Raw genomic sequence first — 115343 nt, forward strand, 5'->3', positions numbered from 1 at the left:
CAGTACCGAAAGGAAAAATTTAAAGATTAGGTTTAATTTTTTAAATCTCTCCCCTTTTCTAGAGTGAAGCCAAGAAGGTGTTGACGGATACCAAGAGCAACATGGAGACTTTTAACGGCTGGACACAGGGGACAGAATTCAGTGAGCTGTTAGCCAGTCAGGGGACGGTTTTAGCTTCTTTATCCGATTTGACCGGTGTGTCCTATGTTGATAAAGAGGCTTCGGCATTTTATTCGGATGCCAGTTTTGCGGACGGTGTCAAGACGACCTCTCGCAACATAGCTTCCACCTCTACCCCTCTAGAACTACTTGAAATAGTTGCTAAGTCTCTAAATTCTATTGCCGAAACGTCAGGCTCATGGTGGTCAGGTTTTTCTGACATTTGGCAGACCTATGTCCAATCGGTAGCGGATGATTCGAATTATAAGCGGATGAAGAGCGGTGTGGGCTTAGTCAGGGATTATTTAAAAATCTTTAATAATAAGAGCCATAGTGCCGCTAATCTAGGCCGTCAGGCTTTTGAAGGGCTCAGCAAATCCTGGGATATGGTCAGCAAGTCTGGCAAGGACTTGTGGGCGGTTATGCGTCAGGTCAAGAACACCAAAGCTTGGAGTGCCCTGAGCAAGGTAGGCAGCAGCAAGGGCTGGAAGCTGGCGGAGAAGGGCTATAAAGGGGCGACGAAGTTTTTCGATACGGTCAAGAATCCGCTGAAGTCAGGTGCAAAGAGTTTAGGGAAGGTCGCACAGGTAGGCGGCTGGACGATGGTGGCAATGGAGGCAAGTGTTTACGGCTATCAGGGCTATACCGATGAGGACAGCCGGACCTATCACAGCGTAGGCAAATCCGCCATTCATGCTGGGGTGGAGACCATTAAAAACGCCGGCCCCCTGGAATTTACGGCAGCCTTTTCTAAGGCTGGAAGTCTTCTAGGACCGGGAGGTGCAGCTGTTGGTGCAGCTGTAGGCTTTGTTGCAGGGAGTTTTAATGCTGCTTGGGGAGCTATTGACCCAGAAAGTAAGGATAAATTTTATTCATGGGCTGAAAATAAGGCGTTTGATGCTTATGACGGGGCGGCCAAGGTAGTTAAGGATGTCGGTCAGACTGTTTCTGATAAGGCGAAGTCTGTCGGTCAGTCGCTGTCTCAGGGCTGGAATAATGTGACCTCAGCTTTTGGTTTTTAGGAAGGAGTGATCTGCTAGATGAAGAAGTCCATCTTTAAAGCCAGCTTTGAGGAAAGCCAAGGCCTGGTGACCCAAGGCAAGTTTGTCCTGACAGCTGGAATAACCAGAAATAATAATCCTGTTCATATGGGTATTTTTAACAGGCTCTTCACGCTTGTGATTATAGGCTATTTTGCTTTTGGTCTTGTTTTGTATGGTTTGTTGTTTGCTATGCCAGAACAGATTGGAAGAGTTGGGGAGGTTAGGCTGATTTCAGTGAAGGCGGCAGAATTAATCCATCAGATAGGGACTTTCCTCATTCCGCCTTCTGCTTTCTTTTATACTCTAACATTCATTTTTATGACTCTATTCTGTTTGCCTAAAAAGAATTTGAAGGTTCAGTCTTATTTTTACTTTTCTTTCTACTTTCCTTTTCTTACCTGTGCTGTCATCGCTTTGTTTTATTTTCTCAGTGCTTTTGCTTTTAATCGTTTTGGGTTTTCAGGCTTTCTGCTTCAGCTGGTAGCTGGTTTAGGGTTTATCATAGCCATTCTCTATCAAGGCTATCGCGATGCCAGAAGGCGCTTGTATAATGAACCGCGTTGGCTGGGGGGCTTGTGAAACTTATGGGTTATACGGTGTTAGCGGTCAGTGCAGTGCTTTTGGTCTTGAGCGGGACAGTGTTTAAAGGGCTGGCTAGTGATTTAAATGAGATGTGGTACAGCTATCTTTTGGGGCTTCTATTGTTGCCTGCTTTGATTATTGTTGGCTATGCTTGGCGTTTGTTGGTGAATCAGTTTATTTATCAGGCTTATTATATCTGGAAGTATCCGGAGGAGTATAAGGTTTATCTGAAGATTTCTGATAAGGAGTGGTATAGTAAACGTGAGTTAAGGAGACGGGAGAAAGCAGCAAAAAAGAACAGCCGGAGCTCATGATTGTCTAAACTCAATTATCCTGCTTTAAATAGTCCCTGTCTCAGGGTTGGAATAATGTGACCTCAGCCTTTGGTTTTTAGGAAGGAGTGATCTGTTAGATGAAGAAGTCAATTTTTAAAGCCAGCTTTGAGGAAAGCAAGAGAATCATTAAACCTGACGTTCTAATCGGAAATCTTAAAGAGAACAATTCCATGAACTGGTCACTGCTCAATCGGCTTTTCACTTTTTTCATAGCTGGCGGAATGAGTTTCGCGTTAATAGCGTCTTTATTATTTGGAATGCCTTTTATTTTGAGTGCAGATGCAGAAAATATTCGCTATTTGTCTCCAGCTTCTGCCCGCTTAGTTGGAGCTCTTGGGCAGGCATTTTTTCTTCCTAACATTACTGTTTTTGCCATAACAATTATCCCTTCTTTAAATGTACTTTTCCCTCCATCTAATTTGGCTAAACAGCGACTGATTGGTTTCCCACTCTTTTTAGGGTTGGGATATTGTACTTTAGTTTTGGCTTCCTGTTTATCAAGTGCTGCCGCTTTTGACCGTTATGGGACAGCTGGGCTTTTGCTTCAGGTTGCAGTCGGTCTTGTCTTAATGGTGCTGATTCTCTATCAAGGCTGGCGGAGGACTAAGGCGGTCTTATATAGTGAAGAGTACGAGCCGCTGCTTTCAGCTAAGAGGCTTTTGCTTATAGTCGGTGCGATCAGTCTCTTTCTTTTGCTTCTGAGCGGCAGTGTGTTTCAGGGGTTGGAGACAGACTTGAATCGCCATTGGTATAGTTACCCCTTAGGTCTGGTTCAGCTCCTTGCCTTTGTAGTTTCGGGCTACGGATTTTGGTTCATTACGGATTTCTTTCTGTTTCAGAGTTATTATTTGGTCAAATACAGTCGGGAGTACCAGTCTTACTTAGAGATACCAGATGAGGAGTGGTATCGCAATGGGCGTAAGAAAAAGCGGAGAGAGGAGAGACGTCAGAAGAAAAAGTAATTGTTTTAGGTGAGAATAAGTGTGAATGAAAGAGGAGGAATTGAGATGGCAAAAACGTTATTGCCTTTAGGAAGTTTGGTTTATTTGAAGGAAGGAACGGTAAAGTTGATGATTATCGGCCGCGGTATTGAACTCAATGAGGAGGCCGGTAATGTCTACACAGATTATGCTGGAGTAATTTATCCAGAAGGATTTAATCCAGGGAATGGCTATTTTTTCAATGATGAGGACATTGACCAAGTGGTTTTTCGTGGCTATGAGGACGAAGAGGAGAGCCGATTTATGGAAGTTTATGAAGAGTGGGAGAAAACGGTGACAATTCCGAAGAAGAAATCGGACTAGGCTGTTTTAATCTATGCCCTTTATGAATTAAACACGCCCCAAAATCTAGTGTAAACTATGTTTATTAGTAGGTGCGTCTGCGAAATCAGAGATTTCGGACTTACCGTCATTTTTGCTTTGCTCTTTTACGGGCTTTGTATCTTGTTGGAATTGAACACGCCCTAAAATCCTAGTGAAAAAGATGTCTGTCAGCGTGATGCCAGCATCACTTGCCATCCCCTATTTTCATACGGATTTTTAAACGGGCTTTGTATCTTGTTGGAATTGAACACGCCCTAAACGCTGCGGGAAAAAGATGGCCTGACTTAGAATCGGGCGATTCGTCAGCCAGTCCCCTATTTTCCTTTTGCGTTTTAACGGGCTTTGTATCTTCTTGTAAGGAGTGTATATTTTTATGACTAATGCTATTATTGAGAAAGCGCAGAAACGTTTTGAGCAGTCTCATCAGTCTCTGTCGCGTGAATTTGCAGCTATCCGTGCGGGGCGTGCTAACGCCAGCCTTCTGGATCGGATTCAGGTGGAATATTATGGGGTTCCAACTCCCCTTAACCAGCTTGCGTCGATTACGGTGCCTGAGGCACGTGTCCTCTTGGTTTCACCCTTTGATAAATCTTCTTTGAAAGATATTGAACATGCTATCAATGCCTCAGATTTAGGGATTAATCCGGCTAATGATGGTTCTGTTATCCGCCTGGTGATTCCGGCTTTGACAGAGGAGCGGCGCAAAGAATTGGCTAAAGAAGTGAAAAAGACAGGGGAAAATGCCAAAATTTCTATTCGCAATATTCGCCGTGATGCAATGGATGAAGCGAAGCAGCAAGAAAAAAATAAGGATATCACTGAAGATGAGCTGAAAATGCTGGAAAAGGATATTCAAAAGGCAACCGATAATGCTGTTAAGCATATTGATGAGATGACAGCTAATAAAGAAAAAGAGCTGTTGGAAGTTTAGGGCCAAGGAAGCTGATTGTTCTGTGCAGAAGAGGGCGGGCAAGAGAGCAGTTTTATAGAAACTCTGCTTTTCTCCCGTTTTTTCTGTTTCAAACCAAATTCAGCGCCTATTTCAAATCCGTATGAAAAGGAAAGGAAAAAAGATTTTTAAAATAAAAGTGAATCCGCTCTTGATCTGACAGTCTGTCAAAAAAGCACCTGCTGCTGTGGGACTGTGATAATATTTCACTTAAGTTCAAGTTATTTTCGCTTAAACAGGATTGCCAGTTATTTTTAAAAGTCTTTATATTTTATGATGAATCAGCTACTTGCAACTGTCGTTACCGGATTGGTAACTGATGAAAATGAACAGTTTTATTTTATTCAAAAAGATGGCATAACATTTGCTCTTGCTAAAGAAGAGGGAGAGCATCAGTTAGGTGATATGGTCAAAGGTTTTGTCTATACAGACATGAAACAAAAGCAGCGTATGACAACAAAAGAAGTGCAGACTACCCGAAGTCACTACGGATGGGGAGAGGTCACCGAAGTCCGCCGTGATTTAGGGGTATTTCTTGAGGTCGGTTTGCCGGATAAACAGGTTGTCGTCTCACTGGATTTGTTACCGGATCTTAAAACACTTTGGCCCAAAAAGGGAGATAAGCTTTATGTATCTTTGTCTGTAGACCGGAAAAATCGTATTTGGGCAGTTCCGGCGGCTCCTGAGGTTTTTCAGAAGATGGCCGGGCCAGCTTATAATAATATGCAGAATCAGACTTGGCCTGCTATTGTTTACCGCCTGAAACTTTCTGGCACCTTTGTTTATCTGCCTGAAAATAATATGCTGGGGTTTATCCACCCAAGCGAACGTTATAATGAGCCGAGACTGGGAGAGGTTCTCAATGCCCGTGTTATCGGTTTTCGCGACGCTGACCGTACGCTTTACCTGTCGCTTAAGCCGCGTTCTTTTGAAACACTGGAGCAGGACGGTCAAATGATTTTAGCCTATCTTCAGGCTAATGGCGGTTTTATGACCTTGAATGACAAGTCTTCACCTGATGAGATTAAGGCTGTTTTCGGCCTGTCAAAAGGTCAGTTTAAAAAAGCTCTAGGTGGATTGATGAAGGCTGGACAAATCAAGCAGGATAAAACAGGAACCGAGCTTGTCAAAGAAGCCTCACCGGACAAGAAGTGAAAGCAAGGCTGAAATGAGGGCAGGTTTATCCTATTTTTTAAGTCTGTCAGTTGGGGAAAGTTTCTCTCGGTTAGAAGTTATAGAGGATGAGGTTAGGTCTGTCGGCCTAACTTTTTAGTCGGACAGCCTTTTAATTTTTTGCTACAATAGGGTGAGACTAGAGGCTGATAGCTCAAGTTTTAACCCTCAAAAATACTTGAGGATTCAAAACCAAAGGATAAAAGATCTAATTTAAGAAAAATTGGCTGATTAAGCAAAAATTGAACACGGGCTAAGCTCTGTGTAAAAAAGTTCTAGCTAAGTTTAGAATTGATTTCAAGTGAGCTAACTGTTGACGTCTGGGAGTGGGACAGAACCCTAATCAAAGAGTTCGTCATCCCACCTCCGCAAGACCTAGTAGGTAGTTTAAAGCTTTGAAAAAGCGAATAAAATACCACTAGACGACTAGCGTTCTGCAGCACAGACCTGAGATGATTTTGAAAGCTTAAATTTTTGCCGCCCACCCCCATCCAACCGTCCTGGCAGAGGTGGGTCTGTCAAATCGGAGATTTCGGACTTACCGTCAGCCGTAAACGTCTGAAAGCTTTGTCGCCTTAACAGTCGACCGCACCTTTCTAGTCGTTCTGGCAGGGGTGCGCAGACGAAATCATAGATTTCTGGCTTACCGCCATCCGTAAACGTCTGAAGGCTTTGCCGTCTTTACAGCCGACCGCCCCCTTCTAGTCGTCTTGGCAGAGGTGCGTCTGTCAAATCAGAGATTTCGGACTTACCGTCATTTCATATGGATTTGAGGCGGGCTTGTGTTTTAGTGGAGGAGAATGTTTGTGAGAAAATCATTTTATACTTGGCTGATGACTCAGCGTAATCCTAAAAGTCAGGCTCCGGCAGCTCGTTTGGCTGATCTGGTTTTTCAGGAGTCTGAATTTCCTAAGCATACTGCAGATTTTGATGTGATTAGCCGCTATTTGGAGGAAAGAGCAGGATTTTCTTTTAATCTCAGTGAATTTGACCAAATTTGGGAGGATTACCTGCTTCACTAGAAAAAGGGGAATTTTATGAATAAGCTGCGCGCTGCTGTTTATGGACTGGTTGTCGGCGATGCTTTAGGATTTCCTGTAGAATTTAAGAAACGCGGCAGTTTTTATGTGGAAGAGATGACTGGTTTTGGAACTTATAATCAGCCTCCTGGGACATGGTCTGATGATTCCAGTATGACATTAGCAACCTGTGATTCAATAAGGGAGATGGGGCGGATTGACTTAGATGATTTGCGCAGACGTTTTGAAAATTGGCTTTTTCATAGCGCCTATCGTGCGGGTGAAAGCTTATTTGATTATGGACGGACAACTTACGAGGCTTTGAAGGGCGGTTGCGGTATCAATGATTATCAGGCAAACGGCAATGGTTCATTGATGCGGATTATACCGCTGGCCTTTCTTGATGTCAGCGACAGCGAAATTGAAGCGGTGTCGGCTCTTACCCATGCTCATCCCATTTCGAAGGAAGCCTGTTGTATTTATATCAATATTGCCCGCCATCTTTTGGCTGGTCAAGATCTTTCTGCTATTTTAAAAGGATTAGAAGTCAGTGCACCTTTTGCTGATTTGAAAAATTTAGAGGTATTGCCTGAAAGCCAGGTCTCTTCCTCGGGCTTTGTTATCCACACTCTTCAGGCTTCGCTGTGGTGCCTGCTGCAAACCAGTTCTTTTTCTGAGGCTGTTTTAAGGGCGGTTAATCTGGGAGATGATTCGGATACGACAGGAGCGGTTACGGGTGCTTTGGCCGGAATAGTCTATGGCTATGAGGCTATTCCCAAAAACTGGATTGCAGAGCTTAGGAATAAAGAGCTGATAGAGCGTTGTCTGTTTGATACGAACTTGATGAGTCATCAGTGATAAGCCCATAATACTGCATTTAGAGGCTTTCTGCTTTATTTCATTTTACCTTAAAAAAACTAGAGCAAGGTCTTTGCTTTGAACATTGTGGCAGTCTGACTTACGGCAAAAGTCAGGCCGATTGCCGATTTGTTTTTAAACCGGTCTGCAGACTGTAAAGGCGTTATTGAGGGACAGGCTTTACTGTCATGAAAAAGTCACGCTATGAGTGTGATTTTTTGGTATAATGAAGGCACGGTAGCGATTTAATAACTGAACACGCCCTAAACGCTGCGGGAAAAAGATGGCTGCCAGCATGATGCCCAGCATCACTTGCCATCCCCTATTTTCCCATTGCGTTTTTAATGGGCTTTGTATCTTATTTGAGGAGTGTATTGTTGCAAGATTTTTCAATTGATATTACCTTGAATCATCCGGATGATTTGCTTAATTTATTTGGTTCCAATGAACGCCATTTAAAATTAATCGAAGACCATCTGGGAGTGACTATTCATGCTAGAACAGAGCGTATCCAAATAGTCAGCAGCGATCAAGAGTCTCTTGAAACAGCCAGATTGGCTATTGAGGCTCTTCTTATTCTGGTCAGCCGTGGTATGTTAATCAATACTTCTGATGTTATAACGGCTTTGTCCATGGCAGAAAACGGCAGTATTGACCAGTTTGTGGCACTTTATGAGCAGGAGATTATTACAGACACGTATGGCCGTCCGATACGAGTAAAAACTTTAGGACAGAAAGCTTATGTGGACAGTGTTAACAGCCATGACCTTGTGTTTGGAATAGGTCCTGCAGGGACCGGAAAAACTTTTTTGGCAGTAACGCTTGCGGTCACTGCTTTAAAACGCGGACAGGTAAAACGTATTATTCTGACCAGACCAGCGGTTGAAGCCGGTGAAAACCTAGGATTTTTGCCGGGAGATCTCAAAGAAAAGGTTGATCCTTATCTGCGTCCGGTCTATGATGCCCTTTATCACATTTTAGGAAAAGAACAAACCGTCCGTCTGATGGAGCGCGATATTATTGAGATTGCCCCTTTAGCATACATGCGGGGGCGTACGTTGGATGATGCCTTTGTTATTCTTGATGAAGCCCAAAACACAACGGTTATGCAGATGAAAATGTTTTTGACGCGTTTGGGTTTTCATTCAAAAATGATTATCAATGGTGATATCAGCCAGATTGATTTGCCCCATCACGCTAAGTCCGGTTTAGTTGATGCTTCTGAAAAACTGAAGGGTATTAAGGCGCTGGACTTTGTTTATCTGTCAGCCAAAGATGTTGTCCGACATCCTCTTGTCGCAGAAATCATCGACGCTTATGAACAACAAGATACAAAGGCCGTTAAAAAATCCGTATGAAAATAGGGGATGGCAAGTGATGCTGGCATCACGCTGACAGCCATCTTTTTCCCGCAGCGTTTAGGGTGTGTTTAATTAACAAGATACAAAGCCCGTTTAAAGCTCACAGCAAAAATAGGAGCCTGCCTGCTGAGTCATCGAAGACCAAAGGAAGGCTATACTCACAGAGCAGCCACATTCGTATGTCAGCTTACGCTTCCTACGATTGCGTCTCTTTTTTGCAAAGAGCTTAGGCCGTGTTCAATTCAACAAAGTACAGTGATCTGTTTAACCTTATTGTGAAAGTGAAAGGGAGGGGTATAGTGGCAGAGACAGTATTTCAGAAAATCATGCAGGATGAAGCCAATCTGACTTATACTCGGGCCGGAATCGAGCCTCTATTCGCTGCACCGAAAACAGCCCGTATTGTGATTGTCGGGCAGGCTCCGGGGATTGTTGCTCAGACAAGCCGTCTGTACTGGAATGACCGGAGCGGTATCCGTCTGCGGGACTGGCTGGGAGTGGATGAAGAAACCTTTTACCATTCCGATCTTTTTGGCATTTTGGCTATGGATTTTTACTATCCGGGTAAGGGGAAATCCGGAGATTTACCGCTGCGCAAAGGTTTTGCTGAAAAGTGGCACCCTCAGCTGTTGGCGCAGATGCCGGAAGTTAAATTGGTGATTTTGGTTGGCAGCTATTCACAGCAGTATTATTTAGGTGCTGACCGCCGTAAAACTTTAACAGAGACCGTTCAGCACTATAAAGACTACCTGCCTCAGTACTTTCCTTTGGTCCATCCTTCTCCCCGCAATCAACTTTGGATGGCCAAAAACCCATGGTTTGAAGAAGATGTCATACCGGCATTGAAAACAGTTGTAGCTGAAATTTTGGAAGGGGCATAGATCTGTCTAAGCTGGGGATAAAAAGTCTTTGAGGCGGTTTTCAATTATTTTACTAATTTTAACTGTTGAAAATCCTAAAATAGGCGTGGCAGTAGAGAATGCGCTGCAGTTTGAAGACGTTTCTGCTCAGGTAGCAAAACGTCTTTTTATTCTTCAAAAAGAGCGCGAATATTTTTTCTGTGGTATAATGGGGGTGAGTAAAGATTAGCGAAAGGAAGAGGACAGTCCCCTGCTGTAAGGGGCATCAGTCAGGTGCTTTGCAGCAGACTCAGCCATTACCAAAATGTCCGTCAGAAGTTTTTCTGCCGGGTTTGGCTGCTGTCCTAAACAGCTTAATTAAATGTATATAGAGATGGTTGATGAGACAGGACAGGTCTCTCAGGAGATGATGGCGCAAACACTTGACCTGCTTAATTTTGCTGCAGAAAAGATCGGCAAAGAAAATAAGGAGATGGCGGTGACTTTTGTGACAAATGAGCGCAGCCGCCAGCTGAATGTCAAATACCGTGAAACTGACCGCCCGACTGATGTCATTAGTCTGGAGTATAAACCTGACCGACCTGCAGCCTTGGGCAGCACATCTGCTAAAGAAAATGCAGAGCTGGCTGACTTGCTGGAAGAGCTGAACGCCTATATCGGTGAACTCTTTATTTCTGTTGATAAAGCGCATGAACAGGCGGCAGAATACGGTCATTCTTTTGAACGGGAAATGGGTTTTTTAGCGGTGCATGGCTTTTTGCATATTAACGGCTATGATCACTATACGCCCGAAGAGGAAAAAGCAATGTTCACACTACAGGAAGAGATATTAACGGCTTATGGACTTACGCGATAATCATTCACAAAAAAAGTGGAAAAATATGACCCTGATGGCAAGTATGGAATTTGCCATTACCGGAATTTTAACGGCTTTTAGAGAAGAACGTAATCTGCGCAAGCACTTAGTGTCTGCCGTTTTAGCGGCTCTTTCCGGTCTTATTTTTAGAATTTCAGGGCTGGAATGGCTCTTTCTTTTCTTGGCCATTTTTTTGGTTATTGCCTTTGAAATTGTGAATTCAGCTATTGAAAATGTGGTTGACCTAGCCAGCAATTATCACTTTTCCATGCTGGCTAAAAATGCTAAAGATATGGCTGCTGGGGCTGTTTTGGTTGTTTCAGGCTACGCTGTTTTGACGGGCTTGATTATCTTTTTGCCTAAAATTTTCAGATTAATTTTTGGGCTGTAGCGATCATTGTTTATTATTAATTGGAAAGGAAGGAAAACACTGTATTTGGCCGTCTGACAAGGTCAGCCAAATACGAAAGTTGTACGGTTAACCTGTTCTTAGATGAGGCTGGGAAAAAGTACTGCCTCGTTTCACTTTTTTGGACATGTGAGTTTGATGCAGTGGTTGATTGGAAGTTCTTATCCCCTGTCAAGCAAGGGACAGCGACCTCTCTAACCAACTTTGCGGAGGTAGGACAACAAAATCAAAATCGTTATTTTATGACGATTTACTGATTTAGGTTTGCCGGACGATGTTTTTAATGAGATTATGACGTTTAAATCAGGATTTGCTGCCATTTTGGGGCGGCCCAATGTGGGAAAATCAACCTTTTTGAACCATGTTTTAGGTCAAAAAGTTGCGATTATGAGTGATAAAGCGCAGACGACCCGCAACAAAATCATGGGGATTTACACAACTGCGTCAGAGCAAATTGTTTTTATTGATACTCCCGGTATTCATAAACCCAAAACAGCTTTGGGGAATTTTATGGTGGAAGCAGCATATAGCACGCTTCGTGAAGTAGATACGGTGCTTTTTATGGTGCCTGCTGACGAGCAGCGGGGCAAGGGCGATAACATGATTATGGAACGTCTTAAAGCTGCTAAAATTCCTGTTATTTTGGTCATTAATAAGATCGATAAGGTTCATCCGGATCAATTGCTGGAAAAAATAGACGATTTTAAAGACCAGATGGATTTTCAGGAGATTGTGCCGATCTCAGCTCTCCAAGGAAATAATGTGGAGAGTTTGATGACTATCTTAAAAAAGAATTTAGCAGAAGGCGTCCAATACTTTCCCGAAGAGCAAATTACTGACCATCCGGAGCGTTTTTTAGTGTCCGAGATGATTCGGGAGAAGGTTCTTTTGCTGACTCAGCAGGAGGTTCCACATTCAGTCGCTGTCGTGATCGAATCCATGAAACGTGACAGAGAAACGGATAAAATTCATATTCATGCGACTATTATGGTGGAACGCGACAGTCAAAAGGGCATTATTATCGGTAAAAACGGCAGTATGCTTAAAAAAATCGGGAAAATGGCGCGTCGGGACATAGAAGTTATGCTGGGGGATAAGGTTTATTTGGAAACATGGGTTAAGGTCAAGAAAAACTGGCGGGACAAGAAACTGGATTTGGCTGACTTTGGCTATAAAGCAAAAGATTATTAAAATTGAAAGATTGCATACTGATATATAAGCTAAGAGAATGGCATTGTCCTTAGTGATAGAGGAGTGGTCAGATGGAAAGCGCAAATGAACTGTCTATTGAAGAAAGCGGCTGCCATAATACACAGACCATCCTTTTTCTGCATGCTTCAGGATACAGCAGTAAGGTATGGGGCTGCCATATTGCGGCGCTTAAAAGTGATTTCCATTGTCTTGCTGTTGATTTGCCTGGCCATGGCAAAAGTTTGAAGACTGCTTGGACAAATTTTGATACTGCAGCGGAGATGCTGGCTGATATTATCAAAAAAAGGGCTCATAGCCGCCCCCTTCTAGTTGTTCTGGCAGAGGTGCGCCTACGAAATCAAAGATTTCGGACTTACCGCCAGCCGTAAACGTCTGAAGGCTTTGTCGCCTTAACAGTCGACCGCCCCCTTCTAGTCGTCTTGGCAGAGGTGCGTCTGCGAAATCAAAGATTTCGGACTTACCGCCAGCCGTAAACGTCTGAAGGCTTTGTCGTCCTAGCGGCCGACCGCCCCCTTCTAGTTGTTCTGGCAGGGGTGCGCAGACGAAATCACAGATTTCGGACTTACCGTCTTTTTGCTTTGCTCTTTTAACGGGCTTTGTATCTTGTTAAATTGAACACGCCCTAAAATCCTAGTGAAAAAGATGGCTGTCATCGTGATGCGAGCCTCACTTGTCATCCCCTATTTTCATACGGATTTTTTACCGGGCTTTGTATCTTGTTAATTGAACACGGGCTAAGCTCTTTGCAAAAAAGAGACGCAGTTGTAGGAAGCGTAAGCTGACATACGAATGTGGCTGCTCTGTGAGTATAGTCTTCCCTTAAGTCTTTAGTGACTCGGCAGTCAGGCTCCTATTTTTGCTGTGAGCTTGAACGCCCTTTGTATCTTGTTAATTGAACACGCCCTAAACGCTGCGGGAAAAAGATGTCCTGACTTAGAATCTGGCGATTCGTCAGTCAGTCCCCTATTTTCCTTTTGCGTTTTTAACGGGCTTTGTATCTTGTTGGAACTGAACACGGGCTAAGAGCTGTGCAAAAAAGATAAAATCTCCTAGAGTCTTAGCGACTCTTCGTCAATTTTCCTATTTTTGCTTTGCTCTTTTAACGCCCTTTGTATCTTGTTGGAGGTGTGAGATGGGGTATTTGGATATGTTGACAGAGAGTGTTGATCGTGCTGTGGAACGTTTTGAGCGTTTGTTTGAAGGGGTAACAGCTGAGCAGGCCAATGCTTTTCCCGCAGAGAAGATATCGGAGCAGCTGAAATCAATGACTTGGCTGGCTTGGCATACAGCAAGGGAGATGGATTTTCAAATTGCAGACTTGGCTGGCAGCCTGCCTATTTGGCTCAGTCAGGGCTGGAAGGAGAAGTTTCGTCTGGATTTGCCGGATGATACGCAGGACTGGTGCCATACATTGGCAGAGGCCAAGAAGGTTCAAGTCAGTGACTTAGAGCTTGTACTGGCTTATTTACGTTCGGCTGCTGATTTTACTAAAAGTTACCTCAAATCATTGGATGAAAAACACCTTGATGATGTGATTGATGAGAGCTGGACACCTGCGGTTACCAGAGGAATGCGTTTGGTTTCGATTATTGATGATGCAGCCATGCACTCAGGGCAAGTGATTTATGCCAGACGTCTTCTTGGTTTACAAGATTAATAAGAGGTAGATTATGCCTGAGTTGCCAGAAGTAGAGACCGTCAGACGTGGTTTAGAGCGATTGGTTGCCGGCCGTTCCATTTCCAGCGTTAAAGTTGGCGTCCCTAAAATGATTAAAACGAACTCAGAGGCTTTTAAATATGAGCTTTTGGGGGAAACAGTCCAAAGCGTGAGACGGCGGGGAAAATACCTTATTTTTGATTTTGGTGAACGTGTTTTGATTTCCCATCTGAGAATGGAAGGCAAGTACCTGCTTTTTTCTGAAGAAGTTCCTAAAAATAAGCATTTTCACCTTTTCTTTGGTCTGGACGATGGATCTACTTTAGTCTATCAGGATGTCCGAAAGTTCGGTACCTTTGAGCTTTTGCCAAAATCACATGAGCGCTCTTACTTCGAAGAGAAAAAGCTTGGTCCGGAACCTACTAAAGCCAGTTTTAAACTGGCTCCTTTTGAGAGTGCTCTGCTTTCTTCTCATAAATGCATCAAACCGCTCCTTTTGAAGCAAAAATTAGTCGCAGGTTTAGGCAATATTTATGCGGATGAAGTGCTCTGGGCAGCCAAAGTTCATCCGGAGCGCTTGTCAGATAATCTGAAAAAAACTGAAATCAAGCGTCTGCATGATGAAACGATTCGTATTTTACAGCTGGGAATTGCTAAAGGCGGGTCGACTATCAGAACTTACCGCAATGCCTTGGGCGAAGATGGAACCATGCAGAATTATTTGCAGGTTTATGGCAGAACTGATGAACCCTGCATGCGCTGCGGGACTCCCATTAAAAAGATAAAAGTAGGAGGACGGGGAAGCCATTTCTGCCCCGGATGTCAAAAAGGATGACTAAAATTATTGGAATTACCGGCGGCATCGCCTCTGGTAAATCAACAGTTACAGGAATTATTCGTAAGGCCGGCTACAAGGTTGTTGACGCTGACAGTCTTGTTCATGATCTGCAGGCTAAGGGAGGCGCGCTCTATAAGGCGCTTCTTGCTTGGCTGGGGACCGGTATTTTATTGGACAATGGTGAGCTGGACAGGTCTAAGCTGTCTGCTTTAATTTTTGGAAACGAGGAAAAAAGAGCGCAGTCCGCTCAGCTGCAAAATCCGATTATTCGCCGTGAATTAGCAAAAAAACGCGCAGAATTAGCGCAGACAGAAAGCCTCTTTTTCATGGATATTCCGCTTTTGATTGAGCAGGATTATAGGAAGTGGTTTGATGCGGTCTGGATAGTTTATGCTGATAAAAGTACTCAAATCCGGCGACTGATGGAACGAAATGGCTACAGCCAAGATGAAGCTCAAAAACGCCTAGCTTCCCAGATGCCTTTAAAGGAAAAATGTCAATATGCTGATGCGGTGATTGATAATAATGGCAGTTTAGCGGATTTGCAGGAGCAAGTCACAAAGTTATTAAAACGATTAGAAGATGCCGGCTAAAATGGTGCGGCGGCAATAGCTGTCAAATATATGTACGAAAGAAGATGAGGACTTATCGAAGAAGAAATAGTAGCCGAAATTGACTGGCGGCGAAATTTGCGGGTAACTTGGCTTGGTAATTTTTTTACCGGTGCCAGCTTTTCACTAGTTATGCCTTTTATGGCTTTGTATATTGAAAATTTAGGAGTGCCTAAAGACCAGATCGAATGGTACACTGGTTTAGCAGTGTCTCTTTCTGCCTTAGCTTCTGCCCTAGTTGCTCCTATTTGGGGGCGGCTGGCAGACAGGTACGGACGAAAGCCGATGATGATTCGAGCTAGCTTTGTGATGACATTTACAATGGGCGGTTTAGCTTTTGTGCCGAATGTGACTGTTCTGCTCTTATTGAGGCTCTTAAATGGGATTTTTGCTGGCTATGTTCCTAATGCAACAGCTCTCATCGCTGCGCAGGCTCCAAGGCAGCATTCTGGCTATGCGTTGGGGACTTTGGCAACTGGTGTGACAGCCGGAACCTTAATCGGTCCTCTGCTGGGCGGTGTCTTAGCTGAATTTTTAGGGATTCGCCAGGTTTTTCTTCTGGTTGGTTTTATTTTGTTTATCTGCAGTTTACTGACCCTCTTTTTTGTAAAAGAAAATTTTGAGCCTATTAAGAAAGCTGATGTCATGTCCACAAGAGATGTTTTCAAGCAAAGCAGGAGTGTGCAGATCATGCTGGGGCTGTTTGTGACTAGCATGGTTATCCAAATTTCAGCTCAGTCCGTTGCTCCGATTTTGTCTCTGTATATCCGTCATCTCGGTCAAACGGAAAATCTGCTTTTTGTTTCGGGCTTGATCGTTTCAGCTTTAGGCTTTTCCAGTTTACTCAGCAGTTCGTATTTGGGAAAACTGGGGGACAAAATAGGCAATCACCGTCTGTTACTGTCAGCCCTTTTTTACAGCTTCAGTCTTTATTTTCTCTGTGCTCTTGCCCAGACAGTGCTGCAGCTGGGAATTCTGCGTTTTTTATATGGTTTTGGTGTAGGTGCTTTGATGCCCAGCATCAATTCGCTGTTGACCAGGCTGACACCCAGAGAAGGGATTTCCAGGATTTTTTCCTATAATCAAATGTTCAGCAATTTCGGTCAGGTTTTAGGCCCTTTTATCGGTTCGGCTGCAGCGACACATTTAGGCTACCGGGCAGTCTTTTATATGACCAGTATGATTGTTTTGAGCAATTTTTTATGGTGTCTGTTTAATTTTAGAACATATTTGAAGGTCAAAGAAATACAGTGAGAATTAAAATTCATTTACAGTGCAGTCAATGCGGTCATAAAAATTATCTGACCAGTAAAAATAAAAGCAGCCATCCCGACAAAATTCGGGTGCTTAAATACTGCCCCAAAGAGAGAAAAGTAACCCTGCATATTGAATCTTAACTGTTTTTATGATAGAATGGGGGTACTTTCAATGGAGGAACAATATGTATCAGCTATTACTTACAGCCTTGCTTGTCTTATCTGTCATTATTGTGATTGCGATTTTTATGCAGCCGCAGAAAAATCCCAGCAGCAATGTTTTTGACAGCAGCGGTTCCGAAGCGCTGTTTGAGAGGACAAAGGCGCGTGGTTTTGAAGCGTTTATGCAGCGTTTTACCGCTGTTTTGGTTTTCTTTTGGCTTTTAATTGCTCTTCTTTTGGTCATTTTATCTAGCCGCTGACAGGCGGTCTCTTATAGAATGATGAGGTTCGGTGTTTGCCAGCCTCGAAAGATGTGCAGGCCAAAAGTCAGTTACGTTTTTTGATGAAATAGATAAGACTAAAGAGACAGATCTGCAGTGAATTACGGGCAGAAAAAGGGGTTATACACGATAAATAACGCTTTTTACTTAAAAATAGTTGTTAAAAAAGCAGACCCTTATCTCTTGAATGTTTACAGCATAAAAGTCAGGAGTTGAGACATCTTTCTCAGCTCATTTTTATTGTCTGCACCGCTATATAGTTGCTGGCATAAGGATTCCAACTTTATACAATACAAAGGCTTCAGCCGCTTTTGTAAATGTGAAGAGAACAGAAAAAACTATTAGATAGCAGCTATTGAGTTTTCCTGGCTTTCCTACTGCCAGACTTAGGATTCTTCAGTTCTTTGTTATAAAAGAACAAGGAAGATTTTGCTTCAGCTGACTTTCCGGCCTGTAATAGTCTGCCTGCAGACCGGATATCATTTTTAAGAGAGTGCAGACGATAATAGCCCGGTCAGTTTTTGACTGCGGGCCTACAATGATAGAAAAAGAATGATGAAAGAAAAAATAATAGATTATTTAGAAAAACAAGGCAAGACGGATGTCAATGATTTAGCCGCCGCTCTGAATATGGCTGGGGCTAAGGCCTTTCCGACTCTTATCAAGGCCATTTCCAAACTGGAAAGCCAAGGGCGGCTCCGCTTTGATAATGCCGGCAACCTTGCCCTGCGTAAAAAAGTATCCAGGAAAAAACCGCAGATAACAATCAAAGGCCTTTTCCGGGCAAATAAAGCCGGTTTTGGCTTTTTGTCGGTTGATGGAGCTGAGGAAGAGCTTTTTATCGGCCGTAATGATACAGGCTATGCTGTTGACGGAGATACTGTTGAAGTCGTTATCACAAAAGTAGCAGACCGCTTTAAAGGGACAGCAGCTGAAGCTAAGGTAGTCGGTATTCTTGACCGCCAGCTTAAAACAGCTGTCGGTCAATTTGTGCTGGACGATGAAAAGCCTAAATATTGCGGCTATATCAAGTCCCGCAACCCGAAAATTCAGCAGAAAATCTATATCAGAAAGGAACCGATCCTTCTTGATGGCACTGAAATTATCAAAGTTGATATTGAGAAGTATCCCAGTCGAGGGCATGATTATTTTGTTGCCCGAGTAAGGGATATTATCGGTCATCAGGGGGAGGCCGGCCTCGATGTTCTGGAAGTCTTAGAGTCCATGGATATTGTGTCAGAATTCCCACAGGCTGTTTTGGACGAAGCAGAAGCTATAGCAGATACTCCTACTGAAAAGGACAGGATTGGTCGGATCGATTTGCGCGATGAGCTAACTTTCACAATTGACGGAGCCGATGCCAAAGATTTAGATGATGCAGTGCATGTCAAGTGTCTGCCTGACGGTCATTTTGAATTGGGCGTCCATATTGCTGATGTCTCCTATTATGTTAAGGAAAATTCAGCTTTAGACCGAGAAGCCCGCAGGCGGGGGACTTCCGTTTATGTGACTGACCGTGTGGTTCCTATGCTGCCGGAGCGTTTGTCAAATGGGATTTGCTCTCTTAATCCGCAGGTCGACCGCCTGACCCAGTCCTGTATTATGGAAATTGACGAACAGGGCCAGGTGCTGCATTATCAACTGGGTCAGTCAATAATAAGGACCAGATTTCGGATGACTTATGACGAGGTCAATGCTATCATCGCTGGCGATGAAGCGCTGTCTGAAAAATATGCGCCTATTGCCGATTCACTCAAACAAATGGTTGCTCTTCACCAAATATTAGAGGACATGCGCATCAAGCGCGGTGCCTTAAACTTTGATACTAAGGAGGCAAAAATCCTTGTCAACAGCAAGGGTCTGCCTGTAGACATTAGCTTGCGTCAGCGGGGAGTAGGGGAGCGCTTGATTGAATCGTTTATGCTGCTGGCTAATGAAACCGTGGCTAAACATTTTGCTAAAAGAAAGCTGCCCTTTATTTATCGGATTCATGAAGAACCAAAGGCAGAAAAACTGCAGCAGTTTATTGACTATGCCAGTGTTTTTGGTGTACAGATTCACGGAACAGCTAATAAAATGGATCAAAAAGACCTGCAGGCCTTTATGGCAAAGATACAGGGTCAGCCGGGTCAGGAAGTGCTTGCTACAATGTTGCTTCGTTCCATGCAGCAGGCCCGTTATTCTGAGCACAACCAAGGACATTACGGTTTGGCAGCGCCCTATTATACACACTTTACCAGTCCGATACGCCGTTACCCCGATTTGCTGGTGCATCGGCTTTTGCGTGATTACGGACAGTCGCAGACTGAAAAAATAGATCATTTCAGCCAAATCATACCGGAGATTGCCCAGGAGTCTTCCAGCTTGGAACGTCGGGCTGTTGATGCTGAGAGAACAGTTGAGGCTATGAAAAAGGCTGAATACATGGCCCAGTTTGTCGGACAGGAGTTCACAGGGCTTGTCTCAAGTGTTGTCAAATTCGGTCTTTTTGTTGAACTACCTAATACGATTGAGGGCTTGATCCATATCAGCAGTTTACCAGAATTTTACCACTACAATGAACGGGATTTATCACTTCGCGGGGAAAAATCCGGGCGGGTATTCCGTGTCGGACAGCTCCTTAAAGTCAAACTTCTTAAGGCTGACAGAGAAACAGGCGACATTGACTTTGCTTACGTCCCAAGTCCTGATGATACTGTTGAAAAAAATAAGACTCTGCCTGAGCGCAAACCTCAGCATAATCGCAAAAAACGCCGGCCAGATCAAGAAGGCCGCAAGGTATCATCTAAAAAAGGAAAAGCTTCAGTAAAACTAAAGAATAAACAGCCTTTTTACAAATCGGCTGCGAAAAAAAGAAGGAAAAAAAGGAGGAGATGATGGCTAAAAATGCTGATCAGCAATTGGCCCAAAATAAAAAGGCGAGGCATGATTACCATATCCTTGAAACCATTGAAGCCGGTATTGTTCTGACGGGAACAGAAATTAAAAGTGTCCGTGCCGGCCGCATTCAGTTGAAAGATGGCTATGCTCAAATCAGAAACGGTGAAGCCTGGCTAATCAATGTTCATATTGCCCCCTTTGAGCAAGGCAATATCTGGAATCAAAATCCCACTCGGACCCGGAAGCTTTTACTGAAAAAACGCGAACTAACTCAGCTGACTAATGATCTTAAAGGGAGCGGCATGACTCTAGTTCCTCTGAAAGTCTATCTCAAAAACGGTTTTGCCAAAGTCCTTATCGGATTGGCAAAAGGGAAACATGACTATGACAAACGTGAGACCATCAAACGCCGTGAGCAGGAACGCGATATCAAAAGGCAGCTGAAGAATTATCGTTAGGAGCTTAAGTTGTCTTTTAGCCGGTGATAAGGCAGATTGCTAATTCACAGGCCAAAGAGCTTAAAAAAGGTTTGGAGCTATCCAGCTCCAAACCTTTTTAAGTCAAACTGATAAAGGGATCATCAATCAGCCGCTTCCACTTTAACTGCCGCTGACTTTCAAATTGATAAAGTTCCAGTAAAACAGTGGCTATTCCGGCAGCACCATCATAAAAACCAGTAAAAGTAGAAAGTTCACTGGGACTGATTCGATTAAAGGCGATGGGGAAACTGATTCCTTTTTCAGACCTGCTGGCATTTCCTAGGACAACAGCGGCAGATCGTCTGGCTAAATCAAGATAAAGCGTCTTTTTATTGTCGGCATAAAGTCCTAAAAAATGGTGGATAAAACCTGCAGCGCCGCAGCAAAAAGTCGTTGTGTTCCAGTAGCCGTTGGACTGATGCTCTGGGGCTCCCCTGCTGATCAAACCGGCGGTCAAAGCTTCTACTTGCTCTAAATAATAGCTATCCTCAGTTAGCTGGTAGAGATAATAGAAAAAGCGTGAAGTCCCAATTGCTCCGTGACAATTTCCCAGATAAAATACTTGACGCTGAGGGCCGTTTGTACGGTACGGAATCAAATAGCCTTCTTTTTGGGGGACAGCAAGATTAACCAGAAATACAGCAGCATCTTTTGCAGCCTGCAAAAAGTACTGTTCGTGGGTTAGCTCATATGTTTTTCCAAAAAGATAGCCGGCCCCTGCTGAACCAAATTCCCAATTGGGAAGATCACGCTTGTCAGCAGCAGAAACAGTATTGATTTCCAGCCCGTTATCAATATGCCGATGGCCGTTAGCTATAAGATAGCGGACACCGGATTTGATTGTTTCTAAAAGTCTGCTGCTGGGGAAATGCTGGTAGGCTTTGATGAGAAAGAGCAAGATACCGCTGTCATGAAAAAGGGGAGAATCACCTGTCCAGCAGATTCCCTTGTCAGTCTGTTTAGCCCTTTCTAAATAATAATCTGCAATTTCCTGAGCGGATCTTAAAGCCTCTTCATTGTCATAGTTTTCTGCTATTTCAAGCTGAATAAGTCCGACCCCTCCAATACCTCCGTAAAGCCCCATTCCTGCTCCTGCGATGTCAAAAATATCCAGCTTTGCCAAAATCTGCCAATGTTGAGTAAGGTAATGGCTGGCTTTCCTGATGATAGAAAGATAAGACGCATCATGTGTGATTTGATAGAGCTTATTATAAAAATACAAGATACCTGCTGAACCGCTGAAAAAATTGGGGTTGCTGAAATCTGAAATACTGAGCTGGGCTTCATTATTGGTATTGCGCCACCAGATGCCATCCTCCGATTCCACTTTGAACTGATCAATATACTCAGCCGCCTGAATAGCCAGATTCAAATAGTTTTCAGCCTTTTCAGCCTGTTTAAGCGGAAAGGGCTGCCTGTCGTGATAACCTGTGTGAGTGTGAATGAAACAATTCTGACACATTTAATTCACCTCCTGATACATTGGACTGGAAAGATATTTCATGCCATTATCAGCAAAAATTAAGACGATATTTTTTCCTTTGTTTTCGTCCTTCTGAGCGACAGTTTTGGCAGCATGCAAAACAGCGCCGGCAGATTCACCTAAGAAGATACCGTCAGTACGGGCAAGTTCAAGACCGGTTTTATATCCGTCTTCTGCCAAAACATCGATACAGCTGTCATAATAAAAATGATTTTTTGAAAAGAAGGTCGGCTGGTTCTCCGGTCCGAAACCATCAAAGGCAACAATGCCGTCAATACTGTTGACATCAGGCTGCTCTGCTGAGGGGCGAGATGCTTCAGCAGGTTCAACGGCAATAATTTCAATATCTGGTTTTTTCTGCCGAAAATACTGTGCTAATCCGGCAATTGTTCCGCCGGTGCCAGCAGCCATAATAAGGATATCGACTTGCCCGTCGGTATCTTCCCAAATTTCAGGACCGGTCGTCTGATAATGTGCCTCGGGATTAGCCTGATTGCTTACTTGATCAGTATAAAAATAGCCTTTGCTGTCGGCATATGCCTGAATAATACGGCTGATTTCCGCCGTCTCAAAAGCCCCCTTGTCCATCATTTTTGCAATTTCAGGGAAATCCAGAAAACTGCGGAGATGAGCGCCGTAAGCTTTTAAGATTTGAGTACGCTCCGGAGATACACCGGGTTCCAGCAGACATTCAAAATGGTAGCCCTTGGCAGCAGCAATAGCTGCCAGAGCAATCCCCGTATTTCCGCTGCTGTTATCAACGATTGTATCACCCTTTCGCAGCTTTCCGGCTTTTTCTGCCTCAGTAATCATGTTAAGTGCAGCTCTGTCCTTGACGCTGCCGCTTGGATTCAAATATTCCAACTTAGCGAATAATTTAGCCTGCAAGCCGTACTTTTTTTGAAAATTGCGCAGTTCAACCAAAGGAGTTTTTCCAACCAGTTCTGCAATAGATGCCTTAGTATTTGCCATCATCATATCCTCTCTTTTCCCTGTATATTATTTTATTGTAGCATTTCCTGTTTTTTTGCATAGGATAGATTAGTTATAACGACGCATAAGAAAAAGTTATGGTATCATTGTGATAATAAAAAAGAGTGAAACAAAAAGATTTTTGTTTCACTCTTTTTTAGCAGAATGATTATGAAATAAAGGATCAAGCTGCAAGAATCAGTTTTGTTCTTTTAATGCTTTAGCCAAGTCCTGTTGATCTTTAATCATGTCCCGGAGTTTATCAGCTGAAAAAAAAGTCACTTCGCTTAAACAGCTGTTAAGCACCTTTTCAACTTCCTCCTGCAGCTTTTCGCCGCGGTCGGTCAATTGTACAATCAGCTGACGCTGGTCTTTTTCAGGTCGGAGCCGCATCAGCAGCCCCTTATCCTCTAAGCGTCTAAGCAAAGGCGTCAGTGTATTGCTGGCTAAGTTAAGTTTTTGTCCTAGTGCCTGCAAAGACTGGCCATTTTTTTCCCAAAGAGCTAAAAGAACCAAGTACTGCGTATAAGTCAGTCCAAAAGGACTGAGGCTTTTTTTGTAAAACTGATTAAGCAGGCGGTTGCTGTTATAAATAGCAAAGCAAAGCTGGTCAGTTAGATGCGGATGCTGTGATGACATAGTAACCATTCCTTCGTGTACGATTGAAAATATCATAACACAAATTAAAATATTTGACAAGTGTATTGGAAAACAGTAGACTAATATTAATCTATTTAATCGTGTGCGATTAAAAGAAAGGGATGGTTACAATGCAGGAAAATCACACTATCGTTCATGTTTTACAAAATCTTGGCAATGCTATGCTGGTACAGGCTGACAGGCACCAGCTTGTCGCTTTGCAGTTTGCAGCACAGGGTTTTTCAAAACTCGGCCGGAAATATCAGGAACATGCTGAGGAAGAACGCGGCTTTGCCCAGCAAATGTTTAATCGTGTTCTGGATTTAGGCGGCCAGCTTTTTTTGACTGAGCAAGAGGCGGCAGACCTGCCGGAAACACCTTTGGAATGGCTGAAAGAAGAGCTGGAGATTTCGCGGTTGGGTCTAAAAGAAATTCTTCCGATCGTGCAGGCAGCGGCTGATGATATTACCACTTATGATATCCTTAAGGACTATTATAAGGATGAAGAAGAGGATCTGTACTGGACAGAGCAGCAGCTGGATTTGATTGAGGCTATTGGCTATCAAAATTGGCTGACTAGGCAAATTTAAGCTAAGAGAAAAGAGGCGCGTCTGCGAAATCGCAGATTTCGGACTTACCGCCAGCCGTAAACGTCTGAAGGCTTTGCCGTCCTAGCGGCCGCCCGCCCCCTTCTAGTCGTCTTGGCAGAGGTGCGCAGACGAAATCACAGATTTCTGGCTTACCGTCATTTTTGCTTTGCTCTTTTAGACGGCCTTTGTATCTTGTTGGAATTGAACACGGCCTAAAATCCTAGTGAAAAAGATGCCTGTCATCGTGATGCCGGCATCACTTGCCAGTCCCTATTTTCATACGGATTTTTAAACGGCCTTTGTATCTTGTTGGAATTGAACACGGCCTAAAATCCTAGTGAAAAAGATGCCTGTCATCGTGATGCCGGCATCACTTGCCAGTCCCTATTTTCATACGGATTTTTAAACGGCCTTTGTATCTTGTTGGAATTGAACACGGCCTAAAATCCTAGTGAAAAAGATGCCTGTCATCGTGATGCCGGCATCACTTGCCAGTCCCTATTTTCATACGGATTTTTAAACGGCCTTTGTATCTTGTTGGAATTGAACACGGCCTAAAATCCTAGTGAAAAAGATGCCTGCCATCGTGATGCCGGCATCACTTGCCAGTCCCTATTTTCATACGGATTTTTAAACGGCCTTTGTATCTTGTTAATTGAACACGGCCTAAGAGCCGTGCAAAAAAGATAAAATTTCCTAGAGTCTTAGCGACTCTTCGTCAATTTTCCTATTTTTGCTTTGCTCTTTTAACGGCCTTTGTATCTTGTTGGAGGAGAGTGTTATGGTAGAATCAAAAGAGGATTTGCGTGAGCGGATTGGTGATTTAGCCTATGAAGTGACGCAGAATGCAGCTACTGAGCGTGCTTTTACCGGAGAATATGATGATTTTTACGATAAAGGCATTTATGTTGATATTGTCAGCGGAGAACCCCTGTTTTCATCGCAGGATAAATACGATGCGGGCTGTGGCTGGCCTTCATTTACTAAACCGATTGATAAACAAAGAGTGACTAACCATCAGGATAATTCTTATGGGATGCGCCGGATTGAAGTCCGCAGTCAGGAGGCTAATTCTCATCTTGGCCATGTCTTTGCTGACGGGCCTTCGGCAGCAGGCGGACTGCGTTATTGCATCAACTCAGCTGCTTTGCGGTTTGTCCCTTATGATAAGTTAGCAGAAGAAGGCTATGCAGACTATAGCCAATTATTTGATTAACAGCAGCAGTCCTGCGTTTATGCGGCTCTTAGCTGAGCCAAAATGGCTGTTTGTGATAATGGACTGACTGATTAACTCGCTGTTAAGCGGTGTCAGTCAGCTGAAAATCAGAGTAGAAGATGGAGGGGATTTAATGTCTTACGATTATGATGTTGCTTTTATCGGGTCGGGACATGCCAACTGGCATGCTGCGGTTACCTTGGCCCAAGCCGGAAAAAAGGTTGTTATTATTGAGAAGGATATAACGGCAGGAACCTGTACAAACTATGGCTGCAATGCTAAATTTTTGCTGGACAGCCCTTTTGAATTCTTAGACGGTCTTGACCGTTATGAAAGAGCAGGAATTGGCACAAAGGGAACGATTAGATGGGAAGAACTCATGGCTTTTAAAAAGAGGGAGATTCCAACCTATGCTCCGTTTATGGAGGAGATATTTGCTCAAATGAACATTGAACTTCTCAAAGGCTATGGAAAACTGCAGGATGAACATACAGTCGCCATTGATGATAGAGCGATTACTGCAGATTATATCGTTCTGGGGACCGGCCAGCGTCCGGCCCGTCTCAATATTGAAGGCAAGGAACTGCTTCATGACAGCCGGGAATTCCTTGAACTTGACAGCCTGCCAAACCGTATCACTTTTATCGGTGCAGGAATTATTTCAATGGAATTCGCTACGATGGCCGTTAAACTGGGATCTGAAGTCCATATTGTCGAGTTTGCCGATAAAGCTCTGGCTGCTTATCCAGAAAATGATGTCAGAACTGTTGTCGATAAACTAAGAGCAGAAGGAGTTCAGTTCCACTTCGGCCAAGCTGTTGAAAAAGCTGAAGCGCTGGAATCCGGCCTTCGTCTGACTACGGCTCAGGGTCTGATTATCGAAACCGATTATGCATTAGATGCTACCGGACGGATTTCCAATGTTGAAAACCTTGGTTTGGAAGATTTAGGCATTGAATATAACCGTTCAGGCATTGTGGTTAATGATTATCTGCAGACCGCTGTGCCACACATCTTTGCCAGCGGCGATGTGATTGATAAGACAATTCCCCGCCTGACGCCGACGGCAAGCTTTGAGTCGGATTATATTGCCGACTTTATCTTGGGTATCAATGAAAAGCCTATCAGCTACCCAGTTGTGCCAAATCTGGTCTTCACTTTTCCCCGTATTGCTCAAGTCGGCGTGACAGTAGCAGAGGCCAAGGCTGATACTGATAACTACAAAATTGTTGATGTGCCTTTTGGACAGCAGGCCAAATTCCAAACCAAGCTGGAAGATGAAGCGCGTTTTACTTTAATTGTCAATAAAAATAAAGAACTGGCGGGAGCCAGCCTTCTTAGCAATGAAGCCGGTGAGATGATTAATCTCATCACCTTAATTATCAATCAAAAACTTAAGGCCGCTGACCTCAGTCAAATGATTTTTGCCTTTCCTGGGACAAGCAATGCTTTGATTAATGCGGTTAAGACAGCCTTATCGTAACTGGAAAGGACACTAAAATATGAAAGAAATTTATCTGGCAGGCGGCTGCTTCTGGGGCGTTGAAGCCTATTTTGCTCAAATCGAAGGTGTTTTACAAACACGGGTCGGTTATGCTAACGGGCAGTCAGATGTGACATCTTACGACCTTATAGCACACACTGACCATGCTGAAACCGTTTATATACAGTATAACCCTGAAATTGTTAGCCTAAGAGAAATTCTGCTCTATTACTTCCGCGTCATCGATCCCTTTGCTGTTAACCATCAGGGCAATGACTACGGTCGTCAGTACCGCACCGGTATCTATTATACCGATGGAGCTGACCGAGCTGTAGCCGATAAACTCATGCAGCAGGTCAATCAAGAAAACGGCGGGCGTGCTCTGGCCGTTGAGCTGGAGCCCTTAAAACACTTTATTGATGCTGAAGATTACCATCAGGACTATCTCAAAAAAAATCCAAACGGCTATTGCCATATCGATCAGAGTCTGGCTAAGGTTCCGGTTGTGGATCCTTATGCCAATCACTAACAGATTAGGCCGATAAAATAAGGAGTGGGAGAGAGCTTATCTGTCAGCTCGGTCAGAAAACTAGAGAGTGAGGGAAATTGATGTCTTAAAGAAATCAATTTCCCTCACTCTTTTTCATAGTATTTTCCTTTTATTTGAGTTTTTTAGAAAAAAATTATACCATAAAAAAGAGTCTCTGCCAATAACAGAATCAGAAAGACCAGCTGATTTCTTTTTTGAGAGACAATATGCAAATAAAGGAATAACATAAATGTTAAGAAAGACCTGCTCTCGGGCGCTGGCCAAGGAATACCTGCTGCCTTTTGTTCTGATACTTCTCAGTTCTTTTCTGCTGGTTTTACCGCAAATTCTGACTCGAGGCGTTATAACGGGGAGTGATTTTCTTTTTCACTATAACCGCTTCTATGAAACGGCTCAGCAAATTAAGACCGGAAACTTTAGCTATTTTATCTCTCTTTATGGTTTTCATGAGTCAGCCAGAATCATCAATGCCTTATATGGGCCCTATTTTGCTTATGTTCAGGGTTTTATTCTTTTATTGTGTAAAAATTGGTACACTTATCAGATTGTGTCACGCTTCTTGTTAAGCTCAATCGCCGGTTTATCCCTATACCGCCTGATTAGAAGGGCTGCCGTTCGTCCTTCTCTGGCTTTTTTGACGGCTCTTTTTTATATGACAACTTTTTCTGTCCAATATTGGACTTTCAGACAGGGCTTTTCCAGTTGGGGAGCCGCTTTTATGCCCTGGTGTCTGATTCCTGCTCTTGATTTCATTAAAGAGGAGAAGGTGGATATTTTTAGGTTGGCTGTATCTGTCGCTTTATTGCTGCAGGTGCATGTATTGAGTGCCTTCTTATTGGTTGTTGCCTATCTTCCGATTTACGGCTACGGTTTTATCATGTCGAAAAAGAAGTGGCCGATTTTAAAAAAAGGGCTGACTGCGACTTTGCTCGGTTTGCTTCTCTCTGCCAATATTTGGGCCGGTTTTTTAGAAGTCGGCAGTACCAACAGTCTGGTGGAGCCCTTTATTAACTCCAAACTCTATATCATGACAGTTAATCAACGCAGTCTATACTGGCTGACATCACCCCTGCCCTTATTGTTGATTTTGCTTTACCAACTTTATTTTTCCTTTAGGCACTGGCGGCATTATGACCGAGTCCTGAAATTGATTAGCTTTAGTTTTTTTGCTTTTTTTATTTTATCCAGCAGTATTTTTCCTTGGTATAAGGTGAGTAAGCTCAATCTTTCTTTGGTTAATCTCATTCAGTTTCCTTTCCGTTTTTTTGTACCGGCGACTATTTTTCTTTTGTTGGCTTTTGCCATGATGCTTGATCGCTATTTCTTTAATAAATGGCCTAAATTGGTTCTTGCTTTGCTCAGTGTCTGTCTGATTTGGGGCTTAGCGCAAAATTCAGTCAGCACGCTGAAAAAGATTGTCAACTATCACACTTCAGAAACACCAATTCTTAATCAAAAACATCAGTTTGTATACGGTAATGCTGAGGATGTGAAACGCAGCTTTTATTTGACAGATTTAAATGACTTACTGATGCGGGCAGTTAAATCGACGCCTGACTATTTACCAACAGATAAAACGAATAAGGAAAACAAATACCTGCTGTATGAGCGCTATATCTTTGAAAACAGCAGATTCTTTGCAGCCAGTCAGCATGAGAATGAATTGATACTAAAATGGACGGCTGATAACACTGATAGTATCAGTCTGCCAATTATTAAATATGGCCACACCCGTTTGGTGCTTAATGGAAAAGAACTGACCGCTGATGATTATCGTCTGACAGCTATCGGTACACCTGAAATTCGGCAGCAAAAAGGAGTTAACAGTTTGCAGATCAGCTATCAGGCGGCTTGGTGGTTTAAGTGGGTTCTTATCCTTAATCTCAGTTCCTGGCTGCTGATCAGCCTTTGGCCACTTTACTGTTTTTTAAGACAAAGATTATTAGACCGAAAACAGCCGTTAGAAAAGGCCCTAAAAACACCTCTTTAAGAGTGCGCTTCTAGGGCCTTTTTATTGTATGCTTTTCCGGAAACTCTGCTGTCTACCCCATTTCTTCGCGTATGAGGTTAAGAAGAATCTCTACAAAAATCATAGGGAGTGACTGGGTATCAACAATAGACTGCTTATTAAAAAGATTGCCGGGCAGTACAATGGTGGTTGTAAACAGTTTGGCTACGGGGGCTGTTGCGTTCAAGGTAATCAGATAGGACTGCTTAGGCATATTGTTTTGCAGAGCGGACAGAGCCTGCCTGAAATTTCCGCTGCCGCCGCTGACCGAAAAGAGAATTAAGCTGTCTTCTTCGTTGATAATATTGGTCAAGTGGGCGCCGCTGTTTAGGTCACCGGCAAAATGGCTGGTGATTCCCAAATCCTGCAGTCCCATATGCAAGTACTTAGCAGGCAGGGAGGAATAGTAGACTCCAAAAATATGCAGACGCTGCTGCTTTAAAATCGTCGCTATCAGCGCGTGAATGGTCTCCCGATTCAGATTACGGAGCTGCTTTGTCAGCTGGCTGTAGTTATCAGTCATTTGGTCCAAAATATCAACAGACGGTCTTTGATGGTGATGATGCAGGAAACGAATGGCATCATAACGGAAGTCCTTAAAACCTTTGTAACCGAGAGTCTGACAAAATCTCAAAACGGCAGCAGTAGACGTTTGAGAAAGTTCAGCAATTTTAGTGATGGTAAAAGTCTCCAAACTTTCAAGATTGGCAAGAACATAGTGGTAGACTTTCAGCTCGGACTTGGCATAATCCGCTTCATGCTGTTTGATATTTTCCAGAAAATCCATACATACCTCCTGTCAGTATTTTATAAGGAAAGGGAAAAAATGTCAAAAAAAGCGGAAAATTTTTTAAAAGATAAAAAGCAATCTTTTATCAGTTAAACTGTTTGCCTTTTATTTATTCTATGCTATACTAACAACAATTAAAACGAATTATCTACAGGGAACAAGGAGCAGGCTATGGCTAAAAGGAAAGGGTTAAGCAGACCGACAAAGATTTTCTGGGGACTGCTGGCTGTGGTTCTCATCGCTATCACAGGAATTTGGGGGTATAATCGCTATATGCAAAAGAAAAAGGTTGAACAGCTTTACCAGCACGGCTTTCGGCTGCTGGAAGAACAGATTGCCACTTATATTAAAGAGAACTATTCCGGTGTCAGTAAAATCGAGTTTTCACCGATTTTTATATCTGGTGGTGGCCAGCATTCATTTCTAAACCTAGATGTGGTGCCAGTGGTATATGATGAGTACGGGAATAAAGCATATTTAGGAAAATCTATTGAGAAACAGGGGTATGGTAGTTACGGAACAGGTGATTCGTTAAGATTAGCATTTGATAGCGCTGGAGAAGAAGTCATTGAGCTGAAAGATTTTGATGCGGATAAGGTTTATGATGTATCAGGATATAAGACACTTCCAGATTTTGCTAAATTAAAATCGAATCCTCTAATGGATAAAAATGTAGCAGCCTTAGTAGAAAATCATCAATTGGAAGCTGTTGAAAAATCATCAGAAGGTAGTCCGGGTATTGAAATCGTTTATAACTTGGAAATAAGGAAAGGAGATTACACACAATGGCCTTAACAGACCTTCAAATTCAAGATTTGCAAAAGAAGTTGGAAAAGTGGAAGCTAAAAGAAATTGGAGCACAAGACAGTGTAGGTAATCAGGAATACGAAATTGTCAATACTCAAGACGGCACGACAGAAGCCATTGCTGTAGCCCCGGTTGTTAATGGCACGACGGACTACAGCCAAACGGCTATCGTTGTGGCAGGGATATAAAAATTCTGACAAATGGCACTTGTTTTTTCGGTATCACTGTGCTATACTAACAACAATTAAAACGAATTACTGAAGTTGTCTACAGGGAACAAGGAGCAGGCTATGGCTAAAAGGAAAAAGATAAGCAGACCGGCTAAAGTGTTTTGGGGACTGCTGGCTGTGGTTCTCATCGCTATCACAGGAACTTGGGGGTATAATCGCTATATGCAAAAGAAAAAGGTTGAACAGCTTTACCAGCATGGCTTTCGATTGCTGGAGGAACAAATCGCCACTTACATCAAAGAGAACTATTCCGGTGTCCGTAAAATCGAGTTTTCACCTATTTATAGAGATGGTGACGGGCGCTTTACGATGCTAACGGCTGAAGTGGTACCAATCCTATACGATGAGTATGGAAATAAAGCACAGTTTGGCGGGAAAATAAACCATTTTGGCTATCCCAGCTATGGACTTCTCAATTATCTGCGGATAGACTGGGATGTCTCTGGCACAGAAATAATTGAACTGGCCAGCGGGAAAGATTATTATGTCGAAGTGACTTATGGAGATAGCTTGCCAGAGGATACGAAATGGACAGAAAATGAGGATATCGACATCAATATTGAAGCCCTAGTAGATATAGGAAAGCTGAAAGGAATTGAAAAGTCAGCTCAAGGCAGTCCGTCGGCTGAGGTCCACTATAATGTAACATTTAAGAAGGGGATACTCAAATAAAAAGGAGGGGTAGGTATGACGCTGACAGATAAAAAGATACAGAATTTACAGGGGGTTGTTAAAAAATATGCTTCATACAAAGAAGGAGAGATATTTAAAGTCCCTGAAACAAACGAATATTACCAAGTAGTCAACAGCATAGATGAGACGACTCAGGCTCTGGCCGTTGTTCCGGTGGATAATATCAAGGGAGATAATCCAGATTATAACCAAACCACCATTGTGGTGGCCGGCACTCAGCTGGTTGGCAAAGAAGGTTTTGGTGAGGAAGCTTGGAACTCCACTAAAAATGTGATTGAAGCTAGAAGCGGGATGACCCCACAGGTGGACGATATTTCCGATTTTTATAACAGCACAGCTGCCAAACTGGAAAAAGAGCATGGCGGCGGGACCATTTCCAACATGTCCGGCTTCAGCCAGTCGGGTCCGGCAGTTGCTAAAGTGGCCGCAGAGCATCAGGTTCCCAAGATCACCAACTTCATGGACTGGGCAGCCAGCAGCGCTCTCTATTCTAAGGCTAATCCTAAAGGCATAACCGCTGAGGAGAAGGCTTGGCTGGATCAGCACGCCACCATTTATATGGATTCGACCAGAGATGTGACCTATCTGGATGGGAAAAATCATGGGGACATTCCTTACGGCAAGAAATATATTGTTGAAGGCACAGGGGACCCCATTTCCGACCATGACACGGCTTTTCCCCGTATTAAGGGGAATGGTCTAGATATAGACTGGTATGTCAAGCACGGCCAGTTTGCTTCCGGCATGACCAAGGAGCAGGTGATTAAGGTGGCCAGAAAGAAGGCTAAAGAAGCCGCGAAAAACTGGGATATTAAAGACCCCAGCACTTGGTTTAACAGCACCGATTACCGGTTTTATCTGCTGAGATATGTTATGACCTACGGCGACTTTGCGGTTGGACCAAGCCAGACTGAGTTGCTGAGCTCTTACAAGAAGACGGTTAAGGAGCTGAGAAGTCAGCTGAAAACAGCGACAGGGTCTAAGCGAATCAGCTTGCGGGAGGAGCTGTTGCGGGCAGTTGCTGAGAAAGCTAGGCTGCAGGCCGAGCTTAAAGTTCAAGAGATTAAAGATGAGATTGCTCAGGCAAAAGAAGCTCTGCAGGCTGACATTAGGGCGACGCGTCAGGCTATGTACCAAATAGCAGAAGAACTGACGGATAGTGAAGTGGCCGAACTGCTGAGTCCTTACACTATGGAGAATTTATGGGACAGTCAGGCAGAGGCCCAAAATCTGGCAGAAGCTGATGCCTACCAGAACAGGATGATGGCTTTTGCGGATAAGCTGGATGCAGCGGCAGACAATCTAATAGCGACCGATCAGGAAGGGGCAGCTTTGTTTTCGACTAACAACAAGTAGGCAGACAGAGGTGCATAAAGGGCATTGTCACTGAAGCATAGAAGGTGGGAATCTTATGGGAGTAACGGCTGATTTAGACACGCTTGTCCAAGCGGCCAAGGAGACCAAGAAAGCGCAGGAGCGTTTGGCTATTCAGGGAGCTTTGTCGGCAAAGCAAGTCGATTGGGAGAGCCAATCGTTTGATTTACAGAGCCGTTTAGAGACGAAAGCTTCTGAACTGCAGACTTTAGCGCAGGGAACGATAGCTTCTGAGCTGGCGGATTGTTTTACGGGTCAGGCAGCCGACAGTGCAGCGGCCTATCTGGCCGAATGGCCTCAGGCAGACTTTAGCAGTTTGATACGAGCTTAGAATCGCTGGCACAGCTGTAGATACAAGAAGCCAGTCATTATCAGAATCTCTCTGATTTATTGAATCTTTTATAAAACAGTTGGTCTTTGGACCAGCTGTTTTTTCATTAGAACCTGTATTCACAAAAAATGTTAAACTAAAACTATGACACGAAAAGCATATGATACTGATTTAACTGATGAAGAATGGGCTAAGCTAGAACCCTATTTTTCTAAACATCGTACCTATAAATGGGCCAAACGAGAACTTGTTAATGCGACCTTGTACATCACCAAAACAGGCTGTCAGTGGCGCATGCTTCCCCATGACTTTCCCCCATATCCAACTGTGTGGATCTTCTTTCGTCGTGCTAAGGAAAGTGGGCTTTGGGATACCATTTTAGCAGAGCTTGTTAAAAAAAGCGACTAAAAGCGGGTAGAGCAGTCTCTCCAACCTATGCTATCATTGATTCTCAAAGCGTGAAGACAACGGATGCGGCAGAGGAACGTGGCATTGATGGCGGCAAAAAAGTCAAAGGGAGAAAGCGCCACATCGTTGTTGACACCATGGGAAATCTTCTTGATGTTGTGGTTCATGCGGCCAATCTCCATGACAGCACATCAGGGATTTTGGTCGCGCGTCAAGTGATGGCGCAAATTCCAACCATCAAGGCTTTTTCGTCAGATGCTGGCTATCGGAAAAGCTTTGAGGAGATGATGACTCAGGAGTTTCAGTGTCCAGTAGACATTTCTGAGAAAATTAAGGGAAGCTGGCAAATCATCCCTAAGCGTTGGGTCGTGGAGAGAACCTTTTCGTGGTTGAATCACTCTCGAAGGTTAGCCAAGGATGTCAAAAAATCAGTATCATCAGAAGTCGCTTTTGTAAAACTATCACAAATTAGTCGGATTTTAAGAACCTTATGATCTTGTGAATACAGGTTCTTAGACTTTATCGGCAGTGCAGACACATTAAATAGGGTTAGTAAATATGATATGGCACTGAGTAAAAATATAAAAAATGTCAAAAAAGAGGAAATTTTTTAAAAGATATTGACAGCGCTTGCATTTCGATTTATAATAATTTTGTAAAAAGTTACGGTTTTTTTTGACAAAAATTTCACAAAAAGAGGTGGACTATGGACTATAAAGAATTAGCCCAAGCTATTGTAACAAATGTCGGCGGCCCTGAAAATATTAATATTTTGTCGCATTGTATGACCCGTCTGCGGTTTAACCTGAAAGATGTTTCTAAAGCCAATAAGGAGAATTTAGAAAATCTCAACGGTGTTATCGGTGTCGTTTATGCTGGCGGCCAGTATATGGTCATTTTAGGGGAGCATTTGCTTCAGACCTATGATATTCTGATGAAAGACTATGATATTAAATCCGGCGGCGTCGTTGATGAAAATCTTGATGGGGACCTTGCTCCCAAAGAGTCTTGGACCTGGCGGAATGCAGGAAATAAAATCATCGGCTTTGTCGCAAATTCCGTGACACCGATGATTCCTGGTTTGATTGCCGGTGGTATGCTCAAAGTTGCACTTTTGCTGGTTGTCACTTTTGTCAGTTCTGATTTTGAAGCAACATCAAGCTATGCTTTGCTATCAGCAATTGCCGATGCACCGTTTTATTTTATGCCTATTTTTGTTGCTTACGGTGCAGCCACAAAGCTTGGCGGTACACCTATTTACGCTATGGCTGCTGCAGCCTCTCTGCTGCACGGCAACTTTACAGAATTAGTCACACAAGGCGATCCGATCAGCCTTTTTGGTCTGAATGTCCGCCTGCTTTCTTACGGCACATCGCTTCTTCCTGCCTTACTGATTGCTATTGTTGCTTATTATACTGAAAGATTGTTGAATAAGCTGATTCCTAATATCTTTAAGGCAATTTTTGTTGGAATGGGAACAATCTTTGTCGCCGGAAGTTTGGGCTATTTGATTTTAGGGCCGCTGGGCAATATGATCGGACAAGGCATAGCGGCTGTCTTTATGTTCTTGGACAATACAGTCGGTCCGCTGGCAGTCGGCCTATTGGCAGCTGTTCTTCCTTGGCTGGTTATGGCCGGAATGCATACAGCCCTGACCCCTTTTATGCCGCAGCTTTTGGTGAAACCAGGTTACGATGCGATGCTGCGCCCCGCATTTCTTATGCATAATATGGCTGAGGGAGGAGCAGTCATCGGCGTTATTGCCCGTACGAAAGATAAAATCAAGCGCAGTGAATATATTTCTATTGCTATCGGCTGTATTGTTGCCGGCGTAACCGAACCTGCTATTTACGGGGTCAACCTGAAATACAAAAAGCCCATGTATGCCGTCATGGCGGGCGGTTTTGCCGGCGGTGTTGTAGCTAGTTTATTAGGTGCCAGAGCCTACGAGATGGGCTATTCTAATGTCTTAGCCCTGCCAATCTTTGCTGAAACCGCTATGGCAGCTGCTGTTGGGATTGTCGTAACGATTATTGTTGCTGCAATTGTTAGTTATATTTTAGGAATTGAAAACGATACAGAAAAAGAGCAGAAGCAAGTGACAGAACCTGTCCAGCAAAAGGTTGCCGATTCAGCTGTTTTAGCTGTTGCTGATGCCGAATTGCTTCCTCTTGAAAAGGTTGATGACCCTGTATTTGCTCAAAGACTTATGGGAGACGGTGTCGCTTTTGAACTGAAAAGTGATTTTATCTCTGCTCCAGCTAACGGTGAGCTGACAACTGTTTTTCCAACCGGACATGCCTTTGGTCTGACACGCCCTGATGGTGTAGAAATGCTCGTACACATCGGCATTAATACAGTTGAATTAAATGGCAAGGGCTTCGATGTTCTGGCAAAGACCGGTGATAAAGTGCGTGCCGGTCAGCCGATTATTAAAGTTGACCGGGAAGCTATCGCTAAGCAAGACTATGATGCAACAACCATGCTGATTATTACGGATTCGAAAGATAAGACTATTAAGCTTCTGACATCCGGTAAGGTGAAACAGGGACAGATCCTGAATGAGGAGGAAAAAGAATTATGACTTATGAGTTGCCCAAAGGCTTTTTATGGGGCGGAGCTACAGCTGATTTTCAGTACGAAGGCGGTTTTTCTGAAGGCGGCCGCGGTCTGTCATCGCACGATTATGAAACGGACGGCTCCAAGGATAATCCCAGACATCATACGATGAAGATGCCGGACGGTCAGATTATTGCCCCCAGAAGTTCTTTCTTTTATGCCGACCCAGTCCCTCCGGAAGCCCAGCCTGTCTTTCTGGAAGACGCCTACTATCCCAGCCATCAGGCAGTAGATTTTTACCACCATTACAAGGAAGACATTGCCTTGATGGCCGGGATGGGCTTCAATGTTTTTCGTTTTTCAATCTGCTGGAGTCGCATTTTCCCAACAGGTGAAGAAACGGAACCAAATGAAGATGGACTTGCCTTTTATGATCAGGTTATTGACGAGATGCTCAAATATGGCATGGAACCGCTCATCACTATCTGCCACGATGAGATGCCCATGCATTTAGCTCTGAAGTATAATGGCTGGTCCTCCCGCAAGGTTATTGACTGTTACCTCAACTATTGCCGTGTGCTTTTCGAACGCTACGGCGACCGCTGCCGTTATTGGCTGACTTTTAATGAAATCAATGCTGTTCGCGGCTTCGGCCCCTGCGGAACCCGGGAATCAAGCGGACAGGCGCATTATCAGGCTGTTCATCACATGTTTGTAGCCAGCGCCAAAGCGGTAAAATTGGGACATGAGCTCATGCCTGACAGTCAGTTTGGTACCATGTACGCAATGAGTGAACTTTATCCGGCCAGCTGTAAACCTGAAGATGTCTTCCACCGTCTGCAGGAACGCCGAGAGAATTGGTATTTTATTGATACGATGGGCCGCGGCTATTACCACCCTTATGCTAAAGATATTTGGAGGCGGCGGGGGGTCAAGGAGATTGTAATGGAAGCTGGGGATACAGAGATTCTCTTAGAGGGTCAGCTGGATTTCATCTCTTTCAGCTATTACCGCTCGAATACGACCAAGGCAGGTGATGATTGGTTTACTGTCGGTGGTTCACCTAATCCGTATCTGGAGGAAACACCGTGGGGATGGCCGGTTGATCCGCTCGGTCTGCGCCATGTAATGAACGAGATCTATGACAGGATACAAAAGCCGATTTTTATTGTGGAAAATGGTATGGGGGCTGTTGATGAGCTGGATGAAAACGGCCTAGTTCAAGATGACTACCGCATTGCTTATCTGCGTGACCATCTCCAGGCAATGGCCGATGCCATTAACATTGATGGTGTTGACTGTCTGGGTTATACGATGTGGGGACCTATTGACTTGATTTCACTATCAACAGGAGAGATGAAGAAACGCTACGGCTTTATTTATGTGGATATGGATGATAAAGGCCGGGGTAGTCTTAAGCGGACCCCTAAAAAATCCTATTATTGGATAAAAGAAATCATTGCTTCAAATGGCGCTAAATTAGCAGAATAAAAAAAGAGAGCGGAACAGATCGGTCAGTATCAGAAACCGATTGTCCCACTCTCTTTTATTTTTCACTGAATTGACTGAGGCGGATAACTTCGATTTTGTACCCATCAGGATCAGTGATAAAGTAATACATGTTTGGCTTGCCAGGCAGACCTGACAGCTTTGTCACAGGATAGCCCGCTTCTTCATGAGCTGCATGGCTGGCTTCAAGGTCATCAACGCCGACAGCGATATGGCCGTAACCATCTCCTAAATCGTAGGCCCCATGACCGTAGTTGTAAGTCAGCTCCAATTCATAATCGGGGTCATCCGGCAAGGCCAGATAGACCAAAGTAAATTCAGCATCAGGGAAATCATTGCGGCGCACTTCCTTAAATCCAAGAGCTTCTTGATAAAAAGCCAATGATTTTTCCAAATCTTTAACACGGATACAGGTATGTAAAAATTTCATAAAAACCTCCATTTACACAAGATACAAAGCCCGTTAAAAAATCCGAATGAAAATAGGGGATGGCAAGTGTTGCTGGCATCACGCTGACAGCCATCTTTTTCACTAGGATTTTAGGGCGTGTTCAATTCAAACAAGATACAAAGCCCGTTAAGAACGCAACAGGAAAATAGGCGGTAAGCCAGAAATCTTCGATTTCGTAGGCGCACCCCTGCCAAGACGACTAGAAGGGTGCGGTCGGCCGCTAGGACGATAAAGCCTTCAGACGTCTACGGCTGGCGGTAAGCCAGAAATCTTCGATTTCGTAGGCGCACCCCTGCCAGAACGATTAGAAAGGTGCAGTCGACTGTTAAGGCGACAAAGCTTTCAGTCGTTTACGGCTGCCTAACTGTGAAATCAGTTCTATATTTGACAATGCTTTTTCCCGCAGCGTTTAAGGCGTGTTCAATTAATAAGATACAAAGCCCGTTAAAAAATCCGAATGAAAATAGGGGATGGCAAGTGTTGCTGGCATCACGCTGACAGCCATCTTTTTCACTAGGATTTTAGGGCGTGTTCAATTCAAACAAGATACAAAGCCCGTTAAGAACGCAATAGGAAAATAGGCGGTAAGCCAGAAATCTTCGATTTCGTTTGCGCACCCCTGCCAAGACGACTAGAAGGGTGCGGTCGGCCGCTAGGACGATAAAGCCTTCAGACGTCTACGGCTGGCGGTAAGTCCGAAATCTTTGATTTCATCTGATGTCCCTCGAAGTATTTGCTGCTGTGCGGGCAGGCCTTTTTGCTGCTTCAGTGTTTTTTAGCGAGGCTGGTCGTTAAAAATAACTTCAGCCCGCGGTTTGCGGGAGCGTGGATGCTTAGGGTCACGCAGGCGGTACCCCAGAGAAAGCATTGAGGCAATCCCTTCTTTTTCCTGATCAATCAAGCCATACTGGGCTAAGATACTATTGACTTTCTCATAGTTAAAACCTTCAATAGGACAAGAATCAATACCAATCATTGCTGCCGCTGTCATCATATTAGCTAAAGCAATATAGGTTTGTTTAGCTGTCCAGTCAAAAAGAGCCCTTGGATTATCAGCTATCTGCATATCATTTTTCTGAAAAGACTCATAAGTAACTAAGCGTTTAGACAATGCCTCACCTTCACCGACCCCTCGCCTTACTAGGCTTTCTCTGACAGAATCAGTGTCATAGCGGGCGTTTTTCTCAGCGATGAGCAAAACAAAATGACTGGCTGTTTCTAACTGGTATTCAGCTCCCCAAGAAGCATCTTTAAGCGCTTTTTTAATAGCTTCATTTTCCAGAAGAATAAAGCGCCAGGCTTCCAGACCTATTGAAGAAGGGCTGAGCCAGGCAGCATCCAAAATATAATCCAAATCTTCCTGAGGAATTTTTTGGTCATTATAAACACGGACCGCCATCCGAAAATCAAAAGCAGCACGAACCTGACGCTTGATATCCTCTTTATTACTCATAAAAAACCTCCATTCCACAAGATACAAAGCCCGTTAAAAGAGCAAAGCAAAAATGACGGAAAGCCAGAAATCTTCGATTTCGTCTGCGCCCCTCTGCCAGGACGACTAGAAGGGAGTTGACGCTCTTTTCTTACAACCTACAAATATGTTCTTACCCCTATCATAGCATTTTCATAAAAAACTTGCTAGCTTTGCTATTATTATAAAAACGGTAAAATAAACTGGATCCAAATAAAGGATAAAGGCATGACGAGTACCATAGCCGGAATCATATCGGCAATAGGGAACATTCTCAGTCTAGCTATTCGAAAACCCGTCGCCAGCATAAGAAAGCCGCCGCAGGCTTTAAAATCAGCAATCATATCAGGAGTCGTCAGAGGCATAATGAAAACTGCCAGATAGAAAAGACAGCTGAGAATGATAAACTGCGGGATAGCAATCAGTGAGACGACATAGCCTAAATTACAGGCAAAGATAGCAGCGGTAAAGAAGTCTAATATAGATTTTGAAATAAGGATAGTGGAATCGCCTGTTATTCCCGCCTCCAAACTGCCGTAAATACCGGTGCCGCTGGCACAAAAAAGCACAATAATTGTTAGCAGGCTGGCGAGGTAGTCTTCCTGTGAAAAGGCTGAATGGCCATTTGAAACTAATTTTGCCATACTGCGCTGCATCAGTGCACCGCCTTTGTTAATCCAGTCACCGATGTGGAGAGCAAGCCCAATCCCTGTTCCGATAACAAGGGCAAAAATGACTGCAGGCATATATTTCATCAGTCCGATAGATGATATACCCATTCCCATTGAACAGACGCCGAAAATCAAATTGATTTGTGTTTTAAAATTCTCAGAAAACTTATTTCCAACGAGACCGCCTAGCAGTCCTCCTAAAACAACAGATAAAGAATTAATTATAACACCGGTAGGCATGCCGTTTCCTCCTTGATATATTTATCATTATTTTATCACGAAATCTTTAAAAAACAATACGAAATAAGCATAGGCTTTCCTCCAAAATTTGATTTGCAAAACGAAGGATTCATTAAAAAATTCATTAAAAAATGCCAAATTTCAAGTCCAAATTAGCCATTTTGCAAAAATTCTCTAGGAGATTTATAATCCAGCACTTTTTTAGGATAGTTGTTGATCCAATTTTCAATAAATGCGACTTGTTGTTGAGTCGCATTTTTGCTTCCCTTAGGTAACCAACGCCTAATGAGTCTATTGTGGTTCTCATTAGTTCCTCTCTCTCAAGAAGAATAGGGGTGAGCGTAATAAATATGCTCAGGATCAAAAACATCAGATAGACGGCTAAACTCCGTTCCGTTATCCGCTGTGATTGAGTTAATCTGATACTCTTGTAAGATAGTTCTCAAAGCTTGATTAACCGAATCAGCTGATTTATCAGGAATGAGTCGGATAATTTGATAGCGGCTTTTTCTGTCCGTTAAGGTTAATAAACACTCGTTTTTAGCTCGTGTCTGAATAACCGTATCAATCTCAAAATCACCGCTATTGTCACGCTTATTAATGCTTTCTGGTCGTTGCTCAATTGATTTTCCAGCAGCTTTAAAGTTAGGGCTGGCTTGTTTCTTCCTAACTCTCTCTTTGCGAGGATAAAGCAGGTTAGCTTTGGTCACCCCTAATTGTCCATGATGAATTCAGTAATAGATTGTTGAGATAGAAACAGGAATACCTTTGGCTTTTACCATCATTTCAGGAGAGTATTTCTGTTTCATGTAGTGAACAATCTTTTCTTTAATTTCCCCAGTTAGGGAGAACTGTTTCACAGAATGCTTACGATGTTTTTCATAGCTTTTCTGTGAAAGTCAGCTGAGTAACTCATTTCAAACTTCCCTTTACGCACCTGTTGTCTAACTTGCCCTCGCTTGACTTCGTTGTTAATGGTTTGAGGAGCTTTAGCTAATCTTCTAGCGATTTCACGATTGGAGTGCCCTTCTTTGAGCCAGCACTCACTATTTCTACGGTCTGCTAGTGTTAAATGTTTGCCTTTTGGTGTATAATAGTCTTGCATCTCAGAGTCCTTCTAATTGTTTTTGTGGTGATTACAATTATATCTCTCTGAGATGTTTTTTGATACACTCAACTGACTAACTTCATTTTAGAACTTTCAATTCATTAAAAAATAGTGATTAAATACAGAAAAATAAAAAAAGTCTTGACAACGCTTTCACATTGGTGTAGTATAAGAGTATAACTAAATAAGGATTGTAACTCTTCGTTGAGGCATTACCGCAAAACATTTCAGTAAAGGGGTGTGGTGTGTCTTCGGAGAGTTTTTTTTGCAGTCCGGGAGAAAGTCCCGCAGTTAAAAAGAGGTTGAAGGTAGACAGAAAATGAAGGTTATTAAAAAGATTAATAACAATGTTGCTGCATGTGTAGATGATAATGGTAAAGATTTAATTGCTTTTGGGCGCGGAATCGGCTTTCCCAGAACACCGTATCAGTTAAATGATTTATCAAAGATTGATATGACATTTTATAAGCTGGATCCGCACTTCCAGATACTATTAGATGAAATTCCTGAAGATTTAATGCTGCTCAGTGTAGAAATTGTTCAAAAAGCTCAGAAGAAACTAGCTGGCAGGCTCAGCCCGACTCTGGTTTTCAGTCTGGCCGATCATATTCAGTTTGCGGTTAAGCGTCTGAAGGAGTTCAAGGAAATGAAAATTCTTTTTTCACAAGATATTGCTCAGCTCTATCCTAAAGAGACCAAGCTGGCAGAAGAAGCCTTAAGTATCATTAATGCTTCACTGAATCTTACCCTCCCTCACAGCGAAGTTACCAATATTGCTATGCACTTTATCAACAGCCGGACAGATGTCACGATTGACGAGGAAGCGCAGGCTGTTGAGGAACGGATTGAAATCATAACTCAGCTTATTGAACAGCAGCTAAACATTGTGATTGACCGTGATGAATTTAATTACCAGCGTTTTCAGGCTCATATCCGCTATTATTTGAAGCGCCTGAGTTCAGGTGAAACTTTTATTGACGGTAATAAAGCTATTTTACAGCATTTACGTGCAGCACAGCCCGCTGTCTACCAAGCTGCTGTAGCCATCATGGACTATATCCGGCAGACTCAGGATATAGTTCAATCTGATGATGAGTTACTTTACCTTATGGTGCATCTCAATAGGTTATACGAGAAAAGCGGCGGGAGAGCAGCCGCCAATCATGATTAAATCATCTTTTTTTAACCGTGTTTTCCTTGGCTGATGACCTGAGAGTAAAACATTAATAGAAATGGAGAAGAAAATGACTGATAATAATAAATTAATGGCTGAAAAAATTCTTGCGGCTGTCGGCGGCAAAGAAAATATCAGCAATGCAACCCATTGTATGACACGTTTGCGGTTGAATTTAAAAGATACATCAATTCCCAAAAAAGATGACTTAATGGCTATTCAAGGTATTATTGCAGTTGTTGAGTCCGGCGGGCAGTATCAGATTGTTATCGGGCAAAATGTTGCTAAAGTTTATCCAGAATTTACCCGGCTAGCAGGCTTGATAGCTGAAAAGCCGATTGATGAAAATTTAGACCAGCCGAAGGAGAAACTGACCTTAAAAAGCATAGGCTCCCGTCTGATGAATTACCTGTCCGGTTCAATGACGCCGCTAATTCCTGCCTTGATCGGGGCGGCCATGTTTAAGACGATTCAGGTCGTTATCGGGCCGGATTTGCTTCACCTGGTTTCTGCCCAAGATGATACTTATCTTTTGTGCGGTTTTGTCTACAGTGCTTTCTTCTATTTTCTGCCTATTTTCTTAGGTTTTACAGCAGCAAGAAAGCTGGGAGCCAGCCAGCTGCTGGGGGCCATGCTGGGGGCTCTCCTTTTAGTTCCTGATTTTACAGCGTTAAATGGACAGACTTTTCATATTTATGGCTTTTTGTCTACCAAAGTTTATGATTATTCACAGTCTATTCTGCCCATTATTTTGACCGTATGGGTGATGACTTATGTTGAACGGTTTTTCAAAAGAATCGTACCGGATGTTTTATCCACTATCTTCGTTCCTTTTTTAACGCTTTTAATCACGGTTCCGATTGAATTAATTGCTTTAGCGCCGCTGGGAAATATCCTTGGTGATTTTATCGGCCGAGGACTGATTGGTTTTGGAGATTTTGGCGGTTTTATTGCGATAGCGCTTGTCGCAGCACTGTGGGAATTCTTAGTCATGACCGGCATGCATCAGGTGTTAATCCTTTTTGCTATTGCAGGTATTGCACAAAATGGCTATGATAACTTTGTTACAGTAGCTGGCTTTGCTGCAACATGGGCAGCTTTTGGCATGGCTTTTGGTGCCTTTATCAAAATTCGCAATAAAGAACAAAAGGCAACGGCCTTCGGGGCTTTTGTATCAGGTATATTAGGCGGGGTGACTGAACCTGCTCTGTATGGTATCGGTATGCGCTATAAACGCCCATTTATTGCTTTAGCTATAGGCGGAGGGCTTGGTGGTCTTTATGCCGGTCTGACCGGTGTTGCCAACTATTTGATGGGGGCGTCTAATTTTCTGTCTGTCCTCGGATTTGTTGGCGGCGGAACAACGAATATCATCAATGGCTGTATCGGATCTTTCATTGCCTTCTCTGCTACAGCCCTGTTAACTTACTTTATCGGTTTTGAAAAAGAGAGTGAAGCTTTGAAAGAAGGGAAATAATGAAAAAAATTCTTTTACGTGCAGATGACCTCGGTTATTCTGAGGCGGTTAATTATGGGATTGAAAAGTCGGTCAAGGAAGGGCTGATTTCGAGCCTTGGTGTTATGGTCAATATGCCGGCCACCCAGCACGGTGTTGATTTAATCAAAGACTGTGATTTGGCACTTGGCGTACATACTAACATTTGTGCAGGTAAGCCTTTAACGAATCCTGAGCTTATTCCAAGTCTGGTTGATGAGAATGGTGCGTTTAAATCATCGAAAGTATACCGTTCTGCTGAGGAAGATTTTGTTGTCTTTGAGGAAGCGGTCTTGGAAATTGAAGCACAGTACCATCGTTTTGTAGAACTTTTCGGCCGGCAGCCGGACTACTTCGAAGGGCATGCGGTAGCTTCAGACAATTTCTTTAAAGGATTGGAGCATGTAGCAGATAAATACCATTTGAAATATTCCGGTTTTTCTATGGGAGGGGCTCCCCTTAAGATAGGCCAGTCACAGGTTCAGTTCAATATGGAATCGATGGCGCCAGATTACAATCCTTTTGATATGCTAAAACGTATGGTGACAAAGGCAGATGAAAAAGTGATCCAGCTGGCTGTTTTTCACCCCGGTTATCTTGATGATGACATTCTAACGCACTCCAGCCTAACCATTCCTCGAACACAAGAAGTTGCTGTGCTAACAAGCCCTGATGTCAAACAATGGCTTAGCCAGCAAGACGTTGAACTGATTGATTATCGAGAGTTATAAAAAGTATCAACAATATTTTAAAAGTGATAATCTGTCTTATTTCTGAAAAATGGGTGTAGGGCTTGCATATCACTTGACTTAAACAGAAAAAGGCAGGGAGTTTCCCTGCCTTTATTGCTGCACCTCGCTTTGCCTCAGCCTTTAAACCATTTTTACAGCTGTTTAATCAAGAGCACCCCAGTTTTCATGCTTACCCTTCAAAGTAAAGCAATTCTTTTGGTGTTTGTGTAAAGACTTCAAAGCCAGATTTTGTGACATGGCCGCAATCTTCAATACGTACCCCAACTTTTCCAGGAATGTAGATACCAGGTTCAACTGAAAAGCACATGCCTTCTTGAATTTCCAACTCATTTCCTTCCATAATGGAAGGAAACTCGTGCACTGCCATACCAAGGCCATGTCCGAGACGGTGGTTGAAGTAGTCACCATAGCCTGCTTTTTTAATAACGTTTCGAGCTGCAGCATCTACTTCAGCAGCAGTGACACCGGGCTTGATAAACTCTTGGGCAGTTAGTTGTGCTTCTAAACAAAGTTTGTAGATGTCTTTTTTGAAATCATCGGGATTGCCGACAGCCACTGTGCGCGTCATGTCACTGGTATAACCCAGTGTTTCGACTCCCAAATCAAAAAGCAAAAGCGCATCGTTCTCAATTTTATTTCTACCAGGGATACCATGTGGGTTGGCGGCATTGTTTCCGGTCAAAACCATTGTGTCAAAACTCATCTTACTAATGCCCTGTTTTTTCATTTCAAATTCAATTGCCGCAACGATATCTGTTTCTGTAGCCTCCAGTGAAATGTGCTCAAAGCCTATTTGAACCGCTTTGTCCGCAAACTGACCGGCTGTCATCATTTTTTCAATCTCATCTTGTAATTTGATGAGACGCATCTTCTGAATCTGAGGTGTCAGGTTTTGAAAATGTCCCTCAAAGACTGTTTGCAGGCCTTGGAATTTTGTCACATTAAGATGATCAAATTCGGCCAGAACAATTTGTCCAGCTGTTGAGGGCAAAGCATTTTTCAGTATCTGCCAAGGATTTTCAGAATCATCATACCCGATAACTGTAACATCTGAAATCTGACTGGCGCGTACAGTTTCAAGAGCCGGCAGGAAAAGAACCGGCTGCCGGTCACTGTATACAAAGAGAAACATTTGCCGTTCGTGCGGATCGCAGTAAAAACCTGTTAAATAATTGACGGTTACAGGATCAGACAAGACGGCAATATCAGCCTTTTTGTCATGGAGATAAGAACGGATTTGATCTAATTTTGTCATTAAAGTAACCTTCTTCTGATAGAATAAACGGAGAAGATAAGCTGCTGCAAAGAGTTATCTTTTTATCTATTTTTTCAAAAAAGAAAGGAAAAATCAAGTGTATTTAAAATGCTTTTTTGAAAACTTTTTCAAAAAAGGTTATTAGAGCTTGAAAGTGTTTCCAAAAGGTGTTAAAATAACATTGAAAGCGTCATTTTCAAATAGAAAGGAAGAAGTCTAATGAACACAGATGATACAATCACAATTTACGATGTTGCACGAGAAGCCGGTGTTTCAATGGCTACAGTCAGCCGTGTTGTTAATGGGAATAAGAATGTCAAAGAAAATACCCGAAAAAAAGTCCTCGAAGTTATTGACCGTCTGGATTATCGTCCTAATGCCGTTGCCCGCGGTTTGGCCAGTAAGAAGACGACAACTGTCGGTGTTGTGATTCCTAATATTGCTAATAATTATTTTTCCATTCTTGCTAAAGGGATTGACGATATTGCAGCTATGTACAAATATAATATCGTTTTAGCTTCAAGTGACGAAGACGACGATAAAGAAGTGAATGTGGTCAATACACTGTTTGCTAAACAGGTAGACGGCATTATTTTTATGGGACACCATTTGACAGAAAAAATTCGGGCAGAATTTTCTCGTTCACGGACACCGATTGTCCTTGCGGGCACTGTTGACTTGGAACACCAGCTGCCTAGTGTCAATATCGATTACAAACAGGCCGCAACTGATCTTGTCGATATCTTGGCCAAGAGGCACAGCAACATTGCTTTTGTTTCCGGACCTTTGATTGATGATATCAATGGAAAAGTCCGTTTGGCTGGTTATAGAGAAGGGCTTAAGAAAAATCAACTGGACTTCAAAGAAGGTTTGGTTTTTGAAGCTAAGTATAATTATAAAGAGGGTTACGACCTGGCTCAGCGTGTTATCAATTCCGGAGCTACCGCTGCAATAGTGGCTGAAGATGAATTGGCTGCCGGTCTTTTGAACGGTCTGTTTGCTGCTGGGCGAAAGGTACCGGAAGATTTTGAAATCATGACCAGCAATGATTCGCCGATCACCCAGTATACTCGACCTAACCTCAGCTCAATCAGCCAGCCGGTTTATGACTTAGGTGCTGTCAGTATGAGAATGCTGACCAAAATCATGAATAAGGAAGAACTGGAAGAAAAAGAAATTTTACTCAATCATGGCATAACTGAACGAGGGACAACCCGGTAAGTGCAGCATATTTCTGTTTGTCAGCTGAATTCAGGCATCAAGTGGGTTAAACCTGCACTGAGCAACTCATTAAAGAAAGAGCAGATGACTTAAATGGTAAATGAAACGATGATGCAGGCTTTTGAGTGGTATCTGCCTGCAGATGGGGGACATTGGCGCCGTCTGCAGGAGGACTTGCCTCTTTTTCAAAAATTAGGACTGACTAAAATCTGGCTGCCGCCGGCTTTTAAGGGGACAAGTGCAGATGATGTCGGTTATGGTGTCTATGACTTATTTGATCTGGGAGAATTTGATCAAAACGGTACTGTCAGGACAAAATACGGCAGTAAAGAAGATTATCTGGCTCTTGTTGAGTCTTTGAAACAAGCTGGCATTATGCCGATTGCTGATATTGTGCTGAATCATAAGGCCAATGGAGACAAGAAGGAGCGGTTTTCCGTCCTCAGGATGGATCCGGACAACCGTCAGAACCCGCTGTCTCAACCCTTTGAAATTGAAGCCTGGACTGAGTTTACCTTTCCCGGACGGCACGGCACTTATAATGATTTCAATTGGCATTGGTACCATTTTACAGGGGTAGATTATGACGCCCTGCATGATGAAACAGGGATCTATCTTATCTTGGGAGATAACAAAGGCTGGGCGGATCAAAGCCGTATCGATAATGAAAATGGCAATTTTGATTATCTGATGTATGATGACCTTGATTTTAAACATCCAGAAGTGGTTAATCATCTGAAAGACTGGGCGGGCTGGTTTTTAACAGCAACTCAGATAGGAGGTTTCCGGCTGGATGCGGTTAAGCATATTGACTCGGAGTTCATGGCTGATTTTATTCAATATATCCGCACGTCTATCAATCCTGATCTTTATGTTTTTGGGGAGTATTGGAAAAATGATGCGGGTATGACGCAGGACTATCTTGAACAGGTGGGAGAAACATTCAGTTTGGTCGATGTCGTCCTGCATATGAATTTTTATGAAGCCGGGCAAAAAGGCAGCCAGTTTAATCTTTCTGCAGTTCTTGATGGCAGCCTGATGCAGGCAAATCCTGATTTAGCGGTTACTTTTGTGGATAATCACGATTCACAGCGAGGACAGGCTTTAGAGTCAACGGTAGAGGAATGGTTCAAGCCTCTGGCTTATGCGCTGATTCTTTTGCGCCAGCAAGGTCTGCCTTGTATTTTTTACGGTGATTATTTCGGTATTTCAGGAGATTTTGCCCAGCAGGATTTTCGCCAGCTTCTGGATAAGTTAACGTTTTTACGGCAGTATTATGTCTACGGTGAGCAGGTGGATTATTTCGATCATCCTAACTGTATTGCCTGGACCTGTTTAGGCAGTGAAGAGCATCCGCACGGTTTGGCTGTTTTACTCAGTAACAGTGACAAGGGATGGAAGAACGTTAATATGGGAACGTTCAATCAAGGCAAAGTCTTTATTGACTATTTGGGGAACTGCCCTGATGAGGTGGTAATCGGTCAGGACGGTTGGGCCGAATTTCCAGTCGAAGCAGGTTCTGTTTCTGCTTGGCTAGATAAAGACAGCCTGATAAACTGAACACGCTCTAAAATCCTAGTGAAAAAGATGGCTGACATCGTGATGCTTAGGCATCACTTGCCCTCCCCTATTTTCATACGGATTTTTTCACGGGTTTTGTATCTTGATGAACTGAACACGCCCTAAGAGCTGTGCAAAAAAGATAAATTTCCTATTTTTGCTTTGCTCTTTTCACGGGCTTTGTATCTTGATGAACTGAACACGCCCTAAGAGCTGTGCAAAAAAGATAAAATTTCCTAGAGTCTTAGTGACTCTTCGTCAATTTTCCTATTTTTGCTTTGCTCTTTTAACGGGCTTTGTATCTTGTTATCGGCCTTAGGGCTGATTTTTTTGTTCTCTTGCTGAAAATTTATGAAAAATGAGATATAATAAGGATTATGAAGGTTTTACTGTATCTAGAGGCTGAGAATTATTTGCGAAAATCAGGTATCGGCCGAGCAATTAAGCATCAAAAGCGGGCTCTTGACTTAGTCGGTCAGGCTTACACAACGGATCCTGATGAAGACTACGATCTGGTTCATATTAATACTTACGGATTTAAGAGCTGGCGTCTAATGAGTAAGGCCCAAAAAGCTGGTAAAAAGGTCATTATGCATGGGCATTCAACTGAAGAAGATTTTCGTGATTCTTTTATTGGTTCCAATTTGCTGGCCCCTTTATTTAGAAGGCATCTCTGCCATTTTTACCGTAAGGCAGATGCAATTATTACTCCTACAGTTTATTCAAAGGCTTTAATAGAGGGCTACGGCATCAATAAGCCCATTTATGCTGTTTCTAATGGTATTGACCTGTCACGCTACACAAAGGATAAGGAAAAAGAAAAAGCCTTTAGAGATTATTTTGGTTTATCAGCCGATCAGAAGGTTGTGATGTGTGCAGGGCTTTATTTTATCCGCAAGGGAATAGATGAATTTGTTCAGGTCGCCGAAGCGATGCCGGATGTCCGTTTTATTTGGTTCGGTGAGACAAATAAGCTGGTTATTCCGCAGCGGGTTCGCCGGATTGTTGCCAAAAAACATCCTGATAATGTGACTTTTGCCGGCTATATTAAAGGGGATGTTTTTGAAGGGGCAATGAGCGGAAGCGATGCCTTCTTTTTCCCCAGCCGTGAAGAAACTGAAGGGATTGTTGTCCTTGAAGCTTTAGCCAGCCGCCAGCAGCTGGTTTTGCGCGATATTCCTGTTTATCAGGGCTGGCTGGATAAGAGTGAAGCGGAGTTTGCCAGCGATGTTTCTGGTTTTGTAGCTGCCCTGCGGTTTGTTTTAGGCGGCAGCAATGACAAGCCCCAAAAAGGGTATGCAGTTGCCGAGAGCCGCAGTTTGGACAGGGTAGGCCGGCAGCTTGTTGAAGTTTATGAAAAAGTAATGGAGTTATAAGATGCGAATAGGTCTTTTTACGGATACGTATTTTCCGCAGGTTTCAGGTGTGGCAACCAGTATCCGGACGCTAAAAGAAGAGTTGGAAAAAGAAGGGCATGAGGTTTATATTTTTACTTCGACGGACCGGAATGTGAAACGTTTTGAGGATCCGACTATTATCCGTCTGCCGAGTGTTCCTTTTATTTCCTTTACGGATCGCCGTATTGTCTATAGGGGGCTAATTTCTTCCTACAAAATCGCTAAAGCCTATCAGCTGGACTTGATTCACACTCAGACAGAGTTTAGTTTAGGTTTGCTGGGGAAGCTGGTTGCTGCTGCTCTGCATATCCCTGTGATCCATACCTACCATACCCAGTATGAGGATTATGTCGGTTATATTGCTAAAGGCCGATTGGTTAAGCCAGGTATGGTCAAGTATATTGTCCGCGGTTACCTGAGTGATTTAGATGGCGTTATTTGTCCATCACGAATTGTTTACAATCTCTTAGAAAGTTATAATGTAAAAATTCCTAAGCGGATTATTCCTACTGGTATCAATGTTGAAGAGTATAGGCGGGCAGACATTACATACAGCCAAATCGCTGCTCTGCGGGAAGAATTAGGCATTTCTAAGGATGAGACCATGCTTCTCAGTCTGTCCCGGGTGTCTTATGAAAAGAATATTCAGGCTGTTTTGCAGCAGTTCCCCGCTATTCTGGCGGTTAATCCCCGAGTGAAATTAGTCATTGTAGGCGACGGTCCCTACTTAGAGAAATTACAAGATTTAGCAGAAGAACTGCAGCTTGGACAGTCTGTTCTTTTTACAGGAATGATTTCCCATGATCAGGTAGCGCTCTATTATAAAGCAGCAGATTTTTTTATCAGTGCCTCTACCAGCGAAACACAAGGGTTGACTTATGTGGAAAGTTTAGCCAGCGGCCGGCCGGTGATTGCGCATGGCAACCCTTATCTTGATGATTTGATTACGGATAAAATGTTTGGAACGTTGTTTTATAAAGAGGAAGATTTGGCTGATGCTGTCATCGATGCTATTGTCAGTACACCAGCGATGACTGAAAAAGCCTATGAAGCTAAGATGTATGAGCTTTCAGCCCAGCATTTTGCTAAGTCTGTTTATGCTTTTTACTTGGATGTTCTAATTTCTGAAAAGTTTAAAAAACAAGAGAAGTTTTCCTTAACTGTAAAGAGTGAGCAGAGACCGGCGTCCAGCCGTACTTTCCGTTTGGCTAAGCGTGCTATCAGCCTGCCCAGCAAGGCTGTTAGAGTGACGGCCAAAACATCTGTCAAGGTGGTTAAAGCGCCGGGGAAACTTGTCAGCTCCATTCGGGATTTTTTGAATTAGAGACTTGAAAATTTTAGAAATCATGCTATAATAACAGACGAAGACATGTTAGGCAGTTTATACTCTTTAGAAGTTTGGCAGCGAGCGCTTGATGGTGGAAGAAGTGCAAAGAGTGCTATCTAATACTCCTTCCTTAGTTTTTATGCAAACATAAAAGGGTGGCCACCTTAGAGCCTTAATGAGGTCTGCAGTCTGTTTGTGCTTTTGTAAAAGCTATGCTGAACTGTTAGATAAATAAAGGTGGAACCACGTTGCGACGTCCTTTGCGGGCGCCGTTTTTTTATTTGAGGTGGCAGTACCCTGTTGGAGAAGCTTACCGTCAGTAAAAAACAGCAATATGGTTCAAATTGCTCAGCAGAAGAACTATTGGTCATGATAGGTGATGTTGGTAATGTTATACGTTTAGTTAATGATTAAAAAAGATTTTTATGACGAAAGTCCGTATCAGCTTGATTTAGGCTGACCGGTCTTATCTGGTGGTGTTAGAATGCTTTCAGCAGCTGAGTAATAGTCTCTAAGAAGCTCTTGAGTTGTTCCTGTCTGACAAAGAACAATCGCTGAAAATTAATGATAATAATTGAACACGGCCTAAACGCTGCGGGAAAAAGATAGCCTGACCTCGAATCTTTTTGGATTCATCGGTCAGTCTCCTACTTTCCTTTTGCGTTCTTAACGGCCTTTGTATCTTGGTTTAATTGAACACGGCCTAAGAGATGAGGGAAAAAGCATGGTCAAATATAGAACTGATTTCACAGTTAGCCAGCCGTAAACGTCTGAAGGCTTTGCAGTCTTCACAGCCTGCCGCACCCTTCTAGTCGTTCTGGCAGAGGTGCGCAGACGAAATCACAGATTTCTGGCTTACCGTCAGCCGTAAACGTCTGAAGGCTTTGCAGTCTTCACAGCCTGCCGCACCCTTCTAGTCGTTCTGGCAGAGGTGCGCAGACGAAATCACAGATTTCTGGCTTACCGTCAGCCGTAAACGTCTGAAAGCTTTGCAGTCTTCACAGCCGACCGCAGCTTTCTAGTCGTTCTGGCAGAGGTGCGCCTACGAAATCACAGATTTCTGGCTTACCGTCATTTTTGCTTTGCTCTTTAAACGGGCTTTGTATCTTGTTGGAATCGAACACGCCCTAAGAGCTGTGCAAAAAAGATAAATTTCCTTGTTTCTAAAGAAACATCGTCAATTTCCTATTTTTGCTTTGCTCTTTAAACGGGCTTTGTATCTTTATATAAGGAGAATAATATGGTTAAAATCACTTTTCCTGACGGCGCTGTCCGCGAATTTGAATCTGGTGTTACAACTTTTGAAATTGCTCAAAGTATCAGTAATTCACTGGCTAAAAAGGCTTTGGCTGGTAAAGTTAACGGTAAACTAATTGATACGACCCGTGCTATTACTGAAGACGGCAGTATTGAAATCGTGACACCTGACCACGAAGATGCGCTTGCAATTTTACGCCATTCTGCAGCTCATCTTTTTGCTCAGGCGGCTAAACGGCTTTTTCCAGACCTTCATTTAGGAGTCGGTCCGGCTATTGAAGACGGCTTTTACTATGATACCGATAATGAAGATGGACAGATTAGCGATGAAGATTTACCGCGTATTGAAGAAGAGATGCGCAAGATTGTTAAAGAGAACTTCCCCAGTGAGCGTAAAGAAGTTAGCAAAGAGGAAGCGCGGTCTATTTTTAAAGACGATCCTTATAAGCTGGAATTGATTGAAGAGCATTCAGAAGATGATGGCGGTTTAACCATTTACCGCCAAGGGGAATATGTCGACTTGTGCCGCGGTCCTCATGTTCCGTCAACCGGCAGGATTCAGGTGTTTGGCCTGCTCAATGTTGCCGGAGCTTATTGGCGGGGTGACAGCAATAATGCCATGATGCAGCGGGTTTACGGAACGGCTTGGTTTGATAAAAAGGATATGAAAGCCTACCTGAAGCGCCTTCAGGAGGCTAAAGAGCGCGACCACCGTAAGCTTGGAAAAGAACTCGATTTATTTATGATCAGTCAGGAAGTGGGGCAAGGGCTGCCTTTCTGGCTGCCTGACGGTGCGACGGTTCGGCGTATTTTGGAGCGCTATATCATTGATAAAGAACTCGCCTCTGGTTATCAGCATGTTTATACACCGCCTCTGGCTTCTGTAGACCTTTACAAGCAGTCGGGCCACTGGGAGCACTATCAGGAAGATATGTTCCCGACAATGGACATGGGAGATGGTGAAGAATTTGTTCTGCGGCCTATGAATTGTCCGCATCACATTCAGGTTTATAAAAACCAAGTTCACTCCTACCGAGAGCTGCCAATTCGCATTGCTGAGTTAGGAATGATGCACCGCTATGAGAAATCCGGAGCATTGTCAGGTTTACAGCGGGTTCGTGAAATGACACTTAATGATGGGCATATTTTTGTCACTCCGGAACAAATCAGGGAAGAATTTAAGCGGACACTGCAGCTGATTATTGATGTTTATGAAGATTTTGATCTGACTGACTACCGCTTCCGCCTGTCTTACCGTGATCCTAAGGACAAGCATAAATACTACGATAACGATGAAATGTGGGACAATGCCCAGGCTATGCTGAAAGCGGCAATGGACGATATGAGGCTTGACTATTATGAAGCCGAAGGTGAAGCGGCCTTTTATGGTCCAAAACTTGATATTCAAGTAAAAACCGCTCTCGGAAATGAAGAAACACTGTCAACTATTCAGCTGGATTTCTTGCTGCCGGAACGTTTTGAGCTCAGCTATATCGGAGCTGATGGTGAGGAACACCGTCCTGTTATGATCCACCGCGGAGTTATTTCAACGATGGAACGCTTCACAGCTATCCTCATTGAAACGTATAAGGGAGCTTTTCCAACTTGGCTGGCGCCGCATCAAGTTACAGTTATTCCGATTTCAAATGATGTTCATACGGATTATGCCTGGAAAGTAGCTAAAGAACTTCGCGACCGCGGGGTACGGGTGGATGTTGATGACCGCAATGAAAAAATGCAGTACAAGATTCGGCAGAGCCAAACCAAAAAAATTCCTTATCAGCTGATTGTCGGTGACAGAGAAATGGCAGAGGGAACAGTCAATGTCCGCCGATATGGTAGCAAGCAGACTCATACGGAAACAGTGGCTGAATTTACACAAACGATTCTGGCTGACATTGCCCGTTATTCACGTCCGCTTGAAGAAAATAAGGAATAAAACAGAAGCGGGGCAGGCTAATTCCCAGCCGCTCAATCAAGTTTTAGTTTGTCTGTTGCACAGGCGCAAGCTATCCGGCATCATTTTGATCGCTTTTTCAAAGTTTTAAAATGTCTGCCGGATCTTGCTGTGGTGGGGGTGAAATGTTAATCGGTGATCAGAAATTTTTAGCTTTTTGGCAGAAGAGCAGTATCAATCTGACTCAAAAATCTGCCCGCTTCTTATTAAAAGAGCTGCTCCAGCTGGCAGCAATGCCTGCAGAACTCAGCGGTAGCATTGAAGAAACAGAAGGACTTCTGTCTTCTTTTGATGATGCTCTGACGCCCGACCATGTTTTTTGGCAGGATTTGTCATCTGTTGTACAGCGGGCTTTTCCCAAAGAAACGCTGAGCCAATCGGATGACGAACTCGCACATCAAATACACCAATTTCGTTATGTTATTTCGGCTTATCAGGCGCAGTGGGTTCGCCGTCATTTCCCTGCAGCTACAGATAGGGAATCGCTCCTAAGTTATCTGAGACCCAAAAGAATGAAACGCTTTTGGCGCCGGCGTTTTGATTTTAACTTAGGCGAATCTTCCCGCCTGCATAATAAATTGCCGCGGAAAACCAAGGAAGTCACTCTACCAGTCAATCTTAAGATTGTTATGGGTTTCCATACAGAGTTCATCCTTGACAGCCAAGGAAATTTTGCCAATGAACTTGATCCTCAGGGAATGACACTCAATGGCTTGGTTAACGGTGCCAGCTTTAATTATGCTAACAGGAACGACCATCGTCACAGAGAACTGGATGTCTTTCCAGTTAAGGTTCACGATCCTTTGTTTCGCAGGCAGGTTCTTGCTAATGCCGGCGACCCTTTTCGGGCTCCTAAGATGATTTACAGCCGCTGGCACAGTCTTTGGGATGTGAGTTATATGAATAAAAAAGGTCATTATGCCAGAAAGGGCAAATCTGCCAAACAGGAAGTAACAGCTCTCAGACGAGCCTTTGTTAAAAATTTACGGCAGAATACATGACAGGTTTAAACTGGCAAAAACAGGCAGCATACCCTTTTGGCGCTGTTTTTTATCCAGCCCTATTTTCCTTAATCGAGGGAAGGCAGTGAAAAGCAGTAATCCTATTTCCAATAGATAGTCTTAAAGAAAAGAGGAAGGCAATGGCTAAAGTTTATGTAGCCGGTTGTGAAGAAAAAATACAGGATCTGCTGGCTTTTTTTCTGCGTGAAGAGGGGATGGAAGTTGAGACCTTTGCTGCAAGAGATGAGTTACTTGAGCATTTGATAAAATCAGAAGCAGACCTTCTGATTTTGGATAGCGCAATCGCTGATAAGGACGGCTTTGAGCTGATAAAAACAATCCGCCGGCATCATGAACTGCCCATTATTTTGCTGGCGGCACAGGACAGTGATTATGAACTTGTAACTGCCTTTGCAGCCGGTGTAGATGACTATTTTGCTAAGCCCTTTTCTCCGCTTAAACTGACCCTGCAAGCAAAGGCTATCTTATCCCGTCAGTACGGGGCAAACCGCCGGTCGGATAAGCTGATTTATGGAGGGCTGGCTTTATCTCCTAAAAGCCGCTCTGCTTTTTATCAGGGACAGATTATAGAGCTGACTAAGACTGAATTTAAGCTGCTAAAATACCTATTAGAACGTAAGGAAGAAGCTGTAGCACGGAAAGATCTTTTAACAGAAGTCTGGGGTTATGAAGATATCGTTGAGACTCGGGCTGCAGATGATACCGTTAAGCGTCTGCGGAAAAAACTTAAAGCCGCTCAGGCGCCCATTTATATTGAGACAATCTGGGGTTATGGTTTCAAATTGACCAAAAATAATTGAGGTCACTAAATGTTTCGGTACCCTGCCTGATTCAGTCTTTTTTAAGGTGCTGGCTCATTCAGATACTATTTTATAGCAGTCAACCGGCTGGTCTTTTTTGCTTTCAAACCTTGACTGCAGCATTTGCCTTGCTTTAATCAGACTGCCACACTTTTGCCTCATTTTCAACAATCAAAAACCAAGCTTTCGGGCTTGGTTTTTGATATACTAAAAGTAGAGAATAAGGTGCTGCAGCCGGACTAGCTCAGCTGTGCTATCACTTTTTTAAAACATAGTGAATGAATCAGGATGCAAGTGCTGCGATACAAAGAAGCATACTTTCAAATTCTCCTTGCGTTTTTAACGCCCTTTGTATCTTGTTGGAACTGAATACGGGCTCAGCTCTGTGCAAAAAATATGGTTAAGTTTAGACTTGATTTCAAATTGGTCAGCCGTAAACGTCTGAAGGCTTTATCGTCCTAGCGGCCGACCGCAGCCTTCTAATCGTCCTGGCAGAGGTGCGCTGACGAAATCGAAGATTTCTGGCTTACCGTCATTTTTGCTGTGAGCTTTTAATACCCTTTGTATCTTGGTGAAGGAGGTGGTTATTATGAAAAGGCGATTGTTGAAAATCGGTCTTCCGCTTTTAGTAATTATTAGTGTCATTGGCGGGCTTATTTTTGCTTATTTGCGTCCGCACTATAAACTGTCTGCGCAGCAAGCGCAGTCTATTGCTCTAAAGCATGCAGGCTTGACTGCTTCTGATGTCACTTTCAGCTCTACAAAAAGGGACACTGAAAACTTTAGAGCTACCTATGAAGTTGAATTTCATACAAAAGACACAGAATATGACTATACCATCGATGCGGCAGATGGCAGTGTCTTAAGTCATGATTTAGAAACAAAAGGAACTACTGCATCAAGTTCAACAAGTGCTAGCTCGAGCACAGCACCCAGTTCTGATACAAGCTCGGATAAGAGTGATCAGGAACTTACGGCAGATCAGGCCAAAGCAATTGCGCTCACAGATGCCGGTTTAGAAGAGTCTGCTGTTATCAATCTGAAAGTCGAAAAAGAATTTGAGTATAACCGGTCTTACTATGAAGTGGACTTTGACGATCCGGTAGCCGGTTTGGAGTATGATTACGATATCGATTCTGTAAGCGGTGAAATCCTTAAGCGCAGCCAAGAACCGCTCAATGATTAAGATGAGCAGGGAGAAGTATTGTTTTGACAAAATTAGATTCATTTCGTTTAGGAGAGCTTTATAGAGAATTGCGAATAGCTAGAGGCCTAAAAATGAAAGACATTGTTAATAGTGAGTTGTCCCAAGCACAATTATCCAAATTTGAGAATGGTCAAACAATGCTGTCAGCAGATAAATTATTGATTGCAATCTCTGCTATTCATATGAGTTTAGCCGAATTTGAACATGCTTATCATCAATATGAAGATAGTTCCTTTTTTAAACAAGCTAAGCTAATTTTTCAATATCATTCCAGTAAGGATATCAAAGGTCTCGAAGAACTTCTAACAATTTATGCTGACAGTTCTGAGACTTATGATATTTATAATAAACTTAATAGCATTGTTATACACTGTGCTATTCATGACTTAAAGCCAGAACATACCATCTCAGATAGCGATAAAGATTTTATTACAACCTATCTTTATAGTGTTGAAGAGTGGACAGAATATGAATTGTATATATTTGGTAATACTTTACAAGTATTGTCAAATAGCGACATCATATTTCTTGGAAAAGCTTTTACAGAAAGGGACTCGCTATACTTATCAATTCTAAATAATAAATATCGAACTCAGCTAGTCTTGCTAAATATTATTTTTGTGTTGTTAGAAAGAAAGCAGTACTATTATGCTGATTATTTTGTAAAGCATTTAGAAACTATTCTGACTTATCAAGATATGTTTGCAAAGACTGTTCTTATTTTTTTGAAAAAGGTTTTAGATTATCAAGAAGGAAGAGACACTAAGCTGACAGATTTAGAAGATTACATCTGCAATGTTAGGAATTTAGGACACGAAGATGTTGCAGCATTTCTTCAAGATAATATTGATAATTTAATGAAAGATTAAAGAGGCTGGGACAAAGGTCCTGCCTCGTTTTGCTTTTTAGACATATGCGCAGTGGTTGATAAGAATTTCCTATCAACTGTGTGGAGGAGTCGGCACAACAAAACCGAAATTTCGTCATTTATGACGATTTACCGATTTTTGTCCTACCTCTTTTGGTTAGAAACAGACTGATTATTATCAGTAATAGAGCGTAAACAATGAAACTGGAGTAAGCAAGAATCATACTGATAGTTGATATCATCGGAAATATTAAGCTTGTCAATGGGGGGACGATTACTAAAAGAGCATTAACACTTGTAATGATTCCCCCTATTCTTTCTACTGGTGAACGATTGACAACATCTGCAGAAAATCTTGGAGCAACAATCCCCAGTAGGAAGGCAAGGCAGCTATTGGCTAAAAGAATTATCCAAATATTATTAAAAATGAAACCGGCTCCTACTAAAATAATCATCAGATCAGACCAGATATTGATATGAAAAGTCGAATATTTTCTAAAAACTTTTGTGGTTAAACTATTTCCAAAAACCATGGATAAAGTAATCATTCCTGACAAGAGAGAAATTTTAACAGGGTTGCTCAAAAGGGTTAAGTCATTGTTATCCTTGATAAACAGGGCAAATAAAGGGGTTAAACCTCCAAAAAATCCATTGAGCATTGCTAACTGAATTAAATTATTTAATAACATATGATCAGATAGAAAAGAACGTAGATTAGATGTGACAATTGAAAATGTTTTTTCATGTTCAGATGTTTTTATCTTAGTTTCTTGTTTTTTGAGAGACGGCTTAAGTAACAAGTAAAGTAAAGCAACGATTAGAAAAATGAGGGCATTTATCATTGCTAATGAACTTTCTGTACAGACAGTCAGTAACGATGCCCCAATGAAGGTGGCTAAAACAGTAACTAACTGAGTCCCTACGCTGACAAATCCTTGCGCCTCTTCCATGTTCTCTGCTTTAATCAGCGTTTTTGTAAAAGGTGAAAACAATGCTGTTGAGTAATTTCCGCTAATATCGGACAGTAAATTTAAGAAGGAGGCAAATAGAACTAAAATTAAAGTCGGAGGATATCTAAAAATAAATCCTATACCAATATACATAAATGCTCTGAAAAGTGAGCTTCCTATTAAATACCGTAGTTTTTGATTCTGTCGATCGGCTACTGCACCTAAGTATAAACTAATTAGGATAGGAAGCGTCTCTGAGGCTGATACGATCATGACAGCTAAGCTTCCGTTTGGAAGAGAAGTTGCTATTGTTAGCATTGCTGTATAAAATAGCTTATCTCCGATTTTAGATACTAAATTAATACTAGTAAGTTGAACGAAGAGTTTATTTTTTTTTAAAAACTTGAACATTTTTCTATCCTAAAATGAAGGGATTTTTAATAAAAAAGCAAAATTTGATATTGGAAATTTCTTCTATCAAATTTTGCATATAATATTTCAAATTTTATAGAAGGCCCTATCTGATCAGGTGCCTCCAATGCAGATGATAATATATATCATGCAATAATAATAAGACCTTGTGTTGTTGTCATAATACTTCACCTCCTTCATATAGCTTATGTGACTAATTATTACGCAATGATAATGAGACCTTGTTCCGTAGTCATATAATCACCCCCTTTCATTTATTATTGATTTTTGAACATTCAACAATCATATATGGTGCATTAATATTAAAATTTTCATTATTATAATTACCATATACTTTTATGATAGATAACCCTGCTTCAGCAAGTAAATATTTTAATTCATTTAATGAATATAATCTTAAATCAATTGAATAGTTTTTATCTATACCATCAATAATTCTAACCTGTTCAATATTTAAGATGCCTTTTTCTGAATCAAGAACTCGGTTTTCAAGTAAATAGCCAGTTGCAGTGTTGCCAAACCACATACGCTGACTAAGATTTTTTACTAAATAATCTCTATTCGCAAGATGCAAAACAAAGATACCATTGTCTGATAAAAGATTTGTATTTATATTTTTAAAAATATTAATCGTTTTATCGTCTGGTAAATATCCAATTGAACTTTCCATACTGTAAATCAAATCATATTTAATATCAGGTTTAAAAAATTGAACATCAGACAAATATATTTTTCCTAGTGGGAGACTTTTTTGAGCGGTATTTACTGCTTCTGGATTTATATCAACACCATTAATTACGAAACCTTGGTCGCTTAATTTTTTAATATGTCGACCAGTACCACAGCACAAGTCTAAAATATTTAAGCCATTTTTGTGGGTGGTTTTTAAATAGTTATTTTTTAAAAAATCAATTTGCAAATCTAACTCTATATTTAATAATTCTGAATACACCTTTGAGTAAGAGTGATCAAAAAAGTCATTTATAGCATTTGATTGAGCCTTTTCCTTTTCAACGTCTCTTATTTGTTCTAACTTCAAATTTATCACCTCGACTTCTTGCATACATCATATCACGAAAAATATAAAAGTCATCATTTATTCAAATATGAATATAAAATACTGCTAATATTCATATTTGAAACAAGCAAGAATTTGCAGAGGGGTTTGGATTAATTTGTATTTGCAATATGACAGATATTACAATTGTCAATAAAGCTATCTCTATGCTAATTGGGTTTTATTAACACGCCATACAAAAATGGATAAAGAATTTCTAGCTGCAAAAAAATATTATAGAAATAGAAACAAATCTATTTTTAAGTAAATAAAAAGCCCTAAACAAAGGGCTTTACAGTCGAATTTTCCAAGAACATCAACAACCTGTTGCTAAAAAAATATTCTCTGATTCTTAAACTGGAGAAATAGCAGAGCGTATTGCGACTAAGTTTGGTTTTCAAAAAAATCACAGCTACCCGTTAAAGTAGCCATGATTGAGATATGATGTTTATATATTTTTCCTTTGCTGTTATAAATTTACTCGGCTGCTTGTTCCCATCTTTTTGCTAAGCGTCTGGAAAAAGCAGAGATAGTAAAGTTAATGATAAAATAGATTCCTGCTATCAAGGCGTACAGGGTAAAGACTTGGCTGGCCTCGAAGTAGCGTCCCATTAGGATTTGACTTTTTCCGAAAAGTTCCTGAATGGCAATAACAGAATACAGAAGTGATGTATCCTTAATGACCGTCACGAATTGAGAAATAATGGCAGGCAGCATTTTTCGGAAGGCTTGAGGAAAGATAATATAGACGAAAACCTGAAAATTTGTCATGCCTTGGGACAAGCCAGCTTCAGTCTGTCCGTTATCAACACCGTTTAAGCCGCCTCGGATAATTTCTGCCAGAGCAACGGAGGTGAATACGGTAAATGCAGTGATTCCGGCAGGTGTTGATTTAATCTGAAACACTAAGAAGATGATAAAAATCCAAAGAAGGTTAGGAACATTGCGCACAAACTCAATATATACACTGGAAATCAGGCGCAGCAGCCTATTTTTTCCATTTCGCATAACCGCCAGAAGCGTTCCAATAAGGGTTGAGAGCACAATAGAAATAAAGGAAATATAAAGAGTCAGTCCTAAACCTTGGAGAATAAAATTCAAATTAGTTTGTGTTAAAACTGATGACATAGATAGAATCTCCTTACAATCAGGCTATAAAAGCGTCTAAACAAAGGGCATGGAGTGCACTGTCATTTTGCGGACACTTTTTAAATTACAGTGAATATGATTTCTTGTTTTCTTCTTCCATTCGGCGAGCCCAAGTTGCGAGTGGGAAACACATAATAAAATAAAGAAATGCGGCACCGGCAAAAGCAGGGACATAGTTGGTTGTGTCATAGGCCCAAGCCTTGGATACAAACATGATATCGGCTCCGGAAATAATAGCCACGGTTGATGTGTTTTTTATCAGGTTAACCACTTGATTAGTCATCGGCGGCAGGATAGTTCGGACAGCCTGCGGTAAAATGATCAAGCTCATGGTTTGACTGTAGGTGAAGCCTTGAGAAAGTGCAGCTTCTGTCTGTCCGCGCGGGACAGCTTCGATACCTGAACGGATCACTTCAGAAATATAGGCACCGTGATAGATCCCGACACAGAGAACAGCTGTGAAAAAGGTTGAAATCATAATCGCACCGCCGCTGATGATTGCAAGACCATAGTAGACAAACACAAACTGGACAAGAAGCGGGGTGTTTTGAAAAACTTCAACATAGACACGGGCAATGGCCTTGAATATTTTATTTTTAGATGAGCTCATAGCTCCAAAAATAATGCCTAACATTAAAGCCAGCAGCAGGGCGGCAGCAGACATCCCCAATGTATAGAAGAAGCCCTTGATAAACTCTCCAAAATGAGCAAAGAAATCACTCCAGCGTGATAAAGCAAACGGACTGCTTGTTGTTAATATAACCACATGACCCTCCTTTAACAAGATACAAAGGCCGTATAAAAATCCGTATGAAAATAGGGGATGGCAAGTGATGCTTGCATCACGCTGACAGCCATCTGTTTCACTAGGATTTTAGGCCGTGTTCAATTCATAAGATACAAAGGCCGTTAAAACGCAAAAGGAAAATAGGCGGTAAGTCCCGAAATCTTTGATTTCGCAGACGCACCTCTGCCAGAACGACTAGAAGGCTGCGGTCGGCCGCTAGGACGACAAAGCTTTCAGACGTTTACGGCTGCCGAACTGTGAAATCAGTCTATATTTGACCATGCTTTTTCCCGCAGCGTTTGAGGCCTAATTTAATCGTCGGGGTTATTCGTTTACAGCTTAAAACTAAACCAGGAAATTTAAGTTGAAATGAATTTTAGAAAAAGGCCGGCTCGTTAGCGGCCGCTGCCTTTTTGGGATAAGAAGCGCTCTTAGATAAAAGCTATTTCTGCGGTATGTAAACAGCTGAGAAAAGGTTTTATTTTTGGAAGCACTGTTCTATTCAGCCCTTGCAGGGGTCAAATCATATTTATCATAGATTTGCTGGAGACTTCCGTCTTTGTTCCACTGACTGAGCAGATTATTGATATAATCAATGACACCGGTATTTGATTTTTTAGTAGCAATGCCATATTCTTGTGTGTTAAACCCTTCTTTGAGGATTTCTGTCTTCTTGCTGACATAACCTGTAAGAATAGATTTGTCAACGGAAAAAGCATCAATACGTGTTGCATAAAGCGAGATAGCCAGTTCAGGGAAGCTCCCCAGCTGCACGTACTTAAAGGTCAGATTGTGTTCTTTGGCATAAAGTTCCAAGTTTGCTTTTGTTGTCGCACCTTGTGACACGCCGATAGTCAAGCCGTCTAAATCATCGATAGTTTTGATCTGGCTCGATTTTCTGACCAAAAAGCCAATTTCATCATAGTAATACGGATTTGAAATGCTGTAATTGGCCTGCCGTTCTTCTGTAATAGTATAGGTCGCGATTAAAATGTCAATCTGTCCGTTATCCATGAGCGGCTCACGAGTTTGAGTTGTGACAGGTACATACTCGACTTTAACCCCCAGCTCTGCAGCAATTTTTTTGGCGATGTCGATTTCCATACCCTCATACTTACCTGTATCAGCACTGTAATAACCGAAGTTAGGAACATCTTGTTTGACGCCTACCCTCAGGACACCGGCATCTTTAATTTTTTGAATTTGTTCTGACTGACTGGCAGCAGCAGCATCTTTCTGTCCAATAAACAGGAGGGCAATAATGAGCAGAAAAGCAGCTAAACTTGTCAGAAAAGGTCTTAATTTCATAGTGCCCCTCCCTATTTCACTGATACACGTTCGCTGGTATGATTGATAATTTTACTTAGGAACTGTTTAGCTCGCGGTTCTGTTGGATTATCAAAGAAACCTTGAACATCGGTAGTATCAACTAAAATTTCTCCATCAGCCATAAAAATGATACGATCGGCAACTTCTCTGGCGAATCCCATTTCGTGTGTAACAACAATCATGTTCATGCCTTCTTTTGCCAGATTTTGCATAACCGCAAGAACATCACCGATTGTTTCGGGATCAAGTGCTGAAGTTGGCTCGTCAAAAAGCAGAAGTTCGGGGTTCATAGCCAGACCGCGGGCGATGGCAATCCGCTGTTTTTGTCCTCCGGAAAGCATCCCAGGAAAGGAATCTTTACGATCCCACATATTAACATAAGTCAGATATTGTTCAGCAATAGCTTCCGCCTCCTGCTGAGATTTTCCCAGAACTTTGGTCAGAGCTAAAGTAACATTTTCTAACACTGTTTTATGAGGATAGAGGTTGAAGTGCTGGAAAACCATCCCAACTTCCTTACGAAGCTGCACTAAATCTTTAGCAGAAGCATTAGCCACATCATGCCCGTTAACAGTCAGTGTTCCGCTGTCAATAGACTCCAGAGCATTCATTGTCCGAATGAGTGTTGATTTCCCTGAACCAGAAGGTCCAAGCAGAACAACAACCTGTCCAGCTTCAATTTCTAAGTTGATATGGCGCAGAGCATGATATTTCCCATAATATTTCTCAACATTTTTATATTCAATAAGGGCCATATAATCCTCCTTTTATCATTGTGAGATTTTCTGACATCTGAAAACAGTTTACCACAGATAGGCTTTTGTGTCAATTATCAGAAGAACAGAATGTTAATTTTTGTAAGGCTTTTTGAGAAAATGTTCAGATAAATCCTTTTTCTGCAGTCAGGTTGGCGGCCTTTCATTGGCAGAAATTACTGGGCTGGTTTTTTAGCGGAAACTTGTCATAATTTGCTCTCTGCCTTTACATACCTAATGTTTTAAAATAGTTGCTTTTTTTGCTATAATTAAAAAGTGTATGGTTTTTAGTAAAAACATACTCAGACCATGCCCCAACGATGGCCGTTGGGAATGGCTAAATAAACCTGAAGAGGTGTACAAATGAAGAAAATTCTTATCGTAGATGACGAGAAGCCAATTTCTGATATTATTAAGTTTAATTTGGCTAAGGAAGGTTATGATACAGTGACGGCCTTTGATGGCCGTGAAGCACTGGAAAAGTATGGGGAAGAAAGTCCGGATTTGATTATTCTCGATTTAATGCTGCCTGAACTGGATGGCTTAGAAGTTGCTAAAGAAGTGCGTAAGACCAGTCACATTCCGATTATTATGCTCTCTGCCAAAGACAGTGAATTTGATAAGGTTATCGGTCTTGAAATCGGCGCGGATGACTATGTCACCAAGCCTTTCTCAAACCGCGAACTTCTGGCTAGGGTTAAGGCCCATTTACGCAGAACAGAAAACATTGAAACGGCGGTTGCGGAAGAGAACGCATCAACTGAAATGCCAGAAATTACTATTGGTGAGCTGCAGATTTTACCAGACGCCTTTGTTGCTCTGAAACGCGGCACAGAAGTGGAACTGACTCACCGTGAGTTTGAATTGCTGCATCATTTAGCAACACATATCGGTCAAGTCATGACACGTGAACATTTACTTGAGACGGTTTGGGGCTATGATTATTTTGGTGATGTCAGAACAGTCGATGTGACTGTGAGGCGTTTGCGTGAGAAAATTGAGGACACACCCAGCCGGCCGGAGTATATTTTGACCAGACGGGGTGTCGGATATTATATGAAGTCTTATGAATAATAATATCGTAGGAAATTTAAATACTTTTGAATTTGCTATCCTGCTTCTGCTTGTTTTTGTGGCATTTTATTTTATTCATCTGGCTATCCGGGATTTTCGCTTCTCTAAAAATATCCGCATGCTTAGTGATAAGGTCAGAGACTTAATCACCGGTAACTACACCGGTGATATTAAGGTCTCTGGAGATGCAGATATGAGAGATTTGGCTGAGCATCTCAATGATTTGTCCAAAGTTTTTCAGCTGACTCATGAAAATTTAGCCCAAGAAAAAAATCGCTTAGCCAGTATTCTGGCTTATATGACTGATGGGGTGCTGGCAACAGACCGAACCGGGCAAATTATAATGATTAATGAAATGGCGCAGAAGCAGCTGAATTTAAGCCGTGATGAAGCCCTTCAGCTGAATATTGTAGATATTTTAGGGCAGGACAGTCCCTATAATTACAGCGACTTGGTATCAAAGACACCGGAGATTGTTTTAAATCAGCGCAATGAGTACGATGAATTTATAACGCTGCGTATCCGATTTGCTCTTAACCGGCGTGAAAGCGGCTTTATTTCAGGTTTGGTTGCTGTTTTACATGACACAACAGAACAGGAAAAGGAGGAGCGTGAGCGTCGGCTGTTTGTTTCCAATGTCAGCCATGAGCTGAGAACTCCTCTGACTTCAGTAAAATCTTATTTGGAGGCGCTGGATGAAGGAGCGCTGAAAGAGGATATTGCGCCCAGCTTTATCAAGGTTTCTCTGGATGAAACCAATCGGATGATACGGATGATTTCGGACTTGCTCAATTTATCCAGAATCGATAATCAGGTCACGCAGTTAGACATTGAAATGATTAATTTTACTGCTTATATGACCTCTGTTTTAGACCGATTTGACCACATTAAGAATCAGGAGAGTTTTGGCGGAAAATATTATGAAATTGTCAGAGACTATCCTGCTGTGCCTATTTGGATTGAAATCGATACAGACAAGATGACACAGGTGCTGGACAATATTATCAACAATGCCATAAAATATTCTCCGGACGGAGCCAATATCACCGTCAGTATGAAAACGACAGATACACAGCTGATTATTTCTGTCGCTGATGAAGGCCTGGGAATTCCTAAAAAAGATCTGCCTCTGATTTTTGACCGCTTTTACCGAGTAGATAAAGCAAGGAGCCGAGCTCAGGGAGGGACAGGCCTGGGGTTGGCTATTGCCAAGGAAATTGTTAAGCAGCATCAGGGATTTATTTGGGCTAAAAGTGATTATGGCAAAGGGTCGACCTTTACCATTGTTTTACCATATGAAAAGTCTGCTAATATTTATGAAGAATGGGAGGAAGACGGCGACTGATTATGTCAGAAAGCGGATTTAAATACAGTATCTTAGCTTCAGGCTCGAGCGGCAATAGTTTTTATCTTGAAACAGACAAAAAACGTCTTTTAGTTGATGCCGGTCTAACCGGCAAAAAGATAAGCAGCCTATTGGCAGAAATTGACCGAAAACCGGAAGACCTTGATGCTATTCTGATTACACATGAACATTCGGACCACATAAAAGGTGTGGGGGTCTTGGCTCGTAAGTATCATTTGGATATTTATGCCAATGAGAAGACCTGGCAAGTAATAGATGAACATCAGATGATTGGTCAGATCAATCAGGAACAAAAACATATTTTTAAACGCGGAAGTCTGATGACATTTGCCGACCTTGACGTTGAAAGCTTCGGTGTCAGTCACGATGCGGCTGAACCCCAGTTTTACCGTTTTATGAAAGATAATAAAAGCTTTGTAATGCTGACGGATACAGGCTATGTCAGTGATCGGCTGGCGGGATTGATTGAAAATGCAGATGCCTACCTGATTGAATCCAATCATGATATTGAAATTCTTCGGTCAGGCTCTTACCCATGGCGGCTTAAGCAGCGTATTCTTTCAGATAAAGGTCATTTGTCCAATGATGATGGAGCTCAAGCTATGATTAGAACAATCGGCAGAAGGACACAGAAGATTTATCTGGGCCATCTGAGCAAAGAAAACAATATCAAAGAATTAGCGCATATGACGATGGAAAACAGTCTGTTATCAGCTGATTTGGGGGCAGGTACTGACTTTAAGGTTTTTGATACTTCGCCTGATACCGCTACTCCTTTGACTAAAATTTAGGAATCGGTAGACTGCTGATGGCAAAAAATCTCAAAGTCAGAGATTCTTTAAATCGCTTTTTGCTTAATTTTATTTATTGAATGACAAGTGGTAGGACAGGGTGAAAACAGCTTTTATTTGCAGGTTTTTGTCTGTCTCCCTTTTTTTATTAATTTTTGCTATAATGAATAGGACTGTTAAGTCATTAAAATACTTAAAAAAGAAGATACAGCAGCTGATGCCAGAAACAGTAGCTGTAGAGGCGGTTTGTAACATTTTACAGTTTTTCAGTGCTTGCTGAAGTTTTGAAGGTATTGAGCAAAAGAAAGTTAGATGTGTTCTTCATCACTGCTGTTTTTCAAACACTTTCCAAACAGCTTTTGTATCTTGTGAATTGAACACGGCCTAAACGCTGCGGGAAAAAGATGTCCTGACTTAGAATCTGGCGATTCGTCAGTCAGTCCCCTATTTTCCTTTTGCGTTTTTCACGGCCTTTGTATCTTGTTAATTGAACACGGGCTAAACGCTGCGGGAAAAAGATGGTCAAGTGCACAATTGATTTCACAGTTAGGCAGCCGTAAACGTCTGAAGGCTTTGTCGTCCTAACGGCCGCCCGCACCCTTCTAGTCGTTCTGGCAGGGGTGCGTCTGCGAAATCAGAGATTTCGGACTTACCGTCATTTTCCTTTTGCGTTTTTCACGGCCTTTGTATCTTGTTAATTGAACACGGCCTAAGAGCTATGCAAAAAAGACAGCCTGTTCTAGAGCCTTGAGGCTCTTCGTCCAGTCTCCTATTTTTGCTGTGAGCTTTATACGGCCTTTGTATCTTGTTGTTAAAGGAGAGGTTTATGCAGGAGTTGGAACGTCAGTTGCTTGCTGATTTTAATATTTGTTTTAGTGATTCAAGTCTGTTGGAAACGGCTTTTACTCATACGTCTTATGCAAATGAGCACCGTCTCCTAAACATTTCACACAATGAACGTTTGGAATTTTTAGGAGACGCGGTTCTGCAGCTGCTGATTTCACAGTATCTATTCAGCAGATACCCTAAAAAAGCAGAAGGTGAGCTGTCTAAAAGGCGTTCAATGATTGTTCGTGAAGAAAGTCTGGCGGGTTTTTCCCGTCAATGCGGCTTTGAGCGGTTTGTCAAGCTGGGAAAAGGTGAGGAAAAATCAGGCGGCCGGAACCGTGATACAATTCTAGGAGACCTTTTTGAAGCATTTCTAGGCGCTCTTTTTTTGGATCAGGGCTTGGAGACTGTCAGCACTTTTTTGGATCAGGTGATGATTCCGCAAGTTGAAAAAGGGAATTTCGAGCGTGTTAAGGACTACAAGACAGGGCTTCAGGAACTCCTGCAGACTCAAGGAGATGTTCTGATTGATTATCGAGTTGTTGCTGAGTCGGGTCCTGCGCACAATAAGTGTTTTGAAGTAGCCATTTTTGTTAATGAGAAAGAAATCAGCCGTGGCAGCGGCAAATCAAAAAAATTAGCCGAGCAGGCTGCTGCTAAAGAAGCTTTGAATCGATTCCAGTGAGGAAGAAATGTTTTTAAAAGAGATTGAAATGCAGGGGTTTAAATCCTTTGCCAATAAAACAAAGATTACCTTTGATAAAGGGGTGACAGCTGTGGTTGGCCCCAATGGTTCCGGCAAAAGCAATATCACTGAAAGTCTGAGGTGGGCATTAGGGGAATCCAGTGCTAAAAGTTTGCGGGGCGGTAAGATGCCGGATGTTATTTTTGCAGGGACTGAAAACCGCAAGGCGCTCAACTATGCTCAGGTAGCGGTTGTTTTGGATAACAGTGATGGTTTTATCAAAGGTGCAAAGGATGAAATCCGTGTTGAACGCCATATTTACCGCAGCGGTGACAGTGATTATTTGATTGACGGACGCAAGGTACGTTTGCGTGATATCCATGATTTATTTATGGATACTGGTCTGGGTCGGGATTCGTTTTCGATTATATCTCAAGGCCGTGTTGAAGCTATATTTAACAGTAAACCTGAGGAGAGGCGGGCTATTTTTGAAGAAGCTGCCGGTGTTTTAAAATATAAAACACGTAAAAAAGAAACACAAGGCAAACTCAGCCAGACTCAAGACAACTTAGACCGTTTGACTGATATTATTTATGAGTTGGATACACAGATTAAACCGCTTGAAAAACAGGCTCAGACCGCTAAAAGATTTTTAGAGCTTGAAGAAGAACGTAAGCAGCTTCATCTGGATATTCTCATTGAAGATATTGACAGCGATAAACTTCATCTGGATCAGAATACCCGTGAACTGGAAGGGGTTAAAAAAGAACTGTCCATTTATTATCAGCAGCGGCAGAATTTAGAAAAGGACAATCAAAACCTGAAAAAACAACGCCAGACTGTCTCAGAAGAAATGTCCAAGAAACAGTCCGGTTTGGTTGATATCACTCGCTTAATAGCTGATACTGAGCGGCGAATTGACTTGTTCAACTTAGAATCCAGTCAGAAATTGGAACGCCGTCAGGAAGCAGATCAGCGCTTAAAAACGCTTAATGCAGAAGCTGATTCCTTAAAAATAAATATAGCTGATAAGGAAAAACATTTGCAGGAGCTGTCAGAAAAACTCGTTTCGCTGGCTGATGAGATTGCAAGATTGGAAGCTGAAGCAAAACGATTCTCGTCGGATCCGGATCAAATGCTGGAAAACTTGCGAGAAGGCTATGTGCGGCTGATGCAGCAAGAAGCAGATACATCCAATAACCTGACGACTGTCCAAGCCGAAATAGACAGTCACAAGCAGCTTTCGGAATCTCAGGCCGAAGAAATGCAGCAGCTTGAGGAAGAAATAGAAGCAGTTGGAGAGGAAGTCAAAAAGGCTCTATCAACTGCTGCTGAGGCTAAGCGGACACTTAAGGAACTGCTGGAGAACTATCGCAGCTTAAATCAGGAGCTTCAGGAAGATGAAGCTGTCTATAAAGATGCGCAAGAAAAGATGTTTGTTCAGGCTGACTCACTTAAGACCAAGCAAGCACGGCAGGACAGTTTAGAGGCTATTTTAAAAAATCACAGTCATTTTTATGCAGGAGTCAGGGCTGTTTTACAGGCTTCAGAAAAGCTAGGCGGCATTATTGGTGCTGTTAGTGATCATTTAAATTTTTCACACGATTACCAGACCGCGTTTGAGATTGTCCTAGGGGGCAGCAGCCAGCACATTATTGTGGCTGATGAGGGGGCGGCAAAGCGCGCGATTGCCTATTTGAAGCAGCATAGACAGGGAAGAGCCACCTTTTTGCCTTTAACCACTATTAAACCCCGAGAGCTGTCGCAGCAGAATCTATCTAAATTGGCCTCTTGTCAGGGATTTTTGGGGTTGGCCAGTGATTTAGCGACTTTTGCACCGAATTTAGAAAAGATTTTTAAAAATCTTTTAGGTCTGACGGCTCTTTTTGATACTGTTGATAATGCTAACCGGGCAGCCCGTCTCCTCAAATATCAGGTTCGTTTGGTGACACTTGATGGGACAGAGATACGTCCGGGAGGATCATTTTCCGGCGGCAGCAGCCGTCACAACCAGACAAGCTTTGTTAAACCCGAGCTGGAACATTTGAAAGCTGAAATAGCAACTGAAAAAATAAAACAGCAGCAGCAAGAAAAAAAGGTTGATGAATTAAGACAGGCTCTCTCCGAAAAGGAAAAAAGGCTGAATCACATAAAAGCAGAAGGTGAAACAGCCCGTCTGGCTGAACAAAAAGCAGAGCTTGAATACCGTCAGCTGTCAGAACGGTTCGGCGATTTGCAGGATGTTTATCAAGGTCTGCAGGCTAAGAGCACAGATCAAAGAGCAGAAGATCTAAAAGCCGAAAAAAGAAAGCTTGAAGAGCTTTTAAATGACATAGCTGAGCAAAAAGAAAAAATAAATACAGAAATTGAACAAATTAAAGAAAATAAGGGCGCTCTCAATCAAAAAGCAGATAAGCTGGCCAATAAGCTGGCTCAGGCTCGGCTGGATGAACGGGAACTCCAAAGTGAAAAAAAGTTTGAGGAGTCTGATAAAAAACGGTTAGAAGCCAGTCTGGCAGAGACCGCAGCTAATATTGATGAACTAAAAACTGTTTTAAATGAGCAGTTAGCTTCATCTTCTGATCAAGAGCTGCCTAAGCTGCAGGAGCAGTTGGCAGAAGCCAAAGCAAGAAAAGAGGAAGATGAGAAGCGTCTGGTACAGCTGCGCTTCGAACTGGAAGACTGTGAAGCCCAACTTGATGAACTCGCATTACGGTCCCAAGAGACAAACCAGCAAAATGAACGGCTTATTCGCAAACAGGCTCAGTATGAAGCTGAGGCCGAGCAAATTTCAGAGCGGCTGAGAACTTTTGCCCGCAGTCTGGCTGAGGACTACCAGATGACTCTGGATGAAGCCAGAACGAAAGCAAAAGCCATTGAAGACAGTAAGCTGGCACGACAAAAACTGCAGACATTGCGCCGGCAGATAAAGGCTTTGGGTCCTGTTAATATTGATGCTATTGAGCAGTATGATGAGGTTAATGAACGCCTGCTTTTTCTAAACAGTCAAAAGGATGATTTGGTACGGGCAAAAAATCTTTTGCTTGAGACCATCCATGATATGGACGATGAAGTAAAAACACGTTTTAAAGCCACTTTTGCTGCTATTCGCGACAGCTTCAAAGAGACATTTCAGCAAATGTTTGGAGGAGGCTCCAGTGACCTCATTTTAACTGAAGGTGATCTTCTGACAGCAGGTATTGAAATTTCTGTTCAGCCGCCAGGCAAAAAGATTCAGTCGCTTAATCTAATGAGCGGCGGAGAAAAAGCTCTCTCTGCTTTGGCACTGTTATTTGCCATTATCCGTGTTAGAACTATTCCCTTTGTTATCCTTGATGAGGTTGAGGCTGCTTTAGATGAAGCTAATGTAAAACGTTTCGGCGATTACCTCAACCGCTTTGACAAGTCCAGTCAGTTTATCGTTGTCACCCACCGCAAAGGAACCATGGCAGCAGCCGACAGCATTTATGGTGTGACAATGCAGGAATCGGGAGTATCAAAAATTGTTTCTGTTAAACTAAAAGAGGCTGAGGAAATGCTGGATTAAAGGTGAGTTTATTCAAAAAGCATTTCGGGCTGCAGCTGTATAAAAACAGCTATTAGCTGATTGGAAGATGGAATTTTTGGATTGAATAGAGAAAGCAAACTATTTTTGCTACAATAAAGAGGGATAATGAGGTTAAGTATGATAAAATTAGTGGCAACAGATCTGGATGGGACCTTTTTAGCCCCAGATGGCAGTTTTGACCGGCAAAGATTAGCCAACCTGCTGGATAAATTCCAAGAGCAGGAGATAGTGTTTGTTGCTGCCAGCGGCCGCTCACTTATCACTTTGGAAAAATTATTTGCAGCTTATACAGACAGAATCGCTTTTATTGCAGATAATGGCAGCTTGGTAAAAGCAAGTGGTGAACTTCTCTTTGAGGCCAGTATCAGTCCGCAGCAATATCAGGAGATTGCTGCTCTTTTGTCACAAAGTCCTTATATGTCATCCTATGACTTTTTGCTTTCCGGGCGGCAGGGCGCTTATCTGCATACCGAAGCCAGCAGTGACTATTACTCTTTTATCAGCCGCTATTATGATAATATCCAGTATGTTTCTGATTTTTCAGCTGTTTCAGATACTATTTTGAAGCTGACTGCTAATTTTTCAGAAAAAACACTTAAAGAGGGAGAAGCCTGGTTTAATAAGCAAGTTGATTATGCTCGTGCAGTGACGACTGGCTTTAGCTCTGTTGACATTATTCTCAAAAATATCAATAAGCGGGTCGGACTCGAGCACCTTTGCAGAAAGTACGGGATAGCCTCTTCACAGGTATTGGCTTTCGGAGATAATTTAAATGACTTTGAAATGCTGTCTTTTGCCGGAACAGCTGTTGCAACTGGCAATGCAAGATCTGAAATTAAAGATTTGGCCGATGCTGTTATCGGCTCTTGTGCAGACGGTGCCGTGCTGGATTATATGGAAAGAATGGTTAGGTAAACGATGACAAAGATTAAATTATTGGCCCTTGATTTGGATGGTACTCTTTATAACAGTCAGAAGCAGGTTTCAGATGAAAATAAAGCTGCTTTAAAAGCTGCCCGGTCAAAAGGGGTTAAGGTCGTTATTACAACCGGCCGGCCCTTAAAAGCAATCGGCAATTTATTGGAAGAACTTGATTTGTCAGGTGCCGAAAATTACAGTATTACTTTTAACGGCGGTCTTGTACAGCGCAATACCGGTGAAATTCTGGATAAGAGTGAACTGAGCCGCCAGCATTTAGAAGCTATCTATGATGTCTTTGAACCCTTAGGTCTGCCGCTGGATGTTTTGAGCGACGGAACGGTCTACAGTATTTCCAGCAAGGGGAACCACTCGCTGTATCATAAGGCCAACCCGCTCTTGACCTTTATCGAAGTAGCTAATCTGGCTGCTGTTCCTGATAATATTGTCTATAATAAGGTGGTCAGCGTGATTGACGCTGCTTACCTAGATCGGCAAATTCAGAAGCTGCCGGCTGATTTTTACAAGGAATTTGAAGTTTTTAAATCGCGGGATATCATCCTTGAGGTTATGCCCAAAGGCGTTCATAAGGCCATAGGTTTGGAACGTTTGACCAAGTATTTAGGGCTGGAGAGCCGGCAGGTGATGGCGGTAGGTGATGAAGAAAATGATTTATCTATGCTTTCCTGGGCTGGCTTAGGTGTCGCTATGGCTAATGGCACAAAGGCCGCTAAAGACATTGCTGACACTGTTACCGTACGTACTAATGACCAAGCAGGGGTAGCCGAAGCGATTGACCATTATATTTTAAGCGAGGATTAGTGATGGGATTATTTGACCGTTTATTTGGAAGTAGAAACAAAAAAGAAGAAGATAGTCAGAACCCAGCTGAGTCTGGTGATAAACAGCAGGAAGAGACTGTCCCTGAATCTGCTGATACAGCTGACAAGTCTGGAGAAGCAGCGCCTTTTTCTTCGGATGCAGAAGCCCAGCCAGCTGATACTGACAGACCAAAGCAGGCTGAGAATATCCCTGAAGAGTACTTATATCAGGGGAGAGAAGCAGAGGGCTTGACTGAAACTTCTCCAGAAAAGCAGCAGCCTCAGCTGTCTGCAAATGATGCAGCAGAGAAAGAACAGGAAAGCTATGGAACTGAAGAAGCAGAGGATAAGCTAAGCCAAGCAGAACTGGCCAATCAGGAGATCTCCGATGATTCCGCCGATGATGAGGCGAACCAAGCGGCTGCGGACTTTATGGCTAATTATTATGCCCAAAAGAAAGCTATTGAAAAAGCAATAGCTGATGGTACCTATGTTAAGCCGCAAAAGGAGAAGCAATCCGACAGCAGACAGGAAGATGTTCCATCAGAACAGCCAACAGCAGCCGAGGAATCTTCTGAAAGCAAGGTATCTGAGGAACAGGCGGAAACAAAAGAAGAAAAGTATAACCGCAGCCTTAAGAAAACCCGTACAGGTTTCAGCGCTCGTCTCAATGCTTTTTTAGCTAATTTTCGACGCGTGGACGAAGACTTCTTTGAAGAATTAGAAGAAGTCCTTATTCTTTCAGATGTAGGGGTTAATGTTGCTTCGACCTTATCGGAGGAACTGCGCTATGAAGCAAGATTGGAAAACGCTAAAAAGCCTGAGGATCTCAAGCGGGTAATCATTGAAAAGCTTGTGGATATTTACGAAAAAGATGATGTTTACAATGAGAAACTTAATTTTCAGGAAGATCTGACAGTTATGCTTTTCGTCGGTGTTAATGGTGTCGGGAAAACAACCTCTATCGGGAAGCTCGCCTACCGTTATAAACAAGAAGGCAAAAAGGTGATGATGGTAGCAGCAGATACATTTAGGGCTGGTGCCGTTGCTCAGCTGGTTGAGTGGGGCAGGCGCGTGGACGTTCCTGTTATTACCGGAGCAGAGAAAGCTGATCCGGCCTCTGTTGTTTACGACGGTGTTGAAAGGGCTGTTGCTGAAGATGTTGATGTCTTATTAATTGACACGGCAGGGCGTCTGCAAAATAAAGATAATTTGATGGCAGAACTTGAAAAAATCGGCCGAATCATTAAGCGTGTGCTGCCCGATGCTCCCCACGAGACCCTTCTGGCCCTGGATGCTTCAACGGGCCAAAATGCTCTTAGTCAGGCAAAAGAATTTTCAAAAATCCTGCCACTGACAGGTTTGATTTTGACAAAAATTGACGGAACTGCCAAAGGCGGTGTTGTTTTGGCTATCCGTCAGGAATTGGATATTCCTGTTAAGTTATTGGGCTTTGGAGAAAAAATTGACGATATCGGTGAATTTAACTCGGAAGACTTTATGAGAGGTCTTTTAGAAGGTATCTTTTAATCACATCAAATCTAAAAAAACTGGCGGGATCTGTGTCCCGCCTGTTTTTTTAGATTATGCAGCTAATTGAAATAAAGCCACCTGTGTTTATGACTGCCTTAAAAAACTCGGTAAACATAGGGATTATCCGGTTCCCTGCTCTCTGTGGCTTCAGTGATATGCAAAACAGGCAGACTTTGCTCCAGAGCTTTATTGTATTCAATAGATAGGGTCCCCTTTACTGTGACCCAGGTATTGTCGGCATAGGACTGCTCATTTCCTGTCGTCAGCAGCCCGTATACCCCCGAATCAGCTATGCAGTGGATAATTCCAAAACGAAACAAAAATTGGTAGCCCTGGTGTTTTGGTTCATTGTAAACAAAACCGGTATACTGAATTTCCCGATTCATAAACTCATCTGGATAGAGGTAAATCAATTCCATCACTTCCATATAATTTTCTGTAGTGATTTTTAGCTCATTCTGTCCTTGATATTTTTTAAGCTCCTTTTGCATTTCCCTTTCATAAGCGGTTTCTGTAAAGTAAAGGCTGGTATCAGGTTTTAAATATTGAATAGCAGTCCCGTCTTCACTCTGCCCGCTTTTTGATGTTCCGGCTGCTAAGGGGAAGGTATAGCCCTTGGCAGAAACGGTAGTGGAATCAAGAGTAGCAGTTGGAACAAGGAGCCCAACTAAAACAGGAAAAAGCAGAATAAGGGGGCTGCTCAGTTTAGCCAGTTTTCCGGATAAGTGGCTGGGAAATTCCCACCTTTTCATCCAGATAGTCAGCTGAATAAGGGCTAAAATAAAGGACAGCACCATAGACAGATAAGCCAGATAAGAATAATGGATGTTGATGTATTGATCCAATTTTCCTGATAGCTGCAGATACATGGACAGTTCAAAATAACCTGCCAGAATTAAAAAACGACTCATTACAGCACCCCCACAAGCAGACAATAAGCGATAATAATCAGCGCCGATACGGTAATAAACTGCAGGATAAAGTGCACTTTAAAGGATTTAGCCATCATCATTAAATTTTTAATATCAATCATCGGCCCGAACAAAAGAAAGGCAAGAACCGGCGCTAGGCCAAATGTCGAAAGCAGTGAAGCACCGATAAAAGCATCCGCTTCACTGCATAAGGATAGAATAAAGGCCAGCAGCATCATAACTAAAATAGCTGTCAGCGGATTTCCGCCAATTGTTGTTAAAATACGTGTCGGAATGTAAATCTGCATACCTGAAGCTACCAAGGTTCCAAAGACCAGATACCGTCCGGTGTCAAAAAATTCGTCAATGGCGTGAGCTAAAGACAGAAATACTTTTTTCCCGGCTTTTTCGCCTGAATAATCATGGCTGTGAACGGGCTGGGCTGTAGGCTTTAGAATATTGTCGTCAACAAAGTAGGCCAGCATAATTCCTAAAACAAGTGCAGTCAGTACAGCTCCTGCAAGACGCAGGGCCAGGAAGCGCAGCGAATTGCCGAAGGCAGAATAGGTTGCAAATAAAACAATAGGGTTAATGATGGGAGCCGTTGCCATAAAGGGAACGGCAGTGTAGCTGGGAACTTTCTTTTCTAAAAAACGGTTGATGATTGGAACAATCCCGCATTCACAAGATGGGAAGACAAAACCGATAAAGGTCCCAAAAACAATGCGCAAAAACTTATTTTTCGGGAGATAGCGCTGTACCAAATCAGGCGTGACATACACCTCTATAAAACCAGCTAAGATAGCACCTAAAAAAACAAAAGGCAGAGCCTCAATGATAATGGATAAAAAAATAGCCAGCCACTGAAGGACACTGTCCGGCAGCTGATTAAAAATCGCCATTCATTATTCTCCTTTTTCAACTAAAACAAAAGAACTGCTTTTCCTGAAGGCCACAAGGCAGAAAAAATTGATTGCACCTAAAGCATTTGCATGCTCAGGCGCATTTCCTAATCTGCTTCGTCTGACTCAGACTGGTCAGCTTTCTTTTTGTTCTTATTTTTAGAGTCTTTTGTCTCAGCTTTATCTGAATCCGGCAAGGTAGCGAAGTTTTCCAGCATTTTTTCTAAGGAATCTTCACGTTTATATGTTATTGCCATAAAAGTGAACCAACTTTCTACAAAATTCTATTACTATTATACTATCAAATCTAAAAATAGTGTGATTTTAACTGACGATGATTATATTTAATCATACAGATCAACAGTCCATCATTTTAAGCCTCTTCTAAACAGCACTAAAGAGCAGATTATTGGCTGTTTTTAAAACCTCAAAATTGATGAAGCCGTTTTTTTGGCTCTTAATTTCGTTTTTCTGCGGAAAAATGGGAAAAATCTTGATGATTTGCGTGACTTTTTGTGAACTTGTATGCTAAAATAGTAGCGTTATGGAAAATTCAAATACGACAACAATCGCTCAGGATTTGGGCGTTAAAGACGATCAAGTTCAAAAAGTTTTGGAACTGACTCTGGAAGGTAATACTATTCCTTTTATTGCCCGCTACCGTAAAGAAATGACAGGTAATCTGGACGAAATCCAAATTAAAGCCATTTTGGATTTGGACAAAAGCCTAACGGCTCTGTCAGAACGAAAAGCAAAAGTTCTCGCTAAGATTTCTGAGGCTGGCAAACTTACTCCTGAATTGCAGCAGGCTATTGAGGCTGCTCCCAGATTAGCTGATGTAGAAGAACTGTATTTGCCTTATAAGGAGAAGCGCCGGACCAAAGCAACTGCTGCGCGTGAAGCCGGTCTTTTCCCGCTGGCCCGGCTTATTCTGCAAAATACGGATAAGCTTGAAAGAGAGGCTGAAAAATTTGTCACAGAAGGTTTTGCTGACGCTGAGGCCGCTCTTGCCGGAGCTGTTGATATTCTGGTAGAAGCGCTGTCAGAAGATGCTAAGCTCCGCTCATGGACCTACAATGAAATTTGGTCTTACAGTTCACTTGTTTCTCAGCTTAAAGATGAAGCTGCTGACAAAGATAAAATCTACCAGATTTACTATGATTTTTCAGAAAAAGTTGCAAAGCTGCAGGGATATCGTGTTTTGGCGCTAAACCGCGGTGAAAAACAGGGGGCTTTGAAAATCCATTTTGTTCATAATATGGACAAAATGCTTCGTTTTTTTGCTGCCCGTTTCAAAGAAAGAAGTAGCTATATTGATCAGGTTATCACGCAGGCTGTCAAGAAAAAGATTGTTCCGGCAATGGAACGGCGGATTCGGTCAGAATTAACAGAAGCGGCAGAAGACGGGGCGATCACGCTTTTTTCAGATAATCTGCGCCATCTGCTGATGGTATCACCGCTCAAAGGTAAAACTGTTTTAGGTTTTGACCCGGCTTTTCGAACTGGCGCTAAGCTGGCAGTTGTTGATTCAACTGGAAAACTTTTAAGAACACAAGTGATTTATCCGGTTCCGCCTGCAAGTTCTGATAAGATTGCACAGGCTAAACTGGACTTGGCTGCACTTCTTAAAGAATTTGCTGTGGAGATTATCGCTATCGGCAATGGGACAGCCAGCCGTGAAAGTGAAGCTTTCGTCGCAGATGTCCTTAAGGATTTCCCTGACGTTAGCTATGTGATTGTCAATGAGAGCGGTGCCTCAGTATATTCTGCCTCGGACCTGGCCAGACAGGAATTCCCTGATTTGACTGTTGAAAAGCGCTCGGCTGTCTCAATTGCCCGGCGTTTGCAGGATCCTTTAGCCGAATTAGTAAAAATTGAACCTAAAGCCATCGGTGTTGGTCAGTACCAGCATGATGTCAGTCAAAAGAAGCTGGCAGAAAACCTGGATTTTGTTGTTGAAACTGTCGTCAATCAGGTAGGCGTTAATATTAACACTGCCAGTCCTGCCCTCTTATCTCATGTTGCCGGACTCAATAAATCCATTTCGGAGAATATTGTGGCCTACCGGGAAGAGCAGGGAAGAATTAAATCGCGTGATGAAATCAAGCAAGTTCCCCGTTTAGGTGCTAAAGCATTTGAACAGGCAGCCGGCTTTCTGCGTATTCCGGAAGCAGAAAATATTTTAGATAATACGGGAGTGCATCCGGAAGCTTATGAGGCTGTTGAGAAGCTCTTCTCCATGCTTGATATTCAAGCGCTGGATGAAGCGGCTCAGCTGAAATTAAAAGCCATCGATGTTTCAGCTATGGCACCGGAATTAGCTTTAGGACAGGAAACGCTTAAAGATATTCTTGCAAACCTCCTTAAACCCGGCCGCGACCTGCGTGATGATTTCGATGCCCCTGTTTTACGGCAGGATATCCTGACTATTTCAGATTTAGAAATTGGCCAGCAATTGGAGGGAACAGTGCGCAATGTCGTTGATTTCGGCGCTTTTGTCGATATTGGCCTGCATGATGATGGACTTATTCATATTTCTGAGATGAGCAAGAACTTTGTCAAACACCCCAGCCAGCTTGTTTCTGTCGGGGATATTGTCACAGTATGGGTTTCCAAAATTGATCAGGAACGGGAGAAGATTAACCTCTCCTTGGTAAATATCAATGAACTTAACTGATTATGTACAAGAGGTTTCTCAGGAAGACTTTGGTAAAGATTTTAAACACCAAGCTCTATGGAATAAGCGGCTGCGGACAACCGGCGGCCGTTTTTTTCCATCAGACGGCCATTTAGAATTCAATTATCGCCTTTATCAGGAGTTAGGCCCAGCTGTTTTCCGAAAGATTGTCCGGCATGAACTTTGCCACTACCATCTTTTCTATGCTAATAAAGGCTATCGTCACAGAGATACCGATTTTAAAAAACTTTTAGAAAAAGTCGGCGGCCTTCGCTATACACCGCCTCTTCCCTCGCAAGCAGCTGTTTACTGCTATGCCTGCAGGCAATGCGGCCATATTTACCAGCGGCGCCGCCGAATCAATCCTCAAAACTATATCTGCGGACAGTGCTGCGGCAAATTAATCCCCCTTAACTGAATACGGCCTAAAATCCTAGTGAAAAAGAGCTGCGCCATCAGGTCTCACTTCACAGTTATTTAGCCGTTCTGGCAGGGGTGCGTCTGCGAAATCAGAGATTTCGGACTTACCGCCAGCCGTAAACGACTGAAAGCTTTGTCGCCTTAACAGTCGCCCGCACCTTTCTAGTCGTTCTGGCAGGGGTGCGTCTGCGAAATCAGAGATTTCGGACTTACCGCCATTTTTACTTTGCGTTCTTAACGGGCTTTGTATCTTATTATCAGTCTTAGGGCTGATTTTATTTTTCCTGAAAATGGTATACTGGAATAGTAAAGAAAAGTTTAAAGGGGGAAGAAGGATGAAATCCATTTTTTATAAACAAAGGAAAAATAAATTAGTCTGCGGGGTTTTTGCCGGCCTTGCTGACAAATTTGGCTGGGATCTCCCTCTGACCCGTGTTTTAGGGGCATTAGCTATGTACTTTACCGGTTTTGGTTTCCTGCTCTATATTTTATTGGCTATTTTTCTGCCTTATAAAGAAGATTTGTTAGATGATAAGTACGGTCAAGGTCCCCGTAAACGCAAAGATGCTGATGTTGTTAATGAAGATAATGATGGCTGGTTTTGGTAAACTGAATCGGTTAAGTGGTGCAAAATAATAAACGCTAATCTTTCCTTTTGGCTCCTTCTGCCAAAAGGAAATTTTTAATAACTTTGAAGCTTGCTTATTTCTGTGTCAAGAAAACAATCAGCCGGAAAATCAACTGACAGTGTAAAACTTCAGACTGGAAACAGTTGTTTAACTGCAGCTCAGAATTTTTGCAAAAGTTCAGCTTTTTCTGAAAGCCTGAGGGCCCTTGCTTTTATTTCTGTATTATTATGTTATAATACTTAAAAGGAGAAAATATGTCAGTTACAGTTCGTATGCTGGTTGACCGCATTAAGCTGGATGTGGTTTACGGCACTGATCAGCTTTTGACTAAAAAAATTACGACATCAGATATTTCCCGTCCTGGCCTTGAGATGACAGGATATTTTGATTACTACGCACCGGAGCGCATTCAGCTTCTTGGGATGAAAGAGTGGTCGTATTTGACCCAAATGACATCTCATAACCGTTATTCGGTATTAAAGGGAATGTTTCAGCCCCAGACCCCTGCTATTATTGTTGCCAGAAATTTGGCAATTCCTGAGGAAATGATTCAGGCTGCTGAGGAAGAAGGGATTGCTGTTTTGCAGAGCCATGTGCCAACCAGCCGACTTTCAGGAGAAATGTCCTGGTACTTGGATTCCTGCTTGGCTGAGAGGACCAGTGTTCATGGTGTTTTAATGGATATTTACGGTATGGGAGTGCTTATTCAGGGGGATTCTGGTATCGGTAAAAGCGAAACAGGCCTTGAACTGGTTAAGCGGGGGCATCGGCTGGTTGCTGATGACCGTGTGGATGTTTATGCCAAAGATGAGGAGACGCTTTGGGGAGAGCCGGCTGAGATTCTTCGCCATCTGTTAGAAATACGAGGTGTCGGAATTATTGATGTGATGAGTCTTTACGGAGCCAGCGCCGTAAAGGATTCGTCTCAGGTTCAGCTGGCTATTTATTTAGAAAATTTTGAGAGGGATAAGGTCTTTGACCGTCTGGGCAATGGCAATGAGGAAATTGAACTCTCTGGGGTCAAGCTTCCTCGTATTCGAATACCGGTCAAAACCGGCCGTAATGTGTCTGTAGTGATCGAGGCGGCGGCCATGAATTATCGTGCTAAGCAGATGGGCTATGATGCTACGCAAACCTTTGAGGACCGTTTAACTAATTTAATCAATCGAAATGAGGTAAGCGATGATTGAACCGGTTGCTTTTGAATTTGGCCCTATCACGATTCGCTGGTATTCTCTTTGTATCATGACCGGTTTGGTTTTAGCAGTTTATTTAGCTATGCGGGAAGGTCCCAAAAAAGGGATACGGACTGATGATGTTCTCGATTTCATCCTCATTGCTTTTCCCCTGTCCATTATCGGGGCGCGTCTCTATTATGTATTCTTCCAGTGGCCTTATTCGGATTATGCCCAGCACCCCGGGGAGATTTTAGCTGTTTGGCATGGCGGTTTGGCTATATATGGCGGTCTTATAACAGGTGCCACAGTTCTTCTTATTTTTTCTTACTACCGCGCGCTCAATCCTTTTAACTTTTTGGATATTGCTGCACCTGGGGTTCTTTTAGCGCAAGCTGTCGGACGCTGGGGCAACTTTTTCAATCAGGAGGCTTACGGCCGGGCGGTGGCGCATTTAAATTATTTGCCATCATTTATACAGAGGCAGATGTTTATTGAAGGGTCCTACCGTCTTCCGACTTTTTTATTTGAGTCACTTTGGAATTTGTTGGGATTTATCATCATCATGCTAGTCAGACACCGTCCCCATTTTCTAAAAGAAGGAGAAGCAGCCTTCTTTTACCTGGTTTGGTATGGAAGCGGCCGCTTCATCATCGAAGGTCTGCGGACAGACAGCTTGCTCTTTTATGGCTTTCGTGTTTCACAATGCCTATCTCTGCTGCTGGTTGTCCTGGGGATTGGTCTTATTGTCTGGCGGAGAAAACAGAAAACTATTCCTTATTATCAGGAATAGTGCTAAGAAAGACAGGAGAAAAAAATGGATTTAGTTGGAATTGCCCTTTTGATTATTGGAATTGCTTTTGCTGTTTTAGTTGGTGTTATTGTGCCGACAGCCTTAAAATTAAATAGAACAGTTGATGAGGTTAACGAGACAGTGGCAGCAATGAAAACCGAAGTCAGCGAAACAATTGCTGTGCTGAGAAGTGACGCTGATATTACTTTCCACCAGACTAACGAGCTTCTGGCTAAGACAAATGTTCTTGTGGAAGATGTTAATGGCAAAGTTGCTACGATTGATCCCCTTTTTACAGCGATTGCCGACTTATCCGAAAGTGTCTCTGACTTAAATAGTCATGCCAGACAGTTCGGACATAAGGCGACAAATACGGCTTCGGCAGTCAGTAAGGCGAGCACAGCTTTTACAATCGGCAGGTTTGCTTCTAAATTATTTCGCAGAAAAGGAGATTAACGATGGATAAATTTTTAAAAACAGTTATCATTGGAGCTGCTTCTGGAGCAGCCGCAGCTTATTTTTTATCAACTGAAAAAGGCAAGGAATTCAAGGCTAAGTTAACCAAAGCCTATCAAGCCTATAAACAGGAACCAGAACACTATCAGCAAACAGCTAAGGAGAAGGCGGCAGAATATTCTCAGCTTGCTGTAGATACCTTTAATGATTATAAAGAAAAATGGCAGACCGGCGAGCTGACTAAGGACGATCTTCTTTCGGCCGCTAAGGAAAAAGCTGGTCAGGCAGCCCAATTTGCCAATGAGAAAGTCAATGAAGTCAAAAAGAAATATTATGCGGACGACCCCTCAGATGCAGCAGCAGAAGATGTGACAGCAGAAGTGGACGACATTATCATTGATTATCCTGAAACTGATGATGAGGCTGATTTTTCTGATACTGAGCAAAATCAGTCTGAAACAGAAGAAAAACAATGAAAAACAAAAAATAACTCAGTTTGAGTTATTTTTTTAAAGACATAATAAAGACTGACAAAGTTGAGGTCATTGCTGCGCTGATTAGAAGAGCAAAGACAAAGGACCAAATTGGTGATAGATTAAGAGCAAGTAAGGTAAAAGCGGCTAATACAGTAGTGACTGCGAAAACAGCCACTCGTGTAAAAAACATCAGTTCTCGTAATTTAGCATTGTTGCTGTTGATTTCTTGAAATTCTTGAAATTTTGGAGAAGGTGTTTCCTGCAGTTTTTCTTGTTCAAACTGTTCAGTTTTCTTCAATGGCGCTGCCATAAACTGTCCCTCCTTTAATTAAGATACAAAGCCCGTTAAAAACGCAATGGGGAAATGGCTGTAAAGACTGCAAAGCCTTCAGACGTTTACGGCTGGATTCAGCTTGACTACTTTTTCTCGCAGCGTTTAAGGCGTGTTCGATTCATAAGATAGAAAGGCACATCGTCTGTTTACGGCTTTAAAGCAGCCATTTTCCCTGAACCCGGCCTTTATCTATTTAAAATACTGAATTATAATAACATAAAAGGATCGTTTTGTCACTATTTTTTCAAGAAAATGTTCAAAGGTATAAAGTTTTGGTATAATGGTTCTGTTATGGAAAAAATAATTATCACAGCAACTGCAGAGTCTATTCAGCAGGCGGAGGAACTTTTAGAAGCAGGGATTGACCGGATTTACGTCGGAGAGGCGGACTATGGTTTACGGCTTCCGCATAGCTTTTCTTATGCCGAACTAGAACAGATTGCAGAAAAGGTTCACCGGGCCGGCAAAGAACTGACAGTAGCCTGCAATGCCCTCATGCACCAAGACATGATGGATCATATCAGACCTTTTCTGGACTTTTTGAAAAAAATTAAGGCAGATTACCTCGTTGCTGGTGATGCTGGTGTTTTTTATGTCAATAAGCATGACGGCTATAATTTTAAACTGATTTACGATGCCTCTGTGTTTGTGACCTCCAGCCGTCAGATGAATTTTTGGGGACAGCATGGGGCAGTTGAAACAGTTTTGGCAAGAGAAATTCCCTCTGAAGAGTTGTTTAAAATAGCCGAAAATCTGGAATTCCCAGCAGAAATTTTAGTTTACGGAGCTTCAGTTATTCATCACTCCAAACGACCGCTTTTGCAAAATTACTATAATTTTACGCATATTGATGACGAAAAGACCCGTGAGCGCGGCCTCTTTCTCGCTGAACCGAAAGCCCCTGACAGCCATTACTCTATTTATGAAGATAAGCATGGCACACATATTTTTGTCAATAATGATATTGATATGATGACTAAGCTGACGGAGCTGGCCGCACACCACTTCACCCATTGGAAATTGGATGGTATTTACTGCCCCGGTCGAAATTTTGTTGAAATAGCTAAAATTTTTGTTGAAGCTAAGAAAAGCCTGGAAGCAGGGACCTTTTCTCAGGAGCAGGCTTATCTTTTAGATGAAAAAATCAGAAGCTGGCATCCGTCAGGCCGCGGCCTTGATACAGGTTTTTACGATTTTGATCCGGATTTGGTCAAATGACAAGGACTTTTGCATTTTACTCACTCAGTCGCAAAAAGACAATCAGGAAAAATACTAGCAGGTTTATTGACTAAAAATATTTTAGACCCTATAGAAAGAATGAATCGAATGACAAAGAAATTGAAACGTCCGGAGGTTTTATCTCCTGCCGGAACTTTGGAAAAATTAAAGGTTGCCATTGATTATGGTGCAGATGCTGTTTTTGTCGGTGGACAGGCTTATGGTTTGCGCAGCCGGGCTGGCAATTTTTCAATGGAAGAAATGCGGGAAGGAATCGACTACGCTCATGAACGCGGTGCGAAAGTCTATGTTGCAGCCAACATGGTTACCCATGAGGGCAATGAGATAGGATCTGGTGCCTGGTTCCGTGAATTAAGGGATTTGGGGCTTGATGCTGTCATTGTTTCGGATCCGGCTCTCATTGTGATCTGTGCTACGGAAGCACCCGGTTTGGAAATTCATCTATCAACTCAGGCTTCTTCAACAAATTACGAAACCTTTGAATTTTGGAAAGAACTTGGCTTGACTCGGGTTGTTTTAGCACGTGAGGTGTCGATGGCTGAGTTGGCTGAAATCCGCCGGCGGACGGAAGTCGAGATTGAAGCTTTTGTCCATGGGGCTATGTGTATTTCTTATTCCGGCCGCTGTGTCCTCTCAAATCATATGAGCCATCGTGATGCTAACCGTGGAGGCTGCTCACAGTCCTGTCGCTGGAAATACGATTTGTTTGATATGCCTTTTGGTCAGGAAAGGCGGTCACTTAAAGGTGAGATTCCTGAAGAATTTTCGATGTCAGCAGTTGATATGTGCATGATTGAACATATTCCGGATATGATTGAAAATGGCGTCGACAGTCTGAAAATTGAAGGCCGTATGAAATCTATTCATTATGTGTCTACTGTCACCAACTGCTATAAGGCGGCTGTGGATGCTTATATGGAAAGTCCGGAAAAGTTTGCTGCTATTAAAGATGACCTCATTGATGAGCTGTGGAAAGTGGCACAGCGAGAACTGGCAACCGGTTTTTACTATAAAACACCAAGTGAAAAAGAGCAGCTCTTTGGTGCACGTCGGAAAATTCCGCAGTACAAGTTTGTTGGAGAAGTAGTGGCTTTTGATGAAAAAAATAAAACAGCTACGATTCGCCAGCGCAATGTCATCAAAGAAGGGGATGCTGTCGAATTTTACGGCCCCGGTTTCCGTCACTTTGACTGTTACATCAGAGATTTGCATGATTCTGAAGGCGAGAAAATTGACCGAGCTCCTAATCCGATGGAGCTGCTGACAATCACTGTACCAAAACCTGTAAAACCAGGAGACATGATTCGAAGCTGTAAAGAAGGTCTAGTTAATTTATACAGAGAAGATGGGACCAGCCGAACGGTTCGAGTATGAGCAGCGACTCAATCAGCCCCAAACCTTTTAAATAAAAAATGAACAGGAAGTCTTTTCTAAAACGTCTTGTTCATTTCTTTTTGTTTATCAGTGTTTGGGAATAACGGACAGTTTTGGGGACAAGCGACAGGCGGTCAATATCTTTTACAGCGATAATGGTTGAAATGTTTTTAGAAAAATTTTTAAGAACTAATTTTCCTTCTTTTTTATCGTATTTGACCAAATCGCCGGTAAAGCTTTTTTCATCATAGATAGCATGAAGAGCCAGATGTTTTTCTTGGGCCTGCTTGATGGTGTAAGCAATCTGATTGGCTTTGAGAGTTACCTCTTTTGGCTTTGTGCTTGGTTCAATAAATTCATATAAATAAGATTTTAACAGCTGAAAAAGTTTTTTCATCCTTGTTTCCCCAAAAAATTGATAGAATGATTATACACCATTTTTGTCTAAAAAAAAATATTTTTCTTAAAAAAGGTGTCATTTTATCAAAATTTCCGAATAGATTTAATAGGAGGATATATGCCAGAATTTACATTTGAAATCGAAGAAAAACTTTTAGTTCTATCTGAAAACGATAAGGGCTGGACTAAGGAGCTGAACCGTGTCAGTTTTAACGGGGCCCCTGCAAAATATGACATCCGCTCTTGGAGTCCGGATCATACAAAGATGGGAAAGGGAATCACTCTGACCAATGATGAATTTCAGATAATGGTGGATGCTTTTAGCAATAAAAAATGAGGGTTATTTGAAGTAACCCTCATTTTTTAACGTTTTGGATAAGGCTTTTGCCAAAAAAGTGATAATAGCCAGTTTTCCTAAATCTGGAAGGATAAAAGGCAAAACACCAGATAAAAAAGCAGCGGCTGCAGACATTTTCGCTAGAAACATCAACCCCAGCATACCCAGTACAAAAGTCAGACTGTCTCCCAGAAGATTGGCAAAGAAAATTGCTAAAGCAGAGCTTTTAGGGGAAACAAGAGCAGAAGTCAGCGCTGCATAAGCAAGAAATCCCCATAAAAAACCTGCTGCCGGTCCTATCAGGGCAGCTAGTCCACCTGATCCGCCAGCAAAAACAGGCAGTCCAACAGCCCCTAAAAAAAGATAAAGCAGGAGGCTCAAAACAGCCTCACGTTTTTGAAAGAGTGTTGCGACCAGACCGACAGCTAAGGTTTGCAGGGTAAAAGGAATGCTGCCTAAAGGGATTGTCAGCTGTGAAGCAGCAGCTATCAAAGCGGCGCCAAAGGCTGGCATAACTAAGCCCAAGGTTTTGGATGTCATCAAATTTTCCTCCACGATAAAAGTTAACCTTCTATTTTTAAAGGGTTAACTAAATCATAAACTGTTTTTTAATATCTGTCAAGCAGGGGCTAAATACCTGATTTTTAGATTATCAAAAATACAGTTAAGAGCAGAATACCATTTTTACTCCTTCATTAAAAATCTGCAACACCAGTGCTTTTAAAACTTTTTACCTGAATTCATTATAGAAACCTGCTGATTTTACTTGCTGTTAGCCAACAGCGTAATTTTAACATCCATTGTATTTTAAAATAAAAAATCTCTTAAACAGACCCAGTTTAAGAGGTTTTTTTGCTGAGAAATTCAGCTATTTTTTGAATTTATCAGCAAGACCGATAAAGATAAAGACGGTCCCCAGTCCGATAAAACTGTATTTAGCTGCAAAAATGCCATAAAGGATAAAGACAGCAGCAGATATAAAGGATATATAACTCTTGTTCATAGCTTATTTCATCGTCGGGAAGAGCAGTACATCACGAATAGTGGTTGTGTCAGTAAGAAGCATTACCAGTCGGTCAATCCCAATCCCTAGTCCGCCGGTAGGAGGCATACCATATTCGAGAGCTTCAATAAAGTCATAATCAATACCGGTAGCTTCTTCATCGCCAAGCGCTTTTGCCTGAGCCTGGGATTCAAAACGTTTTAGCTGATCAATGGGGTCATTTAATTCGGTGAAAGCATTAGCATATTCCTTTGTGACAATAAAAAGCTCAAAGCGGTCGGTAAAGCGCGGGTCTTCAGCGTTTTTCTTAGCCAGAGGCGAAACTTCTACCGGATGCCCGTAAACAAAGGTGGGCTGAACCAAGGTTGGCTCAACACATTCTTCAAAGAAAGCATTGATGATTTGACCGACCGAGGTAAAATGTTTCTCGATTGGGATATTATTTTCTTCGGCCAAGGTTTTAGCCTGCTCAAATGACATTGCCTGCCAGAAATCAATGCCAGTAACGTCCTTTATCAAATCGACAATATGAGCGCGTTTAAACGGTTCGTTGATTTTAATTTCCTGCCCTTGATACTTGATAGGGCCGTCTCCTTTAACCGTTTTTGCAGCATGCTGGACAATGCCTTCTGTCAAATCCATAATATCATGATAATCAGCATAGGCTTGGTAGACTTCAATTGAAGTAAATTCAGGATTATGAGTAGCATCCATGCCTTCGTTGCGGAAGATACGGCCTATTTCATAAACGCGTTCCATCCCTCCGACAATCAGTCGCTTGAGGTGCAGTTCAGTCGCAATACGCAGAACCATATCCATATTCTGAGCATTATGATGTGTCACAAAGGGTTTGGCTGCAGCTCCGCCTGCTTCATTATGAAGAACGGGGGTTTCAACTTCCAAAAAACCTAGCCCGTCAAGGTAATGGCGAATATCAGAAATAATCTGACTGCGGGTAACAAAACGCTCGAAACTCTCGCGGTTGGAAATCAAATCCAGATAGCGTTTGCGGTAAATGGTTTCCACATCGGTTAAACCATGGAATTTTTCGGGAAGCGGACGCAGAGCTTTGGAAAGATGGGTGATGTGAGTCGCTTTGATAGACAGCTCTCCCATATTTGTGCGCATGACTTGACCTGTTACGCCAAGGAAATCGCCAAGATCAGCTTTTTTGAAAATATCATAGTTTTCTTCTCCGACTGTGTCTTTGCGGACATAAATCTGAATTTGCCCTTGTCTGTCCTGCAGATGCGCAAAGCCTACCTTACCCTTGCCCCGTTTGGTCATCAGCCGGCCGGCAATAACCGCCGTTTCATTGAGAGCATCCAGTTCTTCTTTTGTTTTATCGCCGTATTTTTCTTTTAACTGACCGGAAACAGCTGTTCGTTCAAATCGTTTGCCAAATGGATCGATTCCCTGTTCAAGCAGAGCCGACATCTTCTCCCGGCGGACAAGCTGCTGGTCATTGAGTTCTTCTGTATGTTGGTTAGACATCGTTTCCTCCCCTAAGTAGTACATCTTATTGTACCACAAAAGCTGGCAGATAACATCTTTATTTTTAGTCAAAGAAAAAGGGGCTTAGAATGTAGCAAGGTGACTGCGTTGAAATCACTGTTAAAAAATAGTATAATGGGTTAGCTTATGAAATTTTAAGAAAGAATAAACCACATGATTACTTCAATTGTCTTTGATGTTGACGACACGATTTATGACCAGCAGGCCCCCTATCGGCTGGCCATGGAGCAGTCTTTCCCTGACTTTGATATGTCAGTGATTAATCAGGCTTATATTCGCTTTCGGCATTATTCTGATCAGGGCTTTCCGCGTGTCATGGCAGGTGAATGGACAACAGGCTATTTTCGTTTCTGGCGCTGCAAAGAAACACTGAAGGATTTTTCTTACCGCCAAATCAGTCCTGAAGAAGGGGCCCGTTTTCAGGCGGTGTATGAAAATGAGCTGGAAAACATCACTATGCTTGATGAAATGCGGCTGACCTTGGATTTTTTAAAGGAAAAAAATGTGCCGATAGGTATCATTACCAATGGTCCGACTGAACACCAGCTCAAGAAAATTAAAAAATTAGGACTGTATGACTATGTTGATCCAAAACGTGTACTGGTCAGCCAGGCCACAGGTTTTCAAAAACCTGAAAAAGAACTGTTTAATCTGGCAGCAGAGCAGTTTGATATGAATCCTGCTACAACGCTTTATGTTGGTGACTCATATGATAATGATGTTATGGGGGCTTTTAACAGCGGCTGGCATTCGATGTGGTTTAACCACCGCGACCGAGTTTTAGCGCCTGGGGTCAGACCGGTTTTTGACTTAGAAATTGACAGTTTTGAACAGCTCTACGGAGCTGTTAAAGTGCTCTTTGACCTGCCGGATAATAAATTTATTTTTGATGCCAATGATAAAAAGAATCCTATCCTGCAGCTGGGGATTAATAACGGCCTGATGATGGCGGCAGAGCGCCTTCTGGCCAGCAATATGAGCGTGGATAAGGTGGTTATCCTGCTGCGCTTAAATAAAAATCAGGAAAAAGTCCTGCGTATGAAGTATACAAAACTATCCTAGTTTACTCCCTGCAGCTAACCGATGCCTTCACTGATTTTTAGAAAACCCTTGTTTCTAAAAAGGGTTTTTTATTATGGCTTTGATCTGTATTTTGCAGAGAAAAAGAAAACCACCAGCGAAGTGGTGGCTGATAAGGACTTGCGCCTTCATTTTTACTGTTGGTTTTAGGATTTCTGCTGTGCTGTGGCTTCCTCGGGTATTTCTGCCAAATAGGACCGATCATTCCATAATAAACAGCTGTATTCCTCGAAATTGTTTGTCTCTAAGACAGTGAGACTGAGATTGTCCAAACCGCCCAGACGGCGCAGATTAGCAGGGGCAAAGCCTAAAAGCGAGCGGATAGAAGCTGTCAGGTTGGCGCCGTGTCCGATAAATAGGACATTGTCAAACGGTTTATGCCTGAGAGAAAAAACAAGATCTCTGACACGCCGGGTTGTCTGATAAACGGACTCAGCTTCAAACATACTGGCGTTAAATTTAGCTAAGTTGTGTCTGAATGCTTTCATTTGCTGAGGATAGATAGAAGTCATAGTGCTGATTTTACTGCCTTCTAATTTTCCCAGCTGCCACTCACGCAGAGCCGGTGTATACTGAATGATTTTTGGTTTTTTGTTTTGATGGTTGATAATTCGGACGGTCTCTTTGGCGCGTTTTAAATCGCTGGAATAGACCGCATCAAAAGGGATATGTGCAAGATAACGCCCTAAGGTTTCACATTCTTCTATACTTTCTTCTAACAGCGGAGAGTCGCCTCCGGCTCCTTGGAAACGTCCCTCCATATTCCACAGTGTTTTGCCGTGTCTGACAAAATAAAGTTTCATTGCTTGTCTATCCTTCCTAATTTTATTCAATAATATCAGCGAATTCTGCCTGAACAAAGGAGGCCAAATCTTGACTGTCTATTCTGACTGAGCGGCCGATTTCGCCGGCAGAGACAATCACAGTTCTTTTTTCAGCAGCTGTGTTATCTATAAATATAGGGAAACGGTGTTTTTGGCGGATACCGACAGGATTGTTGGCCCCATGGACATAGCCGGTTGTTTTTTGCAGGTTTTTCTGAGGAATCATTGTTACTTTTTTATTAGCAGAGACCTTGGCCAATTTTTTTTCCGACAGATGCTCTGTAATAGGGACGATACCGATAATTGGACCGCTTTTATCGCCGAAAAGCGCTAGCGTTTTAAAAATATCAGAAGATTCAATTCCCTGAGGCAGCTCACCGGTCAAAGCATTCACTGTCAAACTGTCATAAGGAATGCCGGCTTTATCCAGGATTTGTTCCACCAGCGTCTTTTTCTTTCTTTTTTTCTTGCTCATCTTTTATCCCTGCCAGATAACCATAAAAAATAGTATAACAATCTTATCATTATTATACCATTTTCTTTTTATTTTTGATATTTGTATGCTTGGTCAGCATAAAGCAGCTTTTTTGAAAAAGTGCTGCTAAGCGTTAGAAAAGCGGCTCTGCCATGCTATTGAGCCCAATTTTATTCGGACTGAGGAAGTTAATGTTCCGGCAGAAAAAAGCGGCTTTGCACTGTCAGCAGAATCAGCACCGAAATAATGACAAACAGCAAGGTGATGATGCCAGCACTGCCGTTAACCAGCAAAGAATAGTAGAAAGGGGACATTCCTTTTGGAGCGTAAGACGACCAAAAGATGATACCGGCAAGAAAGTGCCAGAAATACCGAACAGAGACGGCCAAAAAAGCAGCAGCAAAAGCCAGTGAAAAAGCTTTTTGCTTTTGTTTTTGCCTGAGTGCTTTCTGCAAAGGGGCAGCTAAAACTCCGGCCAGTCCCATTGAGGCAAAGGCCAGAATGTATTCCAATAAAACCTGACTAAGGCTTAAATAGTAGACTCTTCCCAAAATAAAATGCAGCAGCCCCCAGATTAATCCGGCCAATATTCCGTATTTGCTGCCTCTGCGCAGAGAAAACAGGACAAGGGGAACAGCGCCGAAAGAAGGGGTGAACCAACTGGCAAAATCAGGGATAAGCGACAGAGCCATGGCCAAAGCAGCGATAACAGCAGCTTCAATAAGGGCATTAACTTTACTGAACATAAAAAAACTCCTTTGCATTTTCAAAGAAGTCTGTCAGGCCACCAAATATTTCAAATGGTCACAATCCCTACGCTCGTCCTAACGAGATCAGGTTTTGAGGATTTCGCAGATGCGATCTCAGCCGAAGCACTCCTTTGTGATGTTCAACTTTCTATTTACTTGTTTACACTATAGCATAAAAAGAATTCTCTTGTCAATAAGAAAACCGTTTGTCTAAGCAAACGGTTATTCTTCTATTTTGCCGAAAAGCTTCTCGTAGGTTTTTTTAGTATCCTTAGTGACAGCAATTTGATTTAAGTCTAAAGGACTGCTGAAACCGTTGAGATAGCCCTGCGATGTGTATTGATGAAGATCGTAATCTAAGTCAGTCTCGGGGGCACTGTTGTAATAACCTGAGTCAGAACCATAGGTCGGAATCCAGACAGCATCAAAACCGTCTACGGAAATCCCCTGTTCTTCCATGAAATAGGTGCCGATATAGATACCGATATTTTCGGCTCCTAAACGCTCAAGCTCTTCTCGGAAAGCTTTGACCCCTTTATTCATGTTTGACATGGTTTCTTCTTCAACATCAATCCAATAAAAAGTAGGATTATAAGGAGAAGCATTTTCGTAAAATGTTTTTGCCTCTTCCTTCATTTCCTTAATGCTGGTTCCTAAAGCATAGCTGTAAACAGCAACAGGAACATTGCGTTTTTGGAATTCTTCAATATGTGTCTTAAACGATTTATCAATCCCTGTTGTATAGGCGGCATTGCTATCTTTGCTGATTTGTGATCCTCCATAAACACGCACGATAGCTCCGGATATATTTTGTGATAAAGTATCATAGTCAATCTCACTCGGAAGCTGCCATCCTGATACATCGATAATCGGATTAAGAACAAATGTGTCTTCCTCTGGATCTGCTGTTGTCGTTTCTTGGTCTTCCTGACTGCTGGCAGAAGGGATTGTTTTCTCTGCCGTCACTATCCGATTTTTTAAGATATTATCGGTGTGAACCTTACTGGCAATAAGTAAGATGCTGAGGAGACTGAAAAAAACGAAAACAACAATTGGCTTAATTCTTCTTCTCATTGCTTTTATTGTAACCTAAAACAATGAAAAAATCAAAATTCTTACCGCTTTTATCCTTATTTAAGGCTGTTTTTTTAAAAATAAGCAAAACGCTTACAGTAATTTTTTTAGATATAATTAATAGCTATAACAAATCATAGTATAAATATAATTTACAGCTATAGCGTTCTTTGTTAAAATAAAGCCATTAAAGTGATATAGAAAGGACAAGTGTTATGGTAAAAAAATATTTTGAACATGTTGGTTCTTTTCTTAGGCCGCAAGAACTTCTTGAGGCGCGTGAAGCATTTGCTCGTGGGGATTTGTCTGAGCAAGAACTGAAGGCGGTCGAAGATAAGTGTATCAGAGAATTAGTTGATCAGCAGCTGGATGCCGGGCTGGAGAAGGTGACTGACGGAGAATTCAGGCGCAGTTACTGGCATCTTGATTTCTTCTGGGGATTCGGCGGGATTGAACATGTTCAGGCAGCAGAAGGCTATCATTTTCATGATGAAACGACACGGCCTGATTCTGCCCTGCTGACCGGTAAAATATCCGGCGATAATCATCCTTTTGTTGAAGCCTACCAGTTTTTAAAGGAGTATGTTGACACCAAGGGCGGAAGTGCTGAAGCTAAGTACACTATTCCGGCTCCTGCCCAGTTGTACTTTGAACTGATTAGAGATGCTGAGCATGTAGCACAGCTGAAAGCTATTTACCCGGATTTCGAGGATTTGCGCCGGGCTATCCAAGCAGCTTATTTACAGGTTATTAACGATTTGGTGGCTGCCGGTCTAAAAACGCTTCAAGTCGATGACTGTACTTGGGGAACACTGGTCGACAATCAGTTTCTGACAGCTTGGGGAGCTGCTGGCGGGCAGACAGCAGAAGATGTCCGCAAAGAATTGGGCAGTATCTTTTTGACTTTAAACAATGATGTCTATCAAAATGTGCCGGAGGGTCTGCAAGTCAATACCCATGTCTGCCGCGGCAATTATCATTCAACTTGGGCTTCTTCCGGCGGGTATGAGTCTGTAGCCGCTGACCTTTTTGGCAAAGAAAAGGTAACCAGCTATTTCCTAGAATTTGATACAGAACGCTCTGGAGGCTTTGCTCCTTTGGCAGAAATAGGTGATCATAAAGTAGCTGTTCTTGGTTTGATTACAAGTAAAAACGCAGAGCTTGAGGATAAGGCCGCTATTATAGCCAGAATTCGGGAAGCTGCTGACTACCTTCCGCTTGACAGGCTCTGGCTGTCTACGCAATGCGGCTTTGCTTCAACTGAAGAAGGGAATATTTTAACAGAAGCTGATCAATGGAAAAAATTGGCGCTTGTCAAAGAAATTATCGATGAAGTTTGGACAGATTAACAGAAAAAAACTTTATGGCAACACTTCAGCTGTAATTTCTTTCACTCTCCATTTCTAGCTTCGGACAGATTCTATTTGCCTGTCCTTGTGCTTTCTGCTCAGCTTGATTTGATTATTAGAAAGCTTAATCAGCAGCTGTTTATCAGGAGTAAAGGAAGAGACTGTTTGTCTCAGGCGCTTCAGATGCTTGTTCAGAGAAGGAGCCAGCGATTATTTCTGACCTTGACAGCCTGAGAGCTTTAGGCTAAACTAAAATCGTATGGAAAGAAAAGGACTCTCGTCAGCTTTGCAGCAAATCAGCCGAATTGCTGTATTATCGGCTTTATGTGTCGCTTTGCGTTATGTCTTTGCTGGTTTGCCCAATGTACAGCCGATAACAGCTATTTTTCTGCTGATTTCGGTTATTTGGGGTTTCCGTCAAAGTTTTTGGGTTATGGCAGTGACCATGCTGGTCTCTTCCTTTCTCTTGGGTTTTGGTCCTTGGGTATTGTGGCAGATTATGGCTTTTGCTCTCATCATTCTGGTATGGCGCCACCTGCTTTACCCGCTGACAGAAAAACTGTGGTTCAGCCAGATGTTAAAGCTTGTCCTGCAGTCTCTTTTCGCTGGTCTCATGGGCGCACTCTACGGCTGTATCATTGACTTCTGTTACGCTCTTCTTTACAGCATGCCTTGGTGGACTTATGTTCTGGCAGGACTCAGCTTTAATCTGGCTCACGCATTGTCGACGGTCTTTTTTTACCCACTGCTAGCAACGAGTTTTAGGAGATTAATCTATGAAAAAAATCAGTAGGCTTATCGTGACGGTTCTTTCATTTATTGTGCTGACAGCTTGCAGCACCGACAGTGCTCCCTCTTCATCAAACTCGGCATCGTCAGATACTGGGACAGTTCAGCTGATTGTTCAGGAAGACAGCAATACGATTGATGAAACTGTCACCTTTGAAAAAGGCGATACTGTGATGGATGTCCTGCAGGATAATTATGAGGTTGAAGAGACGGACGGCTTTATTACGGCTATTGATGGTATAACACAAGATGAAGAGGCCGGTAAATACTGGATGTTTACAATCAATGATGAGCTGGCTCCTAAGGCCGCTGACCAAATAAAAGTTAAAAACGGCGATAAAATTGAATTTTACCAAGATGTTTATGCTAATTAAAAAAGACTTTCTTCAGATGATCCAGCCCAGAGGCTGACTTCCGAAGAGAGTCTTTTTTATTAAAGATTTCAGACGGCTACGGCTGGCGCTAAGTCAGAACTTTGATTTGGTCTGCACCCTTGCTAGGACGACTAGAAGGGTGCTGCCGGACGCTGGGACAGCAAAGCTTTCACTGGGACATGAAGAGAGCTGTACTGCATCTTTTCTATTAGAATTTTAGGATCTGTTCAGTTGCAGCAAGACAAAGCCTCTTTCAAGGGAATAAGAGAACACTTACTGTGTGTTTTACAGCAATTTTTCAATAGCAGGAGCAATCTTACGGGGATCTGTTTTAGATGAAAATCTCTTGACAACATTGCCTTGCCGGTCAATTAAAAATTTAGCGAAATTCCATTCAATTTTTTGGCCTAATGGCCCTTTTTTTTCAGATTTCAGCCAATCATAAAGTTTAATAGCATTTTTGCCGTTAACATCGACTTTAGCAAAACGTGGGAAGCTTGTCTGATAATTCAAGGTGCAAAAGGCATTGATTTCCTCAGCTGTTCCTGGTGCTTGGCCTTTAAACTGATTGCAGGGAAAATCAAGGATAGTGAAGCCTTGCGTCCGGTAAGTATCATAGAGCTGCTGAAGTCCTTCATACTGGGGAGTCAGGCCGCAGCCTGTTGCAGTGTTAACTACTAATACAACTGAATCCTGATATTCCCTTAGGGAAACCTCTTCCTCATTTTGAGCTTTAACTGTAAAGTCATAAAGATTTGCCATTTTTGCTTTTTCCTCCTTTTTCCATTTATCTGCTGCGGGGGAGATTAGTTAACATATTTCTAAGGAGAAGCGTATCTGTTATTCTGTTTTTCAGATAATGATAGCAAAACAGCGGCTGCGCTTTCTCTGTAACTGTGATTACAGTATATCAAAATTTTAGGGTTCTTGCATTGTTTTAAGAGAGAAGAGGAATTACAGTAGGGGAAATACAGGTTACTTTTGGGCAGAAAAATGGTATGATAGGAAAGTATATAAGATATAAGATCTAGCCCGCCATAAGATAAGCTATTAAAACCTGTGCTTAAGAGAAATGGTTTTTAAGCGGCAGTTTATTTGCCTGTACTTATGCAGGGCGGCTAAAGCTAAAGGAGAGAAAAGCATTGTCCATAAAAAAATTAGAAAGTAACAGCAATCAAGCCATTATTACTGAAGAAGTCAATATTTTAAAGGATTTGCTTGAAGAAACAACTCGCCAAATGATTGGCGATGAGGCCTTTGCTAAAATTGAGAGAATTTTGTTATTGTCGGCCAAAGAAGACTATTTTGAGCTGGAAAAAATTGTCGCTCAGATGACAAATGAAGAGATGGTCGTTGTTTCTCGTTATTTTTCAATTCTTCCTCTTTTAATCAATATTTCCGAAGATGTTGATTTAGCTTATGAAATCAACTATCAAAATAATACTGGTAGGGACTACTTGGGGAAACTTTCTGCGACAATTAGTATGGTGGCGGAAAATGAAAAAGCCGAAGAAATTCTTGAACAGGTTAATGTTGTTCCTGTTCTGACAGCCCATCCGACACAAGTTCAGCGCAAAACAGTCCTTGAGCTGACCAATAAGATTCATGATCTGCTTCGCAAGTACCGTGATGTTAAGGCGGGTGTTGTTAATCAAGAAAAATGGTATGCTGATCTGCGGCGCTATGTCGAAATTATTATGCAGACGGATATTATCCGAGAAAAGAAACTGAAGGTGAAAAATGAAATCACCAATGTCATGGAATATTATCATTCATCGTTAATTCAGGCCATTACAAAATTAACAGCTGAGTATAAAAAGTTAGCAGCAGCAAATGGACTGCAGCTGGATAATCCTAAGCCGATTACGATGGGAATGTGGATTGGCGGAGATCGTGACGGTAACCCTTATGTAACAGCCGAAACATTGGCCTTGTCTGCAAGTGTGCAAAGTGAAGTGATTATCAACTATTATATTGAAAAACTTTCAGAGCTCTACCGTACCTTTTCACTCTCAACAAGCTTAACGCAAATCAGTCCAGCTGTTGAAAAACTTGCTCAATTGTCTGAGGATAAGTCTATTTACCGTGAGAATGAGCCCTATCGCAAGGCTTTTAACTATATTCAGTCTCGTTTGGTTCAAACCTTAATCAGCTTAAATGTAAATCAGCCTCCTTTTGCTGAAAGTGCAGAGAGGCAGAGTGTGTACAGCGATATCGATGCCGGAAGCAGCAATGCTTCTGTTCTGGCTAAATTTTTACAGGGCCGAATGCAGGCAGTCAGTTCTGAACTGAAGGATTCTGAAATTCCTAGTTATCAAACAGCTCTAGATTTTAAAGCAGATTTGCTGCTTATCAAGGATTCTCTCCTGCAGAATGGTGATGCTGCTTTACTATCGGGAGATTTTGATGATTTACTGCAGGCCGTTGATATTTTTGGTTTTTATCTGGCCAGTATTGACTTAAGGCAGGATTCCAGCATTCAAGAGACCTGTGTGGCTGAACTTCTTAAATCTGCCAACATTTGCAGTGACTACAGTGCCTTGTCCGAATCGGAAAAATGCCAGCTTTTGTCCAAGCAGCTTCTGGAAGATCCGCGTACACTCTCATCAGCTAATGTAGAAAAATCAGAAGTGCTTCAAAAAGAGCTGGCTATTTATCAAACAGCACGTTGCTTAAAAGATAAACTGGGTGAGGATGTTATTAAACAGCATATCATTTCGCATACTGAAAGTGTCTCAGACATGTTTGAATTGGCTATTATGCTTAAAGAAGCCGGTCTGATTAATAAAGACGGAGCCCGGGTTCAGATTGTTCCGCTTTTTGAGACAATTGAAGACTTGGACAATGCCTGCTCTATCATGGAAGATTATCTTAGTTATGAGCTTGTTCAAAACTGGATTGCGGCCAATCACAACTATCAGGAAATTATGCTCGGTTATTCTGACAGCAACAAGGACGGCGGCTACCTGTCTTCAGGCTGGACACTGTACAAGGCTCAAAACGAGCTGACCCGGATAGGAGAAAAGTACGGGGTGAAAATTACCTTTTTCCATGGCCGCGGCGGGACAGTCGGCCGCGGCGGAGGCCCATCCTACGAAGCGATTACTTCTCAGCCTTTTGGCTCTATTAAAGACCGCATGCGTTTGACAGAACAAGGGGAAATTATCGAAAATAAATATGGGAATAAAGACGTTGCTTACTATAATTTAGAGATGCTGACCTCAGCTGCTATTGGCCGGATGGTTACTCGGATGCTGACTAATCCTGATGAGATTGATGATTTTCGGGCAACTATGGACGGTATCGTGGCAGATAGCAACCGTATTTACCGCCGTTTGGTTTTTGAAAATCCGCATTTTTATGATTATTTCTTTGAAGCCAGCCCAATCAAGGAGGTTTCCAGTCTCAATATTGGCTCACGTCCTGCAGCCCGCAAGACAATTACAGAAATTTCGGGTCTGCGGGCCATTCCATGGGTTTTCTCTTGGTCGCAGAACCGCGTTATGTTCCCCGGCTGGTATGGTGTCGGATCAGCCTTTAAGCACTTTATAGACCAAGCACCGGGGAATTTGGCAAAGCTGCAGCATATGTATGAAACATGGCCGTTTTTCCATTCCTTACTCTCCAATGTTGATATGGTGCTGTCCAAATCCAACATGAATATTGCTTTTCAGTACGCTCAGTTAGCTGAAAAACAAGACGTCCGCGATGTTTTTAATACTATTCTGGACGAATGGCAGTTGACTAAGGATACGATTTTGGCTATCGAAAAACATGAGGAGCTGCTGGAAGAAAACCCTTCTTTACGTGCCAGCCTAGACTATCGGCTTCCTTATTTCAATGTTCTCAACTATTTACAGATTGAACTGATAAAACGCCTGCGGCACAATGAGTTGGATGAGGACTATGAAAAGCTTATCCATACCACAATTAACGGGATTGCTACAGGATTGCGAAATTCCGGCTGATAGAGCGTCTTTACTTAAACATTGGCAGGACTAAAGCTGACTTAGCAACCCGCTTAATCCTGTTTTTGCCTTATATTTCGCTACTCTGCTGGATTTTAGGCTGCTCTGCGACTTATCCAGGCTTCTCTTCCTGCTTTTTTTTGCTGATGAAAGATGATATAATGCTTAATGATAAGGTCATATTTAGAGGAAAACATGAAAATTGATAAAAAGCATTTATTAAATTATTCTATTTTACTGCCCTATTTGGTTCTTTCGGTACTGGGTCTCATTATCGTTTACTCCACAACCAGTGCGACTTTGATCCAATATGGGGGCAGTCCGTTTCGCTCTGTTTTAAATCAAGGTATCTTTTGGATAGTCAGTTTGTTAGCTATCTGGTTTATTTATCGGCTGAAATTAAATTTTTTAAAAAATTCAAGAGTACTGACTGCGGCAATGCTGATTGAAGTTGTTCTGCTCCTAATTGCCCGCTTTTTCACACAGGAAGTGAACGGAGCTCACGGCTGGATTGTTATCGGCCCAATTAGTTTTCAGCCGGCTGAATATTTAAAAATTATCATGGTTTGGTTTCTGGCTTTTACATTTGCCAGAAAGCAAAAATTAATTGAAACCTATGATTACCAGGCCCTGACCAGACGGCGCTGGTTTCCAAGAAATTGGAGCGATTTAAGGGACTGGCGTCTGTATTCCTTACTGATGATAGCATTAGTAGCAGCACAGCCTGACCTTGGGAATGCGGCCATTATCGTTTTGACGGTTATTATTATGTACTCTGTCAGCGGTGTTGCTTATAAATGGTTTTCGACTATTCTGACGCTTATTGTCGGTCTTTCTTCACTTTTTTTAGGAACAATCGCTGTTGTCGGAGTGAAAAATATGGCTAAAATACCGGTTTTTGGCTATGTTGCCAAGCGTTTCAGCGCTTATTTCAACCCCTTTAAGGACTTGACAGATTCGGGACATCAGCTGGCTAATTCTTATTATGCGATGAGCAACGGCGGCTGGTTTGGTATGGGGTTGGGAAATTCTATCGAAAAGCGCGGCTATTTGCCGGAGGCTCATACCGATTTTGTCTTTTCAATTGTAATCGAGGAACTCGGCTTAATCGGTGCCATTATGATTTTAGCCTTAGTTTTCTTCTTGATTCTGCGGATTATGAATGTAGGTTTAAAAGCCAGGGATCCCTTTAATTCTATGATTGCTCTGGGGGTAGGCGGTATGATTTTGATGCAGGTTTTTGTCAATATCGGCGGGATATCCGGCTTGATTCCATCTACCGGGGTCACCTTTCCCTTCTTATCGCAGGGGGGGAACAGTTTACTGGTTTTATCGGTTGCCATCGGTTTTGTCCTAAATATTGATGCTAATGAAAAAAGAGAAAGTATCTTGGAAGAAGCAGAGGAGCAGTATCAGTCACAAATCAATTCTGCAGCTGAAACCTGAATGTCTCTAAAGCTAAAGAAGGAACTGGAAGAAGATCATAGCTTCGTTTTTGTCTCTCTGTCCGGCACATTTAGACCGTGCCGGCTTTTTTAGTTCTAGGCTGCTCTTTTATCTGAAATAAAAATGATTTGTCTTACTTTTTTAGCAGAGAAAGAATTAGTTAAAATAGGCATAAAATACTTGCATTTTCATTGTAATTTGTTAAAATAGTAGGGTAAAGTTAGACTGTATTGCCTACCGTCTATCTATAAAATATATTTTATTGGAGGCTTTTCCTAAAATGGCAAAAGAAAAATACGATCGTAGTAAACCACACGTTAACATTGGTACAATCGGCCACGTTGACCATGGTAAAACGACATTGACTGCAGCGATTACAACTGTTTTGGCACGCCGTCTTCCAACAGCTGTTAACCAGCCAAAAGACTATGCATCAATCGATGCTGCTCCGGAAGAACGTGAACGCGGTATCACTATCAATACAGCTCACGTTGAGTACGAAACTGAAAAACGTCACTATGCTCACATCGATGCACCTGGACACGCGGACTATGTTAAAAACATGATTACCGGTGCTGCCCAAATGGATGGTGCTATCCTTGTAGTTGCTTCAACTGACGGTCCTATGCCGCAAACACGCGAACACATCCTTCTTTCACGTCAGGTTGGTGTTAAAAACCTTATCGTCTTCATGAACAAGGTTGACTTGGTTGACGACGAAGAATTGCTTGAATTGGTTGAAATGGAAATCCGTGATCTCTTGTCTGAATATGACTTCCCAGGAGATGATCTGCCTGTTATCCAAGGTTCAGCTCTTAAAGCTCTTGAAGGGGACACTGCTCAGGAAGATATCATCATGGAATTGATGGATACAGTTGACAGCTATATTCCAGAACCAGAACGTGACACTGACAAACCATTGCTTCTTCCAGTTGAAGATGTCTTCTCAATTACTGGACGTGGTACTGTTGCTTCAGGTCGTATTGACCGCGGTACTGTTCGTGTAAACGACGAAGTTGAAATTGTTGGTATCAGAGATGATATCCAAAAAGCTGTTGTTACTGGTGTAGAAATGTTCCGCAAACAGCTTGATGAAGGTTTGGCCGGTGATAATGTCGGTGTGCTTCTGCGCGGTATCCAACGTGATGAAATTGAACGCGGTCAAGTACTTGCTAAACCAGGTTCAATCAACCCGCATACGAAATTTAAAGGTGAAGTTTATATCCTTACTAAAGAAGAAGGCGGACGTCACACACCATTCTTCAATAACTACCGTCCACAGTTCTACTTCCGTACAACTGACGTGACAGGTTCAATTGAACTGCCTGCAGGTACAGAAATGGTTATGCCTGGTGATAACGTGACTATCGATGTTGAGTTGATTCACCCAATCGCGGTTGAACAAGGAACAACCTTCTCTATTCGTGAAGGCGGACGTACAGTTGGTTCAGGTATCGTTTCAGAAATTGAAGCTTAATGACTTACTTTCCCAAACAATATAAGCGCCAGACATTTATTTAAAAAAACTCACTGCCTTCAGGCAGTGAGTTTTTTCTATATTCTATTTACTGGTGCCATTGGTTTAAGCGCTCTATCAACACCTTACGGTAAGCTTGGCCGGCAGCTTCATTTTCTTTTTTGCTGCCGCCGGTTGCTATAAGTCCGTAGGGACTTGCAAGATAGCCCTCCTCTGCAAAGATATGGCCGGCTTTATCATAAATGTGGAGCTCAGCTCGTTCTCCTTGAGTTTTCTTGATTACTTTTGCCATACTGGCACTGGGCCACATACGATCATCGCCTCCAGCAAAAATCAAGATATCGGCATCAACAGCTTCTTGGAGGATCTCATAATCTGCAGCCTTGTCAGTATTAGCAATTGCTGTGCGGTAAAGCGGCTCATAGGAGGTCGGTGCTCCGCTTACCATACCAAATAAGAAAGCGATATACTCTGGAAAACCGGCATGCATGGTTGAGATATAGGGGAGCTCTTTTCCTTTATAAGTCCATGATGAACTGATGTTTTCATAATCCAGACCGTTGAAATTATAAGCACTTGGTGCCATGAGAATGATATGGCCAATCTCTGAATAATAGTTGACAAGATTGAGGCAGAGTTCAGCCCCTTTAGAAGCCCCATACAGTGTAAGAGGAGCAGGATCAGCTACGTTTTTCTCAATGTAAGCCAGTACTTCATCAAAGAAATCAATTGGAATTTTTGAAAGTGAGGGCTGCTGATTTGGCATACCGTAGCTAAAGAGTGACAGCACTTCATAGCCTTGAAGGGCAAAACTGACTCCTTCATAATAACCGGGAGATCCTTCAGAGCCGCCGAAAGTAACGATAACTCCTTTTTTAGTTTTTTTGCTGGGTCTAAGATGAAAGCCGTTCAGATAATCACCCTGAATATGCTCTATCTGCACTCCTTCATACTCAGAAGGGTAACGATCAAGGTTCGTCGGATCTGAATAAATAGAACTACTGTCAACCTGTTTGTATTTACTGTAGACAGAATGATTATACAAACGCAAAACGACAATAATGGCGATGAAAAGAACGATTAAGACAGCAGCATATTTTAAGAGTCTTAAAAAGATTTTCATCAGACAACCTCCTTTTAAATAAGATACAAAGGCCGTTAAGAACGCAAAAGGAAAATAGGCGGTAAGTCCGAAATCTTCGATTTCGCAGACGCCCCCCTGCCAGAACGACTAGAAGGGTGCGGCAGGCTGTAAAGACTGCAAAGCCTTCAGACGTTTACGGCTGCCTAACTGTGAAATCAGTTCTATATTTGACCATGCTTTTTCCCGCAGCGTTTAGGGCGTGTTCAATTACATAAGATACAAAGGCCGTTACAAGAGCAAAGCAAAAATAGGAAAATTGACGAAGAATCGCTAAGACTCTAGGAAATTTTATCTTTTTTGCACAGCCCTTAGGCCGTGTTCAATTCAGCAAGATACAAAGGCCGTTAAGAACGCAAAAGGAAAATAGGCGGTAAGTCCGAAATCTTCGATTTCGCAGACGCACCCCTGCCAGAACGACTAGAAGGGTGCGGTCGACCGCTAGGACGACAAAGCTTTCAGACGGCTACGGCTTTTCTACTCAATTGCTATTACAAAGCCATGATGTATGCCATCTTTTTCACTAGGATTTTAGGGCGTGTTCAATTAGGGGAATTCAAGAAAGACTGCGATTGACTTATGTCAGAATTTTTTAAAAGCAGATTTTGATTCGTTGCTGTTTTTATGTCAAGGGATATGATGAAGCCTGTCATTGTAACAGCAATTTCGACTGTGATAAATTTATAACATTTTCTACTATCAGTATAGCATTCCTAATTTTATTAGTCAACAAAAAAGTGAATTATTTTTAACATATTATCATTCAGTGATCTGACTGAGAACAGCCTTTAATATTTCCAGAAATTATGCTACAATAGGAAACGTAAAATAAAATAAGAAGAGGTAAGTGAAATGTCACGTAAACCAATTATTGCAGGTAACTGGAAGATGAATAAAACAGCTGCTGAAGCGCGTGAGTTCATTGATGCAGTGAAAAATCAGATACCAGCAAATACGCTTGTTGATACTGTTGTTGGTGCACCCGCTCTTTTCCTCGAAGGGATTAAAAAAGGCGTTCGGGATACTGAACTGAAAGTGGCAGCGCAAAATTGCTATTTTGAAGACTACGGTGCCTTCACTGGGGAAAACAGTCCGGCGACTCTTGCCGCACTGAATGTTGACTATGTCATTATCGGACATTCAGAACGTCGGGATTACTTCCATGAGACAGATGATGATATCAATAAAAAAGCCCATGCTATTTTCAGAAACGGTATGATTCCGATTATTTGCTGCGGGGAATCACTTGAAACTTATGAAGCAGGCAAGGCTGTTGAATTTGTTGGTGCTCAGGTTTCTGCAGCCCTTAAAGGTTTAACAGCTGAGCAGGTAGCTTCCTTAGTGCTGGCATATGAACCTATCTGGGCTATCGGTACTGGTAAATCAGCTACACAAGATGATGCTCAAAAAATGTGTAAGGCTGTCCGTGATGTTGTAGCAGCTGATTTTGGTCAAGAAGTTGCCGATAAGGTACGGGTTCAGTACGGCGGTTCTGTTAAACCTGAGAATATTGCTGATTACATGGCTTGTCCTGATGTTGACGGTGCTCTGGTCGGCGGTGCTTCTCTGCAGCCAGACAGTTTCCTTGCCCTGCTTGACTTCGTAAACTAAGTTTTTTTAGATACTGGCGAAAACTGACAATATAAAAAGGCATTCTTTTAGGCTGAAGCTGGTTGGCAATCAGTATAAAAGAAGGCCTTTTACTATTTTGCAGTCCATTTCTGTCAAAGCAGCAAAAAGGTTTCAAATTCAGCTTTAAGCTGTGATTTGAAACCTTTTCTCTTCGTATAGACGATTCATTCAGTGTTGCCAAGCAGACTAACGGTGTGTGTAGTAATAAGCGTAAGTCCATGCAGCAACATTAGGAACAACAACCAAACCAATTACAGCAGCTGTAGCCATAAGCTCACCTCCTTTCAACAAGATACAAAGGCCGTTAAGAACGCAAAAGGAAAATAGGCGGTAAGTCCGAAATCTTCGATTTCGCAGACGCCCCCCTGCCAGAACGACTAGAAGGGTGCGGCAGGCTGCAAAGACTGCAAAGCCTTCAGACGTTTACGGCTGGCGGTAAGTCCGAAATCTTTGATTTCGCAGACGCCCCCCTGCCAGAACGACTAGAAGGGTGCGGCAGGCTGCAAAGACTGCAAAGCCTTCAGACGTTTACGGCTGGCGGTAAGTCCGAAATCTTCGATTTCGCAGACGCCCCCCTGCCAGAACGACTAGAAGGGTGCGGCAGGCTGTAAAGACTGCAAAGCCTTCAGATGTTTACGGCTGCCTAACTGTGAAATCAGTTCTATATTTGACCATGCTTTTTCCCGCAGCGTTTAGGGCGTGTTCAATTACCAAGATACAAAGCTCGTTCGAACACACAGCAACAGCGGGCGTTTAGACGAAGAGCTGGGACAGACTATGTTTCTTAAAATAATGATAATAGTATTCGTTTTATTACAACAGGACATGTGTGTCCTGTTGAAGAGGAACTGTGACTTGATACAATGCTAAAATAAGAAATGAAGTACAGTGAGAGGCAAGGAATGGATAAAATTAAGGCTGTCGGTCTGTCAAAAAGTTTTAACAAGCATGTGGCTTTAAATCAGATTTCTTTTTCTGTGAAAGAAGGAGAAATTTTTGGTTTTCTGGGTCCATCGGGTGCTGGCAAGACAACTGCCATCAATATCGTAACGAATCAGCTGAAAGCTGATAGTGGGCGAGCTGAGATATTGGGGAAAAATGCTCAGCATCTTCAGGCAGCTGACTATATGAAAATGGGTATTATGAGTGACACAGTCGGCTTTTATGAAAAATTGACCGTATATAAAAATCTGGAATTTTTTGCACGTTTTCACAGAGTTCCAATGAGGAGAGTCGATGAACTGCTGAAGAGTCTGGAGTTATATGATGACCGCCATAAGAAAGCTGATAAACTTTCAACCGGAATGCGGCAGAGACTGTTGCTCATCAGGGCGATTCTCCATGATCCGGAAGTGATTTTCTTAGATGAGCCGACATCGGGTATGGATCCGACTTTGGCACAAAAAGTCCATAATGTCCTGCTGGGATTAAAGTCTAAAGGTCTGGCTATTTTTTTAACAACGCATAATATGCAGGAGGCGAGCAGGCTGTGCGATAATATTGCCCTGCTGCATCGCGGAAAGATTTTAGAGTACGGCAGTCCGGCCTCTATCATTGAGAAATACCGTACTGATGACCATGTCTACCTACGTTACCGCAACGGCCGGGAAAAAATGGTTCCTAAAGATGAAGTGGACAGCCATTGGAGTTCAGAAGTTATCAGTATGCATACTCTTGAACCGGATTTAGAAGCAGTCTTTATCAAATTAACGGGAGAAAAATGGCATGATGAATAAATTGAGAAGTTTGCTTTGGCTGCGCTGGCAGTTTTTGCTGAGTAATAAACTGTTTATGTTTATGGTACTGACACCACCCTTTTATGTTTTGCTCCTGTCAACCATCGGGGATTCGTCGGTTACGGCGGCTTACATTGGTACTGGAATTAACACAGTCTACAGCATAACTGCTGGATCTTTTATCTCTATGATGATAGCAGAAGAAAAGGAAAAAAAGAACCTTAAAACCTTAATCTTAACTGGAGTTAATCAGAAAGAATACATTCTCAGTGTTATTCTGTTTCCAATTTGTTTTTCTTTGGCGGCCAGTATTCTGCTCCCTTTATTACTCCATGTCCGGAACATGGACTGGGGAAAGTTTTTACTTGTTGTCGGTTTGACCATTGTTATTTTTGTCCTGCTTAATTTATTAATTGCCTTTTTAGCTAAAAACCAAATGCAGGCCAGTTTGTTTAGTCTGAGTTTATATTTGCTGGCTAACTTTTTACCGATTTTAGCTGCAGAGATTAAGTGGTTAAAAAATGTGCTGGACTGGTCCTTTATCGGTGCTAATTCCAAATATTTTTCACAGCTGGCTGATTTTGAACTGACGGATCCATCTCTGCTGGCTTTAGTCCTGTGGATTCTTTTAGCTGGTACAGCCTTATATTTTGCCTATAAGCGCAATAGGAAACTGACATAAAAACAAACAAAAATATAAGTTGGGAATATATTGGTTTGCTTCACTTTTTAAGCTCTAGGGGCTGTGTTCAATTCAAACAAAGAAAGCTGAGACGTTTTGTCTCAGCTTTCTTTTGGGTTATAGGGTCGGTTTAGGAGCAGTCACAGTTGCATTTTTTATTCTACTGCCGTCCTAAAATTTTTTTAAGTCCCTGAAGAAATTTGGCTTTCAAGGGATGGGGATAGTAGCGGAAGGTGCCTGTTTTTCGTGTGATGTAGCCATTGAAATTTTGTTTGAACCGAAGGACACCGTCGGAACCATCAAACTCACCAGTAATACCGAGTAAATTATAGGTTTTAATACCACGTTGCATGGCCTCTAGCATGACATATTCCTGCAGCAGGGCCGGAGCATAGAATTTGTTGAACTCAGGATAGGAGCCGCTAAATAAATAAACAGCTTCCTGCGGTGTATAGATGAAGAGGCTGGCTGCCAAAACTACATCTTCAGAACCATATTTGGCAATCAGTTCCTCTGCTTCGGCAATACGAACAGAAAAAGTTTCAAACTGGCTTGTGATTTCCCGCAGCTGATTTTGTTTTTTTTCAGATGGCTTGGCAGCTAAATCGGTTTTCAGTTTGCTTATTTTTTGTCCAAGTCTGTCTTGGTCTTTTTGCAGATTAGCGAGATAATCTTGGAAATTGAGACTGGCAATCATAAATTCACAGTCACGGCCAAAGCTGTCATAGAAGTCCTGATAATAATCAAGCGGTTTGTCTTGATAATCACGGCGGTTAGATGTAGCGGCAGTGACCTCTTTGAAAATAGTCAATTCATCTCGTTTTAAAGGGCGCAATTTGATACCGAAAGTCTTGGCTTTTTTAATCAGCGGGCGGCCTTTTTTGCTGAACGACTTGATGAGACTGGCCGGTTCAAGTTCAGTTAAATCCTTAACATAATGCCAATCGGGCTCGCCTCCCGGATAGCCGGTCAGCAGACCGTCATGCTCATAGCCTGCATTCAGTAGATTGTCAATCATTTCCGGACGATTCTGATCAATCGGCTGGCCGTTAGTATCAAAGGTTTGGTAGGTGTCGTAAGGTTTAACGATAAGTTCTAAAGCACCCTTCTTTTTAGCATAATCTCGAAGTTCCTCATAGAAAACGTCCAGATAGCGGCGATCAGCGACTGCCGGTCCGGAATTGATTTCCATATGAAGCCCTCCGGTCATAGGCATGCTGTAAAGAAGAGCTGCGACAAGGACAGTGTCTTCTTTGCTGTAAGCGATAAATTCGACAGCAGCACCCCGTTTTTTCAGTAAGTCAGCCATCTGGACAGACTGCATAAAGGATTTATAAGAGAGTGACTGGCAGAAATCAACGAATTGTTCTTGACTTAAAGTTGTTAAAGGCATTAGTGATTATTCCTCTTTTTTCTGGCCTCATAGGCGTAATTTGCTAAAGGATAGAGCCATTTATTGACAGGGATATTGAATTCGCCGATAAATTCTTCAATTGTCGGGTTGAAATTGGCTTTAAATTTGGTCAGGCCGTCATCCAGACTGCCTTCCACCCCTCCCATATTAGCCCAAATGATCCCATCGTTATAGGCATCTTCAAAAACTTTGGGGTAAAGAGAGTACTGCGGGTAGAATTTTTTGAAAGCATCATTCATGCCGGCATAGAGCATTTCCATAACATTGCCAAAGCGAACAGAAAGAATGCCGGCAATAATCAGCTCATCAGGATATTGGCTGACATAGTCTTCGAATTCGGTGATATATTTGCTGACTGAGGCTTCTTGCTGCTTGAGCTTGGTCAAACGTTTTTTCTGATGTTCTCCGGTCTCAGACAGATCTTTTTGAATCTGAGTTAGCTGTTCTTTGTACTCTTGCAGGCGTTTAGACAGATTGACTTTAGCAAGGTGCAGATAGGCATTGTCTCCGTATATGGTCATCATTTTTTTGAAATAATCTTCATTACGTAAGGCTACCCCTTTACGGTTTTCAGTTAAAGCCACCACATCTGCGAAAGCTTTGACATCAGTAATGTCGCCGCGGCTGGTTTCTACTCCTCGTTTCTGGGCATCCTTCATCAATCGTTTCGTATGTTTGGGGAAAGTTGCTGTTAGATTACTGTCTGTGTAGACATTAGCCTGGAAACGCGGCTGGATGCTCTCTGCAATTGCCTTAGTTCGGCCTGTCCAGCGGGCTCCGGCCTCCTGAAGGTGAGCCAGCTGGGCAAGCGTTTCAGTGTTTTCCTCTGCTTCCTGCTCTATCTTGTACTGTTTAAGAAGTAGGGCAGGGTCAAACTTAATAAAAAGTGCCTGTTTTGTTTTTCCGTAGGCTTTCAAAGCAGTTATCACTTCTTTAACCAGAGCAGAATCATTATAATCCATAACGGGTCCGCGCGGGATATAGAGCATGGTCATTCCGAGCAGCAAAGGTCTGATAAGAACAGATGCTGAGGCCACCAGCACACCCTCTTGGTAAAAGCCTAAGCGTTCGTTGCCCCAGTTATCCTTGACTTGTGCCCAGTCAGAGCTTTGCAGGAGGTTGGTCTGCTTGCTGGCTTTGACAAACTCATCATGTTCTGTCTTTGAAATCCCAATTTTGTATGTAACCATTATTTTAGTACCCATTGGCGAATCGCATAGGCTACGCCGCTTTCTTCATTTGATTTTGTAATATAATGAGCCAGATTTTTAATTTCTTCTACAGCATTGGCCATGGCTACTGGCGTCCCAGCGGCCTCCAGCATTGCCCGATCATTTGCTTCATCGCCTATTGCCATTGTTTCATCGGCACTCAGACCCAGCTGTTGGGCTAAATGAGTGAGAGCCTTGCCTTTGCTGGCCTCTTTATTGATAATTTCCAGATAAAAGGGAGTTGATTTGACAATGGTGTATTTATCATAGAGTTCCTGAGGAAGTTTAGCAATGGCTGCATCTAAAATCTCTGGCTCGTCAATCATCATAACTTTAACAATTTCATGACCTGCCATTTCTTCCGGTGTCCGGTAAAAGACCGGCATATCAACGAGTGTTGCTTCGTGAACAGTATATTTGCCGATATCTCTGTTAGCGGTATAAATGCCTTTTTTAGTGATAGCATGGAGGTGGACATTGATTTTGCGACTCCAAAACTCAAGATCCAGATAGTCTTCATAGGTCAGCGTTTTTTTAATCACATCAGCGCCTTTAGCTGTATCCTGCACCAAACTGCCATTGAAGGTAATGACATAATCCCCTTCATCTTTCAGTTTCAGTTCTGTCAGCAGATTTTGAACACCGGCAAGCGGACGGCCGGTGGCTAAAACAATTTTAGTCCCCTGTTTCTTAGCAGCCTGAATCGCTTCATAAACGTCAGGCGTAATTTTCCGGTCCTTAGTAATAAGAGTGCCGTCAATATCAACAGCAACAAGTTTAATCGACATGATATTCTCCATAATCTGAAAATTTCTATATACTATATTACTAAAAAATGCGTTTTTTGTCATGACAGATTTTGCAGATGCACCAAGGGCAGTATAATTAAAAAGTCTGTCTTATCGTGCGTGTATCTTCACAAATACAAACAGCCAGTCATGCTTAAATAACGATGAGGCATTCAGACTGGCTGTTTTGATTTAGCAGCAAAAAGAAGGCGGGTCTCAATTAATTTACGGGCGGTGTAAAATGGTCATTAGCTGTATAGCTGATAAAAATTTCTTTATTAGCAGCAAAAAGATCGTTTAAGTGCAGCATTTCTTTAGGGAAGTAGAAGCGCTGATCGCCATAGCTGGTTCCGGTCAGGGTTTTTACAATAGGCGATAAGGTGGATAACTCTGCTAATTTTTGGTCTTTCTGAATGATTTCAATCTGTGTTCTGGGATTCTCTTTTTCCGGACGGTAAATGTCATAGGGGAGGTCAAAACTGGCTTGAATGCCGGTATAGTATTCGGGGTCAAAGCCGACAGACTGTACTAAATCAGTCAGACGGTAAAGCTGAGACTGAGATTCTCCATCAAATGTTACAGATTTAAAAAGTTTGCGGTTGATGAAGCGGCTGGATAAATCAGCCAAAATCTTATCTTCAGCAGTCATCCAGGACTGAAAATAGGCATTCATGACCCCATCATCCAAAGCTAAATAATCGTCGAGTGTAAAGTTTTCCTGCAGAAAGGGGAGGAGATTTGGCGCTGTTTTTTCAAAGAAATAGCGGTCCTGTTTAAAAAGCCACTTAGCCCGTTTTAGCAATTTTTCCAGCAGGACTTCGACGGATCGGCTGGCCGGATGGAAATAGACCTGCATATACATTTGAAAACGGCTGACAATATAATCTTCTACAGCATGCATACCGTTGCGCTCAAAAGCAATCCCTTCTGCAGTCGGACGGATAACACGCAGAATCCGCATCAAATCAAACTGACCGTAGTTGGCTGCTGAATAATATGAATCTCTAAGAAGATAGTCCATGCGGTCACAGTCCACTTGACTGGATATTAGCTGAACAACCTGTTGATTAGGGTAAGTATGGTTAATCACACTGGCCACTTTTTCCGGAAAATCCGGAGAAAACTGGCTGAGAACATTGTAAATTTCTGTCTCGGGGCTGGTGATAATCTCCCGACTAAAAGCTTCATGGTCAGTAGCGAACAGCCGCTCAAAGGTATGGGAATAGGCTCCGTGTCCGATATCATGGAGCAAAGCTGCTGCCATAGTTAAA

110 protein-coding genes, 3 pseudogenes and 1 riboswitch (2 of these 114 only partly in view) are annotated in these 115343 nt (G+C 42.4%); of the genes and pseudogenes, 78 read left to right on the forward strand and 35 right to left on the reverse strand.

The annotated features are described in order from the left end of the window. The 6 genes from A0O21_RS02215 to A0O21_RS02235 form a co-directional block, all read left to right on the forward strand. Positions 1-23, forward strand: the 3' portion of a protein-coding gene (locus tag A0O21_RS02215; protein ID WP_067060601.1) for a DUF4176 domain-containing protein. It extends 292 nt beyond the left edge of the window; 23 of the gene's 315 nt are visible here — the last part of the coding sequence; the start codon falls outside the window, past its left edge; it ends in the stop codon at positions 21-23. Between the two features lie 78 nt (positions 24-101). After that, positions 102-1181 (forward strand): hypothetical protein, encoded by a 1080-nt coding sequence (locus tag A0O21_RS02220; protein WP_067060603.1) that lies wholly within the window; start codon positions 102-104, stop codon positions 1179-1181. An 18-nt stretch (positions 1182-1199) separates the two neighbouring features. Next, the gene (locus A0O21_RS10585; protein WP_082854394.1) at positions 1200-1781 is read left to right on the forward strand and encodes a hypothetical protein; all 582 of its coding nucleotides are present in this window, start codon (positions 1200-1202) and stop codon (positions 1779-1781) included. Next, on the forward strand, positions 1778-2098 hold the full coding sequence (locus A0O21_RS10590) for a hypothetical protein (protein ID WP_082854395.1): 321 nt from the start codon (positions 1778-1780) through the stop codon (positions 2096-2098). Before A0O21_RS10585 ends, A0O21_RS10590 begins: the two co-directional genes overlap by 4 nt. A 98-nt stretch (positions 2099-2196) precedes the next feature. Further along, entirely contained in the window at positions 2197-3081 is an 885-nt protein-coding gene (locus tag A0O21_RS02230; RefSeq protein WP_067060606.1) for a hypothetical protein, read from the forward strand. A 45-nt stretch (positions 3082-3126) separates the two neighbouring features. Next, the gene (locus A0O21_RS02235) at positions 3127-3423 is read left to right on the forward strand and encodes a DUF4176 domain-containing protein (RefSeq protein ID WP_067060608.1); all 297 of its coding nucleotides are present in this window, start codon (positions 3127-3129) and stop codon (positions 3421-3423) included. Between the two features lie 45 nt (positions 3424-3468). Here A0O21_RS02235 and A0O21_RS10840 read toward each other — a convergent pair whose 3' ends face one another. Then, the gene (locus A0O21_RS10840) at positions 3469-3639 is read right to left on the reverse strand and encodes a hypothetical protein (protein ID WP_158511684.1); all 171 of its coding nucleotides are present in this window, start codon (positions 3637-3639) and stop codon (positions 3469-3471) included. A 178-nt stretch (positions 3640-3817) separates the two neighbouring features. Here A0O21_RS10840 and frr point away from each other — a divergent pair, with 178 nt between their 5' ends. From frr to A0O21_RS02255, 4 genes are all read left to right on the forward strand, one after another. Beyond that, positions 3818-4375, forward strand: coding sequence for a ribosome recycling factor (gene frr, locus A0O21_RS02240; RefSeq protein WP_067060610.1), 558 nt, complete (start codon positions 3818-3820; stop codon positions 4373-4375). 294 nt (positions 4376-4669) lie between these two features. Next, complete coding sequence (locus A0O21_RS02245; protein WP_067065048.1) at positions 4670-5548, forward strand: CvfB family protein; 879 nt, start codon at positions 4670-4672, stop codon at positions 5546-5548. An 824-nt stretch (positions 5549-6372) separates the two neighbouring features. Next, positions 6373-6588, forward strand: a complete 216-nt coding sequence (locus A0O21_RS02250) for a YozE family protein (protein WP_067065050.1) — start codon at positions 6373-6375, stop codon at positions 6586-6588. 15 nt (positions 6589-6603) lie between these two features. Beyond that, positions 6604-7443 carry an ADP-ribosylglycohydrolase family protein gene (locus A0O21_RS02255; protein ID WP_067060612.1) on the forward strand — a complete coding sequence of 280 codons (840 nt, stop codon included), beginning with the start codon at positions 6604-6606 and terminating at the stop codon, positions 7441-7443. A gap of 186 nt (positions 7444-7629) precedes the next feature. Here the strand turns inward: A0O21_RS02255 and A0O21_RS11055 are convergent, their stop codons facing one another. Further along, positions 7630-7755, reverse strand: coding sequence for a hypothetical protein (locus tag A0O21_RS11055; protein ID WP_257722083.1), 126 nt, complete (start codon positions 7753-7755; stop codon positions 7630-7632). A gap of 65 nt (positions 7756-7820) precedes the next feature. On the opposite strand from A0O21_RS11055, the gene A0O21_RS02260 reads away from it, so the two are divergent. The 14 genes from A0O21_RS02260 to smpB all read left to right on the forward strand — a co-directional run bounded on the left by A0O21_RS02260 (position 7821) and on the right by smpB (position 20284). Beyond that, entirely contained in the window at positions 7821-8801 is a 981-nt protein-coding gene (locus A0O21_RS02260) for a PhoH family protein (protein WP_067060614.1), read from the forward strand. Positions 8802-9130: 329 nt separating this feature from the next. Beyond that, positions 9131-9685 carry a uracil-DNA glycosylase family protein gene (locus A0O21_RS02265; RefSeq protein ID WP_067065052.1) on the forward strand — a complete coding sequence of 185 codons (555 nt, stop codon included), beginning with the start codon at positions 9131-9133 and terminating at the stop codon, positions 9683-9685. Between the two features lie 340 nt (positions 9686-10025). Beyond that, a complete protein-coding gene (ybeY, locus tag A0O21_RS02275; RefSeq protein WP_067060625.1) occupies positions 10026-10520 on the forward strand; it encodes an rRNA maturation RNase YbeY in 495 nt (164 codons plus the stop codon). Further along, the gene (locus A0O21_RS02280) at positions 10504-10911 is read left to right on the forward strand and encodes a diacylglycerol kinase family protein (protein WP_067060627.1); all 408 of its coding nucleotides are present in this window, start codon (positions 10504-10506) and stop codon (positions 10909-10911) included. Before ybeY ends, A0O21_RS02280 begins: the two co-directional genes overlap by 17 nt. Before the next feature lie 309 nt (positions 10912-11220). Beyond that, positions 11221-12120 carry a GTPase Era gene (gene era, locus A0O21_RS02285; RefSeq protein ID WP_067060628.1) on the forward strand — a complete coding sequence of 300 codons (900 nt, stop codon included), beginning with the start codon at positions 11221-11223 and terminating at the stop codon, positions 12118-12120. A 71-nt stretch (positions 12121-12191) separates the two neighbouring features. Continuing rightward, on the forward strand, positions 12192-12509 hold the full coding sequence (locus A0O21_RS02290; RefSeq protein ID WP_067060631.1) for an alpha/beta fold hydrolase: 318 nt from the start codon (positions 12192-12194) through the stop codon (positions 12507-12509). Positions 12510-13273: 764 nt separating this feature from the next. Continuing rightward, positions 13274-13798: a mycothiol transferase gene (locus tag A0O21_RS02295; RefSeq protein ID WP_067060633.1), complete on the forward strand. Its 525-nt coding sequence runs from the start codon at positions 13274-13276 to the stop codon at positions 13796-13798. A 13-nt stretch (positions 13799-13811) separates the two neighbouring features. Beyond that, complete coding sequence (gene mutM / locus A0O21_RS02300) at positions 13812-14633, forward strand: DNA-formamidopyrimidine glycosylase (protein ID WP_067060635.1); 822 nt, start codon at positions 13812-13814, stop codon at positions 14631-14633. Next, positions 14630-15229, forward strand: coding sequence for a dephospho-CoA kinase (gene coaE / locus A0O21_RS02305; protein WP_067065059.1), 600 nt, complete (start codon positions 14630-14632; stop codon positions 15227-15229). The genes mutM and coaE overlap by 4 nt, the downstream gene beginning before the upstream one ends. A gap of 78 nt (positions 15230-15307) precedes the next feature. After that, positions 15308-16501 (forward strand): multidrug efflux MFS transporter, encoded by a 1194-nt coding sequence (locus tag A0O21_RS02310; protein ID WP_099092206.1) that lies wholly within the window; start codon positions 15308-15310, stop codon positions 16499-16501. Continuing rightward, a complete protein-coding gene (rpmG, locus tag A0O21_RS10595; RefSeq protein WP_082854397.1) occupies positions 16498-16644 on the forward strand; it encodes a 50S ribosomal protein L33 in 147 nt (48 codons plus the stop codon). Before A0O21_RS02310 ends, rpmG begins: the two co-directional genes overlap by 4 nt. Positions 16645-16688: 44 nt before the next feature. After that, the gene (secG, locus tag A0O21_RS02315; RefSeq protein ID WP_067060637.1) at positions 16689-16925 is read left to right on the forward strand and encodes a preprotein translocase subunit SecG; all 237 of its coding nucleotides are present in this window, start codon (positions 16689-16691) and stop codon (positions 16923-16925) included. 576 nt (positions 16926-17501) lie between these two features. Beyond that, positions 17502-19823 carry a ribonuclease R gene (rnr, locus tag A0O21_RS02320; protein WP_067060640.1) on the forward strand — a complete coding sequence of 774 codons (2322 nt, stop codon included), beginning with the start codon at positions 17502-17504 and terminating at the stop codon, positions 19821-19823. Further along, positions 19823-20284 (forward strand): SsrA-binding protein SmpB, encoded by a 462-nt coding sequence (gene smpB, locus A0O21_RS02325; RefSeq protein ID WP_067060642.1) that lies wholly within the window; start codon positions 19823-19825, stop codon positions 20282-20284. Before rnr ends, smpB begins: the two co-directional genes overlap by 1 nt. Positions 20285-20381: 97 nt before the next feature. Here the strand turns inward: smpB and A0O21_RS02330 are convergent, their stop codons facing one another. The 3 genes from A0O21_RS02330 to A0O21_RS02340 form a co-directional block, all read right to left on the reverse strand. Then, positions 20382-21767 carry a lanthionine synthetase LanC family protein gene (locus A0O21_RS02330; RefSeq protein ID WP_067060644.1) on the reverse strand — a complete coding sequence of 462 codons (1386 nt, stop codon included), beginning with the start codon at positions 21765-21767 and terminating at the stop codon, positions 20382-20384. Then, entirely contained in the window at positions 21768-22766 is a 999-nt protein-coding gene (locus tag A0O21_RS02335) for a PLP-dependent cysteine synthase family protein (RefSeq protein ID WP_227806880.1), read from the reverse strand. Between the two features lie 192 nt (positions 22767-22958). Continuing rightward, entirely contained in the window at positions 22959-23399 is a 441-nt protein-coding gene (locus tag A0O21_RS02340; RefSeq protein ID WP_067060646.1) for a MarR family winged helix-turn-helix transcriptional regulator, read from the reverse strand. A 122-nt stretch (positions 23400-23521) separates the two neighbouring features. Between A0O21_RS02340 and A0O21_RS02345 the strand changes: the two genes are divergently transcribed. The 5 genes and pseudogenes from A0O21_RS02345 (at position 23522) to A0O21_RS02365 (ending at position 29228) form a co-directional block, all read left to right on the forward strand. Further along, the gene (locus tag A0O21_RS02345; RefSeq protein WP_227806881.1) at positions 23522-23989 is read left to right on the forward strand and encodes a ferritin-like domain-containing protein; all 468 of its coding nucleotides are present in this window, start codon (positions 23522-23524) and stop codon (positions 23987-23989) included. A 781-nt stretch (positions 23990-24770) separates the two neighbouring features. Continuing rightward, positions 24771-25205: a peptide-methionine (R)-S-oxide reductase MsrB gene (gene msrB, locus A0O21_RS02350; protein ID WP_067060651.1), complete on the forward strand. Its 435-nt coding sequence runs from the start codon at positions 24771-24773 to the stop codon at positions 25203-25205. A gap of 133 nt (positions 25206-25338) precedes the next feature. Continuing rightward, complete coding sequence (locus tag A0O21_RS02355) at positions 25339-26688, forward strand: dihydrolipoyl dehydrogenase family protein (RefSeq protein WP_067060653.1); 1350 nt, start codon at positions 25339-25341, stop codon at positions 26686-26688. A 19-nt stretch (positions 26689-26707) separates the two neighbouring features. After that, positions 26708-27199 (forward strand): annotated as a pseudogene (gene msrA, locus A0O21_RS02360) (peptide-methionine (S)-S-oxide reductase MsrA); the annotation flags it as partial. 268 nt (positions 27200-27467) lie between these two features. Further along, positions 27468-29228, forward strand: coding sequence for a hypothetical protein (locus A0O21_RS02365; protein WP_067060657.1), 1761 nt, complete (start codon positions 27468-27470; stop codon positions 29226-29228). 52 nt (positions 29229-29280) lie between these two features. Here the strand turns inward: A0O21_RS02365 and A0O21_RS02370 are convergent, their stop codons facing one another. Continuing rightward, positions 29281-30033 (reverse strand): MurR/RpiR family transcriptional regulator, encoded by a 753-nt coding sequence (locus A0O21_RS02370; protein ID WP_067060660.1) that lies wholly within the window; start codon positions 30031-30033, stop codon positions 29281-29283. Between the two features lie 174 nt (positions 30034-30207). Here A0O21_RS02370 and A0O21_RS02375 point away from each other — a divergent pair, with 174 nt between their 5' ends. The 9 genes from A0O21_RS02375 (at position 30208) to A0O21_RS02415 (ending at position 37929) form a co-directional block, all read left to right on the forward strand. Continuing rightward, complete coding sequence (locus A0O21_RS02375) at positions 30208-30831, forward strand: hypothetical protein (RefSeq protein WP_067060663.1); 624 nt, start codon at positions 30208-30210, stop codon at positions 30829-30831. Next, positions 30822-31031, forward strand: a complete 210-nt coding sequence (locus A0O21_RS02380; protein WP_067060666.1) for a hypothetical protein — start codon at positions 30822-30824, stop codon at positions 31029-31031. Before A0O21_RS02375 ends, A0O21_RS02380 begins: the two co-directional genes overlap by 10 nt. Before the next feature lie 102 nt (positions 31032-31133). Beyond that, positions 31134-31745, forward strand: coding sequence for a hypothetical protein (locus A0O21_RS02385; protein WP_067060669.1), 612 nt, complete (start codon positions 31134-31136; stop codon positions 31743-31745). A 15-nt stretch (positions 31746-31760) separates the two neighbouring features. Continuing rightward, entirely contained in the window at positions 31761-33122 is a 1362-nt protein-coding gene (locus A0O21_RS02390) for a hypothetical protein (protein ID WP_067060671.1), read from the forward strand. Positions 33123-33177: 55 nt separating this feature from the next. Continuing rightward, positions 33178-33471 (forward strand): hypothetical protein, encoded by a 294-nt coding sequence (locus A0O21_RS02395; protein WP_067060674.1) that lies wholly within the window; start codon positions 33178-33180, stop codon positions 33469-33471. Positions 33472-33615: 144 nt separating this feature from the next. Beyond that, a complete protein-coding gene (locus A0O21_RS02400) occupies positions 33616-33879 on the forward strand; it encodes a transposase (RefSeq protein ID WP_067060676.1) in 264 nt (87 codons plus the stop codon). Positions 33880-33914: 35 nt separating this feature from the next. After that, complete coding sequence (locus A0O21_RS02405) at positions 33915-34373, forward strand: transposase (protein ID WP_227806898.1); 459 nt, start codon at positions 33915-33917, stop codon at positions 34371-34373. A 212-nt stretch (positions 34374-34585) separates the two neighbouring features. Then, the gene (locus tag A0O21_RS02410; protein ID WP_067060681.1) at positions 34586-36463 is read left to right on the forward strand and encodes a glucose PTS transporter subunit IIA; all 1878 of its coding nucleotides are present in this window, start codon (positions 34586-34588) and stop codon (positions 36461-36463) included. After that, positions 36460-37929: a glycoside hydrolase family 1 protein gene (locus A0O21_RS02415; protein WP_067060682.1), complete on the forward strand. Its 1470-nt coding sequence runs from the start codon at positions 36460-36462 to the stop codon at positions 37927-37929. The genes A0O21_RS02410 and A0O21_RS02415 overlap by 4 nt, the downstream gene beginning before the upstream one ends. A 55-nt stretch (positions 37930-37984) precedes the next feature. Here the strand turns inward: A0O21_RS02415 and gloA are convergent, their stop codons facing one another. The 4 genes and pseudogenes from gloA to A0O21_RS10600 all read right to left on the reverse strand — a co-directional run bounded on the left by gloA (position 37985) and on the right by A0O21_RS10600 (position 41885). Further along, positions 37985-38377, reverse strand: a complete 393-nt coding sequence (gene gloA, locus A0O21_RS02420) for a lactoylglutathione lyase (RefSeq protein ID WP_067060684.1) — start codon at positions 38375-38377, stop codon at positions 37985-37987. Between the two features lie 796 nt (positions 38378-39173). Continuing rightward, complete coding sequence (locus A0O21_RS02425) at positions 39174-39851, reverse strand: NAD(P)H-dependent oxidoreductase (protein WP_067060686.1); 678 nt, start codon at positions 39849-39851, stop codon at positions 39174-39176. Between the two features lie 200 nt (positions 39852-40051). Next, positions 40052-40780, reverse strand: a complete 729-nt coding sequence (locus tag A0O21_RS02430) for a DUF554 domain-containing protein (protein WP_067060688.1) — start codon at positions 40778-40780, stop codon at positions 40052-40054. A 152-nt stretch (positions 40781-40932) separates the two neighbouring features. Next, positions 40933-41885: pseudogene (locus A0O21_RS10600) on the reverse strand (IS30 family transposase). A gap of 322 nt (positions 41886-42207) precedes the next feature. Here A0O21_RS10600 and A0O21_RS02450 point away from each other — a divergent pair. The 3 genes from A0O21_RS02450 to A0O21_RS02460 all read left to right on the forward strand — a co-directional run bounded on the left by A0O21_RS02450 (position 42208) and on the right by A0O21_RS02460 (position 45288). Further along, positions 42208-43059: a PRD domain-containing protein gene (locus A0O21_RS02450; RefSeq protein WP_067060691.1), complete on the forward strand. Its 852-nt coding sequence runs from the start codon at positions 42208-42210 to the stop codon at positions 43057-43059. A 73-nt stretch (positions 43060-43132) separates the two neighbouring features. Continuing rightward, complete coding sequence (locus A0O21_RS02455; RefSeq protein WP_067060692.1) at positions 43133-44539, forward strand: PTS transporter subunit EIIC; 1407 nt, start codon at positions 43133-43135, stop codon at positions 44537-44539. Then, positions 44539-45288 (forward strand): ChbG/HpnK family deacetylase, encoded by a 750-nt coding sequence (locus A0O21_RS02460; RefSeq protein ID WP_067060694.1) that lies wholly within the window; start codon positions 44539-44541, stop codon positions 45286-45288. The genes A0O21_RS02455 and A0O21_RS02460 overlap by 1 nt, the downstream gene beginning before the upstream one ends. Before the next feature lie 190 nt (positions 45289-45478). On the opposite strand, the gene A0O21_RS02465 is transcribed toward A0O21_RS02460, so the two are convergent. Beyond that, positions 45479-46564 carry a M24 family metallopeptidase gene (locus A0O21_RS02465; RefSeq protein WP_067060697.1) on the reverse strand — a complete coding sequence of 362 codons (1086 nt, stop codon included), beginning with the start codon at positions 46562-46564 and terminating at the stop codon, positions 45479-45481. A gap of 219 nt (positions 46565-46783) precedes the next feature. Between A0O21_RS02465 and ccpA the strand changes: the two genes are divergently transcribed. From ccpA to A0O21_RS02510, 9 genes are all read left to right on the forward strand, one after another. Beyond that, a complete protein-coding gene (gene ccpA, locus A0O21_RS02470; RefSeq protein ID WP_067060701.1) occupies positions 46784-47785 on the forward strand; it encodes a catabolite control protein A in 1002 nt (333 codons plus the stop codon). Positions 47786-47878: 93 nt separating this feature from the next. Next, positions 47879-49345: an alpha-amylase gene (locus A0O21_RS02475; RefSeq protein ID WP_067060703.1), complete on the forward strand. Its 1467-nt coding sequence runs from the start codon at positions 47879-47881 to the stop codon at positions 49343-49345. 377 nt (positions 49346-49722) lie between these two features. Continuing rightward, positions 49723-50721: an LTA glycolipid anchor biosynthesis glycosyltransferase, IagA/BgsA family gene (locus A0O21_RS02480; protein WP_067060713.1), complete on the forward strand. Its 999-nt coding sequence runs from the start codon at positions 49723-49725 to the stop codon at positions 50719-50721. A 1-nt stretch (position 50722) separates the two neighbouring features. Then, a complete protein-coding gene (locus A0O21_RS02485) occupies positions 50723-52066 on the forward strand; it encodes a glycosyltransferase family 4 protein (RefSeq protein WP_067060716.1) in 1344 nt (447 codons plus the stop codon). Positions 52067-53309: 1243 nt separating this feature from the next. Next, a complete protein-coding gene (thrS, locus tag A0O21_RS02490; RefSeq protein ID WP_067060719.1) occupies positions 53310-55265 on the forward strand; it encodes a threonine--tRNA ligase in 1956 nt (651 codons plus the stop codon). A gap of 143 nt (positions 55266-55408) precedes the next feature. Next, positions 55409-56284 (forward strand): DUF3114 domain-containing protein, encoded by an 876-nt coding sequence (locus A0O21_RS02495; RefSeq protein ID WP_067060721.1) that lies wholly within the window; start codon positions 55409-55411, stop codon positions 56282-56284. 140 nt (positions 56285-56424) lie between these two features. Beyond that, positions 56425-57105, forward strand: coding sequence for a response regulator transcription factor (locus A0O21_RS02500; protein WP_067060722.1), 681 nt, complete (start codon positions 56425-56427; stop codon positions 57103-57105). A 589-nt stretch (positions 57106-57694) separates the two neighbouring features. Continuing rightward, on the forward strand, positions 57695-58291 hold the full coding sequence (locus tag A0O21_RS02505; protein WP_082854398.1) for a PepSY domain-containing protein: 597 nt from the start codon (positions 57695-57697) through the stop codon (positions 58289-58291). Between the two features lie 23 nt (positions 58292-58314). Continuing rightward, a complete protein-coding gene (locus A0O21_RS02510; protein WP_067060727.1) occupies positions 58315-59181 on the forward strand; it encodes an Rgg/GadR/MutR family transcriptional regulator in 867 nt (288 codons plus the stop codon). A gap of 118 nt (positions 59182-59299) precedes the next feature. On the opposite strand, the gene A0O21_RS02515 is transcribed toward A0O21_RS02510, so the two are convergent. From A0O21_RS02515 to A0O21_RS02540, 6 genes are all read right to left on the reverse strand, one after another. Continuing rightward, positions 59300-60541: an MFS transporter gene (locus A0O21_RS02515; protein ID WP_067060741.1), complete on the reverse strand. Its 1242-nt coding sequence runs from the start codon at positions 60539-60541 to the stop codon at positions 59300-59302. 271 nt (positions 60542-60812) lie between these two features. After that, positions 60813-61610, reverse strand: coding sequence for a class I SAM-dependent methyltransferase (locus tag A0O21_RS02520; protein ID WP_227806882.1), 798 nt, complete (start codon positions 61608-61610; stop codon positions 60813-60815). Between the two features lie 486 nt (positions 61611-62096). Continuing rightward, a complete protein-coding gene (locus A0O21_RS02525) occupies positions 62097-62747 on the reverse strand; it encodes an amino acid ABC transporter permease (RefSeq protein ID WP_067060744.1) in 651 nt (216 codons plus the stop codon). Between the two features lie 85 nt (positions 62748-62832). Then, a complete protein-coding gene (locus A0O21_RS02530; protein ID WP_067060747.1) occupies positions 62833-63534 on the reverse strand; it encodes an amino acid ABC transporter permease in 702 nt (233 codons plus the stop codon). Between the two features lie 519 nt (positions 63535-64053). Beyond that, positions 64054-64863, reverse strand: a complete 810-nt coding sequence (locus A0O21_RS02535; RefSeq protein ID WP_067060750.1) for a transporter substrate-binding domain-containing protein — start codon at positions 64861-64863, stop codon at positions 64054-64056. Between the two features lie 11 nt (positions 64864-64874). After that, positions 64875-65639 (reverse strand): amino acid ABC transporter ATP-binding protein, encoded by a 765-nt coding sequence (locus tag A0O21_RS02540; protein ID WP_067060753.1) that lies wholly within the window; start codon positions 65637-65639, stop codon positions 64875-64877. Positions 65640-66002: 363 nt separating this feature from the next. Between A0O21_RS02540 and yycF the strand changes: the two genes are divergently transcribed. The 8 genes and pseudogenes from yycF to ftsY form a co-directional block, all read left to right on the forward strand. Next, a complete protein-coding gene (gene yycF, locus A0O21_RS02545; protein WP_067060758.1) occupies positions 66003-66713 on the forward strand; it encodes a response regulator YycF in 711 nt (236 codons plus the stop codon). Next, a complete protein-coding gene (gene vicK / locus A0O21_RS02550) occupies positions 66706-68058 on the forward strand; it encodes a cell wall metabolism sensor histidine kinase VicK (protein ID WP_067060760.1) in 1353 nt (450 codons plus the stop codon). Before yycF ends, vicK begins: the two co-directional genes overlap by 8 nt. 2 nt (positions 68059-68060) lie before the next feature. Then, a complete protein-coding gene (locus A0O21_RS02555) occupies positions 68061-68870 on the forward strand; it encodes an MBL fold metallo-hydrolase (RefSeq protein WP_067060763.1) in 810 nt (269 codons plus the stop codon). Between the two features lie 826 nt (positions 68871-69696). Continuing rightward, positions 69697-70383 carry a ribonuclease III gene (gene rnc, locus A0O21_RS02560; protein WP_067060766.1) on the forward strand — a complete coding sequence of 229 codons (687 nt, stop codon included), beginning with the start codon at positions 69697-69699 and terminating at the stop codon, positions 70381-70383. A gap of 7 nt (positions 70384-70390) precedes the next feature. Further along, positions 70391-73930 carry a chromosome segregation protein SMC gene (smc, locus tag A0O21_RS02565; protein WP_067060768.1) on the forward strand — a complete coding sequence of 1180 codons (3540 nt, stop codon included), beginning with the start codon at positions 70391-70393 and terminating at the stop codon, positions 73928-73930. A 138-nt stretch (positions 73931-74068) separates the two neighbouring features. Next, positions 74069-74866 carry a Cof-type HAD-IIB family hydrolase gene (locus tag A0O21_RS02570; protein WP_067065069.1) on the forward strand — a complete coding sequence of 266 codons (798 nt, stop codon included), beginning with the start codon at positions 74069-74071 and terminating at the stop codon, positions 74864-74866. A 3-nt stretch (positions 74867-74869) separates the two neighbouring features. Then, positions 74870-75691, forward strand: coding sequence for a Cof-type HAD-IIB family hydrolase (locus A0O21_RS02575; protein WP_067060771.1), 822 nt, complete (start codon positions 74870-74872; stop codon positions 75689-75691). A 398-nt stretch (positions 75692-76089) separates the two neighbouring features. Further along, positions 76090-77220, forward strand: a pseudogene (gene ftsY / locus A0O21_RS02580) (signal recognition particle-docking protein FtsY); the annotation flags it as partial. A 98-nt stretch (positions 77221-77318) separates the two neighbouring features. Here ftsY and A0O21_RS02585 read toward each other — a convergent pair. From A0O21_RS02585 to A0O21_RS10920, 3 genes are all read right to left on the reverse strand, one after another. Further along, complete coding sequence (locus A0O21_RS02585; RefSeq protein ID WP_067060776.1) at positions 77319-78134, reverse strand: TIGR03943 family putative permease subunit; 816 nt, start codon at positions 78132-78134, stop codon at positions 77319-77321. Continuing rightward, positions 78134-79036, reverse strand: coding sequence for a permease (locus tag A0O21_RS02590; protein WP_067060779.1), 903 nt, complete (start codon positions 79034-79036; stop codon positions 78134-78136). The genes A0O21_RS02585 and A0O21_RS02590 overlap by 1 nt, the downstream gene beginning before the upstream one ends. A 107-nt stretch (positions 79037-79143) precedes the next feature. Further along, positions 79144-79293, reverse strand: a complete 150-nt coding sequence (locus A0O21_RS10920; protein WP_099092207.1) for an SPJ_0845 family protein — start codon at positions 79291-79293, stop codon at positions 79144-79146. Between the two features lie 287 nt (positions 79294-79580). Here A0O21_RS10920 and A0O21_RS02595 point away from each other — a divergent pair, with 287 nt between their 5' ends. The 7 genes from A0O21_RS02595 (at position 79581) to A0O21_RS02625 (ending at position 85662) form a co-directional block, all read left to right on the forward strand. Then, the gene (locus A0O21_RS02595) at positions 79581-81713 is read left to right on the forward strand and encodes a Tex family protein (RefSeq protein WP_067060782.1); all 2133 of its coding nucleotides are present in this window, start codon (positions 79581-79583) and stop codon (positions 81711-81713) included. After that, positions 81700-82131, forward strand: coding sequence for a SprT family protein (locus A0O21_RS02600; RefSeq protein ID WP_067060785.1), 432 nt, complete (start codon positions 81700-81702; stop codon positions 82129-82131). The genes A0O21_RS02595 and A0O21_RS02600 overlap by 14 nt, the downstream gene beginning before the upstream one ends. 337 nt (positions 82132-82468) lie before the next feature. Then, complete coding sequence (locus A0O21_RS02605; protein ID WP_067060788.1) at positions 82469-82741, forward strand: PspC domain-containing protein; 273 nt, start codon at positions 82469-82471, stop codon at positions 82739-82741. A 275-nt stretch (positions 82742-83016) separates the two neighbouring features. Further along, positions 83017-83952 (forward strand): HPr(Ser) kinase/phosphatase, encoded by a 936-nt coding sequence (hprK, locus tag A0O21_RS02610; RefSeq protein WP_067060792.1) that lies wholly within the window; start codon positions 83017-83019, stop codon positions 83950-83952. Continuing rightward, positions 83945-84730 carry a prolipoprotein diacylglyceryl transferase gene (gene lgt, locus A0O21_RS02615; protein ID WP_067060796.1) on the forward strand — a complete coding sequence of 262 codons (786 nt, stop codon included), beginning with the start codon at positions 83945-83947 and terminating at the stop codon, positions 84728-84730. The genes hprK and lgt overlap by 8 nt, the downstream gene beginning before the upstream one ends. A gap of 24 nt (positions 84731-84754) precedes the next feature. Then, a complete protein-coding gene (locus A0O21_RS02620) occupies positions 84755-85186 on the forward strand; it encodes a DUF948 domain-containing protein (protein WP_067060799.1) in 432 nt (143 codons plus the stop codon). A gap of 2 nt (positions 85187-85188) precedes the next feature. Further along, the gene (locus A0O21_RS02625; protein WP_067060801.1) at positions 85189-85662 is read left to right on the forward strand and encodes a YtxH domain-containing protein; all 474 of its coding nucleotides are present in this window, start codon (positions 85189-85191) and stop codon (positions 85660-85662) included. Positions 85663-85687: 25 nt separating this feature from the next. On the opposite strand, the gene A0O21_RS02630 is transcribed toward A0O21_RS02625, so the two are convergent. Beyond that, entirely contained in the window at positions 85688-85972 is a 285-nt protein-coding gene (locus A0O21_RS02630; protein WP_067060804.1) for a DUF3270 domain-containing protein, read from the reverse strand. Between the two features lie 315 nt (positions 85973-86287). Between A0O21_RS02630 and A0O21_RS02635 the strand changes: the two genes are divergently transcribed. Together A0O21_RS02635 and A0O21_RS02640 are read left to right on the forward strand one after the other, a co-directional pair. Beyond that, positions 86288-87214: a peptidase U32 family protein gene (locus A0O21_RS02635; RefSeq protein ID WP_067065072.1), complete on the forward strand. Its 927-nt coding sequence runs from the start codon at positions 86288-86290 to the stop codon at positions 87212-87214. A 108-nt stretch (positions 87215-87322) separates the two neighbouring features. Beyond that, a complete protein-coding gene (locus tag A0O21_RS02640) occupies positions 87323-88609 on the forward strand; it encodes a peptidase U32 family protein (protein ID WP_067060807.1) in 1287 nt (428 codons plus the stop codon). Positions 88610-88679: 70 nt separating this feature from the next. On the opposite strand, the gene A0O21_RS02645 is transcribed toward A0O21_RS02640, so the two are convergent. Beyond that, a complete protein-coding gene (locus A0O21_RS02645) occupies positions 88680-89006 on the reverse strand; it encodes a hypothetical protein (protein ID WP_067060810.1) in 327 nt (108 codons plus the stop codon). Positions 89007-89126: 120 nt separating this feature from the next. Here A0O21_RS02645 and A0O21_RS02650 point away from each other — a divergent pair, with 120 nt between their 5' ends. After that, positions 89127-89345, forward strand: a complete 219-nt coding sequence (locus A0O21_RS02650; RefSeq protein WP_067060813.1) for a YdbC family protein — start codon at positions 89127-89129, stop codon at positions 89343-89345. Positions 89346-89348: 3 nt separating this feature from the next. Here A0O21_RS02650 and A0O21_RS02655 read toward each other — a convergent pair whose 3' ends face one another. The 3 genes from A0O21_RS02655 to lysS all read right to left on the reverse strand — a co-directional run bounded on the left by A0O21_RS02655 (position 89349) and on the right by lysS (position 91842). Beyond that, entirely contained in the window at positions 89349-89885 is a 537-nt protein-coding gene (locus A0O21_RS02655) for a biotin transporter BioY (protein WP_067060816.1), read from the reverse strand. A gap of 328 nt (positions 89886-90213) precedes the next feature. Further along, positions 90214-90348 (reverse strand): hypothetical protein, encoded by a 135-nt coding sequence (locus tag A0O21_RS11060; RefSeq protein WP_099092208.1) that lies wholly within the window; start codon positions 90346-90348, stop codon positions 90214-90216. 3 nt (positions 90349-90351) lie between these two features. After that, entirely contained in the window at positions 90352-91842 is a 1491-nt protein-coding gene (gene lysS / locus A0O21_RS02660; protein WP_067060819.1) for a lysine--tRNA ligase, read from the reverse strand. 174 nt (positions 91843-92016) lie between these two features. Here lysS and A0O21_RS02665 point away from each other — a divergent pair, with 174 nt between their 5' ends. Then, positions 92017-92925 (forward strand): HAD family hydrolase, encoded by a 909-nt coding sequence (locus A0O21_RS02665; protein ID WP_067060821.1) that lies wholly within the window; start codon positions 92017-92019, stop codon positions 92923-92925. A 164-nt stretch (positions 92926-93089) separates the two neighbouring features. Here A0O21_RS02665 and A0O21_RS02670 read toward each other — a convergent pair whose 3' ends face one another. The 4 genes from A0O21_RS02670 to A0O21_RS02685 all read right to left on the reverse strand — a co-directional run bounded on the left by A0O21_RS02670 (position 93090) and on the right by A0O21_RS02685 (position 96065). Further along, complete coding sequence (locus A0O21_RS02670; RefSeq protein ID WP_067060824.1) at positions 93090-93746, reverse strand: histidine phosphatase family protein; 657 nt, start codon at positions 93744-93746, stop codon at positions 93090-93092. A 22-nt stretch (positions 93747-93768) separates the two neighbouring features. Next, a complete protein-coding gene (locus A0O21_RS02675) occupies positions 93769-94242 on the reverse strand; it encodes an aminoacyl-tRNA deacylase (protein WP_067060827.1) in 474 nt (157 codons plus the stop codon). Positions 94243-94430: 188 nt separating this feature from the next. Next, on the reverse strand, positions 94431-94988 hold the full coding sequence (gene thiT / locus A0O21_RS02680) for an energy-coupled thiamine transporter ThiT (RefSeq protein WP_067060830.1): 558 nt from the start codon (positions 94986-94988) through the stop codon (positions 94431-94433). Between the two features lie 47 nt (positions 94989-95035). Then, positions 95036-95132: riboswitch (TPP riboswitch) on the reverse strand. Between the two features lie 81 nt (positions 95133-95213). Next, on the reverse strand, positions 95214-96065 hold the full coding sequence (locus A0O21_RS02685) for a glycoside hydrolase family 25 protein (protein ID WP_067060833.1): 852 nt from the start codon (positions 96063-96065) through the stop codon (positions 95214-95216). Between the two features lie 215 nt (positions 96066-96280). Between A0O21_RS02685 and A0O21_RS02690 the strand changes: the two genes are divergently transcribed. The 3 genes from A0O21_RS02690 to A0O21_RS02700 all read left to right on the forward strand — a co-directional run bounded on the left by A0O21_RS02690 (position 96281) and on the right by A0O21_RS02700 (position 98577). Then, on the forward strand, positions 96281-97414 hold the full coding sequence (locus tag A0O21_RS02690; protein ID WP_067060836.1) for a 5-methyltetrahydropteroyltriglutamate--homocysteine S-methyltransferase: 1134 nt from the start codon (positions 96281-96283) through the stop codon (positions 97412-97414). A 259-nt stretch (positions 97415-97673) separates the two neighbouring features. After that, positions 97674-98207, forward strand: a complete 534-nt coding sequence (locus A0O21_RS02695) for an ECF transporter S component (RefSeq protein ID WP_067060839.1) — start codon at positions 97674-97676, stop codon at positions 98205-98207. After that, positions 98191-98577, forward strand: a complete 387-nt coding sequence (locus A0O21_RS02700) for a DUF4430 domain-containing protein (RefSeq protein ID WP_067060842.1) — start codon at positions 98191-98193, stop codon at positions 98575-98577. Before A0O21_RS02695 ends, A0O21_RS02700 begins: the two co-directional genes overlap by 17 nt. A gap of 285 nt (positions 98578-98862) precedes the next feature. On the opposite strand, the gene A0O21_RS02705 is transcribed toward A0O21_RS02700, so the two are convergent. After that, on the reverse strand, positions 98863-99339 hold the full coding sequence (locus A0O21_RS02705; protein WP_067060845.1) for a glutathione peroxidase: 477 nt from the start codon (positions 99337-99339) through the stop codon (positions 98863-98865). Between the two features lie 380 nt (positions 99340-99719). Here A0O21_RS02705 and ppc point away from each other — a divergent pair, with 380 nt between their 5' ends. The 3 genes from ppc to tuf all read left to right on the forward strand — a co-directional run bounded on the left by ppc (position 99720) and on the right by tuf (position 105468). After that, entirely contained in the window at positions 99720-102545 is a 2826-nt protein-coding gene (gene ppc, locus A0O21_RS02710; RefSeq protein WP_067060848.1) for a phosphoenolpyruvate carboxylase, read from the forward strand. Positions 102546-102740: 195 nt separating this feature from the next. After that, positions 102741-103991: a cell division peptidoglycan polymerase FtsW gene (ftsW, locus tag A0O21_RS02715; RefSeq protein ID WP_067060852.1), complete on the forward strand. Its 1251-nt coding sequence runs from the start codon at positions 102741-102743 to the stop codon at positions 103989-103991. A gap of 280 nt (positions 103992-104271) precedes the next feature. Further along, the gene (tuf, locus tag A0O21_RS02720) at positions 104272-105468 is read left to right on the forward strand and encodes an elongation factor Tu (RefSeq protein WP_067060855.1); all 1197 of its coding nucleotides are present in this window, start codon (positions 104272-104274) and stop codon (positions 105466-105468) included. Positions 105469-105556: 88 nt separating this feature from the next. Here the strand turns inward: tuf and A0O21_RS02725 are convergent, their stop codons facing one another. Further along, positions 105557-106591 (reverse strand): acyl-CoA thioester hydrolase/BAAT C-terminal domain-containing protein, encoded by a 1035-nt coding sequence (locus A0O21_RS02725; RefSeq protein WP_067060858.1) that lies wholly within the window; start codon positions 106589-106591, stop codon positions 105557-105559. Positions 106592-107461: 870 nt separating this feature from the next. Here A0O21_RS02725 and tpiA point away from each other — a divergent pair. The 3 genes from tpiA (at position 107462) to A0O21_RS02740 (ending at position 110659) form a co-directional block, all read left to right on the forward strand. After that, complete coding sequence (gene tpiA, locus A0O21_RS02730; RefSeq protein ID WP_067060861.1) at positions 107462-108220, forward strand: triose-phosphate isomerase; 759 nt, start codon at positions 107462-107464, stop codon at positions 108218-108220. Positions 108221-109143: 923 nt separating this feature from the next. Continuing rightward, the gene (locus tag A0O21_RS02735; protein WP_067060864.1) at positions 109144-109977 is read left to right on the forward strand and encodes an ABC transporter ATP-binding protein; all 834 of its coding nucleotides are present in this window, start codon (positions 109144-109146) and stop codon (positions 109975-109977) included. Next, complete coding sequence (locus A0O21_RS02740; protein WP_067060869.1) at positions 109967-110659, forward strand: ABC transporter permease; 693 nt, start codon at positions 109967-109969, stop codon at positions 110657-110659. The genes A0O21_RS02735 and A0O21_RS02740 overlap by 11 nt, the downstream gene beginning before the upstream one ends. Positions 110660-110819: 160 nt before the next feature. Here A0O21_RS02740 and A0O21_RS02745 read toward each other — a convergent pair whose 3' ends face one another. The 4 genes from A0O21_RS02745 to A0O21_RS02760 form a co-directional block, all read right to left on the reverse strand. Beyond that, complete coding sequence (locus A0O21_RS02745) at positions 110820-112052, reverse strand: aminoacyltransferase (protein WP_067060873.1); 1233 nt, start codon at positions 112050-112052, stop codon at positions 110820-110822. Next, complete coding sequence (locus A0O21_RS02750) at positions 112052-113263, reverse strand: aminoacyltransferase (protein WP_067060876.1); 1212 nt, start codon at positions 113261-113263, stop codon at positions 112052-112054. The genes A0O21_RS02745 and A0O21_RS02750 overlap by 1 nt, the downstream gene beginning before the upstream one ends. Further along, on the reverse strand, positions 113263-114072 hold the full coding sequence (yidA, locus tag A0O21_RS02755) for a sugar-phosphatase (RefSeq protein ID WP_067060879.1): 810 nt from the start codon (positions 114070-114072) through the stop codon (positions 113263-113265). Before yidA ends, A0O21_RS02750 begins: the two co-directional genes overlap by 1 nt. A 220-nt stretch (positions 114073-114292) precedes the next feature. Continuing rightward, positions 114293-115343 carry the 3' portion of an HD domain-containing protein gene (locus A0O21_RS02760; RefSeq protein WP_067060882.1) on the reverse strand. It continues 254 nt past the right edge of the window, so only the last 1051 of its 1305 coding nucleotides appear in the window; the start codon falls outside the window, past its right edge — the gene reads right to left on this strand; its stop codon occupies positions 114293-114295.

Origin of the sequence: Streptococcus pantholopis, assembly GCF_001642085.1 — a bacterium.
Taxonomy (GTDB): Bacteria; Bacillota; Bacilli; order Lactobacillales; family Streptococcaceae; genus Streptococcus; species Streptococcus pantholopis.

Coding starts and splice junctions, on each gene's coding strand:
- A0O21_RS02220 (WP_067060603.1), top strand. CDS start 102: ATGGAGACTTTTAACGGCTGGACACAGGGGACAGAATTCAGTGAGCTG.
- A0O21_RS10585 (WP_082854394.1), top strand. CDS start 1,200: ATGAAGAAGTCCATCTTTAAAGCCAGCTTTGAGGAAAGCCAAGGCCTG.
- A0O21_RS02230 (WP_067060606.1), top strand. CDS start 2,197: ATGAAGAAGTCAATTTTTAAAGCCAGCTTTGAGGAAAGCAAGAGAATC.
- A0O21_RS02235 (WP_067060608.1), top strand. CDS start 3,127: ATGGCAAAAACGTTATTGCCTTTAGGAAGTTTGGTTTATTTGAAGGAA.
- A0O21_RS10840 (WP_158511684.1), bottom strand. CDS start 3,639: ATGGCAAGTGATGCTGGCATCACGCTGACAGACATCTTTTTCACTAGG.
- frr (WP_067060610.1), top strand. CDS start 3,818: ATGACTAATGCTATTATTGAGAAAGCGCAGAAACGTTTTGAGCAGTCT.
- A0O21_RS02245 (WP_067065048.1), top strand. CDS start 4,670: ATGAATCAGCTACTTGCAACTGTCGTTACCGGATTGGTAACTGATGAA.
- A0O21_RS02255 (WP_067060612.1), top strand. CDS start 6,604: ATGAATAAGCTGCGCGCTGCTGTTTATGGACTGGTTGTCGGCGATGCT.
- A0O21_RS02265 (WP_067065052.1), top strand. CDS start 9,131: ATGCAGGATGAAGCCAATCTGACTTATACTCGGGCCGGAATCGAGCCT.
- ybeY (WP_067060625.1), top strand. CDS start 10,026: ATGTATATAGAGATGGTTGATGAGACAGGACAGGTCTCTCAGGAGATG.
- A0O21_RS02280 (WP_067060627.1), top strand. CDS start 10,504: ATGGACTTACGCGATAATCATTCACAAAAAAAGTGGAAAAATATGACC.
- era (WP_067060628.1), top strand. CDS start 11,221: ATGACGTTTAAATCAGGATTTGCTGCCATTTTGGGGCGGCCCAATGTG.
- A0O21_RS02290 (WP_067060631.1), top strand. CDS start 12,192: ATGGAAAGCGCAAATGAACTGTCTATTGAAGAAAGCGGCTGCCATAAT.
- A0O21_RS02295 (WP_067060633.1), top strand. CDS start 13,274: ATGGGGTATTTGGATATGTTGACAGAGAGTGTTGATCGTGCTGTGGAA.
- mutM (WP_067060635.1), top strand. CDS start 13,812: ATGCCTGAGTTGCCAGAAGTAGAGACCGTCAGACGTGGTTTAGAGCGA.
- coaE (WP_067065059.1), top strand. CDS start 14,630: ATGACTAAAATTATTGGAATTACCGGCGGCATCGCCTCTGGTAAATCA.
- secG (WP_067060637.1), top strand. CDS start 16,689: ATGTATCAGCTATTACTTACAGCCTTGCTTGTCTTATCTGTCATTATT.
- rnr (WP_067060640.1), top strand. CDS start 17,502: ATGAAAGAAAAAATAATAGATTATTTAGAAAAACAAGGCAAGACGGAT.
- smpB (WP_067060642.1), top strand. CDS start 19,823: ATGGCTAAAAATGCTGATCAGCAATTGGCCCAAAATAAAAAGGCGAGG.
- A0O21_RS02330 (WP_067060644.1), bottom strand. CDS start 21,767: ATGTGTCAGAATTGTTTCATTCACACTCACACAGGTTATCACGACAGG.
- A0O21_RS02335 (WP_227806880.1), bottom strand. CDS start 22,766: ATGATGATGGCAAATACTAAGGCATCTATTGCAGAACTGGTTGGAAAA.
- A0O21_RS02340 (WP_067060646.1), bottom strand. CDS start 23,399: ATGTCATCACAGCATCCGCATCTAACTGACCAGCTTTGCTTTGCTATT.
- A0O21_RS02345 (WP_227806881.1), top strand. CDS start 23,522: ATGGTTACAATGCAGGAAAATCACACTATCGTTCATGTTTTACAAAAT.
- msrB (WP_067060651.1), top strand. CDS start 24,771: ATGGTAGAATCAAAAGAGGATTTGCGTGAGCGGATTGGTGATTTAGCC.
- A0O21_RS02355 (WP_067060653.1), top strand. CDS start 25,339: ATGTCTTACGATTATGATGTTGCTTTTATCGGGTCGGGACATGCCAAC.
- A0O21_RS02365 (WP_067060657.1), top strand. CDS start 27,468: ATGTTAAGAAAGACCTGCTCTCGGGCGCTGGCCAAGGAATACCTGCTG.
- A0O21_RS02370 (WP_067060660.1), bottom strand. CDS start 30,033: ATGGATTTTCTGGAAAATATCAAACAGCATGAAGCGGATTATGCCAAG.
- A0O21_RS02375 (WP_067060663.1), top strand. CDS start 30,208: ATGGCTAAAAGGAAAGGGTTAAGCAGACCGACAAAGATTTTCTGGGGA.
- A0O21_RS02380 (WP_067060666.1), top strand. CDS start 30,822: ATGGCCTTAACAGACCTTCAAATTCAAGATTTGCAAAAGAAGTTGGAA.
- A0O21_RS02385 (WP_067060669.1), top strand. CDS start 31,134: ATGGCTAAAAGGAAAAAGATAAGCAGACCGGCTAAAGTGTTTTGGGGA.
- A0O21_RS02390 (WP_067060671.1), top strand. CDS start 31,761: ATGACGCTGACAGATAAAAAGATACAGAATTTACAGGGGGTTGTTAAA.
- A0O21_RS02395 (WP_067060674.1), top strand. CDS start 33,178: ATGGGAGTAACGGCTGATTTAGACACGCTTGTCCAAGCGGCCAAGGAG.
- A0O21_RS02400 (WP_067060676.1), top strand. CDS start 33,616: ATGACACGAAAAGCATATGATACTGATTTAACTGATGAAGAATGGGCT.
- A0O21_RS02410 (WP_067060681.1), top strand. CDS start 34,586: ATGGACTATAAAGAATTAGCCCAAGCTATTGTAACAAATGTCGGCGGC.
- A0O21_RS02415 (WP_067060682.1), top strand. CDS start 36,460: ATGACTTATGAGTTGCCCAAAGGCTTTTTATGGGGCGGAGCTACAGCT.
- gloA (WP_067060684.1), bottom strand. CDS start 38,377: ATGAAATTTTTACATACCTGTATCCGTGTTAAAGATTTGGAAAAATCA.
- A0O21_RS02425 (WP_067060686.1), bottom strand. CDS start 39,851: ATGAGTAATAAAGAGGATATCAAGCGTCAGGTTCGTGCTGCTTTTGAT.
- A0O21_RS02430 (WP_067060688.1), bottom strand. CDS start 40,780: ATGCCTACCGGTGTTATAATTAATTCTTTATCTGTTGTTTTAGGAGGA.
- A0O21_RS02450 (WP_067060691.1), top strand. CDS start 42,208: ATGAAGGTTATTAAAAAGATTAATAACAATGTTGCTGCATGTGTAGAT.
- A0O21_RS02455 (WP_067060692.1), top strand. CDS start 43,133: ATGACTGATAATAATAAATTAATGGCTGAAAAAATTCTTGCGGCTGTC.
- A0O21_RS02460 (WP_067060694.1), top strand. CDS start 44,539: ATGAAAAAAATTCTTTTACGTGCAGATGACCTCGGTTATTCTGAGGCG.
- A0O21_RS02465 (WP_067060697.1), bottom strand. CDS start 46,564: ATGACAAAATTAGATCAAATCCGTTCTTATCTCCATGACAAAAAGGCT.
- ccpA (WP_067060701.1), top strand. CDS start 46,784: ATGAACACAGATGATACAATCACAATTTACGATGTTGCACGAGAAGCC.
- A0O21_RS02475 (WP_067060703.1), top strand. CDS start 47,879: ATGGTAAATGAAACGATGATGCAGGCTTTTGAGTGGTATCTGCCTGCA.
- A0O21_RS02480 (WP_067060713.1), top strand. CDS start 49,723: ATGAAGGTTTTACTGTATCTAGAGGCTGAGAATTATTTGCGAAAATCA.
- A0O21_RS02485 (WP_067060716.1), top strand. CDS start 50,723: ATGCGAATAGGTCTTTTTACGGATACGTATTTTCCGCAGGTTTCAGGT.
- thrS (WP_067060719.1), top strand. CDS start 53,310: ATGGTTAAAATCACTTTTCCTGACGGCGCTGTCCGCGAATTTGAATCT.
- A0O21_RS02495 (WP_067060721.1), top strand. CDS start 55,409: ATGTTAATCGGTGATCAGAAATTTTTAGCTTTTTGGCAGAAGAGCAGT.
- A0O21_RS02500 (WP_067060722.1), top strand. CDS start 56,425: ATGGCTAAAGTTTATGTAGCCGGTTGTGAAGAAAAAATACAGGATCTG.
- A0O21_RS02505 (WP_082854398.1), top strand. CDS start 57,695: ATGAAAAGGCGATTGTTGAAAATCGGTCTTCCGCTTTTAGTAATTATT.
- A0O21_RS02515 (WP_067060741.1), bottom strand. CDS start 60,541: ATGTTCAAGTTTTTAAAAAAAAATAAACTCTTCGTTCAACTTACTAGT.
- A0O21_RS02525 (WP_067060744.1), bottom strand. CDS start 62,747: ATGTCATCAGTTTTAACACAAACTAATTTGAATTTTATTCTCCAAGGT.
- A0O21_RS02535 (WP_067060750.1), bottom strand. CDS start 64,863: ATGAAATTAAGACCTTTTCTGACAAGTTTAGCTGCTTTTCTGCTCATT.
- A0O21_RS02540 (WP_067060753.1), bottom strand. CDS start 65,639: ATGGCCCTTATTGAATATAAAAATGTTGAGAAATATTATGGGAAATAT.
- yycF (WP_067060758.1), top strand. CDS start 66,003: ATGAAGAAAATTCTTATCGTAGATGACGAGAAGCCAATTTCTGATATT.
- vicK (WP_067060760.1), top strand. CDS start 66,706: ATGAATAATAATATCGTAGGAAATTTAAATACTTTTGAATTTGCTATC.
- A0O21_RS02555 (WP_067060763.1), top strand. CDS start 68,061: ATGTCAGAAAGCGGATTTAAATACAGTATCTTAGCTTCAGGCTCGAGC.
- rnc (WP_067060766.1), top strand. CDS start 69,697: ATGCAGGAGTTGGAACGTCAGTTGCTTGCTGATTTTAATATTTGTTTT.
- smc (WP_067060768.1), top strand. CDS start 70,391: ATGTTTTTAAAAGAGATTGAAATGCAGGGGTTTAAATCCTTTGCCAAT.
- A0O21_RS02570 (WP_067065069.1), top strand. CDS start 74,069: ATGATAAAATTAGTGGCAACAGATCTGGATGGGACCTTTTTAGCCCCA.
- A0O21_RS02575 (WP_067060771.1), top strand. CDS start 74,870: ATGACAAAGATTAAATTATTGGCCCTTGATTTGGATGGTACTCTTTAT.
- A0O21_RS02585 (WP_067060776.1), bottom strand. CDS start 78,134: ATGAGTCGTTTTTTAATTCTGGCAGGTTATTTTGAACTGTCCATGTAT.
- A0O21_RS02590 (WP_067060779.1), bottom strand. CDS start 79,036: ATGGCGATTTTTAATCAGCTGCCGGACAGTGTCCTTCAGTGGCTGGCT.
- A0O21_RS10920 (WP_099092207.1), bottom strand. CDS start 79,293: ATGGCAATAACATATAAACGTGAAGATTCCTTAGAAAAAATGCTGGAA.
- A0O21_RS02595 (WP_067060782.1), top strand. CDS start 79,581: ATGGAAAATTCAAATACGACAACAATCGCTCAGGATTTGGGCGTTAAA.
- A0O21_RS02600 (WP_067060785.1), top strand. CDS start 81,700: ATGAACTTAACTGATTATGTACAAGAGGTTTCTCAGGAAGACTTTGGT.
- A0O21_RS02605 (WP_067060788.1), top strand. CDS start 82,469: ATGAAATCCATTTTTTATAAACAAAGGAAAAATAAATTAGTCTGCGGG.
- hprK (WP_067060792.1), top strand. CDS start 83,017: ATGTCAGTTACAGTTCGTATGCTGGTTGACCGCATTAAGCTGGATGTG.
- lgt (WP_067060796.1), top strand. CDS start 83,945: ATGATTGAACCGGTTGCTTTTGAATTTGGCCCTATCACGATTCGCTGG.
- A0O21_RS02620 (WP_067060799.1), top strand. CDS start 84,755: ATGGATTTAGTTGGAATTGCCCTTTTGATTATTGGAATTGCTTTTGCT.
- A0O21_RS02625 (WP_067060801.1), top strand. CDS start 85,189: ATGGATAAATTTTTAAAAACAGTTATCATTGGAGCTGCTTCTGGAGCA.
- A0O21_RS02630 (WP_067060804.1), bottom strand. CDS start 85,972: ATGGCAGCGCCATTGAAGAAAACTGAACAGTTTGAACAAGAAAAACTG.
- A0O21_RS02635 (WP_067065072.1), top strand. CDS start 86,288: ATGGAAAAAATAATTATCACAGCAACTGCAGAGTCTATTCAGCAGGCG.
- A0O21_RS02640 (WP_067060807.1), top strand. CDS start 87,323: ATGACAAAGAAATTGAAACGTCCGGAGGTTTTATCTCCTGCCGGAACT.
- A0O21_RS02645 (WP_067060810.1), bottom strand. CDS start 89,006: ATGAAAAAACTTTTTCAGCTGTTAAAATCTTATTTATATGAATTTATT.
- A0O21_RS02650 (WP_067060813.1), top strand. CDS start 89,127: ATGCCAGAATTTACATTTGAAATCGAAGAAAAACTTTTAGTTCTATCT.
- A0O21_RS02655 (WP_067060816.1), bottom strand. CDS start 89,885: ATGACATCCAAAACCTTGGGCTTAGTTATGCCAGCCTTTGGCGCCGCT.
- A0O21_RS11060 (WP_099092208.1), bottom strand. CDS start 90,348: ATGAACAAGAGTTATATATCCTTTATATCTGCTGCTGTCTTTATCCTT.
- lysS (WP_067060819.1), bottom strand. CDS start 91,842: ATGTCTAACCAACATACAGAAGAACTCAATGACCAGCAGCTTGTCCGC.
- A0O21_RS02665 (WP_067060821.1), top strand. CDS start 92,017: ATGATTACTTCAATTGTCTTTGATGTTGACGACACGATTTATGACCAG.
- A0O21_RS02670 (WP_067060824.1), bottom strand. CDS start 93,746: ATGAAACTTTATTTTGTCAGACACGGCAAAACACTGTGGAATATGGAG.
- A0O21_RS02675 (WP_067060827.1), bottom strand. CDS start 94,242: ATGAGCAAGAAAAAAAGAAAGAAAAAGACGCTGGTGGAACAAATCCTG.
- thiT (WP_067060830.1), bottom strand. CDS start 94,988: ATGTTCAGTAAAGTTAATGCCCTTATTGAAGCTGCTGTTATCGCTGCT.
- A0O21_RS02685 (WP_067060833.1), bottom strand. CDS start 96,065: ATGAGAAGAAGAATTAAGCCAATTGTTGTTTTCGTTTTTTTCAGTCTC.
- A0O21_RS02690 (WP_067060836.1), top strand. CDS start 96,281: ATGGTAAAAAAATATTTTGAACATGTTGGTTCTTTTCTTAGGCCGCAA.
- A0O21_RS02695 (WP_067060839.1), top strand. CDS start 97,674: ATGGAAAGAAAAGGACTCTCGTCAGCTTTGCAGCAAATCAGCCGAATT.
- A0O21_RS02700 (WP_067060842.1), top strand. CDS start 98,191: ATGAAAAAAATCAGTAGGCTTATCGTGACGGTTCTTTCATTTATTGTG.
- A0O21_RS02705 (WP_067060845.1), bottom strand. CDS start 99,339: ATGGCAAATCTTTATGACTTTACAGTTAAAGCTCAAAATGAGGAAGAG.
- ftsW (WP_067060852.1), top strand. CDS start 102,741: ATGAAAATTGATAAAAAGCATTTATTAAATTATTCTATTTTACTGCCC.
- tuf (WP_067060855.1), top strand. CDS start 104,272: ATGGCAAAAGAAAAATACGATCGTAGTAAACCACACGTTAACATTGGT.
- A0O21_RS02725 (WP_067060858.1), bottom strand. CDS start 106,591: ATGAAAATCTTTTTAAGACTCTTAAAATATGCTGCTGTCTTAATCGTT.
- tpiA (WP_067060861.1), top strand. CDS start 107,462: ATGTCACGTAAACCAATTATTGCAGGTAACTGGAAGATGAATAAAACA.
- A0O21_RS02735 (WP_067060864.1), top strand. CDS start 109,144: ATGGATAAAATTAAGGCTGTCGGTCTGTCAAAAAGTTTTAACAAGCAT.
- A0O21_RS02740 (WP_067060869.1), top strand. CDS start 109,967: ATGATGAATAAATTGAGAAGTTTGCTTTGGCTGCGCTGGCAGTTTTTG.
- A0O21_RS02745 (WP_067060873.1), bottom strand. CDS start 112,052: ATGCCTTTAACAACTTTAAGTCAAGAACAATTCGTTGATTTCTGCCAG.
- A0O21_RS02750 (WP_067060876.1), bottom strand. CDS start 113,263: ATGGTTACATACAAAATTGGGATTTCAAAGACAGAACATGATGAGTTT.
- yidA (WP_067060879.1), bottom strand. CDS start 114,072: ATGTCGATTAAACTTGTTGCTGTTGATATTGACGGCACTCTTATTACT.